We start from the raw sequence: 111,963 nt of genomic DNA on the forward strand, positions 1-111,963 counted from the left end.
CGGCTTCACCGCGCAGAACGGCGACCACCGCAAAGACCCGGGCGAGGGCCTGAAGGGCGTCAAGATCACCGTGGTCGGTCTGCACGACATCGACCGCCGCGCCACCACCCGCACCGACCGCAACGGTGACTTCCGGTTCACCGGGCTGCCGGTCGGCGAATACGAGCTCCGCGTGACACCGCCGGCCGGCTGGTGGCTGACCTACGGGTCCGACGTCGGACTTGCCGACGTCCGGGCCGACGAGTACGGCGAACTCGTCTTCGACGTCGAGCCCCAGCCCTGAAAAAGCGGTCGTCTCCCTCGGCTCGGAGGAGACGACCCGCTGGTGTTCAGGCTGTGAGCGGCGGGCACCGCGGCCGGCGTTCCAAGAGCTTGGTGGGGCGACGGACGATCCCTGGGCCTCCGCTTGCTGGACCGTCCGGGTCACCAGGGGATGGCGCCGTCGTCGTTGAAGAAGGAGCCGTTCGGTCCGCCGTCAGGCAGTGTGGCGAGACGAATCGCCGTGGCCGCGGCCTCTTGAGGTGGACGTCCTCGGAAGCCGCTGAAATCGGTCGCGACCAGGCCCGGGCAGGCGGCGTTGATGAGGATGTCCGTGCCCGTGAACTGTCGCGCGTAGTGCACGGTGACGGCATTGAGGTACGACTTCGTCGGCGCGTAGGCCGCCATGATCGGGCCGACTTCGATGTCCGGGTCCGCCTGCAAGGTCACCGACCCGACGCTGCTGGAGATGTTGACGATGCGCGGTGACGTCGCGCGCCGCAGGAACGGCAGCATCGCGTTGGTCACCCGGATCACGCCGAAGACGTTGGTCTCCACGATCTTGCGAACGACGTCGAGGTCGAGCGTGGTCGGATCCTGCCTCCATCCCGGTCCCATCTCTCCGGAGATGGCGGCGTTGTTGACCAGAGCGTCGAGGCGTCCGCCTTGACGCTCGATGAGTTCCGCGGCCTCGGTGACGCTGCGGTCACTGGTGACGTCCAGCGGGACCGCGAACGCGTCCACCCCGGCAGTGTGCAGCGTCTTCACAGCCGCCTCGCCCCGGGCTTCGTCGCGGGCACCCACCGCCACGCGGTAGCCCCTTGCACCCAGCCCTGCGGCGATCTCGTATCCGAGTCCTTTGTTCGCGCCGGTCACCAACGCGAGCTGCTTGTCGCTCATGACCTTGATCCTGCCCACCGGCGAGCGCTGTCCCAACACCGATCAGGTGCGCTGTCATACCCGTCCGGTATCACCGCAGTATCGTGGTGCGGTGGACACGCTGGAGACCCGCGAGCTGAGGTACTTCGTCACCGTCGCCGAGGAACTGCACTTCAGCCGGGCAGCCGAGCGCCTCGGCATCGCTCAGCCGCCCTTGTCCCGGGCGATTCAGCAGCTCGAACGGCGTCTCGGTGTCACTCTGCTCGAACGCAACCGCCGCGGCGTCACCCTCACCGATGCAGGCCAGGTGCTCCTCGACGAGGCCCGCGCCATCCTCGAAGCAGCCGCGGCGGCGGCCCGGCGCACCCGCCGCGCCGCGGCCTCCACGAACCGCCTGACACTGGCGACGAAGGCCGGCGCCAATCACGAGCTGTTGCGGAAACTTCTCGATACCCACGCCGCCGAACCCGACGCGGCCGAAATCGACGTGCTGGTGTGCGGAATGGGAGAACAGGCGCGGATGTTGCGAGACGGCCGCGCCGACGTGGCGCTCATGCAGCGCCCCTTCGCCGACCTCGCCGGGTTCGACACCGAAGACCTGCTTACCGAGGAGCAGGTCGCCATCCTGCCCGCGGGGCATCCCCTCGCCACGCGGACGTCGCTGACCATGGCTGAGATCAGCGGTTTGGCGGATCCACCGCTCGCCCGCTGGCCTTGCAACGATGGCGCTTACCCACCCGGCCCGGGCCCCGAGATCCACGACCAGTCGCAGCTGGCGCAGCTGATCGCCCTCGGGCACACCGTCGCCGTCACGAGCGCCTCCGCCCGATCGTGGCTGTGGAGCGCACATGTCGCCGTTCCCCTGACCGGCGCATCTCCCGTCACCACCGTTCTCGCCTGGCCTGCGCACAGCCGCTCCCTGGCCGTCGCCAGGCTCGTCCACACGGCAGCCCACCTGTAACCAAGATCCTTCAAGACTCCTGACGCGCCGAAGCAGAGGCGCCATGCCGGGCTACAGGCGAATCTCCGGGCAGGCACCGGGGTTGTCCCGGATGGCACGAGTTGTCCCATACGACACGCTTTCACCATGAAGCCTCGCAATTCCGCAGGATTACGCCGCGCCATAGGTCTCGCCTGCGGGACCCTCCTGCTCGCCACCACCCTCGCCCCCGCAGCATCAGCCGCTACCTTGCCACCGCTGGACCCCGCTGCGATGCGCACGGCCATAGCCGGGCTGCCCAACGACGAGGCCAGCGGCGCCCTGGTGCAGGTGCGCGGCTCGGCCGGCACGTGGGTGGGCACCTCAGGCGTCGCCGACATCCACTCCGGCCGGCCGGTGCCGGCGGAGGGCCGCTTCCGGATCGGCAGCATGACCAAGACGTTCACCGCGACCGCCGTGCTGCAACTGGCGGCCCGGGGCCGGCTCGACCTGAACCGGACCGTGCAGAGCTACCTGCCCGACCTGCTGCCCGCCGATTACGCGCCGATCACCATCCGCCAGCTGCTCAACTACACCGCCGGAATCCCCGGGATCAGGATCGACCACAAGGACCCGACCTGGTTCCTGGCCCACCGGTTCGACACCTGGACCCCACGTCAGCTGATCGACCTGGCCACCGCCGGCCGGCCGATGACGTTCGCCCCCGGCACCAAGCAGGACTACGACAACATCACCTACCTCGTCCTCGGCATGGTCATCGAGAAGGTGACCGGCCGCCCGTACGGCGCGTCGATCCGCGAGGGGATCATCCAGCCGCTGCACTTGTCCGCCACCTCGGTACCGGGCACCGACATCGAGATCCGTGGCCCGCACGCCCATGGATACGAAGCGGTCACCACCGGCGGGCACACCGACTACGTCGACATCACCCAGGCCAACCCCACCTTCCAGTGGGCCGCCGCGGAAATGATCTCCAATGCCCCGGACCTCGACCGGTTCCTCACCGCACTGGTGTCCGGCCGGCTGCTGCCGCCGGCGCAGACCGCCGAGCTCTTCGCGATCCCGGACGTCCCCGACTACGACGGTGACGACGACCCCGGCAACGACAAACCGGCACACATCGGCGGCGGGCTCGCCCAGATGACCATCGGCCAGGTCGTGTTCTGGGGCAAAACCGGCGACCGGCCCGGGTACGCCAGTGGCATGGGCACCACCTTGGACTTGTCCCGCCGCTTGGTCTACTCGGTGAACACCCTGCACATGGGTGGGGACATCCCGCAGACCGCACAGCGCATCATCATGGCCGCGGCCAACGTGGGCTGAACCACCCCCGCAACGCCGGTGGACATGAACGTCCCGCCGTGAACACCACGGTCCGATGCTCGGTTTCCGCCGTGACCACACCGCAATCACGGCGGAAACCGGCAACGACCGTGATCCAGTTGCCGAACGCCACCGCCGCTTGGATCATCTCCTGGTCGCTGCCGACAGCGATGGCGTACTCGGCTATCTGCTGGGTTGGGCGGCACGGCGGAACTGCGCCCTTTCCGCCCTGGCTCCCCGACGTGCGACGCCGTTCTACCTGGCTTTGGGGGATGAGGAGTCGGCGACCTACCTTCGCAAGGTGCTGCCGACGCGAGAACTGCCCTGACCGTTCGGCTGCGACCAACGGCATCTGGTCGGCTGCCGCGCGTTCGAGCCGGAGCCGACAGCGCGACCAGCGGCAGCGGTTTCAGACTGCCGGGCCGTTGGCGCAGAGGGTTGTCGCCGCCAAACGACATACCCTCGAGATTCCGGTGAAGATCCGGCCCAGCAGCGCGATGCGGCGGGCGTGGGTGCTCGATGGGCCTCGGCCGGGCGGCTGCAAGACTGGGCGTCAAAGTGACGACGCGAAGGAGCTCGCGGTGGCCTCTGATGCCCTTGAAGGACCGGTGCCGGCGTCGAGCGGGCCGCGGCAGCCGGTTCTTGCGCTGTTGGACAAGGCCATCGGCTTGCAGGCGCCGCTGGTGCGCAGGAACATCGCCCGGGCCCGTCAGCGCAATCCGGAGGCGACACCGGTGGAGGTCGTGCGCACCCTGGAGCGGATGTACGTCAGTGCCCTGACGGGCACCGGGGCCGCGGTCGGGGCCACCGCGGCCGCGCCCGCCGTCGGCACCGGGGTCGCACTGGCATTGTCGGCGGGCGAGGCTTTCTCCTCGCTTGAACTGAGTACCCTGTTCGTGCTCTCGGTCGCCGAGGTCCACGGGGTCCGGCTGGACGAGATCGAACGGCGGCGGACGCTGGTCATGGGGATCCTGCTCGGCCAGTCCGGTTCCTCGACCATCGTGGGCAAGGCCGCCGAGCGTACCGGTCAGCACTGGGCCCGCCAGCTCGTCAGCAAGGTGCCCATGACGACGCTGAACCAGATCAACAGCGTCCTGGGCAAAAACTTCGTCACCAAGTACGGCACCAAGCAGGGCATCATCGTGCTCGGCCGGGTGGCGCCGTTCGGCATCGGCGCGGTGATCGGCGGTGGCGCCAACGCCACCGTCGCCGCCCTTGCGGTCCGAGCCGCCCGGCGCGCGTTCGGTCCCGCGCCACAGTCATGGCCCGGCACAGAGCTGCCTCCCGGCTCGGAGCCCTCGGATCGTTGAGTGCGTTCGGGGTGGACGCGATAACCGGTGGACCGGTACGTGCGATCCACCTAACCTTCCGTCGAACCGGATGGCCTTCCGTCCGAAGAGGTGCATTTCATGAATGTCCGGGTAGCCCGGCCGTCCACGGCCGACCCAGCGCTGAGCACCGTGCACTACCCCTTGGACGTAAGGAATTCCCGAAGTGGATCTACCCCGTAGCTTCACCATCCGCGAGAGCAGCCACCGCATCCACAACCCGCTCACCAGCCGGAAACTGGCCGACCTGGGCGAGGCGCTGAACCCACCACCCGGCACTCGGCTGCTCGACCTGGCCTGCGGCTCGGGCGAGCTGCTGTGCACCTGGGCCCGCGATCACCGCATCACCGGAACCGGCGTCGACATCAGCACCGTGTTCCTGGCCAAGGCCCGGGCGCGAGCGATCGAACTGGACGTCGCCGAACAGGTCACCTTCACCCATGGTGACGCGTCGGATCACGTTGCCGACGACCCGGTCGACATCGCGTCGTGCGTCGGTGCGACCTGGATCGGCGGCGGCGTTGCCGGCACCGTGGACCTGCTCCGGCGCAGCCTGCGCCCCGGCGGCATGATGCTGATCGGCGAACCGTTCTGGCGCAGGGAACCCCCGGACCAGGCCACCGTCGAAGGCTGTCACGCCACCAGTGAAGACGACTTCCGTCTCCTGCCGGAGCTGCTGGAACAGTTCGGGGAGCTGGGTTGTGACGTCGTGGAGATGGTCCTGGCCGACCAGGACAGCTGGGACCGCTACGTCGCGGCTCAGTGGCTCAACACCCGCCGCTGGCTGGACGCACATCCCGACGACGAGCTGGCCGAGCAGATGCGCGCGGAACTCACCGCCGCTCCGGTACGCCACGCCCGCTACCAACGCGAATACCTCGGCTGGGGCGTCTTCGCTTTGATGAACCGCTGACACCGGCGGCCGAGTGAGTCCCGATGACCCGGCACCGGGACTCACTCACATCGGCTATTTGAGACTGGGCGGCAGGACCGGGCGTCTCCGGAGCTGCCGGCAGTGCGACGCCTCGTCCCAGTTCCGGCTCAGCCCATCACCGTGCCCGAGTTCGCCGTGTTTCGGTTGCGCTTACGCGAGAACGCACCCAGGTCGATCTCCAAGCCGGTGCGCGGGGCCCGGAACCGGACGGGCGACGCGTCGTGGTCGACGCCGTTCTCCACCTGGGTGATCAGCTCCGTCATCAGCTGCCCCACCACCGGCGCGTTCTTGAACTGGTTGCCGCTCGTTCCGATCGCGACGTAGAAGCCCTCGAGTTCGGTGCGGTCGTAGATCGGGGTCCAATCGTCGGCGACGTCGTACACGCCCACCACGCCGCGCGCCCGGTTGGGCACCGCCAAGTCGGGCAACCGCCGCGCGGCCCGCGTCACCTGAGCCTCGAAGACCGCGGCCGTCGGGTGGATGTCGACGGTGTCCGGGTCGTCGGTCCACTGCAGCGGATCGCACTCCGGTTCCGTTCCGCCGACGAGCAGGTGTCCTCCGACTTCCCCGCGGAAGTACGTGCCCAGATCCATGTCCGCCACCACAGGGCCGCCATAGCCCTGCAGAACCGGCACGTGCGCCACTTCCTGCCGCATCGGGCGCACCCCGACGGTGAAGCCGGAACCCACGCCGGCCAACCGGTTCACCGCGCCCGACCACGGACCGGCCGCGTTGACCACGACGGCGCAGGGAATCCGGGTGCCGTCCGACAGGCGCACCGACGTCACGCGCCCGCCGGTCTTCTCCACCGCTGTCACCGTGCTGCGGAAGCGGAACTCCGCCCCGCACGCCGAGGCCGCGGCGGCGAGGTTCACGGCGGCGAGGCTCGGGTCCGAGACGTAACCGGCATCCGGGGTGTACACGCCACCGAGCGAGTGGTTCGCGTGCTCCCAGAATTCCTCGTCGTCGAGCCGCTTCGGCGGCCAATAGCGGCCGACGTCGATGCCGGGAACGCGCTCGGCGAAGGTCGCGCTGTCCCATTCCTCGTAGGGAACACCGATCTCGTCGAACAACGGGAGCCATGACGTACGCGGAGCCGCCTCGACGTCCAGCACGACCAGCCCGCTCTTGCGGAACACCGCGAGGTCGCCGACGTCGTGCCCGAGGTGGCCGGCCCAGTCGAGCCAGCCGAAGTGCGCCTCCCACGCCGTTGCCACCCCGGCGGTGGTGGAGAAGTTGAACCGGACGATCGCACTCGATGCCGAGGTCGACCCCTGGCCGGCCCCTGGGGCCCGATCGAGCACCACAACGCGGTTCCCCGCCCGCGCCAGCTCGAGGGCGATCGACGAACCGATCACCCCGGCCCCGATCACGACCGCATCGGCACTCGGGCGCTCACCGGGCACGGCAGGTCCTGAGGTAGCTGAGGAACGAGGCCTGCAGGCCGGTCACGTGCGTTTCGCGCAGGACCGCGCTGGTGACGGCACCGCCGCGGGCGGTCAGGCGGTGCAGCACGGTGGCGGCGTTCTTCGTGAGGTTCTGGTAGACGGCCAGATCTCCGAGAAGCTCTCGGTCGTTGAGGGTCACGTGAAGCTTGGCGGCCGGCAGGCTGTCACCCATTTCTTCGAGCATCGCGAAGATCTGACTGTCTTCACCGACGACACCGGGGCTGCCCGCGCCGATGCTCTCGAAGAGCGTGCTGCCGGTGAGCCAGGTGTAGAGGCTGAAGAGCCCCCCGTAGGAGTAGCCGAAGAGGCCGTGACCGCCGGCGGCGGTGCCGTAGTCGCGTTCGATCCGCGGGTGCAGGTCCGCGGTGAGGAAGCGCAGGAACGCGTCGGCCTGGGTGTCGCGCAGTTCGGCGAGGTAGGCGTCGGCTTCCTCGCGGGTCATCGCGCCCCTTCGGATCCCCGTCTCCACGGCGTCGATGAACTCCTGGGCGATGGGCTCTCCGGGTGGCACGAGGTCCCTGTTGCGCAGCCGTGCCCAGTGCTGGGCGTCCTCGCCCGCGTAGCCGACGCTGACCTGGATGTAGGGCTGGATCTGCTGCATGGGGTCGTTTTGGGTGACGATCAGCGGAGCCGTCATGCCCACGGCCCAGTTGCCGTCGAGCACGTACACGGCAGGCGCTTGCGTCGTGGCGGGGTCGTAACCCGGTGGTGTGGTGACCCAGACGCCGTAGTCGTGCCCGCCGCCGGAACGCAGCTCGAAGTAGTCGGTGTCGGCGAGGCAGCCCTGCCACATGGTGCTCATCGGAGGTCCTTCACAACTCGGCCGGCCTGGAGGACGAGGACGGCATTGGCGGGATCAGCGAACAGCTCCGGGTCTTCGACCGGGTTGCCGTTCCACAACACGAGGTCCGCCTGCGCGCCGGGAGCGATGACACCGGCTCGACCGGACAGGCCGAGGATCTCGGCGTTGGTCTTGGTGGCCGCCACGAGAGCGTCCATCGGTGTTTCGAGCTTCGCGCGCAGCCTGAGCTCTTCGCCTCGGCGCTCCTGCGCCGGGCCGATGAGATCGGAACCCAGCCCGATCCGTACCCCGGCCTCCTTGGCGACGGCGAGCGCCTCGGTCATCCGCTCACGAACACCCAGCACCCGATCGCGGGTGGATTCGTCGAGGCCGGCCCCGGCGGTGTCGTGCAGCAGCTGCTCGACGACGGCGAACGTGGGCACGAGGGCGACCCCGCGAGCAGCCATCAGGGTGGCGGTGGGTTCATCGAGGTCGGTGCCGTGCTCGACACAACGCACCCCGGCCTCGACCGCGTTCCGGATGCCGTCGTTGTTGTGGGCGTGGACCGTCACGTAGGTGCCCCGCGCCGCGGCCTCCTGGACCGCGACGGCGATTTCCTCGACGGTGAACTGGGTGTCGGTCAGCCGGTCGTGCGCGCCGACCACTCCGCCGGTCACGCAGAGCTTCAGGAAGGAGGCTCCGCGACGGAAGGCCTCGCGCACGTTGCGCCGCAGCTCGTCCGCGTTGCCGGACATCGCGGACAGGGCGCACAGGCCGGGCAGGTGGTGGCTGCTCCACAGCTCGGTGGGTTCCCAGTCGGCTCCGTAGTAGCCGTGGCCGCCGATCTGGCACTGAACCGGTCCGCACGACAGCACGCGCGGGCCCCGGACCTTGCCCTTCGCGATCGTGGTGACGAGGCCGCCGTCGACCCCGCCGGTGTCCCGGACGGTGGTGAAGCCGGCGTCGAGCGTCGCGCCGGCCGCGGCGAAGATGTCCGCCGCGAGCTCGGCGGCGCTGATCCGGAACGAGAACTGCGGCTGGATCGGGCTCGACAAGCCCAGGTGGACGTGCGCGTCGATCAGGCCGGGCGTCATCGTCAGCCCCTCGGCATCAAGGCGCTCGCCGCGTGCGCCGGTGGCACCGACCTGAGTGATGTGCCCGTCTTCGATGCTGACGTCGACGTCGGCCGGGTCGCGACCCGATCCGTCGACGACCGTCGCGCCGACCACTTGAGACAGTCCCACGTGTCGTTCCCTCCCTCGGTGCCGACTGCGACCATGGGGGAGCAACACGGCGTAGCCAGTTTCTTTTCCAATGGATAAACTGTGGGAGTGGTCCTGTCAAGCACGGAACGCAACGGCGACGCCCGCGAGCGTCTCCTGGCCCGGCTTCTCGACGCCTTCGAGGAGGGCCTTCCCTCGCCGGAGGTGTCGCTCCGCGAGATCGCCGCCAGGGCCGAGACCAGCCACGCCCTCTTGCGGTACCACTTCGGGTCACTCCCGGGCGTCTTGGCGGCCATGCTCGAGGCGCAGCGATCGCGTGACAACGAGGCGCTGCTCGAGACCGCCCGGCAAGGCACCTTCGACGACCTCGTCGTGGCGATCTGGCGGGCCTACACGCGCCCGGAGCAGCTGTCGCGGGTCCGCGGCTTCTTCCACGTCGTAGGGCTCGCCGCGTACAACCCCGAGGACTTTCGCGAGTTCATCGACTCACTCGACGACCTGGCCAAGATGCTGGCCTCGCTCGCGGAACGCGAAGGGCTCGGCACCGGGGAAGCGTCGACTTTGGCCACCGTCACCATCGCCGCGATGCGTGGCCTGCTCCTGCAGGAGGTGCTGACTCCGGCAGCCCACTCGGAGGACGCGGTCGCGTTGATCCTGCGCATGAGCAAGGGCCGGTCCGTTCCACGGGCACGCGGGGGGCCTTGAGCGGGTAGCCGCGTTTCGGCACCGCGAGATCGGCGTCAGCCCGCCGCAGTGCCGGAGTCGGGCCGCAGCCGTGTGAGCGCCTCGCCGGTCGCGCTGTCGAACGGCACCGAACTGTGTTCGTGGACGATCTTCCAGCCGTGGTCGTCGCGGCGGAGCCCGGCGGTCGAGCGTACCCACATCGCCACGTCGGTTCCGTCCACCATGGTCCCGCGGACGTGGAACAGGTAGGACGCGAACGCGACGTCGCCGTCGGCGACCACGTCCAGGTCGCGGATCTCCAGCTCGATCGCGGACCGGTAGGCGCCGAACCACTCCCGCAGCCGGGCCCGTTCCGCGTCCCGGCCGGTGTCGCGGAGGGGACCGACCGCGTCGAACAGCGTGACGTCCTCGGCGTAGCAGGCCAGGAGGGCGTCCAGGTCCTTCGCCGCCACCGCCGCGACGCGGGCCTCGATCACCGCCCGCGGGCCGGCGGTCACTTCAGCTCCTTGCCGAGCTTGTCCAGCCGGGCGCTGGTGCCTTGCTCGGTGAGGACCAGCCGGGTGCTTTCGCGGCGGGGTCCGCCCAGGCGCCGAACATCCGCGCGGCGGTCGCGTTGTAGGAGCGTTGCGGCTCAGCATGGTTAAGCATGTACTTAAGTTATCTCCGACAGGCTCATTGGTCAAGTAACTACTTAACTGTTTGAGGTCGGCCCGCCTAGCGGAGTGTTCGCACGGGAGCACCGACGTTGCCCGTGTGAGGCGCCTGGCCGCTGGTCGTTTGCCCGAGTAGCGCGAGAGCCTCCTCGGAGGGGGAGCCGGTGGGGGGCGTGCACACGATCAGCGACTGTTCCGGTGAGCGGGCGATCGACAGTGTCTGCTGGGTGACGGTCACCGTGCCGACGACGGGATGGTGCAGTTCGTAGGACGCGGCGTCGCAGGGTGCCACGCGGTGGTCGCCCCAGAGTGCGACGAATTCCGGGCTCTTCATCGTCAGTTCGCCGACCAGCTCGGCGAGCAGGGGGTCCTGCGGGTGTTTGCCGACGGTGCTCCGCAGGTTGCCGACCACCGCGCGGGCCTTGCGCTTCCAGTCCGTGTACAGCTCCCGGCAGTGTGGGTCCAGGAACAGCATCCGGCTCATGTTCGGCCGCCCCGCCGGGTTGTCCGGGCTGTGGAAGTCCAGGTGGCCGGCCAGCAGGGCGTGCCCGAGGGTGTTCCACGCCAGCACGTCCGTGCGCCGGCCGAGCACCAGCGCCGGGACGCCGTCCACGGCGCGCAGGAGGTCGCGCGTCTCGTCGGCGAGCTTCTCGGGCCGGGGGCGGCGCGCGGGGAGTGTGGCTGGCGGCGCCGGCGAGCCGGTTGAGGTGCTCGCGCTCGTGGTCGTCGAGCAGCAGGGCGCGGGCGATCGCCTCGAGCACCTCGGCCGAGGCGCCGCGGGACAGCCCCTGCTCCAACCTCGTGTAGTACGAGACGCTGACGCCGGCCAGCTGGGCCAGTTCCTCGCGCCGGAGCCCGGCCACCCGCCTGCGGGGCCCGAAATCACGCAGACCGACGTCTTCCGGTCGCAGCAGCGCCCGTCTGGCCTGCAGGAAATCGCCGAGTGGGCCAGGTCCGTCCATGCTCCCAGTATCCGGGCAGAGGGCCTGTTCCGGCGGGCGATCATCCAGAGCGGCAGCGGCACCGGCGCCTTCACCCCGGAACAGGCGCACCGGGTCACCGCCGCGGCGGCCGCCACGCTGGGCGTCGAACCGACCGCCGAAGCCTTCGCCGCGATCCCGGACGAGCGGTTCCTGGAGATCCTGCCCGCGCTGGCCGGACTCGACCTGCGCACCGGCACCGCCACGGACCCGCTGGCCGGCCTCAGCCCGTTCAGCCTCGTCCTCGCGGTCCAGCCCGCCGAGAGCCTCGCGGACGGCCCCGCCCGCGACGTCGACCTGCTGATCGGCACCAACACCGAAGAGGGACACCTTTACCTGGTACCGCAAGGCCATCTGGAGTCCTCCACGACGGCAGACGTGCTCGCCCTCGCCGCCAGGGTGGGTGCGGAGCCGGAGACCGAGGTCGCCGCGCACCGCGCGGCACTGCCGAACGCGACACCGGGCGAGCTGCGCTCCGCGGTGCTGGGGGAGGCCCTGTTCGGAGCCGGCACCGCCCGCATGGCACAAGCTCACGCACGGATCTCGGGCAGCCGCACCCACGTCTACTCGTTCGGGTACCGCTCGACGGCCCTGAACGGACGACTCGGCGCCACCCACACCGTCGAGCTGCCCTTCGTCTTCGACATCGCCGACAAGCCTTGGCTGCACGGTGACACCACCCTGCTCGGCCCCGGCCCCGCCCCGGACGGCCTCGCGGCCCGGGTGCACGCCGCCTGGGTCGGGTTCGCCGGCACCGGGAAGCCGGGCTGGGCCGCATACCACCCGCGACAACCCGTGGCGGAGATCCTCGGAAGCTGACGGAGGCCGCTCCGGATGGGCCTCGCATGCGACAGCGGGCCGTCTCCCTCACCGCAGGGATACGGCCCGCCGTCAGGAATCAGGGCTCAGCCGTGAGCCGCGGCCACTGCGGCTCCGGTCGGCTGGTCGGTGGCCGGTGGCATCAGCTTCGGGTACACCTTCTGGAATTTCTCGATCATCGTGGCGGACGGGATGATCCGGTTCGGGTTGGCCTGGCTCGTCGCCTGCTTCTCGCCCCACGCGCCGGCGGCCTTGCGCTGGTCGGGGGTGCCGTGGCTGTGGTAGCAGTCACCGATGGAGGCGTCGAGGTAGGCGACCTCCTGCTGGGTGCGGGCGTTCCAGCCGAAGCCCTTGGCGTGCGCGACGAAGTAGCCGCCGTAGGCGTCGGGACCCATTTCGGAGGACTCGTTGCGCGGGTAGTTGTCGTGGGCGAAGTCGACTTGGTGGCCGTACTCGTGCCCGACCACGGACTCCACCGAGACGTCGTCGAACCCGAGAACGCCGACCGTGTCGAGCAGGCCGTCACCGAGCGCCACGCGCTTGCCGCCGAGGCTGCCGGCCGGGGCGGAGAACGCGTTCAGGGTGATCAGCGGGTTGCGGCCGCCCTGCAGGGCCGGGACCTCGTAGAGCACCTTGGTGGCGAGCGCGGCGGCGTTCTTCACCTTCGCCGGCGCGAGACCGAGGCTGAAGGTCTGCGCCATCTTCGCCTGGCTGCCGAGGTCGGTGCCTTTCCAGGCGACGAGCTGGATGTTCCAGCTCTCGATGTCCCAGAAGCCGCGCAGCTTGTCGATCGTGTCGGTGGCGCGCGAGGTGTATTGGCCGTCGGTGCCGAAGACCTGAGGGCTCTTGTCGGATGTGACGCCCTGGACGTAGAGCTGGCTGAGCCCGGACAGTGCGTCGAGCGCCTTGTTCTCGAGCGGGGTCAGCTGTGACGCGAGCTTGTTCGCGTACGTCAGCAGCGAACCCTCGGTGCAACCCGGAATCGGGCCCTGCGCGGCCCGGCTCCGCGGCCCGATTCGCGGAATGGGCGACTCGATGAGCCGGTCGACGCCACGCAGCGCGTCGGCGGGCAAGCCGTTGTAGAGGTCGACGACGTCCTGGTACAGCTGCGCGACATCCTGCTCGACGGTGGATGGCGTGGCCGCGCCGGCGGGAACGGCCGTGGCGAGTGCGAGTGCCGCCACGGTTCCCGCTGCCGCGAGCGTGTGGCCGAGGAATCCGGTCCGCTTGGGCAAGGTGATTTCCCCTCTGCTGGTCCGTTTCAAGATCACCAATCGCCGCCACAGTAGGGCGGCGATTGGCGGTGGAACCGGCACCGGGGCAAGAACCCCGAAATGGCTCACGTCTTTCGGAGGGTTTCGGCGGTGCGGACATCGGCCGAAAGTACTAGGAGCCGCCGCGTCGGAAGGTCCGCGACCGAGGGGACGCTGCCGATCAGCGGGGCTCGCCGAACCAGTGGACGAGCGCGGGTTCGAGGTCGTCCGCGTTGCCTGCCCAGCACACGTAGCCGTCCGGCCGGATGAGCATCGGCTCGGTGTCCGCGCCCTGGCCCGCGCGGTGCACCCGGTCCTGCCAGCGGGCGGCGACCTCGGCGAACCGGCCGGCCGGATCGAGCAGGACGCCGCGTCCGCGCCGCAGCAGCTCGTGCGACCGGACCGGGCCGAGGTCCAGGTCCGGCGCGGGAAGGCCGACGAGCGGCTGGTTCTCGGTGCCCGGCATCGGGTAGCGGATGCCCATCCCGGACAGCATGTCGTCGAGGTGGTACTGCACGTCCCGCAGTCGCACCAGGGCCGCGAACAGGTCCTTGGCCGCCGCCAGATCCGGGTCGCCGGTGCCTTCCCAGTCCATCAGCAGGCTCTGCGCCTGGACGTTGCGCAGCACGGCGGCCGCGGCCGGGTGGCGTTCGGTGTGGTAGGTGTCGAGCAGGTGTTCCGGGGCCCAGCCGTGCACCGCGGCGCCGAGTTTCCACCCGAGGTTGAGCGCGTCCTGGATCCCGGTGTTCATGCCCTGTGCGCCGATCGGGAGGTGGACGTGGGCGGCGTCGCCGGCCAGGAACACCCGTCCGTGCCGGTACCGCGCGGCCTGCCGGGCCGCGTTGGTGATGCGGCGGGCGTAGCACAGTTCGAGCAGTTGCACCCGGGGGCCGAAAACCGCACGCAGCCCCTCGCCGATCTCGTCCTCGGTGACCGGGACCTCCCGGGGGAGTGACCGGCCCGGCCCGCCCAGCGAGAGCCGCCGCAGGGGCCTGCCCTGCGGATCGGTGCCGAGCGGGAACACCGACGCCCAGTGCCCGTCCTCGCTGCGGGTGTGCGTCATCGCCTGGTCGTCGCCGCTCAACCGCACGTCGGCGGCGACCACGGTCGCCGTGCCCGGCCGGCCGGGGAACTCGGCGCCCAGCAGCGACCGCACCGTGCTGCGGCCACCGTCGGCCGCGACCAGGTACCGCGAGCGGATGACGCCGCCGCTCGCGAAGGTGGCGGTGACCCCGTCCCCGTCCTGGGTCGTTCCGGTCAGTTCGTGGTCACGTCGCACGTGGATGCCTTGTGCGGCAAGGTGTTCTTCGAGGAATCCTTCGATCACCACCTGCGGGACGGACCGCCACGGACGGCGGTGCCTGTCCCGGGTGAGCGGGAGCGTGATACCGGCGAAGTGCGCGGTGCCGATCGGGTGGTTTCCGGTGGCCAGCAACGGTTCCAGCAAGCCGCGCTGGTCGAATGCCTCCTGGGTGCGGGATTGCACGCCGCCCGCCTTGGACAACGCGCTGCGCCGCGGCAGTTTGTCGACCAGCACGGCCGGCACGCCCGCCACCCGCAGTTCGTTGGCCAGTGTCAGGCCGGTCGGGCCCGCGCCGACGATGAGCACATCGGTGTCCATGGTTGCTCTCCTGGTGGTGTCTCGAGGGATGAGGGCAACGCTGCGCTCGTCCGCCCAGTCGCGCCAGATACCGGCTCGGTTGAGCCGATATCCGACGCCGATTACGCTCGAGACGGTGGAATCCGACTACGACGAACTGGATCGCCGGCTCGCGCACGCGTTGCAGATCAACGGCCGTGCCCCCTTCAGCACGATCGCCGAGGTTCTCGGCGTGTCGGATCGCACCATCGCCCGCCGGTACGCCCGGTTGCGGTCGGCGGGGGCGGTGCGGGTGATCGGGGGAGTCGACCCGACGGCCATGGGCGCGGTGCTGTGGTTCCTGCGGGTGCGCTGCGCGCCCGCCGCGTCGGTCCCGGTCGCCGAGGCGCTGGCGCGGCGCCCCGACACGTCCTGGGTGAGCATCACCTCCGGAGGCACCGAAATCACCTGCACGGTCCGCACCGAGAGCGAGGCCGACAGCGAGGCGCTGCTGCTGGCCAAACTCCCGCGCACCCCGCGCGTGGAGGGAGTGACAGCGCACTCCGTGCTGCACGCGTTCTACGGCGGCCCGGACAACCTGGTCGCCAAGCTCGGGTCGCTGGACGAGGAGGCGATCGAGCGGCTGCGCCCGCTCCCGGTGCCGCACCGGCCGGGACCGGTGCGGCTCGACGACTCCGACCGCAAGCTCCTCGCCGCGCTGGCCACCGACGGCCGGGCCGAGTTCGAGCACCTGGCCGCGGTGACCGGCTGGTCGCCGACGACGGTCCGGCGCCGGATGGCCGAGCTTCGCGAACGCGGGGTGCTGTACCTGGACATCGACGTCGACGGGCGCCTGTTCGGGGTCGGCCCTCGAACCCTGCTCTGGCTCTCGGTCGCCCCCGCCCACCTGGAAGAGGCCGGTGCGGCGCTGGCCGCACACCCGGAGATCGCGTTCGCCGCCGCCACGACCGGGCCGACGAACCTCTGTGCGAGCGTGGCGTGCGCGGGTCAGCGGGAGTTGTACCGGTACCTGACCACCCGGGTGGCCATGCTGCCGGCCATCACCCACGTCGAGACCGCACCGGTGATCAGGACCGTCAAGCAGGCCGCACACCCGACGTAGCGACCGCCATCGGGCCGCTGTGATCGGTACTGTCTGCCGATGGGGTTCACCGAGCGGGCGCGCCGGGTGCGTGACGGGCAGCTGGCGCACGGCAGGCGGGTCGCGGCGTTGTGTTCGTGTGTGGGCTTGTTCCACCCGATCGGCCACCGGGCGACGTTGAGCTTTCTCGGTGAGCTGGCCGGGCCGTACCAGCACCACGAATCGGCTCTGTTGCGGGCGCTCGAGAAGCTGGAGGCCAGTCGCGCAGTGTGGCACGAGGAGCTTGCTTCCTACCTCGACGCACGCGTGAGGCAGAAGCGACTCGGCCGGCGTGGGCCTTCACCCGGCGATCCGCCACCGAGCAGGATGGGTGGGCACTGGTACGCCTCGACCCCGGACGTGTCGCGTCGCGCTGCGCTGCACGCGCTCAAACTGTGGGAGCGGGACCTGCGGCCGGACCCGGCGAACCGAGAGGTGCGGTCCATCGTGCGATGCTGCATCGCCACTGGCGGGCGGTTGACGGACGAGCAGCTGGACATCGTTTCGCGCCGGCGAATGTCGGCCGAGACCGAGGAGGTTCGCTGGCCGTTCACGCTCGTGGTGTCCGCCGGCGGCGTGGCACCGGCGCTTCGCGTTCAGGGCTGCAGCGACTGGGTGCCGAGGACGGTGGCGAGGGCCAGGCGGTCGGCGTCCTCGGTGCCGGGCTCGGCGGTGTAGACGGTGATGCGCAGGTCGTCCAGGGCGACGAGCAGGGTGTCGCAGTCGAGGGTGATCGGGCCGGCCGCCGGGTGGTCGATGGTCTTGCGCCGGGATGGGTCGGGCAAGGGCGGCGGGGCCGCGGTGTCCCAGAGCTCGGCGAAGCGGGGGCTGCCGGCGGCCAGGTCGGAGATCAGGCGCCGCAGCGCGCGGTCGGCGGGGTAGCGCGACGCCGTCAGGCGCAGGTCGGCCACGAGCCGGGCTTCGTGTTCGGCCTGTTCCCGCGGGGTGTGTACGACCCTCGATGGCAGCCGGGTGACGTTGCGCCAGACGGCGTTGCGGTCCAAGCCGCGCCAGGACGTCGTGTCGCCCATGAGCGCGTCGTAGGGCGCGTTGGCCAGCACGAGCGTCCAGGTGGCGTCGTAGACGACCACGGGCGTGTGCGAGAGCCGGTCGAGCAGCCGCTGCACGCTCGGGGTGACCCGCGACGGCACGACGTCCGGGCCGGGCGGGGCGTGCCCGGCCAGCCGGTAGAGCAGGTCGCGTTCGCTGTCGGCCAGGCGCAGCGCGCGGGCCAGTGACTCCACGACCTGCGTCGACGGCGCCGTCGCGCGGCCCTGCTCGAGGCGGGTCAGGTAGTCGGCCGAGATGCCGGCGAGCGCGGCCAGTTCTTCGCGGCGCAACCCGCTGGCCCGGCGCCGGCGGCCCGTCGGCACGCCGACGGCCTCGGGCGCCGCCCGGTCGCGCCAGCGGCGCACCGTCCGGCCGAACTCCCACGCTTCCACACAGTCCATTCTGGACCAGTCCGCCCCGGTTGTCCTGGTCCTGGCAGTCCTACGAAAACCGGACGACTGGCTGCGCCACGGCCGTGCTCGCAGGCTGGCGCCATGACCGAACCCGGAACCGTCCTCATCACCGGCCCCACGCGCAACCTGGGCCGCCACGCCGTGCTGGCCATGGCCGGCCGCCCGGACGGGCAACGCCCCGACCTGCTGCTCGTCGGCCGCGCCGGACGTGACCTGACCGCCGTCGCCGGCGAAGCTCGTGCGCTCGGGGCACGGGTCCACGAGATCGGGTGCGACCTGGCGAGCCTGGCCGACGTCCGGGCCGCCGCGGCCGGCGCCCGCGAGCTGATGACCGCCGGCGCTGTCCGTCCGCTGCGTGCGCTGGTCGCCAACGCCGGCACCATGTCGCCCGACACCCGGCGGGCCTCGGCCGACGGCTACGAGCTGACCTTCGCCGTCAACCACCTCGCCCACGCGCAGCTCATCGGCGACCTGCTCACCTCGTTCACCGCCCCGGCGAGGGTCGTGCTGGTCGGCTCGAACACCTACCACGCCAACTTCTGGCGCAAGCTGCTGCACGTGCCCGCAGCCGAGTGGGCCGACCCCGTCGAACTGGCCCGCCCGGCCGACGGCGAGCAGACCCCGGGCATGGCGGCCTCCGGCGTCGCCTACTCCAACGCCAAGCTCGCGATCCTCTACTACGCCCACGAGCTGCAGCGCCAGGCCGGCCCGGGCATCACCGTGTCGGTGTTCGAGCCCGGCTGGATGCCGGGCACGGCGCTGGGCCGCGGTGCCCCCGCGGTGTTGCAGGCGATGAGCCGTGCCCTGGGCCGGATTCCCGGCGTCTCCACGCCGCAGCGCTCGGGGCCGCTGCTGGCCGCGATGGCCCTCGACGAGCGGTGGGCGCACCTGCGTGACGGCGCGTTCGTGGTGAAGACCAAGCTGACCGAGGCCCAGCCCGTCGCCCACGACCGCGATCGGGAGCGGCGGCTGTGGGAGGCGACCGCCGAGCTGCTGGAACGCGCAGCCGCGTCGCGTAGCCCGAGGTGAACCCACGGCGCGGTCAGCGCAGGGCCGGGTCGGCGAGGGCCCGGCTGCTGATGCCGGGGACATAGGCGCCCAGCGCGGTGATGAGCGTGCGGATGCCGCTGCGGGTTCCGGTGGTGAGCCGGGCGGTGCGGGCCACGTCGAGTTCGTTGGCGATGGTCAGGACGGCGAAGTCGGTGAGGTCGTCGGCGGCCAGGGGGAGGATCTCGCCGGTGAAGCGGTCCGTGAGCGGGAGCGGTGTCGCGCCGAGGTGGGCGTAGGTCCGGCTCCGGTCGCACACGCCGTAGCGGTGGACGAGGGCCTCGGCGTCGTCGCCGATGGCCGCGCGCAGGCGGGCCCGGCGATCCGGCGGCAGCAGCGGGTGCGGGAAGCCGTCGGTGCCGTAGGTGGCGTGGCACAGCGCGGCGAGGCGCGCGCGCCGGCTCCCGCCCCACGCGGCCACCTGATCGCGGACGCGCCGGAGGTGGTCGAGGAGGTGGCCGCCGGGGTGGCCGACCTGCTCCGCGCCGAGCTCGCGCAGGAGCGCGAGCGCTGGCCACTCGGCGGTGGCGGCGGCGATGGTTTCGGCCAGCGCCACCGGTCGGTCCCGGGCGATCAGGTGCCCGGCTTCGTGGATGCGGGTCACCGCGGCGTGCGGAGCCTGCCGCAGCAACCCGTCGACGTCGTCGTCGGTGACGGGCGACCCGTCGCCGCCGCGCACCAGCAAGACCGGCAGGCCGAGCCGGGCGGTGACCTCTCGCAGCCGGGCAACCCGGGCCAGGATGTCTTCGACGAGCCCGGCGTGCGGGTCGAGCAGGCCGCCCGCGGCGAGGAAGCGGCGGACCCGGCCGGGATCCAGGCCGGGCACGACGTCCACCAGCACGAGACCCGCCACCCGGGCCCGGATCGCCGGATCGCCGAGGGCGGCGATGGCGGCGAGCCCGCCCAGCGAGGCGCCGACGACCACGCATCCCGGCGGTTCGGCCTGGAGCATGGCCGCGACGTCGTCCGCGCAGAGCGCGAGCGTCCGCGGCGAGCCGTCACTGTCACCGTGACCGCGTTGATCGAAGGCCACGCACCGGAACCCGGCCCCGACGAGGACCTCGGTGACCGGCGTCCAGACCCCGCGCCGCTCACCGCCGGCGTGCAACAGCAGGAGGGTCGGCCCGGCGCCGGCCTCTTGTCCTTCGAGGACCGCGTCCGGGCGGGCGAGGCGTCGCGCCCGGGTACCTGTGGCCTCGGTCATGGCAGCGCCCCCCTCTACCTTGTGACATCAAGGTAAGACGGTAGGCCGCGATACCTTGGCTGGTCAAGGTATGGTGGTAGCGTGACCTCTCCGCGTGTGCGCCGTCCTCCCGCCGAGGCCCGGCGCCTGATCCTGGACGCCGCCGAGGGAATCCTGGCCGAGGGCGGCGTCGCCGCCGTCGGCGTCCGCGCCGTCGCCGCGCGTGTCGGCATGACCGACGCCGGGATCAGCCACCACTTCGGCAGCCGCGACGACCTCCTGGAAGCGCTGCTGCGGCACGGCGGCCGGAAGATCCGCGCCGGGGTGGAGGAGGTGCTGCGGTCCTGGCTCGACCGCGGTGCCGACCTCGGTGAGCTCGTCGACACCCTGGCCGCGTTCTACCGCGGTGGCTACGGCGAACTGGCCGTGGCGCTGCACGCCGCCGGCTGGCGGGACCGGGGCTCGGGGATGCTCGCCCCGGTGGTCGACGCGCTGCACGCACTGCGCGCCGACGCGGCCGACATCGAGGACACCAGGCTCGCCGTGGCCGCTCTCCACCAGGCCCTCGTCACCGAGTCCCGCTACGGTCCGGTGTTCCGCCGCAGCGCCGGCTTGACCGGCCGGGCGGCCACGGCCAGCGGACCGCAGCTCCGCTGGTGGGCCACGCACCTCTCCCGCTCACTCGGCCTCTCCTAGCGGGGACCACCGGGCCGATGGCCCGACGGTGGACCGTGTGGTCGCCATCCTGGCTGCCGTTCCTCGCGTTCCTCTGAACCGGCCCGGCACGCGCCCCTGTCGCCGCGACCGGGTGGTCCTTCTGGTGACCGGTGGGGGAGTGCGGTACAACCGGAAGCGTGGCCGAGCGTGTCCGGCGTCCCGACCCGCACGTTTCCGTCGAACGCGACGTGCTGGTGCGGTACCTCGACGCGTGGACGGCGACCGTGCTGCGGTCGCCGCGTGGGGCCGCCTACGTCGAGTGCGGGGACTTCGCCGCCGACGCCTTCCGGGTCTTCGGTGAGTTCGCCGACCGGCTGGACGATCACCACCTGGAGGCGGTCCTCGTCGGACGGCCGGTCCCGCCGGGCGGCGCTCCGGCGGGGCTGGCCGTCCGGACCGTCGACGACCTCCGGGAGGTCCGGGTGGCCGGGCCGATGCTGGCGCACCTGTCCGGTGCCTGGCCGCCGTCACTGGTGCGGGGCAAGGCGCACGAAGTCCTGCTCTCGGCCGAGCCGGGCACGGATCACCGGGAACGGCTGCGCGCGGCGGGCCTCGAGTGCGTGGTGGCCGTGGACCTCGTGGCCGACGACGGAACCGCGCGGTTGCTGGTGTTCGCGACGGCGGACAGCCGGCACCTGGCGACGTTCAAGAACGAGCTGTGGGCGGCGGACGAGTTCGCGGGCATCCGGTACCGCGACCCGCGTGACACCGAAGGCGCGCTGGTCGACATCTCGCTCACCCCGCAGCTGCTGCCGTTGCGGCGGGCGCTGCTGGGGGAACTGGACCGGGGTTCCCGCACCGTCGCCGAGCTGCAGCGGTTCACGCTGCTCGAGACGATCTACCGCGCCGAGGACGCCGTCGGCGCGCTGACCGCCGCCGTGGCGGCGGGTCAGGTCACCCGGCAACCGGAGAAGGGCCGGTTGGGTTCCCGCACCGTTCTCTCGGCGAGCTAGCCGGTCGTCCCGACCGGCTGGACGGCGCCGGCGGCCGGCGTCAGGGTCGGGCGGAGTGCGGTGACGACCGCCGCGGTGACGACCAGGTGCATGAGCATCAGCCCGATGACGTTGGCGGCGGTGGCGCCCACGTTGAGCAGCATCAGGTCCGGCACCCAGGTCAGGACGAGGACCGCGGGGACGACCACGCGCAGCGCGTTCGGCGCCCGGCGGGCGATCACGAACCAGCCGACGGTGCCCAGCAGCAGCCCGATGGCGGTGGCCGGCAGGTAGGACGCGGGGGACAGGCCCATGCGGATCCCGCCGTCGTCGAGCGCCACCGCTCCGAGGGCGATGACGGTGTTCACCGCGGCCGCCGCCAACAGGGCGAAGCCGAGGCGGACGGCAGTGGTGGCGGTGGGGGCGGCCGGTTTGGCGGTGGTGAGCATCGCTCCTCCTTGGGTTTAACGTGCAACCCAAACGGTAGGTTGGGTTGCGTGTTAAAGTCAAGCCGTGCGTGACGACCAACCGTTTCCCCGGCTCGGTGAAGGCGAGCAGCGAGCGTGGCTCAACCTGGTGAAGGTCCTGCTCACACTGCCGGGCGCGCTGGAGAGCCAGCTGCTGCGGGACGCCGACCTGACGCTGCTGGGCTACATGATCTTGGCGCGGCTCTCGATGGTGCCGGACGAACGCCTGCGGATGAGCCAGATCGCGGAGATGGCCAACGGGTCACTGCCGCGGATTTCGCACGCGGTGGCACGCCTGGAGGACCGGGGCTGGGTGACGCGCGAGGTCTGCACCGGCCAGGGCCGCCGGTTCACGACCGCGACCTTGACCGAGGCCGGCCGCGCCCACCTGGCCGCCTCCGCACCCGGCCACGTCGCGATGGTCCGCCATCTGGTGCTGGATCCGCTGGGCGACGACTTCGTGGGGGTCGGCGACGCCGTGGGGCGGATCGTCGAGACCCTCGGGCTGCCCACGGAAGTGCTCAAACGGCGGTAGGAATCGGTCAGCGGGCCCGGGTCCGGTGGCGGTACAGGAGCCACACGAAGTAGGGCGCGCCGATGATCGCGGTCATGAGGCCGGCCGGGAGCTGGCCCGGGGCGATGACGGTGCGGCCGGCCGTGTCCGCCGCGCAGACCAAGATCGCGCCCAGCAACGCCGCCGCGGGCAGCAGGCGCGAGTGCCGGCTGCCCACGATCGCGCGGGCCGCGTGCGGGGCGACCAGCCCGACGAACGTCAGCACCCCGATGCCGGCGACCGCCGCGGCGGTCAGCAGGACGGCGCACGACAGCAGCAGCAACCGCGTCCGGGCCACGGGCACGCCCAGTACCCGTGGCGTTTCGTCGTCGAGCGAGAGCAGGTCGAGCTCGCGCCGCAGGCGGACCAGCACCGGCGCCACCAGCAGCAGCGCGAGCGCCATCGGCACGAGGTGCGGGAAGGTCCGGCCGTAGGTCGAACCGCCGAGCCAGGTCAGTGCCTTGGTCTCGTTCCACGGGTCGGACAGGGTGATCAGCAGCGTCACCAGCGCCTGCGACGCCGCGTGCACGCCGAAGCCGATCAGCACCAGGCGTTCGCTGGTGAACCCGCCCCGGGCGGCCACGGCGAAGACCACGGCCATCGCCACCGCGGCACCCGCGCCCGCGGAACCGGTCAGCGTCCAGAACCCGACGCCGGACACGCCCGTGAGCACGGCGACCGCGCCGAGGCCCGCCCCGCCGACGACGCCGATCATCCCCGGTTCGGCCAGGGGGTTGCGGGCGACGGCCTGGGTGAGCGCGCCGCCCAGCGCGAGTGCCGCGCCCGCCAGCAGCGCGGCCACCACGCGCGGGACGCGGGTGTCCAGCACGCCGGTGACGATCGGGCCGGCCTGGCCGGTGACCCAGTTGACGACGTCGCCCAGCAGCAGCTTCGCGTCCCCGAACAGGACCGCGCCCACGGCGACGCCGGCCACCGCGAGCGCCAGCACGCCCAGGACGACGCGGTACCGGGCCGCGCTCACCCCGCCCCGCGCGCCGGCCGCGGGCGGTCCGGCGGTCGCCGAGGTGATCCGGGCCGTGCGGGCGAGGACCACGAGGAAGAGCGCGCCGAGGATGGTCGTCACGACGCCCGTCGGTACTTCGAGGGCTCGTTGCGGGCCGATGATCGCGCGGAGCAGCACGTCGGCGCCCAGCAGGAGCGCCGCGCCCAGGGCCGCGGAGCACGGGATCAGCGCGGCGTGGCGGTGCAGGCCCGGCACCACGGTCGCGAGCAGCCGGGCCACGGCCGGCGCGGCGAGGCCGACGAACCCGATGGGGCCGGCCAGGGTCACCGCCGTCGCGGCCAGCAGCACGGCCAGCGCGATCGCGGCGAACCGGAGGCGTCCGATGTGGACACCCAGCGTCCTGGCGTGGTCGTCGCCGACGTGGATCAGGTCGAGCCGCCGGGCCATGGCGAGCAGCGCGGCCAGCGCCACGCCGGCGACGGGACCGAGCGTGCGGATGCCGGCCGGCCCGTTCTGCTCCAGCGAGCCCTCGCCCCAGGCGAAGAGACCGCGGGTTTCCTGGGCGTACAACAGCAACAGGACCTGGGTCACGGAAACCAGGGCCAGCGCGATCGCGGTGCCCGCCAGCACCAGCCGCACGATCCCGGTGCCGCCCGTCCCGGACAGCGCGAGCACGAACACGGCCGCGGCCAGCCCGCCCGCGAACGCGACCCCGGTCGCGCCGAGCACGGGCAGCGAGAGGCCGAACGCGGCCACGGCGACGACCGCCAGGTGCGCTCCGGCGTTGACGGCCAGGGTGTCCGGCGACGCCAAGGGGTTGCGGGACACCGACTGCAGCACCGCGCCGGCCACGCCGAGCGCGCCCCCGACGACCAGCGCCGCGAGCAAGCGCGGCAACCGCGACTCGACCACGACGGCGGCCGTGTCGCCGGTCCCGCCGCCGAACACCAGCCGCAGCACGTCCGGCGCGTCCAGGTTCGCGGTGCCCTGCGTCAGGTGCACGGCCGAACCCAGCAGGATCAGCGCGGCGAGCCCGCCGCCGAGCAGCGCGAGCCGCCCGCGCCGCCGGACGGCGACCACGGGCGGCCGGGGCCCGGTCCGGGTGACCACCGCTATTTCTCGAGCGCGGCGACGGCCGCGTCGACGAACTGCGCCATGGACTTCGGCCCGCCGAACATCCACAGGGAATCCGGGAAGCGGTGCACCTTGCCGCTCTTGACGAACGGGAGGCTCGTCCAGATCGCATTGCCCGCCAGCTGCTGCTGGTACGGGTCGCCGTCGGCGTTGTTGGCGATGTACCAGAACCGGACGTCGGGCAGCCGGGTCAGGCCCTCGACGTCGGCCTGCGCGAGGCCGTAGACCGCGTCGCCGTCCATCGGCCAGGCGGTCTCGAGGCCGAGGCGGCCGAACACCGCGGACACCAGCGCACCCTTGGTGTAGGGCCGGATGCTGACCGAGCCGGAGGTGACGTAGGCGTCGGAGAAGGCGACTTTCTGCCCCAGGGCACCCCGTTTCTCCACCTCGGCGCGGCCCGCGGTGAGCTTCTGCTCGAACTCCGCCTTCAGCTGCGCGGCCTTCGCCTCGGTACCGGTGGCCTTCGCGATCACGTCCAAGCCGGCGTACATGCCGGCGACCGGGTCCTGGGCACTGCCGCCGTTGATGACGACGACCGGGACCTTCGCCTCGATCTGCTCGAGCGCCCCTTCGGTCACGCTGTCGGTGACGACCACCAGGTCGAGCCCCAGCGAGCCGAGCGTGTCGAGGCTCGGCTCGCCGCGGGTGCCGATGTCCTTCGGCGTGCCGTCGAGCTTTTCCGCGCTGACCCACTGGCCGTAGCCCTTGATGTCGGACACGCCGACCGGCATGACGCCGAGCGAAACGAGGTGCTCGACGGCGTTCCACTCGGTCGCCGCGACGCGCTTGGCCGGGCCGGGCAGCCGCATCTCCTTGCCGCGCGAGTCGACGACCGTGACCGGGCCGGCGCCGCTCGTGGCGGCGGTGTTGCTCGTGGGCGCCTCGGTGGTCCCACAGCCGGCCACGAAGAACGTGGCGGCCGCGGACAGGCCGAGGAGCAGCCGGGTGATCCGCATGTCTCTCCTGGGTTTTCGATGACGGCGCACCGGTCAGGCCGACGCGGTGCGCGCTCCGGTGTCGTTGAAGCGGCTCGCCGCGGTGTTGTTGAAGCGGCTCGCCGCTGTGTCGTTGAAGCGGCCGACCGCGCGGGTGTGGATGTGCCCGCCGGCCGGGTCGGGCACGACGTCCACGCGGATGCCGTAGGCGCGGGTGAGGTTTTCCGGGGTCAGCACGTCGGCGGGGGAGCCCTCGGCGGTGACCCGGCCGCCTTCGAGCAGCAGCACCCGGTCGGCGACCGCCGCGGCCTGGTCGAGGTCGTGCAGCACCACGCCGACCCCCACGCCGTGCCGGTCGGCGAGGTCGCGGACGACGTCGAGGATCTCGACCTGGTACCGCAAGTCGAGGAAGGTCGTGGGTTCGTCGAGCAGCAGCAGCCCGGTGTCCTGGGCCAGGCAGGCGGCGAGCCACACCCGCTGCGCCTGCCCGCCGGACAGGGCCTGCACGGGCCGGTCGGCGAGGGCGGACAGGCCGGTCAGCTCCATCGCCCGCGCGACGGCAGCGGGGCCGTCGGGGTCGCGGCCGCCCCACCGGGACCGGTGCGGGTGCCTGCCGAACTCGACCAGCTCCCGGACGCACACCCCGCCCGGCGCGGTCCGGTGCTGCGACAACAGGGTGATCCGCTTGGCAACGTCCTTTCCGGACAGAGCGCGCAGGTCGGCTCCGTCGGCGAAGGTGACCGAGCCGGCGACCGGCGGGTGCAGCCGGGCGAGCGCCCGCAGCAGGGTCGACTTCCCGCTCCCGTTCGGGCCGATCAGCGCGGTCACGGTCCCCGCGTCGAGGGAGACGGACGCGGCACGCACGACGACGTCGTGGCCGTAGGCGACGTCGACCTTCCGGGCGTGTACACCGGTATCGGCGAGGTGGGGCAGGGACACACGAGGACAATAAGGTCAGGCTTACCTAACTACAACGTGGCGACCGGCACAATTCGGACCCCTCGCACGGCACCACGGAGCCGGAGCCTGCTGGCCGTCGTCCTCATGGTTGAGCGTCACCGTGCCCGCCGGCACCACCGCCGAGGTGGTGATCCCGGCGCGCGACGCCCGGTCGGTCACCGAGTCGGGCAAGCCCCTCCGGTGGGCCGGCGGCGTTCTGAGCGTCGCGTACGACGCGGGGAAGAAGGCGGCCGTCGTGGTCGTCGGATCCGGGCAGTACCGCTTCCGGGCCCCGGAGTAGCCGGGTTTCCTCAGTGTTCCGCTCGGTGTTCCGCGGCGTGCGGCGGAACACCGAGGAGCCGGCCGAGGTAGAGGTCCCTGGCCACGAGGCTCACCGCCAGGTGGTCGGCGAGCGGGTCGAAGAAGGCGTTGCGGTACTTGGCGTCGGTCACCGTCGCCGCGGCGAAGTACAGGCCGGAGAACGCGGCGATGAACAGGGAGACCTGCAGCAGCTCCTGCGGTACCGGCAGCTGGATGCCGAACAGGGTGCCGCCGGCGGGGTCGCGGCCGATCCACGCCTTGATCACCGCGTGCTGCACCGCGACGATCCCGAACACCACGAAGAAGACGAACACCAGCGTGGCGAGGACGAACGTCTGCAGCACCTGGGTCAGGACCAGGACGAGGACCATGTTCGCCCGTTCCAGCTTCGTGAGCGGCAGCCGTTCGGCGGGGACCTCGTCCGTCAGGAAGGCGGCCAGCGGGGTTTCGCGCAGCTTGTCGAGGCCGACCGGGGCGGTGCGCGACTGGGTCAGCCGGGTGACCTCGTCCTTGAGCATCGCGAGCAGGAAGACCACGGCGACCACGGCCAGCAGCCCGGCGACCAGCCACATCCGCTGCCGCGGCAGGGCGGCGCCGACCTGCCAGATCTCGGTGGTGAAGAACCCGAAGACGGTGAACAGCAGCAGGAGCGGCAGCGCCCGGCTGGTCAGCTCCCCGAGCAGCCGGGCTTGGCGGTACGCGGCCCGCAGCGCCCAGCCGACGATCGAGCCGACCCCGACGAACGCGGCCGCGAACAGCCCGGCCAGGATCGCCAGCTGCGTGATGAGGCCGAGCACCGCCGCGTCGCCGTCGACGACCTGGTCGACCACGGGCACGACGACCACGAACACGGCCGCCATGACCGCCGCGGGCACGGTCCCGCCGCGCTCGACCAGCTTGCGCCGCACCCACCGCGCGGTGAGCCAGGAACCGAGGCCGGGGACGACGACCAGACCCAGCAGCAGCCCGCTGTAGCCCAAGGCGAAGAGGTCGTTCTCCATCAGCCGGTCGAAGTCCGCGTCCGTTTCACCGTCCACTGCGGACAGTACGGCGGTCAGCACCCGCCAGCCCGCGATGAACACGACGGCCGGCGCGATGCGGACGAGGAGGTGGGCGGGCCGGCCCCGCACGACGGCGGGCAGCCCCCGCCGCCGGAACCACTGCTCGACGGCTTCGACGCCGCGTTCGTCCGCCATCTTCGCCTCCCGGTCGGCGCGGTCGCCGCCGGGATGCTAGCGCGGACCCGTGGCCGGCCGGGGAACCGGGCCGACCACGGACCACGACCACGGGGTCCCCGGTCACCGCTGCCGGTTCACCGCGCTGATCTCGTCCTGCACCCGCGTGCGCAACGCCGCCGCGGCACCGGACTGTCCCGCTTGGACGGACATCGCCGCTCCGCGCACCGGACCGGCGACCGGGTACACCCGGTCCTCGCCCGGGAGGGGCACCCCCGGGCAGGTCGTCGCGCGCGGCCGGGAGTTCTTGACGAGGAACACGTTCACCAGACCGTCCACGCACGGGTTGCCCGCCAAGGCGTACTGGCCGTGGAACGGCGAGTCGTCCACCGACACCAGGGGCACGCCGGCCGAGCGGGCTCCCGACGTCGCCTGCTCGTAGCCGGTCTGCGGGTCGAACTCGCCCTGCACGACCAGGATGTTCGCCGCCGCTTCGCCGGGCACGTCCGGGAGTTCCTGCCGCGGCTTGTCGGACCAGAAGCCGCACGTTTCCCCCAGGCCGTACGCCCAGCCGAACAGCGGGTACCGCGGGCCTTGCCGGTCGCTGAGCCGCTTGTACCAGGCCGCCGGGCGGGTGGGCTGGTCACCGCACGCCACGGCGAAGCGGGTGCCGGGCGCCTGCGTGTAGTCCGGGGCGAGCCCGGCGGCCACCACCCGGTCCGTGGTCAGCTCGGCCGCCGGGACGCCGAACGTCGTCCGGGACACCGCGTCGAGGTCACCGGAGAGGGCCGCCGGGTCCGGGGGCGTGGTCCCGTCGAGCGCCTGCGCGCCCAGGAGGAAGATCAGCGCGCCGAGCACCCACCGGAGCGGGCTGCCGTTGCCGACGAAGACGCCGTCGTAGGTGTCGGGGGCGAGGCCGTGCGTGCCGTAGTACGCGCGCACGCGCTCCCACTTCGCCTTGACCTCGGCGGCCGTTCCGCCCAGCTGCGCGGGGAAGTTCCGCGCGAGCCACGGCAGGTAGACGTCGTCGAACTGCCGCTGGTCGATCACGGGGAACGCTTCGAAGTCGGCCTGCAGCCTGCCTTCGAAGTCGACGCTGGAGTCGAGCACGGTCTTGCCGGTGTGCTCCGGGAACAGCGACGCGTACTTGGCGCCGAGCCACGTTCCGTAGGAGTAGCCGAGGTAGTTGAGCTTTTCGTCGCCGAGCAGGGTGCGGATCAGGTCCATGTCGTGCGCGGTCTGCCAGGTGGTGACGAAGGGCGCCAGCGCGTCGCTCTGGCACGCCTCGGCGACGGCACGGGGAACCTGCTGGTGGGCCGCGATGCTCGCGGCGGAGCGGTCGCGGGCGTCGAGCGGTCCGGCCGGCAGCCGGCCGGACGGCACCTGGCACTGGAAGCCCTTGTCGTCGGTGCCCGCGTGGCCGGTGCCGCGCGGATCCATGCCGACGAAGTCGTAGAGCTCGTTCACCGTCGGCTGGAGTGCGGCGAGCGCGCCCGCGAGCGGGGTGCCCTGGCCACCGGGACCGCCGGGGTTGAGCAGGAGGGCGCCGCGCCGCTCACCGGTCGCGGCGACCCGGCTGATCGACACCTCGAGCTCCGGCCCGGCGCCCGGGTCGGCCCAGTCCCGCGGGACCGTGACCCGGGCGCACTGCGCGGGTTTCTCGTCCGCGGCCGGCTTGAACGGGCAGTCGCCCCAGCTCAGCTGCTGCGTGGTGTACGGGGTGAGCGGGTCGGCGGCCGCGGCGGGCACGGAGGCGGCGAAAAGGGCGGCCGTCGCGGCCGCCAGTCCTGTCCGGGAGAGACGCACCGGGATCCTTCCGTCGGCGGGTGGGGTGCGCCCGAGCCTGGCCGGGTGGCGTCCGCCGGTGATCAGCCCGGAGGACGAACTCGCCGCGTCCGCCTCGGCCCGGGGTATGAGAAGCACCCGGCGTGCGCCCGGCGGCCGCGGCGGAGATCATGGGGGCATGACCGGTTCCCGCCCGGGGCTGGGCGTCGTCGGGCGCCGCCTCGTGCAGTTCCTGCTGGACGAACTGCTCGTCTTCGGGCCGATGCTGCTGCTCGCGATCGCGGTGGTCTGGCTGTTCCACCCGCACGGCCCGGCCCTGCTGACGTTCCTGAAGGTCGTCCTCTACACGATGCTGGCGCTGGACCTGGTGGGCCTGTGGTTCGTCCACGCGTGGTGGCCCTACCGGCACGGCGGCCAGACGCCGGCGATGCGGTGGCTGCGCCTGCGGATCGAGACGCTCGAGGGCACGCACCCGTCGTTCGGCGCGTTCTTCGTCCGCGAGCTGCTGATGGTGGTCGACGGCTTCGCGTGGGGGCTGGCCGGGATCGTGGTGATGCTGGTGACCCGGCGGCGGCAGCGGTTCGGCGACGTCGTGGCGCGCACGGTCGTCGTGCGCGTCCCGCGGTCAGCGCACCAGGCCGCTTTCCCAGGCCCAGATGGCGATTTCGGTGCGGTTGCGGGCGCCCAGCTTGCGCTTGGCCGCGCCGATGTGGGTCTTGACCGTGGGCATCGACACCACGAGTGAGCGGCAGATCTCGTCGTTCGTCTCGCCGCGCGCCACGGCCTTCACGACGTCGAGCTCGCGCGGGGTGAGCGGGTTTTCCGGCGGGGTGACGCGCCGGGGGGCGCGGCGCGCGTAGTGCGCCAGCAACCGCGTGGTGATCGCGGGGGAGACCAGCGCCTCACCGTGGGCGGCCGCGTGCACGGCCTCGACGAGCAGGTTCGGCCCGGCGTCCTTGAGCAGGAAACCGCAGGCACCGGCCCGCAGCGCCGCGTGCACGTTCTCGTCGAGCCCGAAGGTCGTCACCATCACGACGTGCAGGGGCTCCGGGACGTCCGGGCCGGCCAGCAGTTCCGTCGCCCGCAGCCCGTCCACGCCGGGCATCCGGATGTCCATCAGCGTCACGTCCGGGCGCAGCCGCCGGGCCAGCCGCACCGCCTGATCGCCGTCCGCGGCTTCGCCGACGACCTCGATGTCCGGCTCGCCGTCGAGGATCAGCCGGAACCCCGCGCGGACCAGCGCCTGGTCGTCGGCGATCAGCACGCGCACCGGCACCCGGTCTCCCCTCGGCTCAGCCCGGCCGGAGCGGCAGCCGCGCGGCCACGCGCCAGCGCCGGCCCTCCGCCGGACCCGCCTGCACGGTACCGCCCACCGCCGCCACCCGCTCCGCCATCCCCAGCAGGCCGTAGCCACCCCGGCGGGCGGGCCGGCCGGCACCGTCGTTGACCACCTCGACCAGCAGCTCGCCGGGCGGCTCGTGGCGCACGAGCACCCGGACGTCGGCGGCTTCGGGCGCGTGCCGGCGGACGTTGGTGAGCGCCTCGGTGAGCAGCCGGTGCGCGGTGGTGACGACTTCCGGCGCGACCGCGAGCCCGGCGAGGCCGGGGCCGACGTCCAGGTGGATGCGGTCGTCGTCGGGGACCGCGCGGTCCACGGCGGTGGCGAGGTCGGCCGGCGGGACGAAGAGGTCTTCGTCGCCGGTCCGCAGCGCCCCGACCAGCCGGCGCATCGCGGACAGGGCCGCCGCGCCCGCGGTTTCCAGCTCGGCGAACGTCGCGGTGTCGCCGCCGGTCCGCTCGGCGACGCGGTGCGCGGCCTGGACGCGCACGACGATGCCGCCGATCTGGTGGGCGACGAGGTCGTGCAGTTCCCGGGCCAGCCGCAGCCGCTCGGTGGTGCGGAGTTCGAGCACCTCCACCCGGTGGCGGACGTCGGCGTCACGCAGGACCAGGCCGCCGGCCAGCGCGCCGCCCCAGGTCACCGCGGCGCCGGCGGCGTAGAGCGCGGACGGCGTTTCGGCGCCGTAGCGCAGGATCGGGGCGAGGGTCGCCGCGCAGCCACCGAGGACCGCCTGCGCGGTGGCCGCCCTCGGGGACAGCCGGTGGCAGCACGCACCGACCATCAGCGCCAGCGCGAGGGCTTCGGCCGAACCGGGCTGCGGCGGCAGCCGGGCGCCCGCCGTGGCGAGCGCGGCGGCGACGGCCGTGCCCAGCAGCGACAACCCGGACACCGCGGCGGCCAGGCCGGCGATGTGGCCGGGGAACCGGCGGCGCAGCACGGCCAGCAGCGCCACGACCGGGCCGACACCGGGCGCGAACTCGATGGCGATGGTGGCGAGCTGACCCTGTCCGGGACCGGCCCGGGCCGCGACGACGGTGTCGAGCACGACCAGTGCCCCGAGGACGACCGCCTCGGCCACGAGCGGGCCACGGCGGCCGGTCCACGGGATCCCCGGGTGGCCGGCGAAGGTCATCTGCCGATGGTGCCGCACCACGCGTCCGCGCGCCCCACGCACCGGGCGGAACTCCTACCCGGGTACGAGACGGCGGTGCGCATCTCGTACCGGCGGCCGATCGCGGCACGGTGGTTCCGCGGAAGACTCGGGCCGATGGACGATCGAAGCGAACAGATCCCGATGCGGGAGGCCGGCTTCACCGGCACGCGGCCCGCCGAAGGCGCGATCGAGGGCCTGCCGGGCTGGTACTTCGTGCTCGTCGGGCTGCTGGTGGCGAGCAACGACCTCAGCCGGCAGTTCAGCGACCGGTACGGCTGGGTCGCGCTGCTGCCGCTGGTGCTCGTGGCGGTGCACCTGACACTGTGGTTCACCCTGTTGTCCCGCCGTCGGCGGTACCTGCGGGCGGTGTGGCGGAGCAAGCAGGCGCTCGCGCTCGTGGCTGTGCTGTTCACGCTGCGGCTGCTGCTGCAGTTCGGACTCGCGAAGCTGACCGGCGAAGCCGCGCCGCTGCACAGCTACGCGCACCTGGTCATCGGGCTGGTGATGCTCGTCGTGACCACCGCCGGGGCGTGGTTCGACCAGTGGCTCGTCCTGCGGGTGGTGAACCGGGACGCGAATCGCGGACGGTGATTTTCCGCCCAACAGCCGCCGATTTCTTCGCGGGGTCCGGAAAGTGGTCAAAAAATCATCGGGCGGGGTGGCCGGGTTTTCGGTTGCCGGCGCCGCGCCAGGCCGGAATCAGGTGGTTCGCCATGGCGAGGACAACGCCGGCCGCCACGCCCGGCCACCGGTCCGGGACCGGTTCGAGCGCGCCGATCGCCGCGCACCCCGCGCTGCCCGCGGCGAGCGTGACCGCTCGGGACACCACCGCCCACGACACCGTCTCCGCGCCGAAACACCCGCACGGCACACCCGGCCGGCGCGTCCGCAGCACCGCCGCGTAGCCGGCAAAAGCGCAGTACAGCGCGGCTTGCGCGGCCACTGGGAGAGCTGCCGCAGCGGGATCCGCGAGCAGGACCGCGAGCACGGCCACGCCCACGAGGACCTCCGCGCCCGTGGTCGCCGCCGCCACGAAAGCCGTCGGCGGCAGCAGGCGGTGGACGCGCAGCACCGCCCGGTGCTCCTGCGGGCGCGCCGCGTGGGTCACGCCGGCCGCGGCCAGCAGAATCGCCCCGAATGCCGTCAGCGCCGTCATTCCCGCGGACCAGATGTGCATGGACCCACTGTAATTCCCCCGGCGGAATTACCGTCCCCGTTCGGAGCAATCGGGGAACCGGTGGAAAACGATCGTGGCCACCGTGGAATCCGTCGGCTAGTCTCACCGGGGGCGATTCTGGGAATCGGAGGTCTCATGGCGACACAACGGCTGCGATTGATGGCGCCGAGCGGGGACCGGGTGACCGTGGGCCTGCCCGCGGCGGCCCCCGTTTCGCACGTGGTGGCCGGCGTCCGGTTCGTCGGCGGCTCGTACGGCACCGGGTTCCAGATCGGGCCGCGCGGCTACCACGATTTCGCGTGCACGCACGTCGCCCCGGCCGAAACCCGTGAGCGCCTGGTCGTGCACGGCCGGGAGGTCGCCGTCGCCGAGGCCCGCGACGGGCAATCGTCCGTGGCCACCCTGTTCGGCGCCTACCACGAGCTGATGACGGTGTACGCGGGCCCGGCGCCCCGCCGCGACCGCGTGCTCGCCCTGTTCGGCTCGCTGCGGATCGAAGACCACGTCGACGGCATGACCGTCGTCCCCCGCGCGGAGACGTTGCTGGATCCGATGAACGAGCACTTCGTGGTCGTGGTGAAGGACCACGGTTCGCTGTCGATCCCCGCCCCGCGCCAGGCCGCGGCGATGATCCCGCGGCACGCGGGCGCGCGCACGCGGCACGGCGAAGTCTGGAAGTCCGGGTACGCGAAGGAGCCCGCGCGCTCGTTCGTCCTCGGCTGCCCGGCGGGCCTGGCCGAGGTCCACCTCGCCACCACGGCGGCGAAGACCGAGCGCGAACGGCTCGACTGGCTCGACGGGATCGACATCGCCTGGGACCGCCGATGACCCCGTCGATCGCGGTCACGCTCCTCACGTGGGCGGCGATCATCCTGCTGTTCTTCGGGCTGGCGGCCGTCCTGCGCGAAGTCCGGCTGCTGCGCGGGATGGTCACCCGGGCCACGGACGGATTCGTGGCCGCGCCGCCCGAGCTGGTGCTGGGCCCGCGGTTCGCCGGGGACGGCGGCCGGATCGTGGCGGCGGTCGATTCGGGCTGCCCGCTGTGCCTGACGGTGGTCGAGCGGCTGGCCGGGCTCGGCGCGGCCGCGACCCTGCTGACCCACGAACCCCTGACGACGTGGGCGGAGCTGGCCCACGGCCTGCCGGTGATCAGCGACGGCGAAGCGTGGCGTTCGGTTTCCCACCTTTCGCCACCGGTGCTGATGTCGCTCGACGGCACCGGCCGCGTCCGCCGGATGCTGCTCCCGGTCCGGGCGGCCGAAGTGGACACGGCACTGGCCGGCTGGGCCGGCCCGGAGGAAGGAGGCGAGCCCCGGTGACGCTGGAGCTGGCGCACATTCCCGACGTCGACCGCCCCGGCCCGGACGCCGGCGCCACCCGCGCGGGACGGAAGCTGAAGGTCCGCGGTACGCGCCGGACGTTCCTGCGCGCGGTGACGCTCGGGGCCTTGACGATCGGCGCGACCGCGCTCGACTGGTCCGGCCTGTCCCGCGTCCGGAAGGCGAACGCCGAGTTCAGCCCGTACGGCATGCCGGGCTTCGACCGCAACGACTGCCGGGACGCCTACCCCACCGGCTACGCCGAACTGACCGACACCAGCGGCACCTACGTCAACACCTACGCCGCGTGCTTCGGCGGGTTCTGGCGGGGGAGCACCTACTGCGAAGCGGGCTGGCACAAGTACGGCACGTGGAACGAGGGCGGCATCCAGGTCGACCACCAGCCGGTGGCCAACACGTGCGGCCAGTTCGTGGGCAAGAACGCGTGGCGGTGGACGACGCCGGACCTGAAGGTCTACCGCTGCTCCGACGGCTTTTCCACCTTCTGGGGCGGCGGGTACACCGGCCAGACGTACCTGACGATCTGCCGCGCCGCCCTGTGACGGAAGGGATCGCCCGGCGGCGGTGGCACCCGCTGACGATCGCCGCCGGGCTCGTGCTCGCCGCGGCCGCCGTGACGATCGCGCTGGTGTTCGCGCCGGGCCGGCTGCTGCCGGGCGCGTGGCTCGTCCTGTGCGCGGCCGCCGGGTTCGCCACCAGCGGCTCCAGTTGAAGCCGGAACTCGGCCTTCGTGCTGAGCTCGCCGGTCTGGCGAGGCACTCCGACACTGGCGTTCTGCGCCGGGCTCGTCTGCGGCGGCGCCCTGACCGCGCTCGTCCTGATCGTGGCGGGTTCCCTGCTGCGCGCCCCGCTTCCGGCGCTGGGGTGCTGGGCCGTGGTGGCCGCGGCGCTGGGTGCGGTGCTGCTCCGCGAAAGGGGCGTGTGGTCGTTCCGGCTGCCGGAAAACCGCCGGCTGGTGCCCGACACGGTGTTCCGCCTCGGCCGCCACCTCGGCCCGCTGCAGTTCGGCTTCGAGATGGGCACGGGGGCGCGCACCTACCTGCCCAGCGGCCTGCCGTACGTCGCCGCGATCGCCGTGGCCCTCACGGCTTCGCTGCCCGCGGCGCTGTGCGCGGGCGCGGGGTTCGGGCTCGGCCGGGCGTTGATGACGACGGCGAACCTGCGCTACGACGGCGAAAACGGCTGGGACGGCGAATGGCGGGCCCACGGCCGGGAGCTCAAGCTCCTGACCGGGGCCGCCTTCGTCGTCCCGCTCGCCGCCGTGGCCGTCACGGTGCTGTCTGGTACGCCCTGATCACCGTTTGCGTGACCGCGTTGCCTTCCGTGTCGCGGGCGGTGATGCGCAGCGACACGAACCCTCCGCCCGGTGGGTTGTGCGCCACCGCGAGACCGCCGTTGCCGAGGCGCACGGCCGGTACGGACGTCCACTTCGCACCGTCGTCAATGGACGTTTCGACGCGCAGGTCCGCCAGCCGGAACTCGCCGGCGCCCGGCTGCCGCTGGGCGGTCAGGGCGAGCACGAACGGCTTCCCGGCCGGGGCCCGGCTCTGGTCGTCGACCGCGCCCTCGGCCCGGACCACCAGCAGCGGCAACGGTTTCGCCGGCGCCGCCACACCCGGGTCGCGGAACGTCCACGCCACGTCCACCGCGGTGCCGACCACCGACCACGGCACGCTGCGCGTGGCCACGGACCGCAGCGTGTAGGTGCCCGCGCCGTCCGGGATCGCCAGCGTCCCGAAGGCGGGGCTCGCCGTGGTGGCGAGCGTGACGCCGTCGCGCGACAGGGTGGCCGTGCCGGTGAGGCCTCCCGGCGGCGAGGTGTACTGCTCCGGGTCGCTGCCCGACACCAGCGGGATCGCGTACGCCAGCTGGTTCCCGGCGCGGACCACCCCCCAGCCGTCCTGGGGTGCGCCGAAAGCGGGCCCGACCGGAGCGCGGTTCCAGCCGGAGTGCTGCGGCCCGGGTCGGTACGTCCGGTACGAGTAGCTGCTTTCCGCGTCGGTCAGCGGGTCCGGGTACACCGCCAGGAGGTGCTGCCAGCTCACCCCGGTCGTGTAGTACTCGGTGCGCCGGCTCGGCAGCGTCTGCGCCGCGACCTGGTACGTCCCGCTGTCGGCGCCCGGGAACCCGAACGTGACGTCGTCGAGACGCAGGCTCTCGGCCGGTTTCCCCTGGGTGTGGTAGCGGGCGTCGACCACCGCGAGGTCCCGGTCGCGCACCCGGAACACGGGATCGGCCGGCACGCGGCCGCGCTCGAGCAGCGCCAGCTGGTAGACGTACCCGTTCGGATCAGCCCCGGGCGGCTTGGCGGCCAGTGTCGCCCGGAAGTACAGCGCGTAGGTGTGGTCGGTGACCTCGCGGTCCGAGCCTGCCGCGTACAGCTCGGTGCCCGGCTGGGCGATCCAGGCGAGCGTGCTGGTGCGGGTCCCGTCCGGATTCCCGGACACCAGGCCCAGTTCGCCGCCCTGCAGCCGCGCGTCGGGCCGATCGACCACCGCGCGCAGTGGTTTGCCCGCGCGGGCGTCCAAGGTGAACGAAACATCGCCGGTCACCGGCTGACCGGGCCGCGACAGCAGGGTCACGGCGGCGGGCCGGGTCTGGCCCGCCGGATCTCCGGACACGTCGAACGCGTTGAGGTCGTAGCGCCCCTTGGGCACCCGCACCACGGCGGTGCCGTCGGCGCCGAACGGCCGGACGCCGAACGCGGCTCCCGTCGCGGTGTCGACGAGCGTGGCGACCCCCGCGGTGAACCGCCCGTCCCGGCCGATCAGCCGCACGGACACGTCGTAGCTCTCGGGCTCGAGGAAGGCGCCGAGCGCGGTCTGCACGGTGATCCCGGGCGCCGTCGCGGTCAGCCTGCCGCCGTGCTGCCCGGCCGCGTCCCCGCCCGCCCGGAGGGTGACGCCGACGTCGGCATCGCCGTGCGCGGGCACGACCACGGACGTCGCCGAGGGCGTGAACAGCGGCTGCGGGTTCGTGGCCAGCGACAGGGTGACGGCCTCGGCTCCGTCGTTGTGGTAGGTCACGGTCTTCGTGACGGGTCGCGTACGCGGCCAGGCGACGAAGCCGTAGCCGAGGCTGCCGGTGGTGGCGGTGACCTGCTGGGTGACCGCGCGCCCGGCGTCCACCCGGCCGGCACCCTGCTCGGCGACGTCGGCGGTGGGTTCGGCGGTGCTCGTCAGCGTGGTCTTGAGCCGGCCGGCGAGCCAGTCGGGGTGCCGCTGGAGCAGCAGGGCCGCCGAACCGGCGACGTGCGGTGCCGCCATCGACGTCCCGGACAGCCGGGCGTAGGCGGCGTCCACCGGCGCGGTGTCGCCGTCGCGCGTGCCCTCGGCCCGGGCCGAGACGATGCCTTCGCCCGGCGCCGCGATGTCGGGCTTGACCGCGTGGTCGCCGAGCCGCGCGCCCCGGTTGGAGAACGGGCTGGTGGTGTCCCGGGCCGACACGCTGCCGACGGCCAGGGCCGCGTCCGCCGCGGCGGGCGCGACGACCGGTCCCGGTTCGGGCAGGTCGAGCGAGCGGTCGTTGCCGGCCGCGGCGACGAACAGGGTGCCGTAGCGGGCGGTCAGCGCGTTCACCGCCTGGGACACCGGGTCCGTGCCGTCGGTCGCGTCGCCGCCCAGGCTCAGGTTGACCACGCGGACCTTCGGCGCGATCCACTCCATGCCGGCGATCACCGCGGATTCCGGGCAGCCGTAGGCGACGCAGACCTTGCCGCTGACCAGCCGGGCGTCCGGCGCCACCCCGCGGTAACGCCCACCGGAGGCGGCGCCGGTCCCGGCGATGATGCCGGCGACGTGCGTGCCGTGCCCGAGGTCGTCGCCCGCGTCCGGCCGGGTCCCGGTGAAGTCCTGCGCTTCGACGACCTTGCCGGCGAGATCGGGGTGATCGGCCCGGACACCGGTGTCGAGCACGCCGACCGTGACGCCGCGGCCCGTGTACCCCGCCTGCCACGCGGCCGGGGCGCCGATCTGCGGCACGCTGACGTCGAGCGCCGGGGCGGCCAGGCCGTCCAGCCACACCTTGCCGACCCCGGACCGCAGCGCGGACCCGGCGGTGAGCCAGCTCCAGAACTCCGTTCCCCGGCGCCGGTCCTGGCGCAGGGCCGTGCCGCGCACGCTCGGCAGGTCCCGGACGGCCGTGGTGGCGGGCGGCGTGGCCGCGGGGGAGCCGTCGGAAGCAGTGATGATCAGGGGGAGACTCCCGGCGGAGTCGGCGAGGTGCTGCCGCAGCAGCTCGGAAACGTCGAACAGCCGGGAATCGAGCCGGCCGGAGTCGACCAGCGCCAGGGCGTCCGACGGCACCACGGTGATGTCGCCGGGCCTCGCGGGGGTGTGCGTTTCGCGGAAGAAACCGATCCGCTCGCGCCCCGGGCCCGGTTCGACCGTGACCGTGTTTTCCCCGCGCGAATTCGACAGCACCCGCACCCGGTCGCCGGTGATCAGCGTGACGGATTGGCCCGAATCGTGCGGCATGCCGGGCGCGGCGGCCGGTTCCGCCGCCGCCGGAACGGGCAGTGACCACCCCGCCACCACCACGGCCGCCAGCGCCAGCTGTCTTCGATGCATGTCAGGACCCTCCGGCTGAGATCGTTTCCCCCGGATTTCGTCTCGGCAAATGCGAGCCGGAAAAATAGCCGCGCGGTCGCCGCGGTCACGTTAACACCGGCCCGGGCCGTCCGGGCAATACGTCATTTCCGTGAACCAACCGCCGATAATTGATCACCACAATACCGACAGTGGCAAAATGTGGGGGAAGCTATTCGGCGCGGCTGCGTCACGGCAGGCGTGGCGGTGCGGTGCTGGCGCGGGCGGCCAGCTCCGGCGCGAGCAGCCGCGTTCCGGGCGCGGTGCCGTCGTCGAGCTGCCCGATGACCGTTTCGACGGCCAGCGCGCCGATCTCCCGCGCCGGGATCGCCACGCAGGTCAGCTCGAGCAGGCTGTGGGCGGTCAGGCTGTCCGGGCAGACCGCGACGAGGGAGACGTCCTCGGGCACCCGCAGCCCCCGCTGGCGCAGCCCCGCCAGCACCGCGGGCAGCGCCGTTTCGTTGTGCACCACGAGACCGGTGACGCCGGGGTGCCGGGCGAAGAGCGCGTCCAGGCCGCGCAGCGTCCGCCGGTGGGTGTTCCCCCAGGCCAGCGTCGTCGAGCGGACACCACGGCGCGCCGCTTCCGCCGTGAAACCCAGCGCGAGCCGTGTCGCGGAGCTGCTGCCGCGCCGGTAGGTCGCGGGCGGCGAGCCGATCAGGGCGACGTGCTCGTGCCCGAGACCGGCGAGGTGGCTCAGGCACAGCGCGCCCGCCGCGGCGAAGTCGAGGTCGAGGCAGCCGAGCCCGCGCGGCCGGTCCGGCACGCCGATCAGCACCGCCGGCCGGCCCAGCCCGAGCAGCACGGGCACGCGCGGATCGGCCGCTTCGACGTCCATCACCACGACGCCGTCGGCGACGGAGGAGGACACCGCGCGGCGCAGCGCGGCGGGGCCCTCTTCGGCGGTCAGCAGGAGCAGGGCGTGATCACGGGCGCCGGCCGCGGCGATCGCGGCGGCCACGAATTCCCGGACGACGACATCGTGGGCGCCGGCGCGCAGCGGGACGACCAGGGCCAGGACGTTCGTCCGGTGACCGGCCGCGAGCCGCGCCCCGGCGGGCCGGTGGTGACCGCGCTTGCGCATGGCGTTCTCGACTGCCCCCCAGAGACGGCGATCCGGCACGATGATCGTCGAACCGCATCGACGACCATCGAACGTAGAACACCCGCCAGGGATGTGCAAGCGGCTCTCAGCTGGTCCGAGGGGGGTTCACCGGGTTCGGTGAAGATCGAACCGTTTCGATCACCCGGCCGTGGACCCCGGCCCGGCCGGCGCGAGAGAAACCGAACGGCCCCTCGCCGCGAACGGCGAGGGGCCGGGCACCGGGAATCAGGCGAGGGCCGCGTCCATGGTGATCGTCGTGCCCGCCAGGGCCTTCGACACCGGGCAGGTCTTCTCCGCCGTCTCCGCGTACTCCGCGAACTGCTCCGCCGTCACGCCCGGGATCGAGGCGCGCAGGGTGATCGCGATGCCGCTGATCTCGAAGCCGCCGCCCTTGGCCGGGCCGAGCGTCACCTCGGCACTCACGTCGATCGAGTCCGCCGTGAGCTGCTGGGACTCCAGCACGCCCGACAGGTTCATCGCCAGGCAGGACGAGTGCGCCGCCGCGATGAGCTCTTCCGGGCTCGTCTGGCCGTCCGGGTCGCCCGCCCGGGTCGGGAACGAGACCGCGAACGTGCCCGCGTTGGACGAGTCCAGCGTGACCTCGCCCTTCCCGCTGTTCAGTCCGCCGACCCAGTGGGTGGTGGCGTCACGGCTGGGCATAAAGCCTCCTCAGTGCTCGGGTGCGTCAGTGCTCGGACGGATACGCGGCGGCCGACGCCGTCAACCGCCGCAGGGTGGTGATCAGTTCCCGCCGCTCCTGCTCGCCGAGGCCCAGCGCGCAGCCGATCGCCGAGGGGACACCGGCGGCGCGCGTGCGCACCGCCCGCCCCTGGTCGGTCAGGCTGATCACGACCGTGCGTTCGTCGGCGGGCAACCGCGTCCGCGTCACCAGGCCGTTGGCCTCGAGCCGCTTCAGCAGCGGGGAAAGCGTGCCGTAGTCCAGGTGCAGCGCCTCGCCGATCTCCTTGACCGGCCGGGCGTCGGACTCCCAGAGCACCAGCAGCACCAGGTACTGCGGGTAGGTGAGGTCCAGCTCGCCGAGCAGGGGACGGTACGCGTCCGTCACCGCGCGCGACGCGGCGTAGAGCGCGAAGCAGGCTTGCTCGTCGAGAAGGAACTCATCCGGCACGTCCACAAACCTAGCCCACGATTACATCGTGCGCAAGGTATCCGGAACTGTCGGACCCCTCTGGCAGAGTGCGGCCCCATGACCGAACGACCCCAGCGCCCGGAGGTTCCGCTCACCGGCGGCGAGCGCGAAATCCTGACCGGGCTGCTCGACTACCACCGCGCCACCGTCGCGTGGAAGTCCGGCGGCCTCACCGAAGACCAAGCCCGCCGGGTGCACCTGCCGAGCGAGCTGACGACCGTCGCCAGCCTGGTCGCCCACCTCACGCTCAACGAGGGGTTCTGGTTCGGCGTCGTCGTCGACGGCGAGGAGGACACCTGGGAGGAGAAGCTCGAGCAGGACCCGGACGCGGAGTTCCGGGTGCCGCCCGGGACGTCGGTGGACCAGCTCCTCGCCGCCTACGAGCAGCGATGCGCCCGCAGCCGCGAGATCGTCGCCGAGCACGGGCTCGACGATCAGGTGACGTACAAGGACGAGACCTTCAACGTCCGCTGGGTCCTCACGCACATGATCGAGGAGACCGCGCGGCACGTCGGCCACCTCGACGTGCTGCGCGAGCTCACCGACGGTCTCACCGGGGAGTGACCTTCTTCGGCGGCAACGGGAAGAAGCCGCTGGTGCGCTCGACGTAGTGCGCGTACGCCGGGCGAGTGCGCGCCATTCCCTTCTCCAGCATGGGTTTGCCCGTCCCGCGGGCCAGGGTGAACGTCATCGCCACGGGGGAGAGGATCGTCGCCGCGCCCGGCCACGTCGAGCACGCCAGCAGGTAGAGGCCCCACCACACGCACGCGTCGCCGAAGTAGTTCGGGTGCCGCGTGTAGCGCCACAACCCGGTGTCCAGCACGCGGCCGCGATGGGCGGGGTCGGCCTTGAACCGGCGCAGCTGGTCGTCGCCGATCGTCTCGAACGCGAAACCGACCAGCCACACCGCGACACCGAGCCAGCCGAGGACGCCGATGCCGGTGCCGTCCACGGCGAACTGCACCGGCAGCGACACGAAGTACAGGACGACGGCCTGGAACAGGTACACGCGCAGGAACATCTTCAGCGGCCCGTGGCCCATCCGCGCGTACCGCGGGTCCTCCGGCAGCCGGTGGTTGCGCAGGTGCAGGTGCACCGAGAGCCGCACACCCCAGACGACCGTCAGGGCGACCACCACGAGCCGCAGCGGCAGCGGGCCGTCGCCGAACGGGAAGGCGGCCACCGCGACGATCGCGAACCCGAGCCCCCAGAACGTGTCGATCGTGTCGTACCGCCCGCGCGCCCGCGCGATCCCGAAGGTCACGGTCACCGCCACGAGCGTGACGACGGCGGTGACGAGCAGCTGCGGCATCGTCACCACTCCCGCGTCGCGGGCATACCGCTCCGGCCGTGCCGGTCGGGCCGCACGGCCAGGATCTGGTCCACGCCCATCCGGTTCTCCTCGAACGCCAGCGCCCCGCCCACCAGGTACAGGCGCCAGACCCGCGCACCCGTCTCGCCGATGAGCGCGACGACGTCGGCCCAGTTCTCCTCCAGGGTGGCGGCCCAGGCCCGGACCGTCCAGACGTAGTGCTCGCGCAGCGCCTGCACGTCCCGCACCTCGAGCCCGGCCGTCTCCAGGTGGCCGATGGTCCGCCCGACCGGGCGCATCGTCATGTCCGGCGCGATGTACCGCTCGATGAACGCCCCGCCGCCGGGGGCCACGTGCCCCCGCGACATCTGCTGGAGCAGCACGCGGCCGCCCGGCTTCACCATGCGGTGCAGCGTCGCCGCGTACGTCGGGTAGTTGACCTCGCCGACGTGCTCGCCCATCTCGATCGACGCCACCGCGTCGAACGGCGCGTCCGGCAGCTCCCGGTAGTCCTGCCGGCGCACCTCGACGCGGTCTTCGAGGTCGTGCTGGGCGAGCCGGCCGCGGATGTGCTGCAGCTGCTCGGCCGAGAGCGTGATGCCGACGGCCTCGACACCGTGGTGCTTGGCCGCGTGGACGAGCAGCGAGCCCCAGCCGCAGCCGACGTCGAGCAGCCGCATGCCCGGCCGGAGCCCCAGCTTGCGGCAGATCAGCTCCAGCTTGTCGTGCTGCGCCTGCGCCAGGCTCGACGAGCCGGAGGTGAAGTAGGCGCACGAGTACGCCATCGACTCGTCCATCAGCAGCTGGTAGAAGGCGTTGCTCAGGTCGTAGTGGTGGGCGATGGCGGAGCGGTCGCGCAGCAGGCTGTGCAGTTTCCCGGACAGCCGCGCCTCTTCGGCGGGCGGCTTCGGCGGCAGCCCGGCGACGCCGAGCCGGGCCGCCAGCTTGACGGCCTCGGCCCACTCGCGCGGGCCCGGCTTGGTCCGGTTGAGCTCACCCGCGCGGGTCAGGGCCCAGATCCGGCGGAAGCCGTCCGCCAGGTCTCCTTCGACGTCGAGGTCGCCGGTGACGTAGGCGCGGGCGAGCCCCAGCTCGCCGGGCGCGTACAGCAGGCGGCGCAGGGCACGGCGGTTGCGGAGCACGACCGTCGGTGCGTTTTCCGGGCCGGTGCGGGTCCCGTCCCAGGTCCGGAGGCCCACGGGGAGGGGGCCGCCGAGGAGTTTCGCGGCGAACGAGGCGAGGCGGTGCGCGGTGGTGTGCGGCATGTCCGGGATTCGCTCTCCCCGCCGCGGTGGATTGGTCGCCCGGTCCGGCAATCCGGGCGGGCCGCGGTCCCGAAGGACCGGTGTGGAGATCACGGGAGAACGCATCGGCGTCATCGGCAGCGGGGTGGCCGGGCTGACCGCGGCATACCTGCTGCAACGCAAGTACGAAGTTCTGCTGTTCGAGGCCGACGACCGCCTGGGCGGGCACGCGCACACGCACGACGTGCCCAGCACCCACGGTGGCACCGTCGGCGTGGACTCCGGCTTCATCGTCCACAACGAGCGCACCTACCCGAACCTGCTGAAGCTGTTCGGCGAGCTGGGGGTGGCCACGCGCGACACCGAGATGTCGATGAGCATCCGCTGCGACGGCTGCGGCCTGCAGTACGCCGGCGCCAAGGGCGTGCGCGGCCTGTTCGCCCAGCGCGCCAACGCCGTCCGCGGCCGGTACCTGCGGATGCTGACCGAGGTGAAGCGGTTCCACCGGCACGCGAAGGGGCTCCTGGCGGCGACGGACGCCGGCGACGTCACGCTCGGCGCGTTCCTCGCCATCGGCGGCTACACCCGCTACTTCGTCGACCACTTCATGCTGCCGCTGGTGTCCACGGTGTGGTCGGCCGACCGCGCCGACACCCTGCGGTACCCCGCGCGGTACCTGTTCGAGTTCCTCCGCAACCACGGCATGCTCTCGGTGCAGGACTCGCCGGCCTGGCGGACCGTCGTGGGCGGCTCCCGCGAATACGTCGAGCTCGCCGCGAAGCAGCTGACGGCGGTGCACCTGTCGACGCCGGTGCGGTCGGTGCTGCGGACCGCCGGCGGCGTCGAGATCCGCGACGACGCCGACACGCCGCACCGCGTCGACAAGGTCGTCGTCGCCACGCACGCCGACCAGGCCCTGTCCCTGCTCGCCAACCCGACCGCCGCCGAGCGCGAGGTGCTCGGCGCGTTCCGCTACTCCGAGAACGAGGCCTGGCTGCACACCGACACGAGCGTGCTGCCCTCGCGGCCCGGTGCCCGGGCCGGCTGGAACTACCGCGCGCCCGCCTGCGGCGCGCCCACCGGCGCGGTCCAGGTCAGCTACGACATGAACCGCCTGATGCGCCTCGACGAGCCGACCGGCTACGTCGTCACGCTCAACCCCGGCGACGGCCCCGGCCGGGAGCACGTCGTCGCGCGGATGCGGTACGAGCACCCGGTCTACACGCCGGAATCCGTTGCCGCGCAACGACGGCTGGCCGGGCTCAACGACGGCGTGCTGGCGTACGCGGGCGCCTACCACGGCTGGGGCTTCCACGAGGACGGCTGCGCTTCGGGCGCCCGCGCCGCGGAAAGCCTGGGGGTGGCGTGGTGACGAACGCGCTCTACGACGCCACGGTCGCGCACGTGCGGCGGATCGACCCGCCGCACGCGTTCACCCACCGCGTGTACCTGTGGCGGGTGGACCTGGGCGACCTGCCGCGGCTGCCGTGGTGGCTGCGGCCGCTCGCGCGGTTCGACCGCCGGGACCACTTCGCGGCCGCGGATCCGCGCGGGATCCGGGAGAAGCTGGACGCCTGGCTCGCCGAGCGCGGGGTCGACCTGCGCGGCGGCCGGGTCGTGATGCTGGCCGCCGCCCGCGTGCTCGGGTACGCGTTCAACCCGATCAGCGTCTACTGGTGCCACGATCCGGACGGCGGGCTGCGGTGCGTCGTCGCCGAGGTGCACAACACCTACGGCGGCCGCCACGCCTACCTGCTGCACCCGGACGAGGCCGGCCGCGCCCGCGCGGCCAAGGAGTTCTACGTCTCGCCGTTCCAGGAGATGGACGGCGAGTACCGGATGCGCCTGCCGCGCCCGGAGGCGCTGCTCGACCTCACCGTGGCGTTGCGCCGCGGGACGGCCACGCCGCTGGTCGCTACGCTGCGGGGAGTTCGCCGCCCGGTGAACCCGCGGTGGCTGGCCCGGCTCGTGCTGGCCCGGCCGCTGCTCCCGCAGCGGGTGTCCGTGCTGATCCGCCGCCACGGCGTCGCCCTGTGGCTGCGGAAGGCCGCGGTCGTGCCGCGCACCCCGCAGAACGCCGGAGGACAGCATGGATGAGCCGGCCCGCCCGCGCCGGATGGCGCCCGTGCCCTCGGAAGTCCCGGCCGGCCCGACGGCGGAAGAACTCATGGTGCGCGTCGCCAAGGGCGACGAGCGGGCCTTCGAGCTGCTTTACGACCAGTTCGCGGGGCCGATCTACGGGCTCGTCCGCCGGATCGTGCGCGACGCGGCCCAGTCCGAAGAGGTCGCCCAGGAAGTCCTCGTCGAGCTGTGGCGCACCGCGACGCGGTACGCGCCGGCCAAGGGGTCGGCGCTGAACTGGGCGATGACGCTGGCGCACCGCCGCGCGGTCGACCGCGTCCGCTCGGCGCGCGCGAGCACCGAGCGCGAGCAGAAGGCGACCTTCGAAGCCGCCCGCGGCCGCCCGTTCGACGAGGTCGCGGAGTCCGTCACCGCGCGGCTCGAACGCTCCCAGGTGCGCCGGTGCCTGTCCTTCCTGACCGAACTGCAGCGCGAGTCCGTGCTGCTCGCCTACTACCAGGGCTATACGTATCGCGAGGTGGCCGAAGTGCTGTCGACGCCGCAAGGCACCGTCAAGACGCGGCTGCGGGACGGGTTGATCCGCCTGCGGGACTGCCTGGGGGTGACCGCTTGAGCACGCCGGAGATGCACACCCTGGCCGGCGCCTTCGCGCTCGACGCCGTCAACGACGTCGAGCGCGCGGAGTTCGCCCGCCACCTCGAGCAGTGCGACTCGTGCACGCAGGAGGTCGCCGAGCTGCGGGCGACGGCGGCCCGGCTGGGCGTGGCGATGGCCGAAGAGCCGCCGCCGGGGTTCAAGGACCGCGTCATGATCGCCATGCACGCCACCCGGCAGCTGCCGCCGCGCACCCGGCCCGGTGCGCCGGAGCGGCACCGCCGCTCGGTGCGGGCCCCGCGCTGGGCGGTCGTCGTGTCGGTCGCGGCGGCCGTCGTCGGGCTCGCCGCGGGCGGGGTGTTCGGCGGGATCGCGCTGACCCAGCAGCAGGAGCTGCAGGCCGCGCAGAGCCGCCTCGACCAGGCAAAACAGCAGTTCGCGCCGGTGGCGGCGCTGCTCGCGGCGCCGGACGCGAAGACCGCGCACGGCGAGGCGCCCACCGGCGGCGGCGTCACGGTCGTCCTGTCGCGGTCGCTGAACCGGGTGATGGTGATGGACGCGGGCCTGCCGTCGCAGCCGGGCGGGAAGGTCTACGAAGCCTGGCTGATCACCGGCGCGGCCCCGCCGCGCCCGGCCGGGGTGATCGCGGCGGCGGACCAGGGCGGCCTGGTCGTGGCGGACGGCGTCGCCGGCGCCGACAAGGTCGCGCTCAGCGTCGAACCGGCCGGTGGATCGCCCACCGGAGCACCCACGGAAGTCCTCATGAGCATGCCCGTTCCGGCCTGATCCGGCGGCCATACCAGATCGGGCCGGGGCGGTTTCGGCGGCCCGTCGCTCTTGCGCGCTCGAACGTGTTGTGGCAAAACACCTTTGCGACACACGGCGTGCCTACTGGATTAGAGCCTGCCTGGTGCCTACCGTCCTGCCTAACGTCGGCGGTTGACATAACTCTCGATCTGGGGTTGAGGTTGAGGGTTGATCACCGGCGACGGGCTGTACGGGCACAACGATCAGGAAGGCGGACTTCGATGACGCCCCCGCACAACTACCTTGCGGTGATCAAGGTGGTCGGCATCGGCGGTGGCGGCGTGAACGCCGTGAACCGCATGATCGAGGTCGGCCTCAAGGGTGTCGAGTTCATCGCGGTGAACACCGACGCCCAAGCACTGCTCATGTCCGACGCCGACGTCAAGCTGGACATCGGCCGCGAGCTGACCCGTGGCCTCGGCGCGGGCGCCGCCCCCGAGGTCGGCCAGCGGGCCGCCGAAGACCACCGCGAAGAGATCGAAGAGGTCATCAAGGGCGCCGACATGGTGTTCGTGACCGCGGGCGAGGGCGGCGGCACCGGCACCGGCGGCGCGCCCGTCGTGGCGCAGATCGCCCGCAAGCTGGGCGCGCTGACCATCGGCGTCGTGACCCGCCCGTTCACGTTCGAGGGCAAGCGCCGCGGCAAGCAGGCCGAAGACGGCATCCAGGCGCTGCGCAACGAGTGCGACACGCTGATCGTGATCCCGAACGACCGGCTGCTGCAGCTCGGCGACATCGGCGTGTCGCTGATGGACGCGTTCCGCTCCGCGGACGAGGTGCTGCTCTCCGGTGTCCAGGGCATCACCGACCTGATCACCACGCCGGGCCTGATCAACCTCGACTTCGCCGACGTCAAGAGCGTCATGTCCGGCGCGGGCTCCGCCCTGATGGGTATAGGGAGCGCACGCGGTGAAGGCAGGGCCATCCAGGCCGCGGAGAAGGCGATCAACTCGCCGCTCCTCGAAGCCTCCATGGATGGTGCGCACGGCGCGCTGCTTTCGATCGCGGGTGGTTCGGATCTGGGCTTGTTCGAGATCAACGAGGCCGCGTCGCTGGTCCAGGAGTCCGCGCACCCGGACGCGAACATCATCTTCGGCACGATCATCGACGACTCCCTCGGCGACGAGGTCCGCGTCACGGTGATCGCCGCCGGGTTCGACGCCGGCGCGCCGACGCACAAGAAGCTGGACCCGTCGACGTTCGGTTCCGGCTCGCGCGCGTCCTCCACCACGGCCTCGGCCTCGGCCGGGCAGGTCTCGAACCCGTCGGGGCCGCCGTCCGGTGCCACCCCGGTGCCGTCCGCGGGCAGCTCTGGCTACCCGGTGGCGCCGCCGCGGTCGCACTCGCCGATGCCGTCGGCCACCGGCAACCAGCCGTCCGGCGGGCTCCCGCAGCCCGGCGGCGGTTCGCGCGGCTACTCGCCGCTCGGCTCCAACGCGACCCAGGGCAGCCTGCCCGGGCGCGCGATGCCGGTGCACGACGACCCGTCGGACGACGAGGTCGACGTGCCGCCGTTCATGCGGCGCTAGAGACACCACGCTGAAGGCCATCGCCCGCTGACTAGAGTCGGTGGGCGGTGGCCTTCATCGATGTCAGGAGGATGCGTGCGGGTTCGGCGAGTGGTCACGACCAGGGCGGGCGGCGCGTCCCGGCCGCCCTACGACACCTTCAACCTGGGTGACCACGTCGGCGACGACGAGGGTGACGTCTTCGCCAACCGCAAGCGCCTGGCCGCCGAGCTGGGCGTGGCCGAGGACAAGCTGGCCTGGATGGAGCAGGTCCACGGCCGCACGGCGACGATCGTGGACGGCTCGGAAACCGCCGCGGCGGAGGCGACCGACGCCCTGGTGACCGCGACGCCGGGGGTCGCGCTCGTGGTGCTGGTCGCCGACTGCGTCCCGATCCTGCTGGCCGACGCCGAGGCCGGCGTGGTCTCGGCGGTGCACGCGGGCCGGGTGGGCACGCGGGTCGGCGTCGTCCCGGCCGCGGTCGAGGCCATGCGGAAGGTAGGGGCCGAGCCGCACCGGATCGAGGCGCTGCTCGGCCCGGCCATCTGCGGCGACTGCTACGAGGTCCCCGCCGAAATGGCCGCCGACGTCGAGAAACACGTCCCCGGCAGCGCGTGCAAGACCCGCCAGGGCACCCCCGGCCTCGACCTGCGCGCCGGGCTCTGGCGGCAGCTGGCCGACCTCGGCGTCGGCAAGATCGGCGTCGACCCGCGCTGCACGAACGAGGACAAGACGCTGTTCAGCTACCGCCGCGACGGGACGACCGGGCGGATCGCCGGCATCACCTGGGTCGAGGCATGACCTCCCGGAAGGCCGAGCTGGCCGAGAACCTGGCCGAGGTCGAAGCGCGGATCGCCGCCGCTTGCCGCGCGGCCGGGCGCCCGCGGGACGAGGTCAAGCTGATCGCGATCACGAAGACCTTCCCCGCGTCCGACGTCGCGCTGCTGGCCGAGCTCGGCATCACCGACGTCGGCGAAAACCGCGACCAGGAGGCCGGGCCGAAAGCCGCCGAGGTCGCCGAGCTGCTCCCCGGATCGGCACTGCGGTGGCACATGGTGGGCCGGCTGCAGCGGAACAAGGCGCGGTCCGTGGTCGGGTGGGCTCAGCAAGTGCAGTCCGTCGATTCCGCGCGGCTCGCCGACGCGCTCGCCAAGGCGGTGCACACCGAGCGTTACAGCGGTAAACGTGAGGAACCCCTCGACGTGCTGATCCAGGCCAGCCTCGACGACGACCCGGAACGCGGCGGCTGCCCGCTCACCGAGCTGGACGCGCTCGCCGAGCGCATCGCGCAGTCCGAAGAGCTGCGGCTTCGCGGCCTGATGGCCGTCGCGCCGCTGGGTGCGGACCCGGCCGCCGCCTTCGAACGGCTCGCTCGCGCGGGGGAGGCCCTCCGAAAAGATCACCCGAATGCCGCAGAAGTCTCCGCCGGGATGAGCCATGATCTCGAGCAGGCGATCACGCACGGCTCGACCTCTGTGCGTGTCGGAACCGCGTTGCTCGGTGGACGCGGTTTAGCCTCGCCGTAGGGAGCTCGCGCGGTCGTCACGTTTCGTGGCCGCCCGTGCGGGGCACTGACGGTGTGGAGATCGAGTCAGTGCGGGAGCGGCTAGGGCTAGGGAGAGGCATGAGCGCGCTGCAGAAGCTGAAGGCCTACTTCGGGATGGTGCCCGCTGACGACGACGGCTATGACGTCGAAGATGACTATCGACGCGGTTACGCGGACGACGACTACGACTCCTACGAGGAGCCGGCGCCGCGGTCGTCCCGTGCACGGTACCGCGGCGTCGACGACACGTACGACGAGCCTGTCAGCCGCAGCCGGTCACGCTCCGTGCCCAGCTCCGAGCCCGCTGTCCACGGCGCGCTCGCCATGGACCGGCAGCCGGAACCCGTGGCGCGCCTGCGACCGGTCACCGAGCCGGTCGTGCGCCAGCCGGTGCGTGATCCGTTGAGCCGCATCACCACACTGCACCCGACCAGTTACGCGGAGGCGCGCGCGATCGGGGAGCACTACCGCGAGGGCATCCCGGTGATCATGAACCTCACCGAGATGGAGAACGCGGACGCCAAGCGGCTCGTCGACTTCGCCGCCGGGCTGGCGTTCGCGCTCCGGGGGTCGATGGACAAGGTCACCAACAAGGTGTTCCTTCTCTCACCGCCCGATGTGGACGTCACCGCGGAAGACCGCCGGCGGATTGCCGAGGGCGGATTGTTTTTGCGGGGCTGAAGTCGCCGGGACCGCTGAGCGCAAGCAGACGTGACTTTGCCGACCCGGGGCGAGGTCGCCCCCCTCAACTGCGTCTTCGGAGAGGACGCCCGGTTAGAGTAGGTACGTGGAAGCTGTGTGGCTGGTCGTCTGGTACGTGCTGTTCGCCTTTTGGCTGCTGCTGACGGCGCGGATCGTGGTCGAACTCGTCCGGACCTTCGCGCGTGAGTGGCATCCGGCCGGAGGGGTTGCGGTCACGCTCGAGACCATCTACACAGTGACGGACCCGCCGGTCCGGTTGTTCAGACGGATCATTCCGATGGTTCGGATCGGCGGCGTCGGACTGGACTTGTCGATTATGGTGCTGCTGTTGGTTGTGTTCTTCGCGATGCAACTGGCGACTCCAAGTTGATCGGGGAAACTTGGGTGGACCCTGCAGGCCATGGAGTGCGTGAGGTGATCTGATGTCGTTGACCCCCGCTGACGTGCATAACGTTGCGTTCAGCAAGCCGCCCATCGGCAAGAGGGGCTACAACGAGGACGAGGTGGACGCGTTCCTCGACCTGGTGGAGACCGAGCTGGCCCGCTTGATCGAAGACAACAACGAGCTGCGCCAGCAGATGGAGCAGCTCGACGCCGAGCTCGAGTCGACTCGGAGCGAGCTCGACAGCGCCAAATCCGCACAGCCGCCGATGCGTGAAGAGCCGTCGCGCCGGCTGGCGCCGGTGCCGCCGCCGCAGTCCGCCATGGAGCAGACCCAGGCGCACTCGACGCACTCGATGGTCGGCGACAGCACGGAGCCGAACGTGCAGGCGGCCAAGGTCCTGGGCCTGGCCCAGGAGATGGCCGACCGGCTGACCGCCGAGGCGAAGACCGAGTCCGACGGGATGCTGGCCGAGGCCCGCACCAAGTCCGAGCAGCTGCTTTCGGACGCCCGGGCGAAGTCCGACTCGATGGTCAACGAGGCCCGCACCCGCGTCGACACGATGCTGAACGACGCGCGGACCCGTGCCGAAACCCTGGAGCGCCAGGCGCGCGACAAGGCGACCACGCTGGAGCGCGAGTCCCAGCGGAAGTACACCGAGACGATGAACAGCCTGAACTCCGAGAAGAGCGGGCTGGGCAAGAAGATCGAAGAGCTCCGCACGATCGAGCGGGAGTACCGCACGAGGCTGCGCGGGTTCCTCGAGTCCCAGCTGCGCGAGCTCGACGACCGCGGTTCCGCGGCGCCCGCGTCGGCGTCGTCGAACTCCGGGCAGTCGTCCGGTTCGACGAGCGGCGGCCAGGGTTACTCCTTCGGCCCGCGGGCCGAGGCCGGCTGAGTTTCCGTTCCGCGTCCACCCCGCCGGCACCTGTCGGTGGGGTGGACCACGGTTCGGAGTCGATCCGGTACCACACGTGGGCGGGTCGTGGTCCGCTCCCGGGTGGTTCGTGCTGTAATTCAGCGTGCTTTACATCGTGCTGGTCCTGGTACTGGCGGCTCTGGGGTTGCTCGTCACCGCGCTGATCACGGCTTCTTCGCTGTGGGCGTGGGTTTCCATCGGCCTGTCCGTGCTGGCCGGGCTGCTCCTGGTCGCCGACTGGCTGCGCCGCCGTCGCCGGTCTGCCGCGCCGTCGGCTCCGGCAGCTCCGGCCGTTTCCTCGCCGGAGCCCGAGCCGTCCGAGGCGCCTGAGTCTTCTGAGGCGCCTGAGGCGCCTGCCGAGGAAGAACAAACCACCCTGATCCCGGCGGCCGGCGACCTGGGTGACCCGGCCGACACACCAGACCCCGAGCCGGCCCCGGAGGCCGACGCTTCAGCCGAGGCCGAAACGAAGCCCGATTCCGACCCGGGTGTGGAAGAGACCCCGGAGGCCGACGTCGCGGTCCTGGCCGACCTCGAGGACGAGGTCGTGGTGGTCGACGAGCACCCCCGCTACCACCTGCGCACCTGCCCCTGGCTCGGCACCCGCGACACGATCCCGATCGGCGTGGGCGAGGCCCGCCAGCTCGGCTTCACCCCCTGCGACCGCTGCCACCCCGACGCCACCCTGGTAGCCGCTCACCGCTGACCGTGACGCCCGCCGGATCCCGCGTGATTGAAGCCGGAACTCGCGTGATCGAAGCCGGAACTGGCGTGATTGAAGCCGGAACTCGCGAGTTACGGCCCCGATCACGCGAGATCCGGGCCTGATCACGCGAGTTACGGCCCCGATCACGCGAGTTACGAGTTCCGGCTCGGGGCTGAGGGGCGTCAGGCGGCGAGGTCGGCCAGGCCCAGGTGGGTTTCCAGGGCTCGGGCGCCTTCCGGGGTCAGGCGCAGCGCGCGGTGGGCCTGGGCTCGCCGCCGGACCCAGCCCGCGTCGAGGAACCGGGTCGCCACCGCCGCACCCAGCGCGCCCGCCAGGTGGTGCCGCTGCTCGCTCCAGTCGAGGCAGAACTTCAGCAGCGGACGCCGACCAGCGGCGACAGCCTCCAAGTCCACGCCCAGCGAGCCGAACACCGAAGCGGCCGCCGGACCCAGCGTGTACGGGTGTTCGCGCAGCGGAGCCGAAATCCGGTCACCCGGACGCGGTCGCGTGTCGGACGCCCCGGCCAGCGCGCCACGCGCCAGCAACGCCGACGTCACCGCCACCCCGAGCCGGCCCGCAAGGTGGTCGTAGCACGTCCGGGCCGTCCGCAACGCCTCCGCCCGCGTCCCCTCGCGCAACGACGTCACCGGCTGGGACGGCGAACACCGCGCCAGCGTCTCCAGCAGCTCCGCGGTGTCCGGGCCGGCCAGCCGGTAGAACCGGTGCCGTCCCGACTTCTCCGCGACGACCAGGCCCGCCGCCCGCAGCTTCGCCAGGTGCGCGCTGACGCCCGGCGCGGACAGCCGCGCTTCGGCGGCCAGCACGGACGCCGCCAGCGCGCGGCCGTCGGCGAGCGCGAGCAGCACGCGGACCCGGGCCGGGTCCGCGAACAGCGCGGCCGTGCGCGCGATGTCGGCGTCGCCCTCCACGTCTCCCAGGATGCCCCCGCGACGCTTCCACCCAAACGGAAGTGTCCGCGCGGTCCACTGGGGACATGCTCCTGTTCACCATGTGCGCCGGGATGTTCCTCGTCCAGCTGGACGTCACGGTCGTCAACGTCGCCCTGCCCGCCATCGGCACCGGCCTGCACGCCGGCCTCACGGCGCAGCAGTGGGTGGTCGACGGCTACGCGGTGGTCCTGGCCGCCTTCCTGCTCACCGGCGGCGCGCTCGGCGACGTCTTCGGTCACCGCCGGGTCGTCCTCGCGGGCTTCGCGCTGTTCGGCACGGCGTCGGCCGCGTGCGGGCTCGCCGGGTCGGCGCCGTGGCTCGTCGCCGCCCGCGCCGGCCAGGGCCTGGGCGCGGCGTTGCTGCTGCCCGGCACGCTCGCCGTGATCACGAGGGCCTACCCGGGACGCGCCGAGCGGGCGCGGGCCCTCGGCATCTGGGCCGGGGTGTCGGCGCTGGCCCTGGCGGCGGGCCCGGTGCTCGGCGGCGCGGTCGTCTCGGCGGCGGGCTGGCGGCCGGTGTTCTGGCTCAACGTCCCCGTCGTGCTGGCGGCCGTCTTCGCGACGCGGCGGCTCGTCCCGCGCGGCGAGCGCCGGTCCGGACGGCGGATCGACGTCGCGGGCATCGCCACGGCGGTGCCGGCCCTCGGCGCCGGGGTGTACGCGGTCATCGACGAGAACGTCGTGGCCGGGATCGTGGCGGCCGGCGCGCTCGTGGCGTTCGCGGTCGTGGAGAGCCGGGTCGCGGATCCCATGCTGCCCCCGGACGTCGTCCGCCGGACGCTCGGCCCGAACTTCGTCGCGGCGGCGATGAACTTCACCGGCATCGGCGCGATCCTCGTCCTGACGCTGTACCTGCAGGGCGTCCGGCACGCGGGACCGCTCGAAGCCGGGCTCGACGTGCTGCCGCTGTTCGGCCCGCTCTCGCTGCTGGCCCCGGTCGCGGGCCGGCTGACCGGCCGCTTCGGGCCGCGGCCGCTCATGGTGGCCGGCCTGGCGCTCGGCGCGCTCGGCATGCTGAACCTGCTGCTGCTCAACGAAAACAGCGGATACGCGGCCCTGCTGCCGACGCTGCTCGGTCTCGGCGTCGGGATGGGCCTGCTGACGACGGCGGTGGTGACGGCCGCGGTCGGCGGCATCCCGCCGGAGCGCGCCGGCGTGGCCAGCGGCGTCAACAACACCGCCCGCCAGGCCGGTGGCGCGCTCGGGGTGGCGGTGCTCGGCACCGTCGCGGGCGAGCCCGGCGGTGAGTTCCTCGCCGGGCTGCACGAGGCCGGGCTGATCGCCGCGGTGTCGTGGCTGGTCGCGATCGGCGTGACGCTCACCGGGGTACGTGCCCCTCGTGACAACCCGGTTGCGCGGGCCGGTTAACCTGGTAGGCAACACGGCGTCGATCCGGCCATCACCGGGGAGCCTCCGGAAGAACCGAGCGCGAGCTCTCAGTAGAACCGGACGGGTTCGGCCCGTGACAGCCGTCGAAACGAGTGGCCCGTGAGAACGGGCAAGCGGGGTGGTACCGCGGAACGCCGAGGCGTCTCGTCCCCGTGTGGGTGACCGGTGCAAGTGCCGGTCGTCCGTACGCGAGCGACGAACCGAGGAGCACCCGGATGTACCCCCAGGCCCAGCTTGGCGACGGCGCAGGAGTCCCGTCGCAGCCGTCGTTCCCCGCACTGGAGAAGCAGGTCCTCGCCTACTGGGAGAGCGACCGGACCTTCCAGGCGACGATCGACGCGCGCCCGGCCGGCGAAAAGGGCGAAAACGAGTACGTCTTCTACGACGGCCCGCCCTTCGCCAACGGCCTGCCGCACTACGGCCACCTGCTCACCGGGTACGTCAAGGACCTGGTGCCGCGCTACCAGACGATGAAGGGCCGCAAGGTCGAGCGCCGCTTCGGCTGGGACACCCACGGCCTGCCCGCCGAGCTCGAAGCGATGCGCCAGCTCGGCATCACCGAGACGTCCGAGATCGAAGAGATGGGCATCGCGAAGTTCAACGCGGCTTCGCAGGAGTCCGTCCTCCGCTACACCGACGAATGGCGCGAGTACGTCACCCGCCAGGCCCGCTGGGTCGACTTCGACAACGACTACAAGACCCTCGACGTCACCTACATGGAGTCGGTGCTCTGGGCGTTCAAACGCCTGTGGGACAAGGGACTCGTCTACGAGGGCTACCGCGTCCTGCCGTACTGCTGGCGTGACGCGACGCCGCTGTCCAACCACGAGCTGGGCATGGACGCCGACGTCTACCGCAACCGCCAGGACCCGGCCGTCACGGTCGGTTTCCGCCTGGAGGGCAACGGCAACGACCTCGACGGCACCTACCTGCTGATCTGGACCACCACGCCGTGGACGCTGCCGTCGAACCTCGCGACCGCGGTGCACCCCGAGGTGGACTACGTCGTCGTCGAGAGCGAAAGCCTGCCCGGCAAGCGATTCCTGCTCGCCGAAGCACGCGTCGCCGCGTACGCACGCGAACTCGGCGAAGAGCCGACGGTGGTGGCCCGCTACACCGGCACGCAGCTGCTGGGAACCCGTTACGCACCACCGTTCCCGTACTTCACCGACACGGAAAACGCCCACCGGGTGCTGGCCGCCGACTACGTCACCACCGACGACGGCACCGGGATCGTCCACATCGCCCCGGCCTACGGCGCCGACGACAAGGTCGTCACCGACGCCGCCGGCATCCCGCCGGTCACGCCGGTCGACGCGCACGGCAAGTTCGACGCGACCGTCCCGGACTACGAGGGCCAGCAGGTCTTCGACGCCAACCCGAACATCGTGCGGGACCTCAAGAACGGCACGGGCGCCGCCGCGCAGCAGGGCGCTTTGCTGCTGCGGCACGAAACCTACGACCACTCCTACCCGCACTGCTGGCGCTGCCGGAACCCGCTGATCTACCGCGCGGTCTCGTCGTGGTTCGTCGCGGTGACGCAGTTCAAGGACCGGATGGTCGAGCTGAACCAGCAGATCACCTGGTACCCGGAGAACGTCAAGGACGGCCAGTTCGGGAAGTGGCTGGAGAACGCCATCGACTGGTCGATCTCCCGCAACCGGTACTTCGGCACGCCGATCCCGGTGTGGCAGTCCGACGACCCGGCCTACCCGCGCACCGACGTCTACGGCTCGCTCGACGAGCTGGAGGCGGACTTCGGCGTGCGGCTGGACAACCTGCACCGGCCCTACATCGACGAACTGACCCGGCCGAACCCGGACGACCCGACCGGCAAGTCCACGATGCGCCGCGTCCCGGACGTCCTCGACGTCTGGTTCGACTCGGGCTCGATGCCGTACGCCCAGGTGCACTACCCGTTCGAGAACGCCGAGTGGTTCGAGCACCACTACCCGAGCGACTTCATCGTCGAGTACATCGGGCAGACCCGCGGCTGGTTCTACCTGCTGCACGTGCTGGCGACGGCGCTGTTCGACCGGCCGGCGTTCCGCACCTGCGTGTCGCACGGCATCGTGCTGGGCTCCGACGGCGCGAAGATGTCGAAGTCGCTGCGCAACTACCCGGACGTCAACGAGGTCTTCGAGCGCGACGGCTCCGACGCCATGCGCTGGTACCTGATGGCGAGCCCGATCCTGCGCGGCGGCAACCTCGTCGTCACCGACAAGGGCATCCGCGACGCTGTCCGCCAGGCGGTGCTGCCGCTGTGGAACTCGTACTACTTCCTCGCGCTGTACGCGAACGCCGAAGGCGTGGAAGGCCGGTGGCGCACGGATTCGCCGAACGTGCTCGACCGGTACGTCCTGGCGAAGACGCACGAGTTGGTCACCGACGTCGAGTACGCGATGGACAACTACGACGTCGCGGGCGCGTGCCAGACCGTCCGGGACTTCCTCGAGGTCCTGACGAACTGGTACGTGCGCCGCTCGCGCGACCGCTTTTGGGCCGGTGACCAGGACGCGATCGACACGCTGCACACCGTGCTGGAGGTGACTTCGCGGGTCGCGGCGCCGCTGCTGCCGCTGACCACCGAGGTCGTCTGGCGCGGGCTCACCGGCGGCCGTTCGGTGCACCTGACCGACTGGCCGAACGCGAACGACCTGCCCGCGGACGCGGCGCTGGTGACGGCGATGGACCGGGTGCGGCAGGTGGCGTCGTCGGCGCTGTCGCTGCGGAAGGCGAACAAGCTGCGCGTGCGGCTGCCGCTGTCGTCGCTGGTCGTGGCGGCCGCCGACGCCGATTCGATGGCGCCGTTCGCCGACATCCTGCGCGACGAGGTGAACGTGAAGGCGGTCGAGCTGACCACCGACGTCGCCGCGCACGGCGGGTTCGAGGTCGCGGTGAACGCCCGTGCCGCCGGCCCGCGCCTGGGCAAGGACGTCCAGACGGTGATCAAGGCCGTCAAGGCGGGGGACTGGTCGTTCCAGGGCGGCGCCGTGGTCGCGGCCGGGATCGCCCTGGAGGAGGGCGAGTTCGAGCGCCGGCTGGTCGCCAAGGGCGGCGGCGCGGCGGCGGAACTGCCGGGCGGGTCCGGGCTGGTCCTGATCGACACCGAGGTGACGCCGGAGCTGGCGGCCGAGGGCCTGGTCCGCGACCTGGTCCGGGTCGTGCAGCAGGCCCGCCGGGACGCCGGGCTCGACGTCGCCGACCGGATCGCGCTCACGATTGATTCAGTGCCCGACGTCGTCGAGGCGGCGCGGCGGCACGAGGAGTTCCTCGCCTCGGAGACGCTGGCGACGTCGGTGACCCACGGCCCGGTCGCCGAGGGCTTCGCCGGCACGGTCGGCGACGGCACGAAGGTCACCGTGGCGGTGGCGAAAGCATGATTGCCGCGGGTGGCCGGTAGGGTGCAGACTCGACCGGCCACCCCGGATCCGGGGCGGCACCTTGGGGGAGGGGTACGTCGAAGGTGAATCCTGGTAAGAGACGCGGCATCCTGATCGGTGGCGCGCTGCTGGTCGTCGTGGTTCTGGTGGCCGCGTTCTTCGTGCTGAACAGCGGGGGTTCGACGCCGGAGGCCGCCACCGGCGCGACCACGGTGGAGAGCCCGGGCGCGCTCGACCCGAACTCGGCGATCACCGAGTACCTGCAGGACTTTTCCGAGAACAACCCCGACGCGGCGGCTCGGCTGACCGACGACAACGCGGCCGCCGCGGTGGCCCTGCGGGCCACGCGGAACACGCTGAACCCGGCGTCGGTGACCGCCAAGCTGGCCGCCCTGCAGCCGGCCCCGGCCGGCGCGAAGCAGGCGGACGGCACGTTCAGCGTCTCGTGGACGTTGAAGCCGGGCCAGGTCTGGACCTACGACGTGCCGTTCCAGCTCGTGCAGGGTGGCGGGAAGTGGCTGGTCCACTGGGCGCCGTCGCTGCTGCACCCGAAGCTGGAGGCGGGCCAGCGGCTGGTGATCAGCACCGCCGTGCAGGACACCGTCGCGGTCGCCGACCGCGACGGCAAGCCGCTGGTCGTCAGCGGGTCCGGCGGCCTGCGCCCGGTGGACGGCAACCCGGCGCCGCTGCTGCGCTCGGCGCTGCTCGCGCAGGTCACCGCCGCGGCGGGCGGGGGCTTCGCCGTCGAACGCGTCGATGCCGGCGGCAAGAGCATCGAGCGGCTGTTCGGGAAGGTGTCGGACGCGGGAGCGAAGCCGCTCGTGACGAGCCTGAGCCTGGCCGCGCAGAACGCCGCCCAGGCCGCGGTGGACGGCTACCGGGGGTCGGCGATGCTCGTCGCCATGGACACGGGGTCGGGCGACATCCTCGCCGTCGCGCAGAACGCCGCGGCCGGGAACTCGCCGAAGGCGCTCAACGGCCTGTACGAGCCGGGGTCGTCGTTCAAGATCGCGACGTCGGTGGCGGCGGTCCAGCAGAGCGGGCTCAACGCGACGTCGCCGGTCGACTGCCCGGGCGTCGCGACGATCGGCACGCGGACGGTCAAGAACGAGGGCTTCGAGCTCGGCGCGACCAACCTGCAGACGGCGTTCGCGCGCTCCTGCAACACGACGTTCGGGCAGCTGGCGCTCGGCCTGCCCGCGGACGGGCTGAAGAAGGCGGCCGACGAACTGGGCCTCAACGCCGACTACGAAATTCCCGGCCTCAAGACGGAGCTCGGCAAGGTCGAGCCCGCGGCGAGCAAGGACGAGCAGGTCGAAGACGGGTTCGGCCAGGGCCGCATCCAGGCCAGCGCCCTCGGCGGCACGCTGATGGCCGCCACGGTCGCCACCGGCAAGGCGATCACGCCGCGGCTGTGGCACGACGTCGACACCAAGGTGGTCAAGGGCTACTCGCCGCCGCCGGCATCGGTGCTCGGCGAGGTGCGGAAGATGATGCGCGCGGTGGTGACCAGCGGCACCGGCCGCGCCGCCGCGGGGGCGGGCACCGTCTTCGGCAAGACCGGCACCGCCCAGTTCGGCGACGGCAAGCAGGCCACGGGCTGGTTCGTGGGCTACCGCGGGAGCGTGGCCTTCGCGGTGGTCCTGGAGGACTCGAACGACTCCGGCCCGGCCGTCCAGGTCGCCGCCACCTTCCTCAAACCCCTCTGACCTCCGGACCCAGCCGGACGACATGAGTACCCACACGGCCGACACGCGTACCTGGATGGACGACACGCGGAGGCGAGCGGCCGGCGCCCGTGTCGTCCGGCTGAGTACGCGTGTCGTCCGTGTGGGTACGCGCGTCGGCCGTGTGGGTACGACGGTTCGGCCGCGGCCGACGGGTCGCGGCCGTAGCGTGGGGGCATGGAGACGATCGCGCTGGCCGAGGTGGCCGCGGTGCTCGCCGACCCGAGCCGGGCCACCATGTGCCTCGTGCTGCTGGACGGGCGGGCCTGGACCGTCGGCGAGCTCGCGAAGGCGGCCGGGATCGCCCTCTCGACCGCCAGCGAGCACGTCACCCGGCTGGCCGGCGCCGGCTTCGTCGTCCGGGTCAAGCAGGGGCGGGCCAGCTACGTCCGGATCGCCGATCCGCGCGTGGCCGAGCTGATCGAGCACCTGGCCCAGCACGCAGTGACATCCGGGGCTTCGCCCCGGGCCGGGGGCTCCGCCACCCGGAGCCCCCGAAAAACTTCCGAGCACCGGCCGGTGACCGGCCTGAAGTCGTCGCTGCGGGCGCGGCGGCTCGGGTTCGCGCGCACCTGCTACGACCACCTCGCCGGCGAGCTCGGCGTGGCGCTGCGCGAAGGCATGCTCGCCACCGGCCTGGTCGACACCGCCGACGGCCTGGCCCTGACCCCGCGCGGGCGGGCGGTGCTGGCGGACCTCGGCGTGCCGGTCGCCGCCGGGCGGCGGCCGCTGCTGCGTGACTGTCTGGATTGGACGGAGCGCCGCGACCACCTCGCCGGGGCCCTGCCCGCGGCGCTGCTCGACCGGGCCGTCGACGCCGGCTGGGTGGCCCAGGACGGCTACCGCGCGGTCAAGGTGCTGCCGCCGGCGAGGGAGCCGTTCGCCGCTCTCGGTGTCGATCTCGACGCGCTCGGTGGTGTCGCGGCGCCTTAACACACCGGGTGTCCGGCGCCGGGCAGCGGTACACGAACGAGTTAACCCCCGCGCTTCACTATTCTGAGGGCCCCACGGCACTCGGGAGGAGGCGGGCATGGACCAGCTTCCCGTGCTGCTCGGCGTCGGCGGCGTCGTGCTCCTCGCCTCCGTGCTGGCCGTGCGGGTGTCGATCCGGCTCGGCCTGCCCTCGCTGCTGCTGTACCTGGGGATCGGCGTCCTGCTGGGCGAAGCCGGCTTCGGCGTCCGGTTCGACAACCCCGGGCTCACCCAATCACTCGGCCTCGCCGCGCTCGTGATGATCCTCGCCGAAGGCGGGCTGACCACCCGGTGGTCGGCGGTGAAACCCGCACTGGGCCGGGGAATCGCACTGTCCACAGTGTCCGTGGTGGTGAGCATCGCGGTCACCGGCGCGGCGCTGCACTGGCTGCTGGGCCTGGAGTGGCGGCTGGCGCTGCTGTGGGGTGCGGTGCTCGCTTCGACCGACGCGGCCGCGGTGTTTTCGGTGCTGCGCACGGCCGGGATCGGCAAGCGGCTCACCGGCGCGCTCGAACTCGAGTCGGGCATCAACGACGCGCCGGCTTACATCGCCGTCGTGGTGCTGGCCGAAGGCACCACTGTGGACTGGACGCTGCCGCTGCTGGTGGTCTACGAGCTGACGGCGGGCCTGGTCATCGGGCTGGCCTTCGGCTGGCTCGGCGGCTTCGCGCTGCGCCGGGCCGCGCTGCCGGCGACCGGCCTGTACCCGCTCGCCACGGTCGCGGTGTGCGTCGTCGCGTACTCGTCCGGGCAGCTGCTGCACGCGTCCGGGCTGCTCGCCACCTACGTGGCCGCGCTGGTCCTCGGGAATTCGCGGCTGCCGCACCGGTCGGACACGCTGTCGTTCGCCGAGGGGCTGGGCTGGCTGGCGCAGATCGGGCTGTTCGTGCTGCTGGGGCTGTTCGCGTCGCCGGGCCGGCTGCTCGACGCGATCGTGCCGGGCCTGGTCGCGGGCGCGGTCGTGCTGCTGCTGGCGCGGCCGGTTTCGGTCCTCCTGGCGATGCTGCCGTTCCGGCTGCCGTGGCGCGAACAGGCGTTCCTGTCGTGGGCCGGGCTGCGCGGGGCCGTGCCGATCGTGCTCGCCATGATCCCGCTGTCGCAGGGCCTGCCGGGCGCGCAGCGGCTGGTCGACGCGGTGTTCGTGCTGGTGGTGGTCCTGACGCTGGTGCAGGGGGCGACGCTCGGCCCGCTCGCGCGCCGGCTCGGGCTGGCCAAGAAGTCCGAGCCGCACGAGATCGAGGTCGACTCCGCGCCGCTGGACGAGCTGGGGGCCGAACTGCTGCAGGTCCGCATCCAGCCCGGCTCGAAGATGCACGGCGTCTACCTGTCCGAGCTGCGGCTGCCCATCGGCGCGACGATCAGCCTGGTCGTGCGCGACGGCACGGGTTTCACGCCGCAGAAGACCAGCCGGCTGCAGGAGCACGACCAGCTGCTGGTCGTCACGACGAGCGCCGTCCGCGACGCGGCCGAACGCCGGCTGCGCGCCGTCGACCGGGCCGGGCGCCTGGCTCGCTGGAAGGGCGAATCCGGCCGCTGACGGAAATCTTCCCTGTAGTCCCTCTTTTGGCTTAAGGTCCGCTCGATCGAGTGAACTTTGGCGCCAGAGGAGTCATGCGGTGAACCTTTCCGTGCGGGCGGCGAGCTTGGCCGCCGCGGTCGTTTCGGCCGTAGGCCTCCTCGCGCCTCCGGCGTCCGCCGAAGCCTTTCCGTCGCTCGCCTTGCCGTTCGAGGCGGGCCAGCAGGTCTACTCGGCGGGCATCCACTCCGACGACGGCGGCACCGGCGTGCGGAACGCCATCGACTTCAGCCCCGCCGACGGCACGGTCCGCGCGTCCCTGGCCGGCACGGTCCACCTCCAGCACTGCGCGGGCGGCGACTGGGTGACGATCGATCACGCCGGCGGCCGGCGGACCGGCTACTACCACCTGGAGGGCATCCGGGTCACCGACGGTGAGCAGGTCGAAGCCGGCACGGTGCTGGGTTCGACCGGCAACGCCCTCCCGTGCGGCGGCAGCAGCACGGGCGCGCACGTGCACTTCACGCTCTGGACCCTCCCGGACGCGGCGGCGGGCGACTGGGACGGAGTGGCGTTCGCCCGCATTTCGACAACACTCGCGACGGCCCTGGGCGAGCCGATCAACGGCAAGACCCTCGGCGGCTGGAGGTTCACGGAGGGGGCGGAGCAGTACTCGGGCACCGCGACGCACCTCGCGGACGAAGCGGTGGTCCAGCTGCCGGGCCGCTTCCGCGCGAGTCCCTGACGCCGCCGAGCGCGCACAGCGGGTGCTTTCGGCTGTGCGCCATCGCGCCTCGCCGCCCGCCGCCCGCCTCGCCGACCGCCCGCCCGCCCCGCCGACCGTCGCTGCTCGCCGCCTTGCCGCCTTGCCGCCCCGTCGGCCGCCCCGCCCCGCCGGCCGGCCCGCCGGCAGGGCGGGGCAGGCGCTGCCCGCCGCCTCGCTAGTCCGCCCGCCCCGCTCGTCGCCGCCTCGCACTGCCCCGTCCCGCCGCCCCGCCCGCCACCGGAGTTGCCGTGCCGCGGCGCGCTCCGGCCGCACCGGCCGTCACCGTCTGTGAGCGGCGTCTCAGAATGTGAGGCGGGGGTTGGCCACGGGCCGCGTTCTCGGTTACCTTCTGGCTCAGGTCATGAGTGCCAGCGCGAAGCCCCGGCTTGCTGGCCGGCAACCCTCCTACCGCGGTGGGGTGCCCCGGGTGAAGACCGGGCCGGTCGCGCCGTGCGACGGGCAAGCGCGGGCCCCTCGCCGGGGTCCCCCGGATCGCCGAGGAGGCACCCCGATGACTCTCGCCATCGACCGCACCCCGCTCGAAAGCCGCGAAACCGCCGAAACTCCCGAAACCGCCGCCATTCCCGCCGTCGCGGGGGCGGCGCTGCGGGTGCCGCTGGTGACCGGCGGGGACATCGGCTACGCCAACCTCGACCACGCCGCGAGCGCCCCGTGCCTCGATGCCGTCCGCCGGGCCGTCGACGAGTTCCTGCCCTGGTACGCCAGCGTCCACCGCGGGGCCGGCTTCGCGTCGCAGGTCTCCACCAAGCTCTACGAGCGCACCCGGGACACCCTGCGCCGCTTCGTCGACGCCCGGCGGACCGACACCGTCGTCTTCACCCGCAACACCACCGACTCCTTCAACCTGCTCGCCCGCAGCCTGCCGCGGCACACCACGGTGATCGTCTTCGACACCGAGCACCACGCCGCGCTGCTGCCGTGGCCGGGGCCGAACGTCCGGCGGATCCCGACCCCGCGCACCCGCCTCGCCGCGGTGTCCGCTGTGGACGAAGCGCTCGCGGACGCCCCGCAGGGACCGCGGCTGGTCGTCGTCACCGGAGCGTCCAATGTGACCGGTGAGCTGCTCCCGGTGGCGGAAATCGCCGCCGTGGCGCGGAAACACGGCGCCCGCATCGCGCTCGACGCCGCCCAGCTCGCCCCGCACCGCCGGATCTCGCTCAGGGAACTGGACGTCGACTACGTCGCTCTGTCCGGCCACAAGCTGTACGCGCCCTTCGGCGCGGGCGCGCTGATCGGCCGCGCCGACTGGCTGCGCGCCGCCCGGCCGTACCTCGCCGGCGGCGGCGCGACCAAGCTCGTCACCGAAGACGCCGTCGTCTGGAACACCGGTCCGGAGCGCCACGAAGCCGGTTCGCCCAACACCGTCGGCGTGTACGCGCTCGGCGTCGCGTGCGAGACCCTGAGCCGGAACTGGGACGCCGTCGAGGCGCACGAACAGGCCCTGCTCACCCGGCTGCGCAAGGGACTCGGCAGCGTCCCCGGCTGCGCCGAGCTGCGGTTGTTCGACGCGCCGGTCGACCGGGTCGGCACGGTCAGCTTCGTCGTCGACGGCTTCGACCCCGGGTGGCTCGCCGCGGTGCTGTCCGCCGAGTACGGCATCGGCGTCCGCGACGGCGCCTTCTGCGCCCACATCGCGGCCAAGCGGCTGATCGGCGTCACCGGCGGCGACGGCCAGCAGGCCGTCCGCGTCAGCCTCGGCCTCGGCAGCACGGAGGAACACGTCGACCGCGTGCTCCTGGCGCTGCGGCAAATCGTCGCTCGCGGAGCACGCTGGGAATACGCGAAGGTGGACGGCCGCTGGGCGCCGGTGGCCGACCCGCGGGAGCTGCCGCCGTTCTGCTGAGCGCTAGCCTGGACCGATGGGGAGAGGGCAGCGTTTCTGGTTTCCGCTGGCACTGCTGGGGTTCGCCGAGATCGGCCTGGCGGCGGTGCAGCTGGTGGCCCGCCGCAGCCGGGCCGAAAGCGAGTCCGCGAACCTCCTCATCGGACCGTACTCGGTCCCGCCCGGCGTGACCGAGCACAGCCAGGCGTATCAGTTGCCCCTGGATGATTTCCGCAGGGTGGAAAGCGGCCTGCCGGCCGGGCCCGCGTGGCTGGTCGCGCTCGGCGTGGTGCTCGCCGGCACGGCCGTCTGGTACGCGCTGGCCCTGCGGCCCGTCCGCACCGGGCGGTTCGTCCTCGGCACGGTCTCCGCGCTGCTCGCCGTCCCGCTGCTCGACCTGGTCGGGTCCTGGCAGTTCCGGCTCGACGAGGGGCTGCGCGGCCCGCTGCTGGCCACGCTCGGCCTGCTGGTGCTCGCCGCCTACGAGCGCAGCGTGTTCCTCCTGGTCACCACGGTCGCGTTCGCCCTGGTCGCCGTAGTGCTCTCGGCGGACATGGCGGGCGTGCTGATCTCGGCGGTGATCCTGCTCGCCGTCGCCTTCGTCGCCCTGCTGCGGGGAAACCCGCGCCCGATACCCTGACGCGATGGGGAGTTCCGTCCGGTCCTGGTTCCCGTTGGCCGCGCTGGCGTTCGCGCTGCTCGTGATGGTGGCCGCCGAGCTGGTCCCCGCCGCCGGTCCGCAGGGCTACCCGCTGATCCAGGGACTGCACGGCCTCGGCACCGGCGGAGTCGGTGGCACCGGCTATCCGGAGTCGCAGTTGTCGGGGGTCGCGTACGCGACCGCGGTCTCGGCCGACGCGGTGCCTTCGGCGAGGCTCGGCTGGCTCGCGGGTCTCGCCTGCGTGGTGCTCGCCGTGGCGGGCTGGTACTGGCGGGAGCTGCGCCGGGCCGCCACCCCGCCCAGGCCCGGCCGGTTCGTGCTCGGCACGCTCGGGGCGCTCGCCGCCGTCCCGCTGCTCGACCTGGTCGGCCTCCTGCAGTTCCGGCTCGGCGGCGACGTCCGCGGCGCCCTGCTGGCGACGCTCGGCCTGGTGCTGCTGGCCGGCTACGAGCGCAGCTGGTTCCTGCTGGCCGTCGCCGGGGTGTTCGCGCTGGTCGCGACCGCGTTCCTGCCCCCGGTGCCCGGCACGCTCGCCGCGGCGGGCGTGCTGTTCGCGGCCGCCTTCGCCGTCCTCCTGCGACCGCGGCCGGACGGGCCCGACACGGCCTGACCAGTGCCGTGGACAATGGACCGGTGAGCACCGAGCCCAGCCACTCCGAACCCGACACCACCGCGCCCGCCGATGCGGTGCCCGATCCGGCCGCCGACGCGCCCGAGAACCCGGAGGTCCCGGCGAAGCCGCTGCTGCCCAAGCGGCGGGTCGGCTGGGTCTTCGCGGTCGCCGTCGTGTTCTGGGCCATCGACCTGGTGACGAAGAACCTGGTCGTCGCCGACCTGGAGGGCAAGGAGCCGGTCAAGATCCTCGGCGGGCTGATCTACCTGCAGGTGATCCGCAACCCCGGTGCCGCGTTCTCGATGGCCACCGGCATGACGTGGGTGCTCGCCCTGGTCGCGCTGGCCGTCGTCATCGCGATCATCTGGCTGGCGCGGCGGCTGCGGTCGATCGGCTGGGCGATCGGCCTCGGCCTCGTGCTCGCCGGCGCCACCGGCAACCTGACCGACCGCATCTTCCGCGCGCCCGGCGGGCTGCAGGGCCACGTCGTCGACTTCATCTCGGCGTTCGCCCCGAACGGCAAGGGCTTCGCGATCTTCAACATCGCCGACTCCGCGATCTGCGTCGGCGGCGCCCTGATCGTGCTGCTGTCGCTGCTGGGCAAGGACTACGACGGCACGTCGACCAAGGACAAGAAGACGGCCGAAGCGCCGGAGCAGCCGGAGGAGCAGGCGTGAGCTCGCGGATGCTCCCGGTGCCCGACGGGCTCGACGGGATGCGGGTCGACGCCGGCCTCGCCAAGCTGCTCGGGCTGTCCCGCACGGTCGTCGCCGAGCTCGCCGAATCCGGGGACGTGCTGCTCGACGGCCGTCCCGCGGGCAAGTCCGACCGCCTCTCCGGCGGCGGCCTCCTGGAAATCACCCTGCCGGAGCCGGCGAACCCGGTCCAGATCGTCGCGGAGCCGGTCGCGGGCATGCAGATCCTGCACGACGACGACGACATCGTCGTGATCTCGAAGCCGGTCGGCGTCGCGGTGCACCCGAGCCCGGGCTGGACCGGCCCGACCGTCGTCGGCGGCCTCGCCGCGGCCGGCCTGCGCATCGCGACCTCGGGTGCGGCCGAGCGCCAGGGCGTGGTCCACCGGCTCGACGCGGGCACCACCGGCGTGATGGTGGTGGCCAAGAGCGAGCACGCGTACACGGTGCTGAAGCGCGCGTTCAAGGAGCGCACGGTCGACAAGGGCTACCACGCGATCGTCCAGGGCCACCCGGACCCGATGCGCGGCACGATCGACGCCCCCATCGACCGCCACCCGCGCCACGACTACAAGTTCGCGGTGGTCCAGGGCGGCCGCCCGAGCGTGACGCACTACGAAGTCGTCGAGGCGTTCCGGGCGGCGTCGCTCGCGCACATCAAGCTCGAAACCGGGCGGACGCACCAGATCCGCGTCCACTTCTCGGCGCTGCGGCACCCCTGCGTCGGCGACCTGACCTACGGCGCCGACCCGGTCCTGGCCCGCCACCTCGGCCTGAGCCGGCAGTGGCTGCACGCGAAAACGCTGGGATTCGCCCACCCCGCGGACGGCCGCTGGGTCGAGTTCGAGTCGGAGTACCCGGACGACCTGGCGAAGGCACTGGAAACCCTGCGCGACGAAAGCTACTAGTCCTCGATCGACCAGGTCAGCGTGCGCTCGTCCGGCTCCGGCCGCGGGCTCCAGCGGACCGAGACCACGCGCGTGGCGTCCGGGAGGACGTACACCGTGTGGCCGCCCAGCGTTTCGCCCGGTTTGACGCCGATCTTGTGCGGTGGCCGGGACGTCAGCGACACCGGGGCCTTGCCGATCGCCTGGCCGTCGGCGGCGAGCAGCTCGAGGTAGTTGTCCGGCAGCGACGCGAACGGGATCGAGCCGCGGTTGGTGATCTCGGTGTGCACCACCACCGCACGTTCACCGGCTTCCAGGCGGTACCCGGCCGCGCTGAACAGGTAGTCGGCCGGGTCCTGGACCTCCAGCAGCTGCACCGACAGCTGCTCGCCCTCCAGGCCCTGGGTCTCCATGACCTCGCCGAGCCTGCCCTGCTTGCCGGCGGCGGGCCCGCTCGGCCGGGCGGGTTCGTCGCCGCGGGCCCACGACGCCGTCTGCGGCACGCCCCACGTGCTCACGGCCGGGTCGAGCGGCACCGGCGGCGGCGTGAACGGCCGGGCCGGGCGCGGCGGCTGCTGCGGTGGCGGGCCGGGGTAGCGCCCGGACGGCGTCCCCTGGACGTGGTACGGCCCGGACGGCGTGCCCTGGACGTTGTAGGGCCCCGAAGGCGCGCCTTGCACGGTGTACGGCCCCGACGGGGCGCCCTGGACGGTGTACGGCCCCGAAGGCGTCCCTTGGACGGGCGGGGGCATCGGCGGGGCAGGCTGCTGCGGCACGGGCTGCGACGGCGGGGGGAACTGCGGCCGGTTCGCCCACGACGGCGGGGCGCCGGCGATGGCCGCGCGCAGGCCGTTCGGGTCGCTCTCGACGCCGACGAGCAGGGGGAGCCCGCTGCCGGAGAGGGCGACCAGCCGGTAGGCCACCTCGCGGGGATCCATGCCGACCTTGGCCGCCAGCTCGTGCACCGCCGCCTTGCCGAGGTCGGCGAGCGCGGCGAGCAGGCGGGTATCCACGGGATCGGTCACGGCCACATCGGAAACGCTACCGCCTGGCCGGTCCGCGCTGCCCGAGGCCGTCCGCCCCCGGCGAACGGCACGGGCGTTTTCTGTCGGTGATCTCCGTTAGGGTCGGCCGTGAGCACATCAGCCGAAGCTGGGGGTCCTGCCATGACCGCGGTCACCGAACTCGCCGACGAGTTCGTCGAAGCGCTGTTCGCCGCCGATCCGCTGACGCCGGCGCTGCTGGGCCTGCGTCCGGCGGAGCCCGGCCTCGCGGACCTGTCCGCCGAGGCCGAGCGGGCGTTCCGGGGCCGGCTCGAGCAGTTCCTCGACCGGGCCCGCGCGCTGGAGACCGAGGACCTCCCGGCCGAGGACCGCGTCACGCGCGAAGTGCTGATCACCACGGCCGAAAACCGCATCGCGGCGATCGACAGCCGGATGACCGAGTTCACCGTCACCGACCTTTCCGTCGGGATCGCGGCCGGCCTGCTCACGGCGTTGCCGATGACGACGGTGACGGCGGGTGAGACCGCGGAGGCCCAGCTCGGCCGGCTGGCCGCGATCCCGGAGCACCTGCGCCAGGCCGCGCGGCGGCACGCCGCCGGCATCGCCGACGGCCTGCTCCCGGTGACCCACCTGGTCGACGCCGCCGTCGCGCACCTCGACCGCTACCTCGCCGACGCCGGCGCCGACCCGCTGCGCCGCCAGCCCGCCCCGGACGAGGAGTTCGAGCGGCGGCGGGAGGAGCTGCTCGCCGACGTCGTCCGCCCGGCCTTCGCCGGGTATCGGGAGTTCCTGGTCACCGAGGTGCGGCCGCACGGGCGCCCCGCGGACCGGCCCGGCCTGTCGTGGCTGCCGGGCGGGGACGAGACCTACACGCGGTTGGCGCGGATGCACACGACCACCGGGCTCACCCCGGAAGAACTGCACCGGATCGGCCTCGACACCATCGAGGCGCTCGCCGCCGAGTACCGCGAGCTGGGGCTGAAGGTGTACGGCACCGACGACCTCGCCGAGATCTTCACGCGCCTGCGCACCGACCCGGCGCTGCGCTGGCGCAGTGCGGACGAGCTGCTGGAGACCGCCCGCACGGCCGTCGCCCGCGCCGCCGCCGAAGCCCCGAAGTGGTTCGGCCGGATCCCGGAGCAGCAGTGCACGGTCGAAGCCGTGCCGGCGGAGGTCGCGCCCGGCGCGCCTCCGGCGTACTACCTGCGCCCGGCCGCCGACGGCTCGCGGCCGGGGATCTACTTCGCGAACACCCACGAAGCCACCGAGCGGTTCCGGCACATGGCCGAAACGACCGCGTTCCACGAAGCCGTGCCGGGCCACCACTTCCAGCTCAGCATCGCGCAGGGGCGCACCGAGCTGCCGCTGCTGCGCCGCGTCGGCATGTTCAACGCCTACATCGAGGGCTGGGGGCTCTACAGCGAGCGCCTCGCCGACGAAATGGGGCTCTACTCCGACGACATCGCCCGGCTCGGCATGCTGGCCGGCGATTCGCTGCGGGCGGGCCGGCTGGTGGTCGACACCGGGCTGCACGCGCTGGGGTGGAGCCGGCAGCAGGCGGTCGACTACCTGCTGGAGCACACACCGGCGGCGCGCGCCGAGGTCGAGTCCGAGGTCGACCGCTACATCGCCTGGCCGGGCCAGGCGCTCGGGTACCTGGTGGGGCGGCTGGAGATCCAGCGCGCCCGGGCCCGCGCCGGGCAGCGGCTCGGCTCGCGGTTCGACGTCCGCGCGTTCCACGACCTCGTCCTGGCCGGCGGCCCGCTGCCGCTCTCGGTGCTCGCCACCGTCGTCGACGAGTGGGTGGCCGGGCACGGCGACACCGTCGACGGCCTGGCGAGCGAGCTCGTCGAGCTGTCGTTCGAGCAGGAGCCGTTGCACCCGTCGGTCCTCGGCCTGCCCGGCGACCACGACCGGCTCGCCGACCAGACCAGGCAGGCGCAGGAGCGCTTCCGTGCCGCGTACACGGGCATCGCCGCCCGAGCGCGGGCGTTGACCACCGACGGCCTGACACCGGAAGAAGCCGTCACACGCGAGGTCGTGATCGCCTCCGCCGAGGTCGAGGCCGACCGGCTCGGCGCGCGGACCGCCGATCTCGCGGTCAGCGACGGGCTCACCTCGCCCGCCCTCTCGCTCCTGATGTACCTGCCGTTCTACCGGCTGGACGACGAAAAGAAGGCGCGCGGCTACCTGGCCCGGCTCGGCGCGATCGAGCCGTTCCTCGCGGACCTGGCCGAGCGGCAGCGCGAGAGCCTGGCCGAAGGCCTGGTGCCGCCGGCGTACCTGGCCCGCGTCGGCGTCGAGTACCTCGACCGCTACCTCGGCGCGCCGGAGAGCGACCCGCTGAAGGTGGGCACGACGGCGGCCGTCGAGGGCTTCGACGCCGAGCGCGACCGGCTGCTCGCCGAGGTGGTCCACCCGGCGTACGCGCGGTACCGGGACTTCCTGCGCACGGAGGTGGAGCCGGCCGGGCGGCCCGACACCGCCCCGGGCATCTCCCACGTGCCGGGCGGGGCCGAGCGGTACGCCGCGCTGATCCGCGCGGAGACGACCACCGAGCACACGGCGCAGGAGCTGCACGAAACCGGGCTGGCGCTGATCGAAAAGCTCGCGGAGGAGTACCGCGAGCTGGGCGCGAAGGTGTTCGGCACCACCGAGCTCGCCGAAATCTTCGAGCGCCTGCGCACCGATCCGGCGTTGCGCTGGCGGGACGGCGAGGAGCTGCTGTCCGCGGCCCGGGACGCCATCGCACGGGCCGAAGCCGTGGCGCCGCAGTGGTTTTCGCGCATCCCGGCGGAGAAGTGCGAGGTCGCGCCGGTGCCCGAGGCCGACGCGGCGAGCGGCACGATCGCGTACTACCTCCAGCCGTCGCTCGACGGTTCCCGGCCGGGCACCTACTACGCCAACACCCACGAGGCCGGCAAGCGGCCGCGGTTCACCAGCGAGGCGATCGCGTTCCACGAAGCCGTGCCGGGCCACCACTTCCAGCTCAGCCTGGCCCAGGAGCTGCGGGACCTGCCGCTGCTGCGGCGGATCGGCATGTTCAACGCCTACGCGGAGGGCTGGGGCCTCTACGCCGAGCGGCTCGCGGACGAGATGGGCCTGTACTCCGACGACGTCTCGCGGCTCGGCATGCTCACGCAGGACTCGATGCGGGCGGGCCGGCTGGTCGTCGACACCGGGCTGCACGCGCTGGGCTGGAGCCGGCAGCAGGCGATCGACTTCCTGATCGACAACACGCCGATGGCGCCGCTGGAGATCGAAGCGGAGATCGACCGGTACATCGGCTGGCCCGGGCAGGCACTCGGCTACATGGTGGGGCGGCTGGAGATCCAGCGGCTGCGCGCCGAAGCCGAGCGAAAACTGGGTGAGCGCTTCGACATCCGCGGGTTCCACGAAGTCGTGCTCGGCCACGGCATGCTGCCGCTGTCCGCGCTCGCCAAGGTGGTCGCGGACTGGGTGGCCGGCCGGCTCGACACACCCGGCGGCCTGGCCGACGAGCTGGTCGCGCTGGACTTCGAACGGCAGCCGCTGTACCCGTCGGTGTTCGGCCTGCCCGGCGACCACGACCGGCTGCCCGATCCCGGTGCGGAGGCCGTGGCCCGGCTCCGCGCCGGCTACCTCGCGATCGCCGCGCGGGCCGAGGCGCTCGACCCCACCGGGCTGCCGGCCGCCGAGCGGGTCACCCGGGAAGTCGTGCTCTCCCAGGCCAAGTCCGCCGTCGACGAGATCGACTCCGGCCGCGCCGACATCTCGGTCAGCGACGGGCTCGGCGCGCCCGCGCTGCAGCTGCTGCTCTACCTGCCGCAGACGGTCCTGGACGACGAGCCGAAGGTCCGCGGCTACCTGAGCCGGCTGGCGGGCCTGGGCGGCTACCTCGACGCGCTGATCGACCGGCAGCGCGCGGCGGTGGGCGAAGGGCTGGTGCCGCCCGACTTCCTGGTGCGCATCGGCGTCGAGTACGTCGACCGCTACCTCGCCGCGCCGGAGAGCGACCCGCTGCGGGTGACGCCACCGTATGCGCTCAACGGCTTCGAGGCCGAGCGCGATCGCCTGCTCGCCGAGGTGGTCCGGCCCGCGTACGCGCGTTACCGCGCCTTCCTGGCCGACGAGGTCGCGCCGGTGGCCCGGCCCGAGACGTCGCCGGGCATCGGTGCGCTGCCGGGCGGGCCGGAGCGGTACGCCGCGCTGATCCGCGTCGAAACGACCACCGAGCGCACGGCGCAGGACCTGCACGAAACCGGGCTGGCGCTGATCGAAAAGCTCGCCGGGGAGTACCGCGAGCTGGGCGGGAAGCTGTTCGGCACCACCGATCTCGGAGAGATCTTCGACCGGATCCGGACCGACCCGGCGCTGCGCTGGCGGGACGGCGAGGAGCTGCTGGCCGGCGCCCGGGCCGCCATCACCCGCGCGGAAGCCGTGGCCGCGCAATGGTTTTCGCGGGTGCCGGAGCAGAAGTGCGAGGTCGCGCCGGTACCGGCGGCCGAGGCCACCAGCGGCACGATCGCGTACTACCTGCGGCCGTCGCTCGACGGCACGCGCCCGGGCGTCTACTACGCGAACACCCACGAAGCGGAGAAGCGGCCGCGGTTCACCAGCGAGGCGATCGCGTTCCACGAAGCCGTGCCGGGGCACCACTTCCAGCTGTGCCTCGCCCAGGGCCTCACCGACCTGCCGCTGCTGCGCCGGATCGTGCACGTCAACGCCTACGGCGAGGGCTGGGGGCTCTACGCCGAGCGGCTGGCGGACGAGATGGGCCTGTACTCCGACGACGTGTCGCGCCTGGGCATGCTGACCCAGGACTCGATGCGGGCGGGCCGGCTGGTCGTCGACACGGGCCTGCACGCGCTCGGGTGGAGCCGGCAGCAGGCCGTCGACTACCTCGCCGAGCACACGCCGATGGCCCGGCTGGAGATCGAGGCGGAGATCGACCGGTACGCCGCCGATCCCGGCCAGGCGCTGGGCTACATGGTGGGGCGGCTGGAGATCCAGCGGCTGCGCGCCGAAGCCGAGCAGGCGCTGGGCGCGGCGTTCGACATCCGCGAGTTCCACGACGTCGTGCTGGGCAGCGGCACCCTGCCGCTGCCGGTGCTGTCGGGCGTGGTCGCCGAGTGGGTGGCGCAGCGCCGTGACACGCCGGAGAAGCTCGCCGACGAGTGCCTGGAGCTGATGTTCGAGGCGGAGCCGCTGTACCCGTCGGTGTACGGCCTGCCGGGTACGCACGACAAGCTCGCCGACCAGACCGCCGAAGCCGCCGCCCGGTTCCGCGCCGGGCTCACCGGCGTCATCGCGCGCGCCGAGGCGATCGACCCGGCCGGGCTGACCTCGGCCGAGCGCGTCACCCGGGACGTCGTGATCTGGCAGGCCCGCACCCGGATCGACCTGCTCGACTCCGGCCGGGCCGACATCGCGGTGAGCGACGGGCTGGACGCACCGGCTCTCAAACTGCTCACGGAGCTGCCGCAGACGATCCTCGACGACGACGTCAAGGTGCGCGGCTACCTGAGCCGGCTCGCCGCCATCGGCACCTACCTGGACCAGGTGACCGAGCGGCAGCGGGCGGCGCTCGCCGAGGGCCTGACGCCGCCGGAGTTCCTGGCGCGCATCGGCGTCGGTTACGTCGAGCGGTACCTCGCCGCCCCGGAGAACGACCCGCTGAAGGTGCCGGTCCGGGGCCGGGAAGCCGAGCGCGACCGGTTGCTGGCCGAAGTCGTGCGGCCGGCCTACCGGCGGTACCGGGACTTCCTGGCCGACGAGGTCGTCCCGGTGGCCCGGCCCGAGACGTCGCCGGGGATCGGCGACCTGCCGGGCGGGCCGGAGCGCTACGCGGCGCTGATCCGGGCCGAGACGACGACCGAGCGCACCCCGCAGGAGCTGCACGACACCGGCTTGGGGATCATCGAGCGGCTGGCGGGGGAGTACCGCGAGCTGGGCGCCGAGCTGTTCGGCACGACCGACCTCGCGGAGATCTTCGAGCGGATCCGCACGGACCCGGCCCTGCGCTGGCGGGACGGCGACGAACTGCTGGAGTCCGCCCGCGCCACGATCAGGCGGGCGGAAGCCGCGGCGCCCCAGTGGTTCTCGCGGGTACCGGAGCAGCGGTGCCGGGTCGCCCCGGTGCCCGAGGCGGAGGCCGAAAGCGGCTCGATCGCCTACTACATCGAGCCGTCGCTCGACGGTTCGCGGCCGGGCACGTACTACGCCAACACGCGCGAGGCGGACCAGCGGCAGCGGACGCTGAGCGAGTCCGTGGCCTTCCACGAAGCCGTGCCGGGCCACCACTTCCAGCTGGCGCTCGCCCAGCAGCTCACCGGCGTGCCGATGCTGCGCCGCATCGGCATGTTCAACGCGTACGCGGAGGGTTGGGGGCTGTACGCCGAGCGGCTCGCGGACGAGATGGGGCTGTACTCGGACAGCACCGCGCGGCTCGGCCTGCTGACGCAGGATTCGATGCGCGCGGCGCGGCTGGTGGTGGACACGGGCCTGCACGCGCTGGGCTGGAGCAGGCAGCGGGCGGTCGACTACCTGGTCGAAAACACGCCGATGGCCCGGATCGAGATCGAGGCGGAGGTCGACCGGTACGCGGGCCTCCCGGGGCAGGCGCTCGGCTACATGGTGGGGCGCCTGGAGATCGAGCGCCTGCGCGCCGAGGCCGAGCAGGCGCTGGGCGAGGCCTTCGACATCCGCGAGTTCCACGACACGGTGCTGGGCAGCGGAACCCTGCCGCTGCCGGTCCTGGCGGACGTGGTGGCCGACTGGGTGACGGCGCGGGCCGTCCGGGACGAGGAGTGAACGTGACCTGGCTCGACCTTGCCGACGACACGCCGTTCGGCCTGGACAACCTGCCCTACGGCGTCTTCTCCGTCGGCGGCGCGCCCGAGCGGCGGATCGGCGTGCCGGTCGGCGATCAGGTGCTCGACCTGACCGCGGTGGCCGCCGGGACCGCCGCCGCGTTCGCTCCGCTGCTCACCTCCGGAGTGCTCAACCCGCTGCTCGCGGCCGGGGCCGCCACCTGGCGCGAAGCCCGCGAGAGCGTCACCGAGTGGCTGACCGAACCCCGCTACGCCGATCAGCTCCGGCCGCACCTCGTGCCCCTGGCCGAGGTGACCACGCACCTGGCGTTCGAGGTCGCCGACTACGTCGACTTCTATTCCAGCGAGCACCACGCCCTCAACGCCGGCAAGATCTTCCGCCCGGACGCGACCGAGCTGCCGCCCAACTGGAAGCACCTGCCGATCGGCTACCACGGCCGGGCCGGCACCGTCGTGGCGTCCGGCACGCCGGTCGTCCGGCCGCACGGGCAGCGCAAGCCCCGCAACGCCGACACGCCGTCGTTCGGGCCGTCGCAACGGCTGGACATCGAGGCGGAGGTCGGGTTCGTCGTCGGCACTCCGTCCGTCGCGGGCACGCGGGTGTCCACAGCGGACTTCGCGGACCACGTGTTCGGCGTCTGCCTCGTCAACGACTGGTCGGCGCGCGACATCCAGGCCTGGGAGTACCAGCCGCTGGGCCCGTTCCTGGGCAAGTCGTTCGCGACGTCGGTGTCGCCGTGGATCGTCCCGCTGGCCGCGCTGGAGCACGCGCGCGTCGACGGGCCGCCGCAGGACCCCGAGCCGTTCGAGTACCTCCGGACCGGCGAAAAGTGGGGCCTGGACCTGGCGCTGGAGGTCCGCCTCAACGGCCACCTGGTGTCGAGCCCGCCGTTCGCGACGCAGTACTGGACGGCTCCGCAGCAGCTGGCGCACATGACGGTCAACGGCGCGAGCCTGCGCACGGGCGACCTCTTCGCCTCGGGCACGGTGACCGGCCCGGAGCGTGACCAGCGCGGCTCGTTCCTGGAGCTGGCCTGGGGCGGCCAGGAGCCGCTGGAGCTGCCCGGCGGCGTGACGAGGACGTTCCTCGAGGACGGCGACGAAGTGGTGATCAGCGCGACCGCGCCCGGCCCGCGCGGGACGCGCATCGGCTTCGGGGACGTGCGGGGTACGGTGGTTCCCGGCTAGCCTAAGCGGACGCTTAGCACGGGAGGATGTCATGAAGATCGGGACCGGGATCAGCTACTCCGGCGGCTTCGCCGAAAGCGTCGCCGACGTCGTCGAACTGGAGAAGGCCGGCCTCGACGTCGTCTTCGTGCCGGAGGCGTACTCGTTCGACGCGGTCAGCCAGCTCGGCTACCTGGCCGCGAAGACCGAGCGCGTCCAGCTGGCGTCCGGCATCTTCCAGATCTACACCCGCACGCCGACGCTGACCGCGATGACGGCGGCCGGCCTCGACTTCGTCTCCGACGGGCGGTTCATCCTCGGGCTCGGAGCGTCCGGCCCGCAGGTCATCGAGGGGTTCCACGGCGTGAAGTACGACGCGCCGCTGGGCCGCACGCGGGAGATCGTCGACGTCTGCCGCCAGGTGTGGCGCCGTGAGCGCGTGGTGCACGAGGGCAAGCACTACACGATCCCGCTGCCGCCCGAGCAGGGCACCGGGCTCGGCAAGCCGCTCAAGCTGATCAACCACCCGGTGCGGGAGCGGATCCCGGTGCTGCTGGCCTCGATCGGGCCGAAGAACGTCGCCCTGACGGCCGAGATCGCCGAGGGCTGGCAGCCGATCTTCTTCCACCCGGAGAAGGCCGCCGACGTCTGGGGCGCCGCCCTGGCCGAGGGCAAGGCCAAGCGCGACGCGGCCTTGGGCGAGCTGGACACGTTCGTCACGGTGGCCCTGGCCATCGGCGACGACGTGGAGCCTTTGCTGGACCACGTGCGCCCGGTCCTGGCCCTGTACATCGGCGGAATGGGCGCCCGGGGCAAGAACTTCTACAACGACCTGGCCTGCCGCTACGGCTACGAGGCCGAGGCGAAGCTGATCCAGGACCTGTACCTGGACGGCAAGAAGGCCGAAGCGGCGGCGGCGGTCCCGGCCGAGCTCCTCCGCGCGATTTCCCTGGTCGGCCCGGCGGGGTACGTGAAGGAGCGCTTGGCGGCCTTCGCCGAGGCGGGCGCGACGACCCTGGTGGTGAACCCACTGCAGCCCGGCCGCGAGGGGCGCGTGGCGGCGGTATCGCAGCTGCGCGAGCTGATCGGCTGAGTCCGACGAGGGTGACGGCCACCTCGAGGGCAGGCCCTCGAGGTGGCTTTCCGCGCTCGGCGGCCGGGTTGGCTGGGGTGCGCCGCAGGGCCCGGTGGGTCGGGTGAGGTGCCTGCGCTGCGGGCCGGGAAGGCGGCGGCCGCGAGGCGGGGACCGGGTGGCCACCGCCCGCCCGATGCTGGCCCCTGCGGCGGCGGGTGAGGTGCCTGCGTTGCGTTGCGGCAAGGCGGCGTGCCTGGGTTGGGTGAGGTGCGCCCGCTGTGGGAAGGCCGCCGCCGCTAAGCCGGGCTTGCGTAGACCGCGATCCGCGTTCCGCTGAAGCCGGCGCTGTCGTACGTGCCGTCGCTGGTGATCAGTCTCAGCTGCGGTCCGGCGCCCTCCGGTGCCGCCAGCGTGCTGTCCGGCTCGCTCGCCGGGAACACCGCCGTCCTGCGGACCGTGAACCGGGACTCCCGGCCCCTCGCGTCGCGGATCGTGATCGCCGCTCCCGGGGGGAGCTTGCTCAGCCGGGCGAATGCGCCGGCGGAGTAGCCGAAGCTCGCGTGCGCCGACAACACCGCCACTCCGGGTGCTCCCGGCGCCGGCCCGTCGGCGAACCAGCCCACGCCCGATGCCGTGCCCGGCTGCTCGCGGCGGCCGCCCACGTGGCCGAGGGCCACCACGTGGTTCAGGGTCAGGTCCAGGTCCGGGATCAGCAACGCCACCGGCGGGGCTCCGGCGGCCTCGGGCCGGTCCGCGGCCGGGGCGGCCGCTGGCGCCGGCGCCCGCACCGACGTCACGCCGAGGAGGACGCACCCGAGCCCGGCCACGACCGCGAGCACGACAGCGGCCGGCCGCACGAGCCGCTCGGGCCGTTGCATCTCTTTCCCCTGCTCCACGCCGGTTCCGATGTCCGATTAATCGCTGCGGCGCCGTCGGCGTTACCGAATCGTGTCCGGTTGCTCTGCGGTTCACTCGATCGGGTTATCTCACTGTGACCTTCGCGTCAGGAACACACCCCCGGAGGGCCCCATTCGCGGAAATACCCGGCAGCGGGACGTGAGATCGGACATCATTGCTGGTTTCGAGCCGTCGAACTGGGGATATTCACCAGGCGGAAGTGAGGTGCGCCGACCAGTGCGAAAAGGAGCAGAGCCCGCGGTGGGCGTGCTGGACGTCGGTTCGTTCAGCGCCCGGCTCGTGGTGGTGCCGGTGGACGGCTCACCCCGCGAACCGGTGGTCAACCACCAGACGCGGCTGCGTTTGGACCGCGAGCTCGACGTCCGTGGCCGCCTCTCCGACCGCGGTATCGACGCCGTCACGGCCGCCGTAGCGGCGGGCATGACCATGGCCTACCGCCACGGTGTCAGCGACGTCTACCCGCTCGCGACGTCCTCGATCCGCGACGCCGCCAACGCGGCGGACGTCGTCCGGCACGTCGCCGGCGAAACCGGTGTCGAACTGCGGTTCCTCTCCGGCCCCTGCGAGGCCGAACTGACCTACGTGGCCGCCCGCCGCTGGTACGCCGCCGAGCCCGGGCCGATGCTCGTGCTCGACATCGGCGGCGGGACGGTCGAGCTGGCCGCCGGCTCCGGGGAGAAAGCCACCTTCGCGCGCTCGCTGCCGCTGGGCGCCCGCTCGATGACGCGGGACTGGCTGCCGTCCGAGCGTGTGTCGAACAAGCAGGTCAAGGCGCTGCGCACGCACGCCCTCGACGTCGTGACCACCACGCTCGGTGCCGCCGATGTCGACGATCCCCGGGTCATCGGCTGCTCGAAGGTGCTGCAGCAGCTCGCGCGGCTGGCCGGCGCCCGCCCGGGCAAGTGCAAGGAGCTGCGGCTCGACGACCTCCGCGCGTGGATCCCGCGGCTCGCCGCGCTGCCGCCGTCGCGGCGGGCGGAACTGCCCGGCATCTCCCGCAGCCGCGCCCACCAGGCACTGGCCGGCGCGATCGTCGCGGAAGCACTGCTGACGGTCGCCGGCGGCAAGGTGACGATCTGCCCTTGGTCGACCCGCGACGGCCTGCTGCTCACCCTGCAGGACAAGGCGCGTGCGGCGGCGGGCAAGCGCGCGGCCTGACCGGCTGGCCGTGACCGGGAAAACCGGGTATTCCGGAAAGATGAGCGAGCAGCAGCGCCTCCACGGCCGCGACGACGAAGACGAAGAGCTCCCGAAGCTCCCGACCCCCGGCAAGCTGACGCACGACGTGCCGACCGCGCCGGACCCGGACGTGAACCCGGGCGGGACCGAGGAAGTCCCGGCCCCACCCGGACGCGAAGCCGCTAGCGACCTTCCTCGGTGATGGGGTTGGCCGGCTCCGCGTACTGACGCACCGCTTCCGAGTCGCGCCGCATCGGGGCGCGGCCGGGTGGCTGCTTCGGCGGCGTGCCGGCGTCGATCTTCGGGATGGCGTACCGCCGCGGCTCCACGGTGACCGTGATGCGCTCCCCGTGGTGCAGGACCTCCAGGGGCGCGCCGGCGACGACGTGGTAGGTGGCCTGGTCGGGATCGATCTCGACCTGGAACCGGGTGCCGCGGAACATCAGGCGGAAGGTGATCCGCCCCAGCTGCGGGGGCAGCCGCGGCGCGAACGCGAGCGTCCCGCCGTGGTCGCGCAGGCCGCCGAACCCGGCCACGGCGCCCTGCCACGCGCCGGCCAGCGACGCCATGTGCAGGCCGTTGCGCACGTTGTTGTGCACGTCGTGCAGGTCGGTCAGCGCGGCTTCGGCGAGGTAGTCGTAGGCCAGCTCCAGATGTCCCACCTCGGCCGCCACCACCGCCTGCGTTCCCGCCGAGAGCGAGGAGTCGCGCACGGTCCTCGCCTCGTAGTAGGCGAAGTCGCGCGCCTTCTCTTCCGGGCTGAACGAGTCGCCGCACAGGTGCAGCGCCAGCACCAGGTCCGCCTGCTTGACGACCTGCTTGCGGTACAGGTCGAAGTACGGGAAGTGCAGCAGCAGCGGGTAGTGCGCCTGGTCGGTGCCCTCGTAGTCCCACTCGTCGTGGTCGAGGAACCCCTCCGACTGCGGGTGCACGCCGAGTTCTTCGTCGTAGGGCAGGTACATCGCCGCCGCGGCCGCGCGCCAGGAGTCGAGCTCGACGGTGTCGACGCCGAACCGCGCCGCCACGTCCGGGTGCCGCTCGCACGACTGCGCCGCCGCCAGCAGGTTCCGCCGCGCCATCAGGTTCGTGTAGACGTTGTTGTCCGCCACCGCCGAGTACTCGTCCGGCCCGGTGACGCCGTCGATGCGGAACGTGCCGTGCCGGTCGTGGTGGCCCAGCGATGCCCACAGCCGCGCGGTTTCCAGCAGCAGCTCGGTGCCGTAGTCGCGCTCGAACTGCTCGTCGCCGGTCGCGTTGAGGTAGCGCAGGACGGCGTCGGCGATGTCCGCGCTGACGTGGAAGGCCGCCGTGCCCGCCGGCCAGTACGCCGAGCACTCGGCGCCGTTGATGGACCGCCACGGGAACGCCGCACCGCGCAACCCCAGCTGGTGCGCGCGTTCCCGCGCTTTGTCCATTGTGGAGTGACGCCAGCGGAGGGCGTCGCGGGCCGCGTCCGGGATGGTGTAGGTGAGCACCGGCAGGACGAAGGATTCGGTGTCCCAGAAGGCGTGCCCGTCGTAGCCCGGCCCGGTCAGGCCCTTGCCGGCGATCGCGCGGCTCTCGCCGCGGGCCCCGGCCTGGAGGATGTGGAACAGGGCGAAGCGGACGGCCTGCTGCAGTTCGGGATCGCCCTCGATCTCGATGTCCGACGTGGTCCAGTAGTCTTCGAGGAACTCGCGCTGCTCGGTGAGCAGGCCCTTCCAGCCCGTCTGGCGGGCGCCGGCCAGCGCCGCCTCGACCTGCGACCGCAGCGCGGGCACCGACCGCTGTGCGGACCAGCCGTAGGCGAGGAACTTGGTGATCCGCAGCCGGCCGCCTCGGGGCACGTCGACGGCGACGGTCAGCCGCGCCAGGTCCTCCTCGGCGTGGATGCGGGCGCGGATCCCGTCGTCCACCTCGATCTTGTGGTCCATCGCCGCGGCCATCCGCAACCCGGAGCGGCGGGTCCGGTGCACCAGCACGGCGTTGTAGTCCGACGCGCGGTGGAACTCGCCGACCAGCGGCGATTCCAGCGCGGCGGCCACCCGCGGGTCACTCGTGTCGGACTCGATCGGCTCGTTGGCCAGCAGGTCCGACTGGACGACCAGCTGCAGGTCCTCGTCGAGCGGCTCGACCTCGTACCGGATCGCGGCGATCGCGCGCTGGGTGAACGACACGAGCCGCTCGGTGCGCACGCGGACCCGGCGTCCGGTCGGCGACGACCACTCGGTGGTCCGGCTGAGCGTCCCCTTGCGGAAGTCGAGGACCCGGTCGTGCGCGGTGGCGGCGCCGTAGCGCATGTCGAGCGGTTCGTCCTCGACGAGCAGCCGGATGATCTTGCCGTCGGTCACGTTGACGACGGTCTGGCCCTCTTCGGGGTAGCCGTAGCCGGCCTCGGCGTAGGGGAGTTCGTGCTGCTCGTAGAACCCGTTGAGGTACGTCCCGGGCAGCCCGCGCGGCTCGGCCTCCTCGAGGGTGCCGCGCAGTCCGATGTGACCGTTGGACACCGCGAACGCCGATTCGGTGCGCTGCAGGGCGTCGACGTCCATGCCGCGCCACCGCAGTTCCCACGGCGAGCACTCGTAGCCGTGCGGTTCGGTCATCGGTCCTCCAGGAGGTCGGCGAGGTCGTCGACGACGATGTCGGCCCCGTGGGCCCGCAGTTCTTCGGCTTGGTCCGCGCGGTTCACGCCCACCACGTACCCGAAGCCGCCGGCCTTCCCGGCCTGGACGCCGGACTGGGCGTCTTCGAAGACGGCGGCGTGCGCGGGCTCGACGCCGAGCGCCGCGGCGCCGGCCAGGAACGAGTCCGGCGCGGGCTTGCCGCGCAGGTGCTGTTCGCGGATCACGATGCCGTCGATGCGCGCCTCGACGTACTTGCTGAGGTCGGCGCCGTCGAGGACCTTGGCGCCGTTCGCGGACGACGTCACGACGGCGATCCGCAGCCCGGCGGCTTTGGCCGCTTCGAGGTAGCGCACCGAACCCGGGTACGGGTTGACGCCGCGCTCGTCGATGATCTTGAGGACCAGCTCGTTCTTGCGGTTGCCCACGCCGTTGACGGTCGGGGCGTCCACCGGGTCGTCCGGTTCGCCCTCGGGCAGCACGATCCCCCGTGACCGCAGGAACTCCCGCACGCCGTCGGCGCGCGGGCGGCCGTCCACAAAGGCCGCGTAGTCGTGGTCGGTGAACTCCGCGAACCCGGCGCCGTCGCGGGCGCGGAGGAATTCGTCGAACGTCCGCTTCCAGGCCTCGCGGTGGAGGACCGCCGTGCCGGTCAATACTCCGTCGAGGTCGAACAGGCAGGCGGTGATGGTCTCGGGCAATCCCGTCATGCCCGCACGCTACCGGTCCTGGCTGTCGTCCGCGGGATGTGGGCGAACGCGGTGGATGAGCTCGTGCACGGTCGCGTCCGCGAGCCGGTAGCGCACCACCCGGCCGGTGCGCTGCGGGGTGACCAGGCCGTGGGCCCTGAGCAGCCGCAGGGCCTGCGACACCGCGGTGTCGGTCATGCCGGTGGCCACGGCGAGGTCGGTGACGCTGATCTCGCGGGCGTAGTGGATCGAGACCAGCAGCGCCAGCCGGGACGGGTCGGCGACCACGGAGAAGCGGCGGGCCCATTCGTCGATGACGGCGCGGTCGCCGAGCCCGTCGACCGCCGCCGCGACGCGTTCCGGGTCGATCAGCTTGCGGTCGGTGCTCACCCCCGGATGATTCCACCCGTGGTGCGGGCGGACCACCGGTGGTCTGGGTCACGCCGCGCTTGACGCTCGCCGTCCCGGGGGCGACCCTGGCGTTAAGACAGTTGTCATAATTTTCGGGTGTCACAGTCGAGGAGCCGGGATGACCGACGTCGCCGCACAGGTCCGTTCGAAGACCATCACGTGGCAGGACCCGCTGGAGACGGCTCGTCTCGGCGCCACCATGTCCGGGTTCGACTACCTGACCGCCGTCGCCGAGGGGCGCGTCCCCGGCCCGCCGATCGCCGCGCACTTCGGGCTGCGCTGGGAGCACATCGGCCACGGTGAGGTCGTCGCGGTCGCCGAACCGGACGAGTCGCTGTACAACCCGATCGGCATGGTCCACGGCGGCGTGGCGGCGACGATGCTGGATTCGGTGGTCGGTTGCGCGGTCCACACGACGCTGCCGGCCGGCGTCGGCTATGCGTCGGTCGAGCTGAAGGTGAGCTACCTGCGCGCGATCCACGCGGGCCGCGGCGAGATCCGGGCGACGGGCCGCGTGGTGAAGGAAGGGTCGCGGATCGCCTTCGCGGAGGGGGAGATCCGCGACGCCGAGGGGAAGCTGCTGGCGACGGCGTCGGGGACCTGTGCCATCACGCGCTAGACCGGCTGCTTGACGTCCCAGTGCTCGACGAGCAGGCCGTCCTCGACGCGCAGGATGTCGACGATGGCCGTGCCTGCCACGTGCAGGTGCACCATGACGAGGTCGTTCTCCGCGACGACGTGCTCGATCACCGCGGTCGCGCCCGCCAGCGGGGAGTTCTTCACGGCGTCGGCGAACGCCTCGCGGCCGGAAGGCAGCCCGGGGCTGTGGGTGACGAACTCGGGGTGCAGCGCGGCCTTCGCCGCGTCGAAGTCCTTGTGCACGAACAGGTTCTCGAGGCAGCCGACGACGATCATGCGGTTCTTCGCGGTTTCGCTCATGCCGCCGATCGTCGGACTTCCGGGTGGCGGTGTCGATTACGCGGGAGGTAATCAGCGTGGCGGGCGGACGCGGCGGGCGCGGATCGCGTCACCGTCACCGAGGCGGCCGATGATCGCCGCCAGCAGCGCCCGTGCGTCGTCGACGCGTTCGGTGCCGTACTCCGCGACCAGTTCCTCCTGGAGTTCCCGCCGCAGCACCCGGGTCGCTTCGACGGCGGCCAGCGCGTGGTCGGTCAGGTGCAGCAGTTTCGTGCGCGCGTCGGCCGGGTCGGGGTCGCGGCGGAGCAGCCCCCGGCGTTCGAGGTCCGCGACCGCCTTCGACGCGGCCTGCTGGGTGATGCCCATCCGCTCGGCCAGCGCGGTGATGGACAGCGGCGAGGCCAGGACGTGCTGGATCACGACGCCGTCGTTGAAGCGCAGGTCGCCGAAGCCCTGCCCGGCGAGCCGCCGCTGGACCTCGTCGGTCATCGCCCAGCCCGCGAAGAGGGCCGTCAACGACAGGTCGAGGGTGTTAGGATGCACAACCATGGTTGTGGAATCTAGCAGGATACCGGCGGAACTGGCCGAAGCGTTCGTGTGCGTGGCGCACCGGATCGTCTGGTGCACCTTGGTGACCGTCGATCGGCGGGGGAGACCGCGCTCCCGGGTCGTCCACCCCGTCTGGGAGCACACCCCGGACGGCCTGACGGGACGGCTGTTCACCCGGCCGACGCCGTTGAAGCTGGCTCACCTGGCGGCGTCGCCGTACGTGTCGTGCTCGTACTGGGACCCGCAGCACGAGGTGGCGGTGGCGGAGTGCCGCGCGGAGTTCGCCGACGACGAGAAGACGCGCAAGGACCTCTGGGACCTGTTCGCGTCGACACCGGAGCCGCTCGGCTACGACCCGAAGATCCTCGGCGGCGAAGACCACCGCGACCCGAAGATCACGGTGCTGCGCTTGACACCCTGGCGGGTGTCGGCCGGCGGCGAAGCCTGGCGGGCGGCTTAGGCGGCACCCACCCGGCGGTCGAACACCAGCCCTTCGGCCGCCCGCAGGCCCACGCTGATCGCGCCGGTCAGCACCGCGTCCTCGCCCAGCTCGCCCTGGACCACCTTGGGCACCAGTGGCGTGAACGCGCGCAGGGCGCGGTCGATCGGCTCGAGCAGCAGGTCCGCCGCCGTGCCCATGCCGCCGCCCAGGACGATCAGCTCCGGGTCGATCACCGCCGCCACCGAGGCCACCGTGTACGCCAGGCGGTCGGCTTCCGCCGCCAGTGCCTGCCGGGCCAGCTCGTCGCCTTCGCGGGCCAGGCGGAAGACCTCCCGGGCCGATTTCGCCGTGCCCAGCCCGAGTTCGCGGGCACCCTGGACGACGGACTGGGCCGCCGTCGCCTCTTCGAGGTGCCCGCGCGCGGGCGGGGTGCCGGGCTCGTCGGCCGCGCGCGTGCGGCCGTACGGGAGGTAGCCGATCTCGCCCGCCGCGCCGGTCGCGCCGCGGAACACCCGGCCGTCGACCATCAGGCCCATGCCGACGCCGGTGCCGATCGTGATGCAGCCGAACACCGACGCCCCGCGCGCGGCGCCGCTCTCCCACTCGCCGACCGCGGTGAGGTTCGCGTCGTTCTCCACCATCAGGTCCGGGCCCAGTGCCGCTTCGAGGTCGTCGATCAGCCCCGCGCGGCCCCAGCCCGGCAGGTTCGGCGCGTGCCGGAAACACCGCTTCTCCGGATCGGCGACGCCGGGGGAGCCGACCACGCGGACAACGATGTCGCCCGCCGCAAGGCCGGCCTCCGCGACCGCCGCGGCCGCGATCTTCCCGACCGCCGTCACCAGCGCCGCGCCGGACCGGGCCGTGTTGCGCTCGTCGCGGCGCGCCACGAGCGTCCGGCCGAGGTCCGACACCGCGACCCGCAGGTGCTCGCGACCGATGTCGACCCCCAGCACGTACCCCGCGGTGGGGTCGGCTTCGTACAGCACGGCCGAGCGGCCGGTGCCGGTGGACGTCTGCCCGGTCGGCCGGGCCAGCCCGGCCGCCTCCAGCGCCAGCAGCGCCTGGCTGACCGTCGGCTTCGACAGCCCGGTGTCCTTCGCCACCTGCGGCCGGGTCGCCGGCCCGCCGCGGCGCAGCAGGTCCAGCACCGCCCGCTGGTTGATCTTGCGCATCCCGGCGGGGGTACCGACCGTGGGGATTTCTACGCCGGCCACCCGGTGCCCGCCTCCTGTCGTCTTCGTGCTGCCTGCCACGCTAGCCGCCCCGCCCCGGCGCCCGCCGGAATACGCCCGCTGCGGGGCCGGTTGACCGCGGTATGAGCACTCCGGTACGCGGCCGCGTCCGCGTGGCACAAGGCGCGAAGCGGGTACGGGTGTTCCTCGGCGGGCAGGTCGTCGCGGACACGGTGCACCCCCTCCTGGTGTGGGAAGTTCCGTACTACCCCACGTACTACATCCCGCGCGCGGACGTCGTGAGCGGTGTTCTCACCCCCTCCGGCCGGACGGCGCACTCGCCGAGCCGCGGAGAAGCTGTTCTGCCGACGATAAAGGGTGCCGGAGCCGAGGCGGTGGACGGCGCGCTGGAGTACCCGGATTCCCCGATCGAAGAGCTCCGCGGCCACGTCCGCTTCGAGTTCGGCGCGTTCGACTGGTTCGAAGAGGACGAGCAGATCTTCACGCACCCGCGCGACCCCGGGGTCCGGGTGGACATCCTCCCGAGCTCGCGGCACGTCCGGGTCGAGGTCGACGGCGTCACCGTCGCCGACTCGGTGCGGCCGCACCTGCTGTTCGAGACCGGCCTGCCGACGCGCTACTACCTGCCACGCGTGGACGTCCGGATGGACCTCCTGGAGAAGATCGACGTCGTGACGCACTGCCCGTACAAGGGCGCCGCCGAGCACTTCGACGTCGCCGGGCACGAGGACCTCGCCTGGAGCTACCCGACGCCGCTGCCCGAGAGCACCCGCGCCGCCGGCCTGGTCGCGTTCCTCGACGAGAAGGTGGACGTCTACGTCGACGGCGTCCGGCAGGACCGCCCGAAGACGAAGTTCGCCTGACCCCTCACGCGTCCGGCAGCCAGTTCCCGTGGAAGCCCGCGGGCACCCGCTGCGGGAGGTGGACGGTCGCCACGGGCGCCGCGGCGAGGTTTCCGGCGTCGAGCACGACGAGGTCGCTGCGGTCCTCCGCCGCGTCGTGGACGTAGGTGAGCAGCCAGCCTTCGCCCTGCTCGGCGGGGACGAAGACCGCTTCGCCGGGAACGCGGCCGGGGGCGAAGACGTGCTCGGTGGCCGTGTCCGTGTGCAGGTCGTGACGGCGCAGGACGTCGTGGCCGGTGACGTGCCCGAAGCGGGCGTCGGACCCGGTGAGCCGGTCGTCGATGCGGGGGAACTCGCCCGGCCGGTCGTCGAGCCGGTCCTCGGTCACCGTGCCGGCCGCGAGGTCGATCGTCCAGCGCCAGAGCGTCGCCGGCGGGTCCTGGTGGCCGGCCCACCACTGGTGGTCGTAGCGCATGACGTGCACGACGATCCGGCCACCGGGCGTGTCGAACGCGTTGAGGGTGTGGAAGACGTAGCAGGGCGCGATCTCCAGCCAGCGGACGCCGGCTTCGGGCCGGTCGCGGCGCAGCACACCGAGCCGGGCGCCGTAGCCGGGGTCCCAGCGGTAGGGCATGCCCCGGCCGACCGACGCCCGGTCGAACACCACCGGCAGGTCGTAGAACACGACGTGCTCCCCGGTGAGCGCGAAGTCGTGCATCATCGTCAGCCCGGGCACGTCGATCGGCTGCTTGACGACGAGCTTCCCGGCGGCGTCGGCGCGGTAGTAGCCCACGTGCGGTGCGGTGATGCTGCCGTACCCGAAGAAGTGCAGCTCTCCGGTCACCGGGCAGATCTTCGGGTGCGCGGTCATCGCGTCGGCCAGTTCGCCGCCGAAGTCGTACACGCCCACGGTTTCGAGGTCCGTCGTGATCTCGTACGGCAGCGACGACTCGACGAGCGCGAGCGTGCGGCCGGCGTGGTTCACCACGTGCGTGTTCGCGACGCTGCTGTGCAGGTTCCGCGTGCCGTCTTCGTTGTACAGCTTCAGGTCCGGGTCGGCGAAGCTCTCGGTCCGCACCCAGCGGTTGCGGTACCAGGCGGCGCGGCCGCGTTCCAGGCGGACGCCGTGGACCATGCCGTCACCGGTGAACCAGTGCTTGCTGTCCTCGCGCGGGTTCGGGCCGTTGCGCAGGTACCAGCCGGTCAGCTCGGGCGGCAGGGCGCCGGTCACCGGGAGGTCGAACGCGGTCAGCTCGTCGTGGACGGGCGCGTAGGCGCCGGTGAGGTGGAAAGCGGAGGTGGTCACGCGGCTTCCCGGGCGCGGGCGCGCACGATGCGCGGGTAGCGGATGGTGAAGGCGACGGGGACGGCGAAGCAGAGGACCTTGAGCGCGATCAGCGCGAAGGCGGCGTGCGGCGCGAAGTTCAGCAGGGCGATGCCCGCGATCCCGCCGACGGTGAAGCTCGCCGCCCACACCAGCGTGATGATCACGTTGACCCGCTTGAACAGCGGGTTGTCCCAGAGCGCCTCCGGGGTCGACGTGCGGGCGATGCCGAGGGTGAACGGCTTCCCGATGGCGAGCGAGCCCCAGGCGGTGAGCGCCAGCCAGGCGTCGGTGAGCGCGCCGGTGTAGGTCTTCAGCGGGGACGCCGGGAAGCTGAACGCGACGGCGGTGAGCAGGGTGAAGAAGGCGAACCCGCTCCATTCGATGATCAGCGTGTCCGCCTTGCGGCCGTCGCGGCGGGCGAGCAGGAGCAGCGCGGCGGAGATCACCAGGCCGGTCAGTCCCGACCAGCGCCAGTCGAACTGGGTGGCGACCACGGCGAACGCGATCCACGGCAGCAGGCTCTTCAGGTAGTTCACGACGGGTCCTTCCCCGACATTCCAATTCTGACAGGTCGAAGTTAGAACGTGTCGGTTGGACATGTCAATAGTGGAATGTCATCATGGCGGTATGAGCCTTCGACACGCGGTGCTGGGGATGCTGGCCGACGAGCCCGGAAGCGGCTACGACCTGCTGAAACGGTTCGAGCGGGCGATGGCCAACGTCTGGCCCGCGACGCAGAGCCAGCTCTACGGGGAACTCGGCAAGCTGGAGGCCGCGGGCATGATCCACGTCCTCGCCGAGGGGCCGCGCGGGCGCAAGGAGTACGAGATCACCGAAGCCGGGCTCGAGGAGCTGCGGCACTGGCTGGTCGAGGTCGAACCCACCGGCCCGCCCCGCAGTGCCGCCCTGCTGCGGGTGTACTTCCTCGGCTCGGTCGCCCCGGACCGGGCGCGGGGTTACCTCGCGGCGATGGGGGAGTCGGGGCGGGAGCGCGAACGGCGGCTCGAGGAGCTGGAAACCACGATCGACTGGGGCGAGGACAACCAGTCGCTGTACGGCCGGCTCGTCCTGGAGTGGGGCAAGCGCTTCTCGGTCATGCAGCGCGAGTGGGCGGAGTGGGCGGTGAAGCAGGTCGAGTGACTGCGGGGCGCTCAGGCCGGTCCCCGTCACTGCTATGTTCCGGATCATGACCCACCGTGAGGACGACGACCGTGTCACGGCTTTGGCCCTGTCCGCCGGCCGCGGCGACCGGCGTGCGCTCGAGGCGTGGGTCCGCGCCACCCAGGCCGACGTCTGGCGCTTCCTCGCCCACCTCACCGACACCGCCGCGGCCGACGACCTGACGCAGGAGACCTACCTTCGCGCCTTCGGCAGCCTTCGCCGCTTCGCGGGGCGCTCGTCTTCGCGGACGTGGCTGCTGTCGATCGCCCGCCGCGTCGTCGTCGACCAGATCCGGGCTGCCGGCGCGCGGCCCAAGATCGCCGACACCGACTGGGAAGCCGCCGCCGAGCGCACCCGTGATCCCGCGGCCGGCTTCGAGGACCTGGTCGCACTGCGGCTGCTGCTCGACGGCCTGGAGCCGGACCGGCGCGAGGTGCTCGTGCTGACCCAGGTGCTCGGGCTGTCCTACGCCGAAGCGGCCGACGTCTGCGGCTGTCCGGTCGGCACCGTCCGCTCCCGCGTCGCCCGCGCCCGCGAGGACCTGATCCGGGCCCGGCGCGCCCGCGGGGCCGGCTGAACCAGCCCGCTGGGCCGTCCGGCGCTGTGGCGGCACACACATTCGGCGGCTTCCGCTGTCATCTCGTCACAGAGATGGGCGAACTCGGCTACTCCGCGTTGACGGCGTGTCAAGGGGTCCTTAGCGTGGCGCGCACCCCGCCACCACCCAGCAAGGGATCCCCGATGGCCCGTCCCACCACCGAACAGCCCGAGCCCGGGCAGGTCGGCCGCCGCCGCTTCCTGACCTACCTGGTCGCCGCGCCCACGCTCACCGTCGCCACGAAGCTCACCGCCGACGCGGTGGCCCCGGCCACCGCCGAAGCCGTCATCCCGACCCTGCCGCAGCCCGCGGAGATCCTCGACCTCGGTGACGTGCTGACGCTCTCCTGCGTGCCGACCGCCGGGATGCTCGTCCTCGAAATCACCACCGACGGCCGGGCGCGGCTGCAGCTGCCGCGCGCCGAGGTCGGCCAAGGCATCACGACGGCGAACGCGATGCTCGTCGCCGAGGAACTGGACCTGCCGCTCGACCGGGTCGACGTCGTGCTCTCCGACGCCCGCACCGAGCTGCTGTTCAACCAGCTCACCGGCGGGTCCAACACGATGCGCTCGCTCTACGACCCGGTCCGCGCCACCGCGGCGACCGCCCGCGCCCGGATGGTCGCCGCGGCCGCGGCGCAGTGGGGGACCGACGCGTCGAGGCTGTCCACACGCGACGGTGCGGTGTGGGCGCCCGACGGGCGCAACGCCTCCTACGGCGTGCTCGCCGGGCCCGCGTCGCGGTCCGGCCTGGCGATCGGGGCGGTGCAGCCGAAAGCCGAGTCGGCGCACACCCTGGTCGGGACGCCGACCTCGCGCCGGGACGCCCGCGCGATGGTCACCGGCGAGCAGGTCTACACGCTCGACCTCGACGTCCCCGGCGCCAACCCGGTGATGGTGCGGCGGCCGCCGACCATCAACGGCACGGTGCGGAAGGTGAACAACGAGGCCGCCGTCCGGGCCATGCCCGGGATCATCGACATCGCCGTCGTGAAGACCGGTGTCGCGGTGATGGCCGAGACCTTCGGCCAGGCCCTCGACGGCAAGAACGCCCTCGACGTCACGTGGGGCCCGGGCACGGTCGACGGCGAGGACGACGAGACGATCAAGAAGAAGCTGCGGGCCGCGGCGCTGCCGTTCGTGGTGCCCCCGCTGCTGACGCAGTACGTCGACGGCGAGTTCGACTTCGCCTTCGTCAGCCACGCGCCGATGGAGTCGAACTCCGCGGTCGCCGACGTGCGCGAGGACGGCGCGACCATCTGGGCCGGGCTGAAGTCGCCGATCGTGGCGAAGCAGACCATCGCCCAGGAGCTGGGGCTGCCGGAGAACAAGGTCACCGTGCACGTCCAGCAGGGCGGCGGGTCGTTCGGGCGGCGGCTGTTCTTCGACGCCGCCCTCGAAGCCGCGCACATCTCGAAGGCGATGAAGAAGCCCGTCCGGCTGATGTGGAGCCGCATCGACGACATGCGCCACGGCCGCGGGCGCGCGGCGAGTTACCACCGCATCCGCGCGACCTTCGCGCTCGGGCAGGTGCTGACGTTCGAACACCGCGTCGCCAGCGTGGAAACCGACTGGAGCCACGGGCTCGGCGAAATCCTCACGGCGTTCGCGGCGAAGCTGCCCGTCGGCGGCAACCTGAGCTTCGCGCAGACGGTGTTCCTGCTGACCGTCAAGTCGCCGTACAACTTCGGCGTCACCACACAGCTGCTCAACGAGGTCCCGCTGAAGTTCCACACTTCGGCGTGGCGGTCGGTCTACTCGGCGAACACCCGGGGCGCCGAAGAGATCATGGTCGACGAGATCGCCGCGAAGCTCGGCAAGGACCCGGTGGCCTTCCGGCGCGAGTTCATCAAGGAGGCACGCCAGCGCGCGGTGCTCGACAAGGTCGCCGAGCTCGGCGAGTGGGGCAAGAAGCTGCCCGCCGGGTTCGCGCAGGGGATCGCGGTCCACGGCGAGTACAAGTCCTACACCGCCTGCCTGGTCGAGCTGGACGCGCGCGACCCGAAGCGCCCGCGCGTCACGAAGGCGACCATCGCGGTCGACGTCGGCAAGCCGGTGAACCCGCGCGGGATCCAGGCGCAGATGCTCGGCGGCCTGACCGACGCGATCTCCACGACGCTGACCGCGGGCCTGCACATCGACAAGGGCCTGCCGCTGGAGGGCAGCTACTCGCAGTTCCACTACGCGCGGCAGAAGAATTCGCCGGCCGACGTCACCGTGCACGTCATGCCGGCCACCGGGTCGGACATCGGCGGCGCGGGCGAGCTCGGCCTGCCGGCCCCGGTCGGCGCGATCGCCAACGCCTACGCCCGGGCGACCGGGGTCAAGCCCCGCAGCTTCCCGATCACCTTCCCGGTCGACTTCGACCCGTTCCCGCGCTGAGGAGAGCCCCCATGCCGAACTACACCTTCGTGGTGAACGGGAAGACCGTCACCGTCGACGCGCCCGCCGACCTGCCGATGCTGTGGGCACTGCGCGACAAGCTCAAGGTCCGCGGGCCGAAGTACGGCTGCGGCATCAACGTCTGCAAGGCCTGCACCAGCCACCTCGACGGCGAGGCGTTCAACCCCTGCGTCACGCCGGTGTCGGAGTGCGCCGGGCGGGAGGTCACCACGATCGAGGGCCTGGCCGACGGCGACGACCTGCACCCGGTCCAGGAGGCCTGGCTCGAGCAGGACGTCGCGCAGTGCGGCTACTGCCAGCCCGGCCAGATCATGGCGGCGGTGGCGCTGCTGAAGAAGACGAAGAACCCGACGGACGCCGACATCGACGCCATCCAGAACGTCTGCCGCTGCGGCACCTACTTCCGGATCCGGGAGGCGATCAAGAGCGCGGCCGCGAAGATGGCCTGACGCGAATGCGGAGGTTCGACAAAAGAACCTCCGCATTCGCGGTTCTTGTAGCAAGTTCACTCGGACGTGGTGGCCTCGTTCGGGTTAGATGTCGGTCTCGGACCTCGACGAGGAGGCCGGGGACCGGAGGCCACCATGCACTACCAGGCGCTTCTGTCCGACGGGCTCGCCCCGCGCGTCGCCGTCCTCGCGGCCGAGGTCGAGCGGAAGCTGCCGGAACTCGTCGAGAGCACCGTGCGGCAGATCCGCGCCGAGATGCCGGTCTACGCCGATGCCCGGTTCGTCACGCACGCCGAGCTGCGGAACTCGGTGCGCGCCAACCTCGAGCACGTGATGCGCACGCTGCGCGGCTCGGACGTGCCGGACCTGTCCCAGGCCCGCGCGACCGGCCGGGCCCGCGCCCTGCAGGGCGCGCCGCTGCCGGAGCTGCTGCGGGCCTACCGGATCGGGCTCACCGAGGTCTGGCACCGGTTCGTCGAGCTGACCGCCGGTGCGCAGGACCTCGCCGGGCTGGTCGCGGCGACCACGGCGATCTGGGCGCTGATCGACGACCTCGCCGAAGCCCTCACCACGGCCTACCGGGACACGACGACGGAAGTCGTGGTGGCGCACCAGAACCGGCGTTCGGCGTTGGTTGAGGCGCTGTTCGCGGGCGGCGCCGCGACCGAGGGCACGTTGTGGGACATCGCCCGCGTGCTCGACTTGTCCCTGGACGGCACGTTCGTCGTCGTCGCGGCGGAAACCCCGCGGTTGGGCCAGGAGCCGCTGCCGCAGGTCGAGGCCCGGCTGCGTGCGCTCCAGTACGCCTCGGCGTGGCGGCTCACCCCGGACCTCCAGGTCGGCGTGGTGTCCCTGCGCGACCCCGCGGCGGCTCCGGCGATCGTCGACCTGGTCCGCGAGCACCCGGTGGGCCGGGTCGGGATCAGCCCGGTGTTCACCGGCCTCGGCAACACCGCCCGCGCGCTGCACCTGGCCCGGGTGGCGCTGTCGAGCATGACGCCGGGGACGCCCGGGCTGGTCCAGTTCACCGAGTCGCCGCTGGCCGGCCTGGTGGCCAGCGCCCCGGAGGCCTCGGTGCAGCTGGCCCACCACGTGCTCCAGCCGGTCCTGGACCTCCCGGGCGACGACCGCAACGTGCTGCTGCTGACGTTGCGCGCGTGGTTCGACTGCCAGGGTTCGACGAAGCTGACGTCGGAGCGGATGTTCTGCCACCCCAACACGATCCGCCACCGCCTGAAGCGGATCACGGAGGAACTCGGCCGATCGCTGACGAACCCGGCGGACATCGCCGAGCTGGGCGCGGCACTGCGGGCGCTGAACCTGTTCCCGGAGGCGGCCCACCTGCCGGCGCCGCGCTAGCGGACCCCGGGCCCGTACCGCCGCGCCATCCCGGTCAGCCACTCGCGGCCGACCGGGTTGGCCGTGTGGACGCGCACCTCGGCCGGCCAGCGGTCGTGTTCGCACAGCCAGCGCACCACCGGGCGGGTCGTGTCGTCGCCACCGAGGTCGTGGTCCAGGGAGATCGCCTCGAAGCCGCCGTCGCCGAGCAGGGCGATCGCCTCGGCGCTCGTCTTCGCCCACGTCCAGCCGTCCGGGGCCGGGCGCAGGTCGTCGACCCAGAGGCGGTTCACGCGGCCAGCAGTTCGCGGGTGCGGGCCTGCTCCTCCGCCGAGCCGAACGGCATCACCAGCAGTTCCGTCGCGCCCGCGTCCTCGAGGGACTTCACCTGGCGGCGCACGGTTTCCTCGTCGCCGACGATCGCGCTGTCCGAGATCCGCTCGTGGCCGTCGCGGTCGAGGATCGCGCGGTACGCCGGAACGTTCGCCGCTCCGCCGTAGGTCTCCTCGAGCCAGTGCCGTCGTTCGTCCACTTCGGACGTCACACAGATCAGCTGGCCGGAGACCACCCGGGCCGCCCGCCCCAGCGCGGGCACCACGAACTCGCCGATCGCCTTCGGGCCCGCCCAGGTCGTGATCACGCCGTCGGCGAGTTCGCCGGCCAGGCGCGTCGACTGCGGGCTCACCGAGCCGACCAGCACCGCGGGCCGCTCCGCGCCGGGTGCGTTCACCGCCCCCGCGGCCGTCAGCGACTCGCCGTGGACGTCGGCCTTTTCCCCGCGCAGCAACGGGTTCAACGCCTCCAGGTACTCGCGCAGGTGGCGGATCGGGCGGTCGTAGGAGTAGCCGAACTCGCCCTCGACGATGTGCTTGTGGCTCAGCCCGACGCCGAGGTGGACCGGCACCCCGGCCGCCGCCTGCACCGTCAGTGCCTGCGCGGCCATGGTGATCGGGTGCCGCGAGTACGTCGGTACGACGCACGTGCCCAGCCCGACACCGGGGGCGGCCGCGGCGAGCGCGGGCAGCGCCGTGAGCGCGTCCCAGCCGCCGCGCTGCGCCACCCACAGCGTGCCGTAGCCCAGCTTCGCCGCCTCGCGGGCTTGGGTCGTGACGGCGTCGAAGCCGACACCGAGTTCGTCGATCAGGATTCCGGTGTGCACGGGGGCCTCCAGAGTTTCAGTACGCGCGTTCGAGCTGTTTGCGATCGAGCGCGACGGCTTCGGTGAACAGCGCCAGCGCCCGCGGTGCCACGGCACGCAGCTGCCTCGTCGACACCGCGAGTGGCTCGAAGGCGTGCGCGACGACGTCGGCGATCAGGGCGGGCTCGGGCGGGGGAGTGCGGCCGAGGAAGCCGTGCAGCACGGCTTGGAAGGCGACGACGAGTTCGCGGACCGGCCGGTCGGTGCGCAGCAGGTCGTTCGACGCCAGCAGTTCCAGGTACTCGACGAAGGCTTCCGCGTGGCGCGGATCCAGCTTGCCGTGCAGCTTGGGCAGCAGCTTGCCGAGCGTGTCGGCGTCGTCGGCGTACCCGGCCCGCAGCAGCGGGCGCCGCAGCACGTTGGTGTACTGGATTTCGGTCAGCCGCGAGAGCCGGGCGGCGAGCGGATCGGCTTCGAGGGCGCTGACCAGGTCTTCGAGAGCCCGGACGGATTCGCGGAGCAGGACGGCGAGGAACAGCTCCTCGCGGTTCTTCCAGTGCAGGTAGACGGTCCCCTTGCCGACGTCCGCCCGCCCGGCGACGTCTTCGATCGTCGTGCGCCGGTAACCGGCGCGCAGCAGCAGCTCGGCGGCCGCGTCGAGGATCCGCTCGGCGCGCTCGGCCCGGTCTTCGGCGGGTGGCATGCTGCCATCGTATGACCAGTTTAGAAATTTGGTCAAACGTCGATGCTGAGGTGATCGGTGTCACGACGGCGTCCTGTCACGGGCGTCCGGCCGCCGGTGTCCTGTGGGCGATCGGATGTCGATGCGGAGAACGGGAAACACCATGAGCAAGGTCTGGTTCGTCACGGGTTCGTCGCGCGGCTTGGGCCGCTGCTTCGTCGAGGCCGCCCTGGGGCGCGGCGACCGGGTGGCCGCCACCGCGCGGTCCACCGAGAGCTTCGGCGAACTCGTCGCCACCTACGGCGACGCGATCCTGCCCCTGGAGATGGACGTGACCGACAAGGCCGCCGTCTTCGAGAGCGTGAAGCGGGCCGCCGAGCACTTCGGGCGGCTGGACGTCGTCGTGAACAACGCCGGCTACGCGCAGATAGGCGCCATCGAGGAGCTGACCGAGGCCGAACTGCGCGCCCAGCTGGAGACCAATGTGTTCGGCCCGGTGTGGGTCATCCAGGCCGCCCTGCCCGTGCTGCGCGAACAGGGCGCCGGTCACTTCATCCAGCTGTCGTCGGCCGCGGGGATCATCGCCATGCCGCTCGGCGGGGCCTACCAGGCGTCGAGGTGGGCGATCGAGGCGCTGAACGAAACCCTGGCGAAGGAGGTCGCCGACTTCGGCGTCAAGGTCACGATCATCGAACCGGGCGGCTTCGCCACCCGCGGCGGCAAGAACCCGGATCCCCTGGCCAACGGCCACGTCGCCGAGACCAGCCCGGTCTACGACGGGCTCCGCCGCCGGCTCGCCGAGGTCGCCGGCAAGCAGCCCGCCGGCGACCCGGCCTCCGCCGCCCAGGCCCTGCTCAAGGTCGTCGACGCCGCCAACCCGCCCCTGCGGGTCCTCTTCGGGCGGGGCTTCCACCCGATGATCCGGCAGGCCTATGAGGACCGGCTCGCGACCTGGGACGAGTGGCAGGACCTGTCCGCGGAGGCCCAAGGCGGCGACACCGAAACTGTCGGTGCCGACCGGTAGCGTGGAAAACGGGGGGCGCCCCCATCCGGACACGCAGGAAACGCAGTCCTGACGGACTGATCTCGTCCGGGGCCGCGCATCCCCTCGGCGCGAGTTCACTGGTCGACATACTCGGCCGCGGTCTTCGGGAGCGCGAGCATCACGAGTGCGGCCATGACGTAGAGCGCCGCGGAGACGACGAGGACGACGCTGAGCGCGTGACCGTGGCCGGCCAGTCCCGGTGCGTCGGTCGTCGATCCGGTGACGGTGGTGAAGAAGACCGTGCCGAGCACGGCGATGCCGATGGCGCCGCCGATCTGGTTGACGGTGGAGAGCACGCCGCCGGCGGCGCCTGCGTTGCGTCCGGGGATGCCGGTGAGGACGACGTTGACGAGGATGGGGGCGGCAAGACCGAGCCCGAGGCCGCCGAGGAAAAGGGCGAGGGCAAGCTGCCAGTATCCGGGATAGGTGCCGTCCCTGACGATCGCCCACAGGATGAGCTGGGATGCCGCGATGGTGAGCGAGCCGGTGATCAGCAGAGCTCGTCCGGCCTTGGCGGCGAGAGCGACGCCGAGTCCTGAAGTGACGATCGAGCCGAGCGCGTAGGGCAGGATCACCAGGCCGGTCTCCCACGCCGTGCGGTCGGTGCCGTTTTGGAGGTAGACCGACAGGGTGAGGAAGAACGATCCGATGCCGCCGAAGAAGAGCACGGACGCGCTCAGGCCGATCGTGAAGGCGCGGATTCGGAGCAGGGCCGGATCGAAGACGGGTTCGTTCCCGCGTCGGGTGAGGCGGCGCTCGTAGGCGAGGAAGATCGCCAGCACGATGATTCCGGCGGCGAGGAGGGCGTAACTGGCCCAGGTCCATCCCCAGGTCTCGGTCTGGATGATCGGCAGCAGCAGGAGCACGCTGCCCGCGGCCGCGAGCAGCGCGCCCAGGAGGTCCAGCCGCGCGGTCGAAGTGGAGCGGGACTCCGGCAAGGCCTTCGCGCCGATGGTGAGCGCCAGGATCGAGACAGGCACGTTGATCCAGAAGATGGTGCGCCAGCCCAGACCGAACGGGTCGCTGTCGACGAGCAGCCCGCCCAGCAGCGGGCCGGCGACCGAAGCGAGCCCCTGGACCGCCCCGTAGGCGCCGAACGCCTTGGCACGCTCGCCCGGGGCGAAGGAGGCCCGGATGATCCCGAACACCTGCGGGACCATGATCCCCGCGGTCAGTCCTTGCGCGGCGCGCATGCCGATGAGCATTCCGGGATCGGCGGCCAGCGCGCAGAGTGCGGAGGCGAGCATGAACCCGGTCAGCCCGATCGTGAACAGGCGCTTGCGGCCGTACTGGTCACCGAGCCGTCCGCCGGTGATCAGGCCCGCGCCCAGGGCGAGGACGTAGGCGGCGATCGTCCACTGGATCTGAGCGTCGCCGGCCCCCAGGTCACGAGCTATCGCCGGGGCCGCGACGGTGACGATCGTCGCGTCGAGGAGGTCCATGAAGGAACCGAAGAGCACCACCAGAAGGGCGACGCTCGCGCCGGTGCCGGAGATGGGCGCCGAGGCGCCCTCTCGAGAAGTCTGTGAGGCGGTCATGCCGGCCACCGTGGCAGATATAGTTGCCACCGAGTGACCGCTTGAGGTGAGGGGATGAGCGATGGCTGCCACCTCCGCGCGGACGCTCAAGCTGCTGTCGATCTTCGGGGTCGGCGCGACCTTGACCGCCGAGGAGCTCGCCACCCGGCTCGGGGCGTCGGTGCGGACCGTGCGGCGCGACGTCGACACGCTCAGAGAGCTCGGGTACGAGATCGAGGCCGTGCGCGGAGCGGGCGGCGGTTACCGGCTCGGCCGCGCCACCCGGTTGCCGCCGGTCGTCTTCGACGAGGACCAGGCTGTCGCGGCAGCTGTCGCGCTCCAGACCGTCCCCACGATCCTGCACGGCATCCGCGAGAACTCGGCACGCGCCCTCGCCACGCTGCAGCAGGCGATGCCCGCCCGCAGCCGTGTGCACGCCGAAGCGTTCACCGTCTCCGCGGCGCGCAACTACTGGGAGTTCCCCGCGGCGCCCATCGATGCCGAGATCATCCGCGTCATCGGTGGCGCGATCAACCGGCAGCACCTCGTTCGCGTGGACTACACCGGCGAGGGCGAATTGGCGACGCTCACGCTGGAACCACACGCCCTCGTCGTGTGGGCGGCACGGTGGTACCTCGTCGCGTTCGAACCGGACGCGGACCGATGGCGCGCGATCCGCATCGACCGCCTCGAACCACGCATGCCCACGGGAAGAACCTTCGACCGCCGCGACGTCCCGCACGGCGATCCCGCCGCCTTCGTCATGGGCACGCACGACCGCGGCGACACCCCGGCGGAATGGCCATGCCGCGGGTCGGCGCTCGTCGCGTTACCCGCGCCCGTCGTCGCCCGGTTCGCCCCCGGCGGATCGACGGTCGAACACCACACCGACTCCAGCTGCCGGCTCACGCTCGGCGCGTGGTCATGGGCAGGACTGGCGGGACTGCTCCTCACCTTCGACGCCGACGTCACGGACATCCGACCGGCGGAACTCAGGCAGGCACTGCGCTCCTTGTGCACCCGCATCGACGAAGGACTCGGGCACCCGGACAGGTGACATCGATACGATCGGCAGCAGTGCGACGCCCCCGGAGCGTGGAAGCGACCGGGGGCGTCAGTCATGTCGGGCCCCGGCTCAGGCGTCCGAGGAACGCTTCCACAGGTTGATGTCCGCGTCGGTCGCGTGGCCGTCGATCTCGGTCAGCTCCTCGGACGAGAACTCGAGGTTGCCGAGCGCGCCGACGTTGTCCTCGAGCTGCCGGACGCTGCTCGCGCCGATCAGCACCGATGTCACCCGGCTGTCGCGCAGGGCCCAGGCCAGGGCCAGCTGCGCCAGCGACTGCCCGCGGCGGCTCGCGATGCCGTCGAGCGCGCGGACCCGGCCCAGCCGGTCCTCGTCGAGGGTGTCCGGGTCGAGGGACTTGCCCTGCGCCGCGCGGGAGTCCGCCGGGACGCCCTTCAGGTACTTGTCCGTCAACAGGCCCTGCGCCAGCGGGGAGAACGCGATGCAGCCCGCGCCCGCCTCTTCGAGGGTGTCGAGGAGGCCGTCCTCCTCGATCCAGCGGTTGAGCATCGAGTACGACGGCTGGTGGATCAGCAGCGGCGTGCCGAGGTCCCGCAGGAGCCGCGCGGCCTCGGCCGTCCGTTCCGAGCTGTACGACGAAATCCCGACGTAGAGCGCCTTCCCGGCGCGGACGGCCGCGTCGAGCGCCCCGACGGTCTCCTCCAGCGGCGTCTCGGGGTCGAAGCGGTGGGAGTAGAAGATGTCGACGTAGTCCAGGCCCAGCCGGCCGAGCGACTGGTCCAAGGAGGACAGCAGGTATTTGCGGGAGCCCCACTCGCCGTACGGGCCGGGCCACATGTCGTAGCCGGCCTTGGTCGAGATCACCAGCTCGTCGCGGTAGGGCTTGAAGTCCGTGGCCAGCAGCCGGCCGAAGTTCTCCTCCGCCGAGCCGTAGGGCGGGCCGTAGTTGTTGGCCAGGTCGAAGTGCGTGATGCCCAGGTCGAAGGCGCGGCGGGTGATCGCGCGCTGGGTTTCCAGGCGCCGGTCGTGGCCGAAGTTGTGCCACAGCCCGAGCGAGATCGCGGGCAGTTTGAGCCCGGAACGCCCGCAGCGCCGGTAGGGGATCGAGTCGTATCGGCCGGAAGCGGCAACGTAGGTCACGCGGCCGATGCTAGCCCGCTCTTCCGGTACGCTCCGGGTGAGCGACCGCTTAGGAGGCACGTGGTGGGCACCGGATTCTTCACCTCCGTCGACGACGTGTCGGCCCGGCTGGCCGAGGCGGGCTACCTGGCGTCCACGGCCGTGGCGACCACCGTGTTCCTCGCCGACCGGCTCGGCAAGCCGCTGCTGGTCGAGGGCCCCGCCGGGGTCGGCAAGACGGAGCTCGCCAAGGCCGTCGCCCAGGTCAGCGGCTCACGGCTGGTGCGCCTGCAGTGCTACGAGGGCATCGACGAGGCCCGCGCGCTGTACGAGTGGAACCACGCGAAGCAGCTGCTGCGGATCACCGCCGGCCGCGACGAGACGTGGGAGGACGCCCGCACCGACATCTTCGGCGAGGAGTTCCTGCTGCGCCGCCCGCTGCTCACCGCGATCTCCTCGGACGAGCCGACCGTGCTGCTGATCGACGAGACCGACAAGGCCGACATGGAGGTCGAAGGCCTCCTGCTGGAGGTGCTCGGCGACTTCCAGGTCACCGTGCCCGAACTCGGCACGATCACCGCCACGCGCGCGCCGTTCGCCGTGCTGACGTCCAACGCCACGCGCGAGCTGTCCGAGGCGCTGCGCCGCCGGTGCCTGTTCCTGCACATCGACTTCCCGGACGAGGACCTCGAACGCGACATCGTCCGGCTCAAGGTCCCGGGGATCGACGCCGCCCTCGCCGATTCCGTCGTCCGGGTGATCGCCGCGCTGCGGGCGATGGACCTGCGCAAGCTCCCGTCGGTCGCGGAGACCATCGACTGGGCGCGCACCCTGCTCGCGCTCGGCGCTTCGACGCTGGACGAGCGGGTCGTGCGGGACAGCCTCGGCGTCGTGCTCAAGCACCAGGACGACATCGCCAAGGCCGGTGCCGGCCTGAAGCTCGAACAGGTCCTGGACGCGTCGTGACCGGCGGCGTGCCGGAGCGGCTCGCGGCATTCGTCAAGGCACTGCGCGCCCAGGGCATCCCGGCCGGCCCCGCCGAGACGGTCGACGCCGCCGCGGCGCTGGAGGTGCTCGGCTTCGACGACCGCGAGCTGGTCCGCGAGGGACTGGCCGCGGCGCTGGTCCGGCGCGGCGGGCAGCGCGCGGTCTTCGACGCCGCCTTCGACCTCTACTTCCCGGCGGGGATCGGCGCCCCTGAGCGGGCCCGTGAAGAGCAGCCGTCGACGCTGGAGGAACTGCGTGAAGAGCTGGCCGCCGCGCTCGCCGACGGCGATCGGCAGGCGTTGTCCCAGCTCGCCGGCCTCGCCGTCGACATGCTGGGCCAGTACGGCTCGGCGTCGGGCCCGGGCGGTGGCTTCTCCGCCCACCAGACCCTCGAGCGGCTCCAGCCGCAGACGCTGATCGCCCGGGTGCTGGCCGCGGTCCGCGGCGGCGGCGCGCGCGGCGAGTTCACCGACCGGCTCGACCGCGACGAGATCCGCCGCCGCGTCGAAGGCTTCCGCGGGCAGGTCCGCACGGAGGCGCGGCGCCGCGCGGCCGAGGTTCGCGGCCGCGAACGCGTCGCCAAGCACGCCATCGCCCCTTCACCCGACCGGGTCGACTTCCTCATCGCGAGCCGCACCCAGCTCGCGGAGCTGCGGCGCACCATCCAGCCGTTGTCCCGCAAGCTGGCGACGCGCCTGGCCGCCCGCCGCAAGCGGACCACGCGCGGGCAGATCGACCTGCGCCGCACGCTGCGCCGGTCGCTCTCGACCGGCGGCGTGCCGCTGCGCCCGGCCTACCGCCACCGGCGCCCCGGACGACCGGAAATCGTGCTGCTGTGCGACCTTTCCGGTTCTGTCGCGGGATTCGCGAACTTCACCATGCTGCTGGTGCAGGCGCTGCGCGACCAGTTCAGCAAGATCCGCGTGTTCGCCTTCGTCGACAGCACCGACGAGGTCACCCACCTGGTCACCACCGGCGCGGCCGACCCCGAGCACCTGGGCGCGCGCATGCTGGCCGAAGCGGCGCTGGTGCGCTGGGACGGCCACAGCGACTACGGCGGCTCGCTGCGCCAGTTCACCGAGAACTGGCTGGACGCGGTCGGCCCCCGGACGTCGGTGCTGATCCTCGGCGACGCCCGCACCAACGGCGGCGACCCCAACCTCGACGCCGTCCGCGAGATCAAGGCCCGCGCGCGGCACGTCCACTGGCTGAACCCCGAGCGCCGGTCGCTGTGGTCGACGGGGGACTCGGCGGCGCTGGAGTACGCCGAGGTCGTGGCGATGCACGAGTGCCGCACGGTGCACCAGCTCGGCACGCTGGTCACCCGCCTGCTGCCGGTGTGAGCCAGGCGTCGATGTCGCGCAGCATGGCCGTTTTGGTCGCTTCGGGCGCGAAGGACGCCGTGACGCTCGCGCGGGCGAAGTCCGCCATCGTGGTGTCGTTATAGCCGAACGCCCGTTGCACCCGGGCGTACTCCTCGGCCAGGCCGGCCCCGGTGACCGACGGGACGTCGGTGTTGAGCGTGACCGTCAGGCCCGCGTCGAGCAGGCGGGGGAGCGGGTGCTCGGGCAGCGACGGCACCAGCCCCAGCGTCACGTTCGACGACGGGCACACCTCCAGGGCCAGGCCGCGCTCACGCACTTCCGCGACCAGCGAGGGGTCGTCGAGGACGCGGATGCCGTGGCCGAGCCGTTCCGTGCGGCCCACTTCGAGGGCCTCGCGGATGCTGTCGGGCCCGGCGTCTTCGCCGGTGTGGTGCAGCAGGTGGATGCCGGCCGCGCGGGCCTTCTCGAAGAGCGTCGCGAACGGCCGGAGTGAGTGGTTTTCCTCGCCCGCCATGCCGATCGCGAAGACGTCGTCGTACTTCAGCGCGAGGTCGAGGGTGCGCTCGGCCCGCTCGACCGACCGGCGCCGGGAGTGGTCGAGCAGCAGCCGCCACGCCAGGTCCGTGCTCTGGGAGAGTCCTTTCAGGACAGAAGCCAGCGGCATTTCCGGGTCGCCCAGCCGTTCCCCGTGCGAGGCCGCGGTGAAGGTGATTTCGGCGTAGCGCGTGCCCTGGGCGGCTTCGTCCTCACAGTACTCGCGCGCGATGCGTTCGAAGTCTTCCGGACGCCGCAGGCAGGACCGGATCAGCGCGTTGTGGTCGGCGAAGGCGCGGAAGCCGTCGAAGACGGGGGGCTCGCCCGGGACGTCGACCCCGTTCGCCTCGCCCAGCTCGCGGAGCGTGGCGGGCCGGATCGTGCTCTCCAGGTGGACGTGCAGGTGGGCCTTCGGCAGGGCGGCCAGGTCGCGCATGATCGCGAGCCTAGGGCCGCGCGGCGCCCGTCCGCGCGGCAATTTCCGCCGCGCCGAGCGTGATCGAACCCGTAACTCGCGTGATGGAACCCGTAACTCGCGTGATGGAACCCGTAACTCGCGTGATGGAACCCGGATCCGGCGAGTTACGGTCCTGATCACGCGAGTTCCGGCTCTGATCACGCGAGTTGCGGTCCTGATCACGTGAAGTCCGGCTCTGATCACGCGGGTTTCCGGGGCCGGCCGCGGCGGGCCCAGGTTTTGGCCCTCGTCACACGGGGAACCTCCGGGTGGTTCGTCCGCGTTGTCAGGATGACCGCAACCGACGAGGGAGGGCCACCGTGCCTCTGATGAAGAAGCTGACCATGCTGGCCGGCGCCGCCGGGGCGGCCCGCGCGTACGCCAAGAAGAACCCCGAAAAGGTGAACCAGGCCGTCGGCAAGGCCGCGAAGTTCGTCGACGACAAGACCAAGGGCAAGTACCACCAGCAGATCGCCGGCGCGGTCCGCAAGGTCAACTCGGTGACCGGGCAGCCGGGCCACCCGGGGCCCGCCGGCCGGTAGTCATTCGGCGGTCAGGACCTCCAGGAGTCCCTCGCCGTACTTGGCGAGCTTGTTCTCCCCGACGCCGCTGACCGTGCCCAGATCCGCGAGCGACGCCGGTCGTTGCGTGGCGATCTGGCGCAGGGTCGCGTCGTGGAAGACGACGTAGGCGGGCACGCCCTGTTCCTTCGCGACGCCGGCCCGCCAAGCCCGCAGGCGTTCGAACAGCGGGGCCGCCTCCGCGGGCATTTCCACCGCGGCGGCGGTCTTCCGCGACGTACGGACCTTCGCGGCGGCCGCCCGCTCGGGTTCGCGGCGCAGCAGCACCTGGCGATCGCCGCCCAGCACCTCCGCGCTCGTCTCGGTGAGCACGAGCGAGCCGTAGTCGCCTTCGACGGCGAGCAGGCCCTGGGCGAGCAGCTGCCGCACCACCGCCCGCCACTCCGGCTCGCGCAGCTCGGTGCCGATGCCGAACGTCTTGAGCGTGTCGTGCTGGAACTGCGTGACCTTGGGCGTGGACTTGCCGAGCAGGATGTCGATGACCTGGCCGGCGCCGAATTTCTGGCGCCGCTCGTTGCGCAGCCGCACGACGGTCGACAGCAGTTTCTGCGCCGGGATCGTGCCGTCCCACTTCTCCGGCGGGTTCAGGCACGTGTCGCAGTTGCCGCAGGGGCCGGCCTGCTGCCCGAAGTAGTTGAGGATCTGCACGCGGCGGCACTCGACCGTCTCGCACAACGCGAGCATCGCGTTCAGGTGCGCGCCCAGCCGCCGCCGGTGTGCCTCGTCACCCTCGGACGTGTCGATCATCTTGCGCTGCTGGACGACGTCCTGCAGCCCGTACGCGAGCCAGGCGGTCGACGGCAGCCCGTCACGCCCGGCGCGGCCGGTCTCCTGGTAGTAGCCCTCGACCGACTTGGGCAGGTCGAGGTGCGCGACGAACCGGACGTCCGGTTTGTCGATGCCCATCCCGAACGCGATCGTCGCGACCACGATCAGCCCGTCCTCGCGCAGGAACCGCGACTGGTGCTTCGCGCGGGTGCGCGCGTCGAGCCCCGCGTGGTAGGGCACCGCCGGAATCCCGTTCTGCACCAGGAGCTCCGCGGTCTTCTCCACCGAGTTCCGGGACAGGCAGTAGACGATTCCCGCGTCACCGGCGTGCTCGGTGCGCAGCAGCTCCAGCAGCTGCCGCTGCGGCGAGTTCTTGCCGACGATCCGGTACTGGATGTTCGGCCGGTCGAAGCTCGCGACGAAGTGCCGCGCCTCGCCGAGGTTCAGCCGGGCGGCGATCTCCTGGTGCGTGGCCTCGGTCGCGGTGGCGGTCAGCGCGATCCGCGGCACGTCCGGCCACCGCTCGTGCAGCGCCGAGAGCTGGAGGTAGTCGGGCCGGAAGTCGTGGCCCCACTGGGCGACGCAGTGCGCTTCGTCGATCGCGAACAGCGAGATCTTGCCGCGGTCGAGCAGCCGCACGGTGGATTCGACCGAAAGCCGTTCCGGCGCCAGGTAGAGCAGGTCGAGCTCGCCGTTCAGGAACGCCGTCTCCACCTCCTGCCGCGCCGCGTAGTCCTGGGTGGAGTTGAGGAAACCGGCGCGGACACCGGCGTTGCGCAGCGCGTCGACCTGGTCCTGCATCAGCGCGATCAGCGGCGAGACCACCACACCCACGCCGGGCCGCACGAGCGCGGGAATCTGGTAGCACAACGACTTCCCGCCGCCGGTGGGCATCAGCACGAGCGCGTCACCGCCGGCGATCACGTGCTCGACGATCGCCGCCTGTTCGCCGCGGAAGCTGTCGTAGCCGAACACGCGCCGGAGGGTCTCCAGCGCGTCGGACGCGGGTGCGAGGTCGGTCTCTGCCACCCGCCCGACTATAGAGCGGGGGTCCGACAGTTCCGGCCCGCCCCGCCGCGGGGTGCGAGAATGGGCGCGTGCAGTACTGGCCGGTTCCCGATCTCTCCGCGTATTTCGCCGGCGTCTGGCGCCTCGACCGGGAAATCCGCACCGCGGACGGCGACCCGGCGGGCGAGGTGACCGGGACGGCCACCTTCACCGAGGTCGACGGCGTCCTCGTCTACCACGAGGAGGGCCGGCTCCGGCTCGGCGACCACACCGGACCGGTCACCCGGACCCTGCACTACCGCCCGGCAGGTCCCGGCCGCGCGTCGGTCCACTTCGACCACGGCGGCTTCTTCCACGACCTCGACCTGCGCGAAGGCCACTGGACGGCGGACCACCCCTGCCGAGCCGACCTTTACCGCGGCGAGTACCGCGTGACCGGCGCCGCGCGGTGGCGGCAGGAGTGGGCCGTGCGCGGGCCGGCGAAGGACCACGTCATCGTCAGCCGGTTCACCCGTTAGACGATGCCGCCGTTCGCGCGCAGCACCTGGCCGTTCACCCAGCGCGCCGGGCCGGCGAGGAACGCGACGACCTCGGCGATGTCCTCCGGCTGCCCGAGCCGCTCGAGCGGCGGCTGCTTGGCCATCCGGGCGATGGTCTCTTCGTCCTTGCCGTCGAGGAACAGCGCGGTCGCGGTCGGGCCGGGCGCGACCGTGTTCACGGTGATGTCGCGGCCGCGCAGCTCGCGGGCCAGGATCATGGTGATCGCCTCGACCGCGCCCTTCGTCGCGTTGTAGACGCCGTAGCCGGGCAGGTTCAGCCCGAGCACCGACGTCGAGGTGGTGATCACCGCGCCGCCGTCGCGCACCCGCCGCGCGGCCTGCTGGGCCACCGCGAACGTGCCGCGGATGTTGGTGCGGTGCACGCGGTCGAGGACGTCGAAGTCGGTGTCGGCGATCGGCGTCGGCGGGTTCATCACGCCGGCCAGGTGGGCGACGACGTCCACGCCGCCGTACGTGCGTTCCGCGGTGTCGAACAGCTCCGCGACCGCGGCCGGGTCGGCCACGTCGGCGCGGACCGCGATCGCCCGGCCACCGCGCGCGCCGATGGCCTCGACGGTGGCCGTGGCCTCCTTCTCGTTGCCCGCGTAGTTGACGACGACCGCCATGCCGTCGGCGGCCAGGCGCTCGGCGACCTGGCGGCCGATGCCGCGGGAGCCGCCGGTGACGATCGCGACGCGGGACTCGGTGGGGGTGCTCATCGGTTCCTTCTTTCCGGTCCGGGCGGCATCGGTGGCCGCCGGTTCACTCGAACTGTTATCAACGATACCACAATACTGGTAACGCTGCTAGCTACGCTGTGTCATCACCGTCACCTTCCCCGTGCGGGGCGGGGGCATCCGGCCGTATCTGCGCCGCCGGACGGCCGAATCCCGAGGTCGGGAGCCCCGTGCCCGTTTTCGGCCGAGGTAATCAGGGAACACCGGACGCACGGGGGCTTGACATTCCTTGAAGGAGTTTGAGCGATGCCCACATGGCTGATCGTCTTGATCGTCGTCGTGGCCGTCGCGGTGCTCGGCGCCGTGATCTGGCTGGTGACGCAAGAAATGCAACGAAAACGACTGCAGCAGCGGTTCGGTCCCGAGTACGACCGCACGGTCGCGGAGAAGGACAGCCCCCGGGCCGCGCAGCGGGAGCTCGCCGAGCGGGAACGCCGGCACAAGGAGCTCGACATCCGGCCGCTTTCGGCGTCGGCGCGCGAGCGCTACGCCCGGGAATGGGCGCAGGTACAGGAAAAGTTCGTCGACCAGCCGTCCGCCGCGGTCGCCGAGGCCGACCAGGTCCTGAACTCGCTGATGGCCGAACGCGGGTACCCGACCGAGGGCTACGAGCAGCAGGTGGCCGACCTTTCCGTGCGGCACGCCAAGACCCTCGAGAACTACCGGGCCGCGCACGCCACGCAGCAGAAGCGTGACGGAGCGTCCACTGAGGACCTGCGGGACGCGATGGTGCGCTACCGCACCGTGTTCGAGGACCTGCTGACCGACGGCGCCGACGACGACGAGCGGCACGACCACCACGACCGCCGGAACGGGCACGACCACAGCGGGCACGACCGCACCGAACAGCACGCGACCGAGCGTCGCGACACCGAAGAGCGCGCGACCGAACGTCGCGACACCGGCCGTGACGACACCGAACGCCACGAGACCGACCGTCACGAGACCGAGCGCCAGGCGTCCGCGAACCCGCGGACCGAGTGGAATGGAGGACGTTGACCATGACCGAGCACCTGACGCGGCACGACGCCGAGGACGACCGGGACCTGACGGGGCGTGAGGACGTGCACGAGACCGGCGGCTACTCCGGTGACAGCACCACCGATGTCCCCGACCAGGACCGGGCCGACTTCCGCGAACCGGACACCGCCGACGACGACCAGAACCTGAGCACCGCCGACCTGGCTTCGGCCGGGCGGCACGACGCCGACGACACCAGCACCTCCTACGGCTCGGGCGGGGACGTGGAAGCTCCCGCCGGATCGGGCGGGGACGTGGAGACGCCCGCCGAATCGGGCGGGGACATAGAGACGCCCGCCGCGTCGGGTGGCGACGTGGAGACGCCCGCCGGCTCGGACGGCGACGTGGAGACGCCGGAGCTGATCGACGAGGACAAGATCACCGGGTTCCGGGACCGCTGGCAGAACGTCCAGGTCGGCTTCGTCGACGACCCGAAGCAGGCGGTGCGGCAGGCCGACGAGCTCGTCGCCGCCGTGATCAGCGCGCTGGCCACCACCTTCGCCGAGCACAAGAGCGACCTGGAAGCCCAGTGGCAGCAGGGCGAACCGGCCACCGAGGAGCTGCGGATCGCGCTGCGCCGCTACCGCTCGTTCTTCGACCAGCTGCTGCCGCGGTAGCGGGCGCCGTTTGCCGGCGGGCATGATCGGGTAGCACTGCCGGGAAACGTGGCAGCAACGGGAGGCAGCCGGATGAACGTGGCCGATCTGCTCGTCGAGGGGTTCAGCCGGGTCCAGGGCACGGTGCACGCGGCGGTGGGGGGACTCACCGCCGCGCAGCTCGGGACCCGGCCGGACGACGAGGCCAACTCGATCGCCTGGCTGGTGTGGCACCTGAGCCGGGTCCAGGACGACCACGTCGCCGACGTCGCCGGGACGGAGCAGGTGTGGACCGGCCAAGACTGGCTCGCCCGGTTCGGCCTCCCGTTCCCGGCCGGTGACACCGGCTACGGCCACCGCCCGGCCGACGTCGAGGCGGTCCGTGTCGACGAACCGGAGCTGCTCACCGGCTACTACGACGCCGTGCACGAGCAGACCGTCCGGTTCGTCACCGGCCTCGGCGAGCCGGACCTCGACCGGATCGTCGACGAGGCCTGGGACCCGCCGGTGTCGCTGGGCGTGCGCCTGATCAGCGTCCTCGACGACGACATCCAGCACGCCGGGCAGGCGATGTACGTCCGCGGCCTGCTGGAGCGTCAGTCTTCGTAGCCGTCCCCGCGGTGGTCGGCGAGGCGCTGCGGCCCCGGGCCGTCGGCGCCGAGCCGGTCGCCGGGGTTGGCGAGCCGGCACTTGGCCAGTGACATGCAGCCGCAGCCGATGCAGTCGTCCAGCTGGTCGCGCAGCTGTTCCAGCTGCCGGATCCGCGCGGTGAGGTCGTCCTGCCAGCAGCGGGAGATCCGGGCCCAGTCGGTGCGGGTGGGCGTGCGGTCGTCGGACAGCAGGCCGAGCACTTCGCGGATCTTCGACAGCGGCATGCCGACCCGCTGGGACATCCGGATGAACGTCACCCGCCGCAGC

The 111,963-nt window shown here is 72.3% G+C and carries 110 protein-coding genes, 2 pseudogenes and 1 riboswitch (1 of these 113 only partly in view); of the genes and pseudogenes, 67 read left to right on the plus strand and 45 right to left on the minus strand.

The features are described 5' to 3' along the window. Nucleotides 1-283, plus strand: a 283-nt coding sequence (locus tag ACFVYA_RS08890; RefSeq protein ID WP_387043855.1) for a carboxypeptidase-like regulatory domain-containing protein, incomplete at its 5' end; no start/stop codon positions are given. Between the two features lie 140 nt (nt 284-423). On the opposite strand, the gene ACFVYA_RS08895 is transcribed toward ACFVYA_RS08890, so the two are convergent. After that, on the minus strand, nt 424-1,158 hold the full coding sequence (locus ACFVYA_RS08895) for an SDR family oxidoreductase (RefSeq protein WP_387043857.1): 735 nt from the start codon (nt 1,156-1,158) through the stop codon (nt 424-426). 91 nt (nt 1,159-1,249) lie between these two features. Here ACFVYA_RS08895 and ACFVYA_RS08900 point away from each other — a divergent pair, with 91 nt between their 5' ends. The 5 genes from ACFVYA_RS08900 to ACFVYA_RS08920 all read left to right on the plus strand — a co-directional run bounded on the left by ACFVYA_RS08900 (nt 1,250) and on the right by ACFVYA_RS08920 (nt 5,641). Then, on the plus strand, nt 1,250-2,098 hold the full coding sequence (locus tag ACFVYA_RS08900; protein ID WP_387044058.1) for a LysR family transcriptional regulator: 849 nt from the start codon (nt 1,250-1,252) through the stop codon (nt 2,096-2,098). A gap of 252 nt (nt 2,099-2,350) precedes the next feature. After that, entirely contained in the window at nt 2,351-3,400 is a 1,050-nt protein-coding gene (locus ACFVYA_RS08905; protein ID WP_387043859.1) for a serine hydrolase domain-containing protein, read from the plus strand. A 55-nt stretch (nt 3,401-3,455) separates the two neighbouring features. Next, nucleotides 3,456-3,728, plus strand: a complete 273-nt coding sequence (locus tag ACFVYA_RS08910) for a hypothetical protein (protein ID WP_387043861.1) — start codon at nt 3,456-3,458, stop codon at nt 3,726-3,728. Nucleotides 3,729-3,873: 145 nt separating this feature from the next. Continuing rightward, nucleotides 3,874-4,710: a hypothetical protein gene (locus ACFVYA_RS08915; protein WP_387043863.1), complete on the plus strand. Its 837-nt coding sequence runs from the start codon at nt 3,874-3,876 to the stop codon at nt 4,708-4,710. A gap of 184 nt (nt 4,711-4,894) precedes the next feature. Further along, complete coding sequence (locus ACFVYA_RS08920; RefSeq protein WP_387043865.1) at nt 4,895-5,641, plus strand: SAM-dependent methyltransferase; 747 nt, start codon at nt 4,895-4,897, stop codon at nt 5,639-5,641. Between the two features lie 128 nt (nt 5,642-5,769). Here the strand turns inward: ACFVYA_RS08920 and ACFVYA_RS08925 are convergent, their stop codons facing one another. Genes ACFVYA_RS08925 through ACFVYA_RS08935 form a run of 3 tightly spaced genes read right to left on the minus strand, consistent with a single transcriptional unit; the run spans nt 5,770 to nt 9,135 of the window. After that, entirely contained in the window at nt 5,770-7,068 is a 1,299-nt protein-coding gene (locus tag ACFVYA_RS08925) for an NAD(P)/FAD-dependent oxidoreductase (protein WP_387043867.1), read from the minus strand. Then, on the minus strand, nt 7,058-7,912 hold the full coding sequence (locus tag ACFVYA_RS08930; RefSeq protein ID WP_387043869.1) for an alpha/beta hydrolase: 855 nt from the start codon (nt 7,910-7,912) through the stop codon (nt 7,058-7,060). Before ACFVYA_RS08930 ends, ACFVYA_RS08925 begins: the two co-directional genes overlap by 11 nt. After that, on the minus strand, nt 7,909-9,135 hold the full coding sequence (locus tag ACFVYA_RS08935; protein ID WP_387043871.1) for an amidohydrolase family protein: 1,227 nt from the start codon (nt 9,133-9,135) through the stop codon (nt 7,909-7,911). The genes ACFVYA_RS08930 and ACFVYA_RS08935 overlap by 4 nt, the downstream gene beginning before the upstream one ends. Nucleotides 9,136-9,222: 87 nt before the next feature. Between ACFVYA_RS08935 and ACFVYA_RS08940 the strand changes: the two genes are divergently transcribed. Continuing rightward, nucleotides 9,223-9,819: a TetR/AcrR family transcriptional regulator gene (locus tag ACFVYA_RS08940; protein WP_387043873.1), complete on the plus strand. Its 597-nt coding sequence runs from the start codon at nt 9,223-9,225 to the stop codon at nt 9,817-9,819. Between the two features lie 35 nt (nt 9,820-9,854). On the opposite strand, the gene ACFVYA_RS08945 is transcribed toward ACFVYA_RS08940, so the two are convergent. Then, nucleotides 9,855-10,295 carry a YybH family protein gene (locus ACFVYA_RS08945; RefSeq protein WP_387043875.1) on the minus strand — a complete coding sequence of 147 codons (441 nt, stop codon included), beginning with the start codon at nt 10,293-10,295 and terminating at the stop codon, nt 9,855-9,857. 217 nt (nt 10,296-10,512) lie between these two features. After that, nucleotides 10,513-11,413 (minus strand): annotated as a pseudogene (locus ACFVYA_RS08950) (helix-turn-helix transcriptional regulator). 15 nt (nt 11,414-11,428) lie between these two features. On the opposite strand from ACFVYA_RS08950, the pseudogene ACFVYA_RS08955 reads away from it, so the two are divergent. Further along, a pseudogene (locus ACFVYA_RS08955) lies at nt 11,429-12,250 on the plus strand (carboxylesterase family protein); the annotation flags it as partial. Between the two features lie 86 nt (nt 12,251-12,336). Here the strand turns inward: ACFVYA_RS08955 and ACFVYA_RS08960 are convergent. Both ACFVYA_RS08960 and ACFVYA_RS08965 read right to left on the minus strand, forming a co-directional pair. Further along, the gene (locus tag ACFVYA_RS08960; RefSeq protein ID WP_387043877.1) at nt 12,337-13,485 is read right to left on the minus strand and encodes a hypothetical protein; all 1,149 of its coding nucleotides are present in this window, start codon (nt 13,483-13,485) and stop codon (nt 12,337-12,339) included. A 199-nt stretch (nt 13,486-13,684) separates the two neighbouring features. Next, entirely contained in the window at nt 13,685-15,124 is a 1,440-nt protein-coding gene (locus ACFVYA_RS08965) for an FAD-dependent monooxygenase (RefSeq protein WP_387043879.1), read from the minus strand. Nucleotides 15,125-15,239: 115 nt separating this feature from the next. Here ACFVYA_RS08965 and ACFVYA_RS08970 point away from each other — a divergent pair, with 115 nt between their 5' ends. Continuing rightward, complete coding sequence (locus tag ACFVYA_RS08970) at nt 15,240-16,205, plus strand: Lrp/AsnC family transcriptional regulator (protein ID WP_285990172.1); 966 nt, start codon at nt 15,240-15,242, stop codon at nt 16,203-16,205. Nucleotides 16,206-16,244: 39 nt separating this feature from the next. After that, entirely contained in the window at nt 16,245-16,901 is a 657-nt protein-coding gene (locus ACFVYA_RS08975; protein WP_387043881.1) for a hypothetical protein, read from the plus strand. On the opposite strand, the gene ACFVYA_RS08980 is transcribed toward ACFVYA_RS08975, so the two are convergent. After that, nucleotides 16,820-17,674: a helix-turn-helix transcriptional regulator gene (locus ACFVYA_RS08980; RefSeq protein ID WP_387043883.1), complete on the minus strand. Its 855-nt coding sequence runs from the start codon at nt 17,672-17,674 to the stop codon at nt 16,820-16,822. The two genes, ACFVYA_RS08975 and ACFVYA_RS08980, sit on opposite strands and share 82 nt — an antisense overlap. Nucleotides 17,675-17,767: 93 nt before the next feature. On the opposite strand from ACFVYA_RS08980, the gene ACFVYA_RS08985 reads away from it, so the two are divergent. Beyond that, nucleotides 17,768-18,715, plus strand: coding sequence for an SDR family NAD(P)-dependent oxidoreductase (locus ACFVYA_RS08985; RefSeq protein WP_387043885.1), 948 nt, complete (start codon nt 17,768-17,770; stop codon nt 18,713-18,715). A gap of 13 nt (nt 18,716-18,728) precedes the next feature. On the opposite strand, the gene ACFVYA_RS08990 is transcribed toward ACFVYA_RS08985, so the two are convergent. Further along, complete coding sequence (locus tag ACFVYA_RS08990; protein ID WP_387043887.1) at nt 18,729-19,937, minus strand: alpha/beta fold hydrolase; 1,209 nt, start codon at nt 19,935-19,937, stop codon at nt 18,729-18,731. An 81-nt stretch (nt 19,938-20,018) separates the two neighbouring features. On the opposite strand from ACFVYA_RS08990, the gene ACFVYA_RS08995 reads away from it, so the two are divergent. Together ACFVYA_RS08995 and ACFVYA_RS09000 are read left to right on the plus strand one after the other, a co-directional pair. Then, nucleotides 20,019-20,612, plus strand: a complete 594-nt coding sequence (locus ACFVYA_RS08995; RefSeq protein ID WP_387043889.1) for a TetR/AcrR family transcriptional regulator — start codon at nt 20,019-20,021, stop codon at nt 20,610-20,612. Nucleotides 20,613-20,770: 158 nt separating this feature from the next. Then, nucleotides 20,771-21,586, plus strand: a complete 816-nt coding sequence (locus ACFVYA_RS09000) for a hypothetical protein (protein WP_387043891.1) — start codon at nt 20,771-20,773, stop codon at nt 21,584-21,586. Here the strand turns inward: ACFVYA_RS09000 and ACFVYA_RS09005 are convergent. After that, complete coding sequence (locus ACFVYA_RS09005; protein WP_387043893.1) at nt 21,583-22,014, minus strand: DUF6069 family protein; 432 nt, start codon at nt 22,012-22,014, stop codon at nt 21,583-21,585. The two genes, ACFVYA_RS09000 and ACFVYA_RS09005, sit on opposite strands and share 4 nt — an antisense overlap. Before the next feature lie 64 nt (nt 22,015-22,078). Here ACFVYA_RS09005 and ACFVYA_RS09010 point away from each other — a divergent pair, with 64 nt between their 5' ends. Beyond that, on the plus strand, nt 22,079-22,567 hold the full coding sequence (locus ACFVYA_RS09010) for a MarR family winged helix-turn-helix transcriptional regulator (RefSeq protein ID WP_387043894.1): 489 nt from the start codon (nt 22,079-22,081) through the stop codon (nt 22,565-22,567). A 7-nt stretch (nt 22,568-22,574) separates the two neighbouring features. Here ACFVYA_RS09010 and ACFVYA_RS09015 read toward each other — a convergent pair whose 3' ends face one another. From ACFVYA_RS09015 to ACFVYA_RS09025, 3 genes are read right to left on the minus strand one after another with little or no spacing between them, the layout of a single operon-like run. Beyond that, nucleotides 22,575-24,659 carry an iron ABC transporter permease gene (locus tag ACFVYA_RS09015; RefSeq protein WP_387043896.1) on the minus strand — a complete coding sequence of 695 codons (2,085 nt, stop codon included), beginning with the start codon at nt 24,657-24,659 and terminating at the stop codon, nt 22,575-22,577. 2 nt (nt 24,660-24,661) lie between these two features. Beyond that, complete coding sequence (locus ACFVYA_RS09020; protein ID WP_387043898.1) at nt 24,662-25,639, minus strand: ABC transporter substrate-binding protein; 978 nt, start codon at nt 25,637-25,639, stop codon at nt 24,662-24,664. A 33-nt stretch (nt 25,640-25,672) separates the two neighbouring features. After that, nucleotides 25,673-26,551: an ABC transporter ATP-binding protein gene (locus tag ACFVYA_RS09025; RefSeq protein ID WP_387044060.1), complete on the minus strand. Its 879-nt coding sequence runs from the start codon at nt 26,549-26,551 to the stop codon at nt 25,673-25,675. A gap of 115 nt (nt 26,552-26,666) precedes the next feature. Here ACFVYA_RS09025 and ACFVYA_RS09030 point away from each other — a divergent pair, with 115 nt between their 5' ends. After that, complete coding sequence (locus ACFVYA_RS09030) at nt 26,667-26,858, plus strand: hypothetical protein (RefSeq protein WP_387043899.1); 192 nt, start codon at nt 26,667-26,669, stop codon at nt 26,856-26,858. 10 nt (nt 26,859-26,868) lie between these two features. Here the strand turns inward: ACFVYA_RS09030 and ACFVYA_RS09035 are convergent, their stop codons facing one another. Both ACFVYA_RS09035 and ACFVYA_RS09040 read right to left on the minus strand, forming a co-directional pair. Then, nucleotides 26,869-28,074 carry a hypothetical protein gene (locus ACFVYA_RS09035; RefSeq protein ID WP_387043900.1) on the minus strand — a complete coding sequence of 402 codons (1,206 nt, stop codon included), beginning with the start codon at nt 28,072-28,074 and terminating at the stop codon, nt 26,869-26,871. A 102-nt stretch (nt 28,075-28,176) separates the two neighbouring features. Next, nucleotides 28,177-29,859, minus strand: coding sequence for an alpha/beta fold hydrolase (locus tag ACFVYA_RS09040; RefSeq protein WP_387043902.1), 1,683 nt, complete (start codon nt 29,857-29,859; stop codon nt 28,177-28,179). Between the two features lie 157 nt (nt 29,860-30,016). Here ACFVYA_RS09040 and ACFVYA_RS09045 point away from each other — a divergent pair, with 157 nt between their 5' ends. Continuing rightward, nucleotides 30,017-30,583: an RDD family protein gene (locus ACFVYA_RS09045; protein ID WP_387043904.1), complete on the plus strand. Its 567-nt coding sequence runs from the start codon at nt 30,017-30,019 to the stop codon at nt 30,581-30,583. On the opposite strand, the gene ACFVYA_RS09050 is transcribed toward ACFVYA_RS09045, so the two are convergent. Further along, a complete protein-coding gene (locus tag ACFVYA_RS09050) occupies nt 30,464-31,114 on the minus strand; it encodes a response regulator transcription factor (RefSeq protein WP_285990187.1) in 651 nt (216 codons plus the stop codon). The genes ACFVYA_RS09045 and ACFVYA_RS09050 overlap by 120 nt on opposite strands. Before the next feature lie 16 nt (nt 31,115-31,130). Then, on the minus strand, nt 31,131-32,312 hold the full coding sequence (locus ACFVYA_RS09055) for a sensor histidine kinase (RefSeq protein WP_387043907.1): 1,182 nt from the start codon (nt 32,310-32,312) through the stop codon (nt 31,131-31,133). A gap of 135 nt (nt 32,313-32,447) precedes the next feature. Between ACFVYA_RS09055 and ACFVYA_RS09060 the strand changes: the two genes are divergently transcribed. After that, nucleotides 32,448-32,924 (plus strand): hypothetical protein, encoded by a 477-nt coding sequence (locus tag ACFVYA_RS09060; protein WP_387043909.1) that lies wholly within the window; start codon nt 32,448-32,450, stop codon nt 32,922-32,924. 55 nt (nt 32,925-32,979) lie between these two features. On the opposite strand, the gene ACFVYA_RS09065 is transcribed toward ACFVYA_RS09060, so the two are convergent. Further along, entirely contained in the window at nt 32,980-33,510 is a 531-nt protein-coding gene (locus tag ACFVYA_RS09065; protein ID WP_387043911.1) for a MauE/DoxX family redox-associated membrane protein, read from the minus strand. 135 nt (nt 33,511-33,645) lie between these two features. Between ACFVYA_RS09065 and ACFVYA_RS09070 the strand changes: the two genes are divergently transcribed. From ACFVYA_RS09070 to ACFVYA_RS09090, 5 genes are read left to right on the plus strand one after another with little or no spacing between them, the layout of a single operon-like run. Next, nucleotides 33,646-34,338, plus strand: a complete 693-nt coding sequence (locus ACFVYA_RS09070; protein ID WP_387043913.1) for a hypothetical protein — start codon at nt 33,646-33,648, stop codon at nt 34,336-34,338. Beyond that, nucleotides 34,335-34,829: a hypothetical protein gene (locus ACFVYA_RS09075; protein WP_387043915.1), complete on the plus strand. Its 495-nt coding sequence runs from the start codon at nt 34,335-34,337 to the stop codon at nt 34,827-34,829. Before ACFVYA_RS09070 ends, ACFVYA_RS09075 begins: the two co-directional genes overlap by 4 nt. Next, nucleotides 34,826-35,392 carry a hypothetical protein gene (locus tag ACFVYA_RS09080; protein ID WP_387043917.1) on the plus strand — a complete coding sequence of 189 codons (567 nt, stop codon included), beginning with the start codon at nt 34,826-34,828 and terminating at the stop codon, nt 35,390-35,392. Before ACFVYA_RS09075 ends, ACFVYA_RS09080 begins: the two co-directional genes overlap by 4 nt. Beyond that, entirely contained in the window at nt 35,389-35,562 is a 174-nt protein-coding gene (locus tag ACFVYA_RS09085) for a hypothetical protein (protein ID WP_014466898.1), read from the plus strand. Before ACFVYA_RS09080 ends, ACFVYA_RS09085 begins: the two co-directional genes overlap by 4 nt. Nucleotides 35,563-35,580: 18 nt before the next feature. Next, nucleotides 35,581-36,144 carry a hypothetical protein gene (locus ACFVYA_RS09090; protein WP_387043919.1) on the plus strand — a complete coding sequence of 188 codons (564 nt, stop codon included), beginning with the start codon at nt 35,581-35,583 and terminating at the stop codon, nt 36,142-36,144. On the opposite strand, the gene ACFVYA_RS09095 is transcribed toward ACFVYA_RS09090, so the two are convergent. The 4 genes from ACFVYA_RS09095 to ACFVYA_RS09110 all read right to left on the minus strand — a co-directional run bounded on the left by ACFVYA_RS09095 (nt 36,119) and on the right by ACFVYA_RS09110 (nt 41,670). Next, entirely contained in the window at nt 36,119-39,418 is a 3,300-nt protein-coding gene (locus tag ACFVYA_RS09095; RefSeq protein ID WP_387043921.1) for a S8 family serine peptidase, read from the minus strand. The two genes, ACFVYA_RS09090 and ACFVYA_RS09095, sit on opposite strands and share 26 nt — an antisense overlap. A gap of 208 nt (nt 39,419-39,626) precedes the next feature. After that, nucleotides 39,627-40,520: a LacI family DNA-binding transcriptional regulator gene (locus tag ACFVYA_RS09100; protein WP_387043923.1), complete on the minus strand. Its 894-nt coding sequence runs from the start codon at nt 40,518-40,520 to the stop codon at nt 39,627-39,629. A gap of 246 nt (nt 40,521-40,766) precedes the next feature. Beyond that, on the minus strand, nt 40,767-41,201 hold the full coding sequence (locus ACFVYA_RS09105) for an OsmC family peroxiredoxin (RefSeq protein WP_387043925.1): 435 nt from the start codon (nt 41,199-41,201) through the stop codon (nt 40,767-40,769). 25 nt (nt 41,202-41,226) lie between these two features. Continuing rightward, nucleotides 41,227-41,670 (minus strand): MarR family winged helix-turn-helix transcriptional regulator, encoded by a 444-nt coding sequence (locus ACFVYA_RS09110; protein WP_285990199.1) that lies wholly within the window; start codon nt 41,668-41,670, stop codon nt 41,227-41,229. Between the two features lie 78 nt (nt 41,671-41,748). Here ACFVYA_RS09110 and ACFVYA_RS09115 point away from each other — a divergent pair, with 78 nt between their 5' ends. After that, nucleotides 41,749-42,255, plus strand: a complete 507-nt coding sequence (locus ACFVYA_RS09115; RefSeq protein ID WP_387043927.1) for a DinB family protein — start codon at nt 41,749-41,751, stop codon at nt 42,253-42,255. Here the strand turns inward: ACFVYA_RS09115 and ACFVYA_RS09120 are convergent. Beyond that, a complete protein-coding gene (locus ACFVYA_RS09120; RefSeq protein ID WP_387043929.1) occupies nt 42,242-43,003 on the minus strand; it encodes a DUF1295 domain-containing protein in 762 nt (253 codons plus the stop codon). The two genes, ACFVYA_RS09115 and ACFVYA_RS09120, sit on opposite strands and share 14 nt — an antisense overlap. A 2-nt stretch (nt 43,004-43,005) precedes the next feature. After that, complete coding sequence (locus tag ACFVYA_RS09125; protein WP_387043931.1) at nt 43,006-44,268, minus strand: class I SAM-dependent methyltransferase; 1,263 nt, start codon at nt 44,266-44,268, stop codon at nt 43,006-43,008. A gap of 82 nt (nt 44,269-44,350) precedes the next feature. On the opposite strand from ACFVYA_RS09125, the gene ACFVYA_RS09130 reads away from it, so the two are divergent. The 11 genes from ACFVYA_RS09130 (at nt 44,351) to ACFVYA_RS09180 (ending at nt 53,493) form a co-directional block, all read left to right on the plus strand. Then, nucleotides 44,351-45,619: an NAD(P)/FAD-dependent oxidoreductase gene (locus ACFVYA_RS09130; RefSeq protein ID WP_387043933.1), complete on the plus strand. Its 1,269-nt coding sequence runs from the start codon at nt 44,351-44,353 to the stop codon at nt 45,617-45,619. Beyond that, nucleotides 45,613-46,344, plus strand: a complete 732-nt coding sequence (locus ACFVYA_RS09135; protein ID WP_387043935.1) for a DUF1365 domain-containing protein — start codon at nt 45,613-45,615, stop codon at nt 46,342-46,344. The genes ACFVYA_RS09130 and ACFVYA_RS09135 overlap by 7 nt, the downstream gene beginning before the upstream one ends. Beyond that, the gene (gene sigK, locus ACFVYA_RS09140; RefSeq protein ID WP_387043937.1) at nt 46,337-46,942 is read left to right on the plus strand and encodes an ECF RNA polymerase sigma factor SigK; all 606 of its coding nucleotides are present in this window, start codon (nt 46,337-46,339) and stop codon (nt 46,940-46,942) included. The genes ACFVYA_RS09135 and sigK overlap by 8 nt, the downstream gene beginning before the upstream one ends. A gap of 11 nt (nt 46,943-46,953) precedes the next feature. Beyond that, nucleotides 46,954-47,709 carry an anti-sigma factor domain-containing protein gene (locus tag ACFVYA_RS09145; RefSeq protein WP_387044062.1) on the plus strand — a complete coding sequence of 252 codons (756 nt, stop codon included), beginning with the start codon at nt 46,954-46,956 and terminating at the stop codon, nt 47,707-47,709. A 242-nt stretch (nt 47,710-47,951) separates the two neighbouring features. After that, nucleotides 47,952-49,259 carry a cell division protein FtsZ gene (ftsZ, locus tag ACFVYA_RS09150; protein ID WP_387043939.1) on the plus strand — a complete coding sequence of 436 codons (1,308 nt, stop codon included), beginning with the start codon at nt 47,952-47,954 and terminating at the stop codon, nt 49,257-49,259. A gap of 75 nt (nt 49,260-49,334) precedes the next feature. Then, on the plus strand, nt 49,335-50,039 hold the full coding sequence (gene pgeF / locus ACFVYA_RS09155) for a peptidoglycan editing factor PgeF (RefSeq protein ID WP_387043941.1): 705 nt from the start codon (nt 49,335-49,337) through the stop codon (nt 50,037-50,039). Continuing rightward, nucleotides 50,036-50,764 carry a YggS family pyridoxal phosphate-dependent enzyme gene (locus ACFVYA_RS09160; RefSeq protein ID WP_387043943.1) on the plus strand — a complete coding sequence of 243 codons (729 nt, stop codon included), beginning with the start codon at nt 50,036-50,038 and terminating at the stop codon, nt 50,762-50,764. The genes pgeF and ACFVYA_RS09160 overlap by 4 nt, the downstream gene beginning before the upstream one ends. Nucleotides 50,765-50,862: 98 nt before the next feature. After that, nucleotides 50,863-51,465, plus strand: coding sequence for a cell division protein SepF (locus ACFVYA_RS09165; protein ID WP_387043945.1), 603 nt, complete (start codon nt 50,863-50,865; stop codon nt 51,463-51,465). A gap of 115 nt (nt 51,466-51,580) precedes the next feature. Then, the gene (locus ACFVYA_RS09170; RefSeq protein ID WP_013224824.1) at nt 51,581-51,856 is read left to right on the plus strand and encodes a YggT family protein; all 276 of its coding nucleotides are present in this window, start codon (nt 51,581-51,583) and stop codon (nt 51,854-51,856) included. A 52-nt stretch (nt 51,857-51,908) separates the two neighbouring features. Further along, on the plus strand, nt 51,909-52,766 hold the full coding sequence (locus tag ACFVYA_RS09175) for a DivIVA domain-containing protein (RefSeq protein ID WP_285990211.1): 858 nt from the start codon (nt 51,909-51,911) through the stop codon (nt 52,764-52,766). A gap of 124 nt (nt 52,767-52,890) precedes the next feature. Next, complete coding sequence (locus ACFVYA_RS09180) at nt 52,891-53,493, plus strand: hypothetical protein (protein ID WP_387043947.1); 603 nt, start codon at nt 52,891-52,893, stop codon at nt 53,491-53,493. Nucleotides 53,494-53,675: 182 nt separating this feature from the next. Here ACFVYA_RS09180 and ACFVYA_RS09185 read toward each other — a convergent pair whose 3' ends face one another. Continuing rightward, nucleotides 53,676-54,422, minus strand: a complete 747-nt coding sequence (locus ACFVYA_RS09185; RefSeq protein ID WP_387043949.1) for an ArsR/SmtB family transcription factor — start codon at nt 54,420-54,422, stop codon at nt 53,676-53,678. Nucleotides 54,423-54,487: 65 nt separating this feature from the next. Between ACFVYA_RS09185 and ACFVYA_RS09190 the strand changes: the two genes are divergently transcribed. From ACFVYA_RS09190 to ACFVYA_RS09240, 11 genes are all read left to right on the plus strand, one after another. Continuing rightward, the gene (locus ACFVYA_RS09190) at nt 54,488-55,810 is read left to right on the plus strand and encodes an MFS transporter (RefSeq protein ID WP_387043951.1); all 1,323 of its coding nucleotides are present in this window, start codon (nt 54,488-54,490) and stop codon (nt 55,808-55,810) included. A gap of 236 nt (nt 55,811-56,046) precedes the next feature. Continuing rightward, nucleotides 56,047-59,214 (plus strand): isoleucine--tRNA ligase, encoded by a 3,168-nt coding sequence (gene ileS / locus ACFVYA_RS09195; RefSeq protein ID WP_387043953.1) that lies wholly within the window; start codon nt 56,047-56,049, stop codon nt 59,212-59,214. An 83-nt stretch (nt 59,215-59,297) separates the two neighbouring features. Next, a complete protein-coding gene (locus tag ACFVYA_RS09200; protein ID WP_387043955.1) occupies nt 59,298-60,923 on the plus strand; it encodes a penicillin-binding transpeptidase domain-containing protein in 1,626 nt (541 codons plus the stop codon). 195 nt (nt 60,924-61,118) lie between these two features. Next, nucleotides 61,119-61,874 (plus strand): ArsR/SmtB family transcription factor, encoded by a 756-nt coding sequence (locus tag ACFVYA_RS09205; RefSeq protein WP_387043957.1) that lies wholly within the window; start codon nt 61,119-61,121, stop codon nt 61,872-61,874. A gap of 97 nt (nt 61,875-61,971) precedes the next feature. Continuing rightward, nucleotides 61,972-63,450: a potassium/proton antiporter gene (locus ACFVYA_RS09210; RefSeq protein WP_387043959.1), complete on the plus strand. Its 1,479-nt coding sequence runs from the start codon at nt 61,972-61,974 to the stop codon at nt 63,448-63,450. Between the two features lie 79 nt (nt 63,451-63,529). Next, nucleotides 63,530-64,174 carry a M23 family metallopeptidase gene (locus ACFVYA_RS09215; protein WP_387043961.1) on the plus strand — a complete coding sequence of 215 codons (645 nt, stop codon included), beginning with the start codon at nt 63,530-63,532 and terminating at the stop codon, nt 64,172-64,174. Between the two features lie 378 nt (nt 64,175-64,552). Beyond that, nucleotides 64,553-64,667: riboswitch (SAM riboswitch) on the plus strand. A gap of 39 nt (nt 64,668-64,706) precedes the next feature. Continuing rightward, nucleotides 64,707-66,059 (plus strand): aminotransferase class V-fold PLP-dependent enzyme, encoded by a 1,353-nt coding sequence (locus ACFVYA_RS09220; RefSeq protein WP_387043963.1) that lies wholly within the window; start codon nt 64,707-64,709, stop codon nt 66,057-66,059. Nucleotides 66,060-66,075: 16 nt separating this feature from the next. Next, complete coding sequence (locus ACFVYA_RS09225) at nt 66,076-66,678, plus strand: hypothetical protein (RefSeq protein WP_387043964.1); 603 nt, start codon at nt 66,076-66,078, stop codon at nt 66,676-66,678. Between the two features lie 4 nt (nt 66,679-66,682). Continuing rightward, nucleotides 66,683-67,309, plus strand: coding sequence for a hypothetical protein (locus tag ACFVYA_RS09230; protein ID WP_387043966.1), 627 nt, complete (start codon nt 66,683-66,685; stop codon nt 67,307-67,309). Next, nucleotides 67,306-67,989: a signal peptidase II gene (lspA, locus tag ACFVYA_RS09235; protein WP_387044064.1), complete on the plus strand. Its 684-nt coding sequence runs from the start codon at nt 67,306-67,308 to the stop codon at nt 67,987-67,989. Before ACFVYA_RS09230 ends, lspA begins: the two co-directional genes overlap by 4 nt. Further along, nucleotides 67,986-68,915 carry an RluA family pseudouridine synthase gene (locus ACFVYA_RS09240; RefSeq protein ID WP_387043968.1) on the plus strand — a complete coding sequence of 310 codons (930 nt, stop codon included), beginning with the start codon at nt 67,986-67,988 and terminating at the stop codon, nt 68,913-68,915. Before lspA ends, ACFVYA_RS09240 begins: the two co-directional genes overlap by 4 nt. Here ACFVYA_RS09240 and ACFVYA_RS09245 read toward each other — a convergent pair. Next, nucleotides 68,912-69,925 carry an AsnC family protein gene (locus tag ACFVYA_RS09245; RefSeq protein WP_387043970.1) on the minus strand — a complete coding sequence of 338 codons (1,014 nt, stop codon included), beginning with the start codon at nt 69,923-69,925 and terminating at the stop codon, nt 68,912-68,914. The genes ACFVYA_RS09240 and ACFVYA_RS09245 overlap by 4 nt on opposite strands. 135 nt (nt 69,926-70,060) lie before the next feature. Between ACFVYA_RS09245 and ACFVYA_RS09250 the strand changes: the two genes are divergently transcribed. From ACFVYA_RS09250 to ACFVYA_RS09260, 3 genes are read left to right on the plus strand one after another with little or no spacing between them, the layout of a single operon-like run. Next, on the plus strand, nt 70,061-76,690 hold the full coding sequence (locus tag ACFVYA_RS09250; protein WP_387043972.1) for a DUF885 domain-containing protein: 6,630 nt from the start codon (nt 70,061-70,063) through the stop codon (nt 76,688-76,690). After that, on the plus strand, nt 76,687-77,898 hold the full coding sequence (gene fahA / locus ACFVYA_RS09255; RefSeq protein WP_387043974.1) for a fumarylacetoacetase: 1,212 nt from the start codon (nt 76,687-76,689) through the stop codon (nt 77,896-77,898). The genes ACFVYA_RS09250 and fahA overlap by 4 nt, the downstream gene beginning before the upstream one ends. Nucleotides 77,899-77,929: 31 nt before the next feature. Then, nucleotides 77,930-78,970: an LLM class F420-dependent oxidoreductase gene (locus ACFVYA_RS09260; protein ID WP_387043976.1), complete on the plus strand. Its 1,041-nt coding sequence runs from the start codon at nt 77,930-77,932 to the stop codon at nt 78,968-78,970. A 278-nt stretch (nt 78,971-79,248) separates the two neighbouring features. Here ACFVYA_RS09260 and ACFVYA_RS09265 read toward each other — a convergent pair whose 3' ends face one another. Then, nucleotides 79,249-79,830, minus strand: coding sequence for a class F sortase (locus tag ACFVYA_RS09265; RefSeq protein WP_387043978.1), 582 nt, complete (start codon nt 79,828-79,830; stop codon nt 79,249-79,251). A 280-nt stretch (nt 79,831-80,110) separates the two neighbouring features. Here ACFVYA_RS09265 and ACFVYA_RS09270 point away from each other — a divergent pair, with 280 nt between their 5' ends. Together ACFVYA_RS09270 and ACFVYA_RS09275 are read left to right on the plus strand one after the other, a co-directional pair. After that, nucleotides 80,111-81,028 carry a Ppx/GppA phosphatase family protein gene (locus ACFVYA_RS09270; protein WP_387043980.1) on the plus strand — a complete coding sequence of 306 codons (918 nt, stop codon included), beginning with the start codon at nt 80,111-80,113 and terminating at the stop codon, nt 81,026-81,028. Nucleotides 81,029-81,068: 40 nt separating this feature from the next. Further along, complete coding sequence (locus tag ACFVYA_RS09275) at nt 81,069-81,251, plus strand: hypothetical protein (RefSeq protein WP_285990230.1); 183 nt, start codon at nt 81,069-81,071, stop codon at nt 81,249-81,251. Here the strand turns inward: ACFVYA_RS09275 and ACFVYA_RS09280 are convergent. The 3 genes from ACFVYA_RS09280 to ACFVYA_RS09290 are packed head-to-tail and all read right to left on the minus strand — an operon-like array spanning nt 81,232 to nt 84,728. Further along, on the minus strand, nt 81,232-83,631 hold the full coding sequence (locus tag ACFVYA_RS09280) for a glycoside hydrolase family 65 protein (protein ID WP_387043982.1): 2,400 nt from the start codon (nt 83,629-83,631) through the stop codon (nt 81,232-81,234). The two genes, ACFVYA_RS09275 and ACFVYA_RS09280, sit on opposite strands and share 20 nt — an antisense overlap. Further along, nucleotides 83,628-84,359, minus strand: coding sequence for an HAD family phosphatase (locus ACFVYA_RS09285; RefSeq protein ID WP_285990232.1), 732 nt, complete (start codon nt 84,357-84,359; stop codon nt 83,628-83,630). The genes ACFVYA_RS09280 and ACFVYA_RS09285 overlap by 4 nt, the downstream gene beginning before the upstream one ends. A gap of 9 nt (nt 84,360-84,368) precedes the next feature. Then, entirely contained in the window at nt 84,369-84,728 is a 360-nt protein-coding gene (locus ACFVYA_RS09290) for a helix-turn-helix transcriptional regulator (protein ID WP_285990233.1), read from the minus strand. Nucleotides 84,729-84,867: 139 nt separating this feature from the next. Between ACFVYA_RS09290 and ACFVYA_RS09295 the strand changes: the two genes are divergently transcribed. Further along, on the plus strand, nt 84,868-85,368 hold the full coding sequence (locus ACFVYA_RS09295) for a PaaI family thioesterase (protein WP_285990234.1): 501 nt from the start codon (nt 84,868-84,870) through the stop codon (nt 85,366-85,368). Here ACFVYA_RS09295 and ACFVYA_RS09300 read toward each other — a convergent pair. After that, the gene (locus ACFVYA_RS09300; RefSeq protein ID WP_387043985.1) at nt 85,365-85,688 is read right to left on the minus strand and encodes a nuclear transport factor 2 family protein; all 324 of its coding nucleotides are present in this window, start codon (nt 85,686-85,688) and stop codon (nt 85,365-85,367) included. The genes ACFVYA_RS09295 and ACFVYA_RS09300 overlap by 4 nt on opposite strands. Before the next feature lie 51 nt (nt 85,689-85,739). Beyond that, the gene (locus tag ACFVYA_RS09305) at nt 85,740-86,216 is read right to left on the minus strand and encodes a MarR family winged helix-turn-helix transcriptional regulator (protein ID WP_387043987.1); all 477 of its coding nucleotides are present in this window, start codon (nt 86,214-86,216) and stop codon (nt 85,740-85,742) included. Between ACFVYA_RS09305 and ACFVYA_RS09310 the strand changes: the two genes are divergently transcribed. Then, nucleotides 86,215-86,676 carry a pyridoxamine 5'-phosphate oxidase family protein gene (locus ACFVYA_RS09310; protein WP_387043988.1) on the plus strand — a complete coding sequence of 154 codons (462 nt, stop codon included), beginning with the start codon at nt 86,215-86,217 and terminating at the stop codon, nt 86,674-86,676. The two genes, ACFVYA_RS09305 and ACFVYA_RS09310, sit on opposite strands and share 2 nt — an antisense overlap. On the opposite strand, the gene ACFVYA_RS09315 is transcribed toward ACFVYA_RS09310, so the two are convergent. Then, entirely contained in the window at nt 86,673-87,872 is a 1,200-nt protein-coding gene (locus tag ACFVYA_RS09315) for an ROK family protein (protein ID WP_285990238.1), read from the minus strand. The genes ACFVYA_RS09310 and ACFVYA_RS09315 overlap by 4 nt on opposite strands. A 101-nt stretch (nt 87,873-87,973) precedes the next feature. On the opposite strand from ACFVYA_RS09315, the gene ACFVYA_RS09320 reads away from it, so the two are divergent. Beyond that, the gene (locus tag ACFVYA_RS09320; protein WP_387043990.1) at nt 87,974-88,714 is read left to right on the plus strand and encodes a DUF427 domain-containing protein; all 741 of its coding nucleotides are present in this window, start codon (nt 87,974-87,976) and stop codon (nt 88,712-88,714) included. Nucleotides 88,715-88,718: 4 nt separating this feature from the next. Here ACFVYA_RS09320 and ACFVYA_RS09325 read toward each other — a convergent pair whose 3' ends face one another. Beyond that, nucleotides 88,719-89,999, minus strand: coding sequence for a carotenoid oxygenase family protein (locus ACFVYA_RS09325; protein ID WP_387043992.1), 1,281 nt, complete (start codon nt 89,997-89,999; stop codon nt 88,719-88,721). Then, nucleotides 89,996-90,556, minus strand: coding sequence for a hypothetical protein (locus tag ACFVYA_RS09330; RefSeq protein ID WP_387043994.1), 561 nt, complete (start codon nt 90,554-90,556; stop codon nt 89,996-89,998). Before ACFVYA_RS09330 ends, ACFVYA_RS09325 begins: the two co-directional genes overlap by 4 nt. A gap of 91 nt (nt 90,557-90,647) precedes the next feature. On the opposite strand from ACFVYA_RS09330, the gene ACFVYA_RS09335 reads away from it, so the two are divergent. The 5 genes from ACFVYA_RS09335 to ACFVYA_RS09355 all read left to right on the plus strand — a co-directional run bounded on the left by ACFVYA_RS09335 (nt 90,648) and on the right by ACFVYA_RS09355 (nt 95,989). Continuing rightward, a complete protein-coding gene (locus ACFVYA_RS09335) occupies nt 90,648-91,160 on the plus strand; it encodes a PadR family transcriptional regulator (protein WP_387043996.1) in 513 nt (170 codons plus the stop codon). 46 nt (nt 91,161-91,206) lie between these two features. Beyond that, the gene (sigC, locus tag ACFVYA_RS09340; protein ID WP_387043998.1) at nt 91,207-91,758 is read left to right on the plus strand and encodes an RNA polymerase sigma factor SigC; all 552 of its coding nucleotides are present in this window, start codon (nt 91,207-91,209) and stop codon (nt 91,756-91,758) included. 164 nt (nt 91,759-91,922) lie between these two features. Further along, nucleotides 91,923-94,160 (plus strand): molybdopterin cofactor-binding domain-containing protein, encoded by a 2,238-nt coding sequence (locus ACFVYA_RS09345; protein ID WP_387044000.1) that lies wholly within the window; start codon nt 91,923-91,925, stop codon nt 94,158-94,160. Between the two features lie 11 nt (nt 94,161-94,171). Beyond that, the gene (locus ACFVYA_RS09350) at nt 94,172-94,630 is read left to right on the plus strand and encodes a (2Fe-2S)-binding protein (RefSeq protein ID WP_285990245.1); all 459 of its coding nucleotides are present in this window, start codon (nt 94,172-94,174) and stop codon (nt 94,628-94,630) included. Nucleotides 94,631-94,765: 135 nt separating this feature from the next. Further along, nucleotides 94,766-95,989 (plus strand): PucR family transcriptional regulator, encoded by a 1,224-nt coding sequence (locus ACFVYA_RS09355; protein WP_387044002.1) that lies wholly within the window; start codon nt 94,766-94,768, stop codon nt 95,987-95,989. Here the strand turns inward: ACFVYA_RS09355 and ACFVYA_RS09360 are convergent. The 3 genes from ACFVYA_RS09360 to ACFVYA_RS09370 are packed head-to-tail and all read right to left on the minus strand — an operon-like array spanning nt 95,986 to nt 97,809. Beyond that, entirely contained in the window at nt 95,986-96,261 is a 276-nt protein-coding gene (locus ACFVYA_RS09360) for a cyclic-phosphate processing receiver domain-containing protein (RefSeq protein ID WP_285990247.1), read from the minus strand. The two genes, ACFVYA_RS09355 and ACFVYA_RS09360, sit on opposite strands and share 4 nt — an antisense overlap. After that, complete coding sequence (locus ACFVYA_RS09365) at nt 96,258-97,127, minus strand: TIGR03564 family F420-dependent LLM class oxidoreductase (protein ID WP_387044005.1); 870 nt, start codon at nt 97,125-97,127, stop codon at nt 96,258-96,260. Before ACFVYA_RS09365 ends, ACFVYA_RS09360 begins: the two co-directional genes overlap by 4 nt. 16 nt (nt 97,128-97,143) lie before the next feature. Continuing rightward, on the minus strand, nt 97,144-97,809 hold the full coding sequence (locus tag ACFVYA_RS09370; RefSeq protein WP_387044007.1) for a TetR/AcrR family transcriptional regulator: 666 nt from the start codon (nt 97,807-97,809) through the stop codon (nt 97,144-97,146). Nucleotides 97,810-97,951: 142 nt separating this feature from the next. On the opposite strand from ACFVYA_RS09370, the gene ACFVYA_RS09375 reads away from it, so the two are divergent. After that, nucleotides 97,952-98,812 (plus strand): SDR family NAD(P)-dependent oxidoreductase, encoded by an 861-nt coding sequence (locus ACFVYA_RS09375; protein ID WP_387044009.1) that lies wholly within the window; start codon nt 97,952-97,954, stop codon nt 98,810-98,812. 95 nt (nt 98,813-98,907) lie between these two features. On the opposite strand, the gene ACFVYA_RS09380 is transcribed toward ACFVYA_RS09375, so the two are convergent. Continuing rightward, nucleotides 98,908-100,371, minus strand: a complete 1,464-nt coding sequence (locus ACFVYA_RS09380; RefSeq protein WP_387044011.1) for an MFS transporter — start codon at nt 100,369-100,371, stop codon at nt 98,908-98,910. Between the two features lie 61 nt (nt 100,372-100,432). Between ACFVYA_RS09380 and ACFVYA_RS09385 the strand changes: the two genes are divergently transcribed. After that, nucleotides 100,433-101,407 (plus strand): helix-turn-helix transcriptional regulator, encoded by a 975-nt coding sequence (locus tag ACFVYA_RS09385; RefSeq protein WP_387044013.1) that lies wholly within the window; start codon nt 100,433-100,435, stop codon nt 101,405-101,407. Between the two features lie 78 nt (nt 101,408-101,485). Here ACFVYA_RS09385 and mgrA read toward each other — a convergent pair whose 3' ends face one another. Then, nucleotides 101,486-102,514, minus strand: coding sequence for an L-glyceraldehyde 3-phosphate reductase (mgrA, locus tag ACFVYA_RS09390; RefSeq protein ID WP_387044015.1), 1,029 nt, complete (start codon nt 102,512-102,514; stop codon nt 101,486-101,488). A 63-nt stretch (nt 102,515-102,577) separates the two neighbouring features. On the opposite strand from mgrA, the gene ACFVYA_RS09395 reads away from it, so the two are divergent. Then, a complete protein-coding gene (locus tag ACFVYA_RS09395) occupies nt 102,578-103,459 on the plus strand; it encodes a MoxR family ATPase (RefSeq protein WP_285990254.1) in 882 nt (293 codons plus the stop codon). Next, nucleotides 103,456-104,823: a VWA domain-containing protein gene (locus ACFVYA_RS09400; RefSeq protein ID WP_387044018.1), complete on the plus strand. Its 1,368-nt coding sequence runs from the start codon at nt 103,456-103,458 to the stop codon at nt 104,821-104,823. The genes ACFVYA_RS09395 and ACFVYA_RS09400 overlap by 4 nt, the downstream gene beginning before the upstream one ends. Here the strand turns inward: ACFVYA_RS09400 and add are convergent. After that, a complete protein-coding gene (gene add, locus ACFVYA_RS09405; RefSeq protein ID WP_387044020.1) occupies nt 104,801-105,775 on the minus strand; it encodes an adenosine deaminase in 975 nt (324 codons plus the stop codon). The genes ACFVYA_RS09400 and add overlap by 23 nt on opposite strands. 341 nt (nt 105,776-106,116) lie before the next feature. On the opposite strand from add, the gene ACFVYA_RS09410 reads away from it, so the two are divergent. Further along, nucleotides 106,117-106,338 (plus strand): antitoxin, encoded by a 222-nt coding sequence (locus ACFVYA_RS09410; protein ID WP_387044022.1) that lies wholly within the window; start codon nt 106,117-106,119, stop codon nt 106,336-106,338. Here ACFVYA_RS09410 and recQ read toward each other — a convergent pair whose 3' ends face one another. Next, nucleotides 106,339-108,174 carry a DNA helicase RecQ gene (recQ, locus tag ACFVYA_RS09415; protein WP_387044023.1) on the minus strand — a complete coding sequence of 612 codons (1,836 nt, stop codon included), beginning with the start codon at nt 108,172-108,174 and terminating at the stop codon, nt 106,339-106,341. It abuts the gene before it with no gap. Nucleotides 108,175-108,242: 68 nt separating this feature from the next. On the opposite strand from recQ, the gene ACFVYA_RS09420 reads away from it, so the two are divergent. Further along, the gene (locus ACFVYA_RS09420; protein ID WP_387044025.1) at nt 108,243-108,671 is read left to right on the plus strand and encodes a DUF6314 family protein; all 429 of its coding nucleotides are present in this window, start codon (nt 108,243-108,245) and stop codon (nt 108,669-108,671) included. On the opposite strand, the gene ACFVYA_RS09425 is transcribed toward ACFVYA_RS09420, so the two are convergent. Next, nucleotides 108,668-109,411, minus strand: a complete 744-nt coding sequence (locus tag ACFVYA_RS09425; protein ID WP_285990261.1) for an SDR family oxidoreductase — start codon at nt 109,409-109,411, stop codon at nt 108,668-108,670. The genes ACFVYA_RS09420 and ACFVYA_RS09425 overlap by 4 nt on opposite strands. Nucleotides 109,412-109,675: 264 nt before the next feature. Here ACFVYA_RS09425 and ACFVYA_RS09430 point away from each other — a divergent pair, with 264 nt between their 5' ends. The 3 genes from ACFVYA_RS09430 to ACFVYA_RS09440 all read left to right on the plus strand — a co-directional run bounded on the left by ACFVYA_RS09430 (nt 109,676) and on the right by ACFVYA_RS09440 (nt 111,654). After that, complete coding sequence (locus ACFVYA_RS09430; RefSeq protein WP_387044027.1) at nt 109,676-110,428, plus strand: hypothetical protein; 753 nt, start codon at nt 109,676-109,678, stop codon at nt 110,426-110,428. Nucleotides 110,429-110,430: 2 nt separating this feature from the next. After that, nucleotides 110,431-111,066 carry a hypothetical protein gene (locus ACFVYA_RS09435; RefSeq protein WP_387044029.1) on the plus strand — a complete coding sequence of 212 codons (636 nt, stop codon included), beginning with the start codon at nt 110,431-110,433 and terminating at the stop codon, nt 111,064-111,066. Between the two features lie 72 nt (nt 111,067-111,138). Further along, nucleotides 111,139-111,654, plus strand: a complete 516-nt coding sequence (locus tag ACFVYA_RS09440) for a DUF664 domain-containing protein (RefSeq protein ID WP_387044031.1) — start codon at nt 111,139-111,141, stop codon at nt 111,652-111,654. On the opposite strand, the gene soxR is transcribed toward ACFVYA_RS09440, so the two are convergent. After that, nucleotides 111,642-111,963: the 3' portion of a redox-sensitive transcriptional activator SoxR gene (soxR, locus tag ACFVYA_RS09445; protein WP_387044066.1), read on the minus strand. It continues 158 nt past the right edge of the window; only the last 322 of its 480 coding nucleotides appear in the window; the start codon falls outside the window, past its right edge; its stop codon occupies nt 111,642-111,644. The genes ACFVYA_RS09440 and soxR overlap by 13 nt on opposite strands.

The organism is Amycolatopsis sp. NPDC058278 (genome assembly GCF_042881395.1).
Taxonomy (GTDB): domain Bacteria; phylum Actinomycetota; class Actinomycetes; order Mycobacteriales; family Pseudonocardiaceae; genus Amycolatopsis.

Bases quoted from the DNA above. Each gene is read 5' to 3' on its own strand.
- ACFVYA_RS09300 (WP_387043985.1), bottom strand. From the start codon at position 85,688: ATGAGCGAAACCGCGAAGAACCGCATGATCGTCGTCGGCTGCCTCGAG.
- ACFVYA_RS09160 (WP_387043943.1), top strand. From the start codon at position 50,036: ATGACCTCCCGGAAGGCCGAGCTGGCCGAGAACCTGGCCGAGGTCGAA.
- ACFVYA_RS09310 (WP_387043988.1), top strand. From the start codon at position 86,215: ATGGTTGTGGAATCTAGCAGGATACCGGCGGAACTGGCCGAAGCGTTC.
- ACFVYA_RS08905 (WP_387043859.1), top strand. From the start codon at position 2,351: ATGCGCACGGCCATAGCCGGGCTGCCCAACGACGAGGCCAGCGGCGCC.
- ACFVYA_RS09220 (WP_387043963.1), top strand. From the start codon at position 64,707: ATGACTCTCGCCATCGACCGCACCCCGCTCGAAAGCCGCGAAACCGCC.
- sigK (WP_387043937.1), top strand. From the start codon at position 46,337: ATGGATGAGCCGGCCCGCCCGCGCCGGATGGCGCCCGTGCCCTCGGAA.
- ACFVYA_RS09165 (WP_387043945.1), top strand. From the start codon at position 50,863: ATGAGCGCGCTGCAGAAGCTGAAGGCCTACTTCGGGATGGTGCCCGCT.
- ACFVYA_RS09055 (WP_387043907.1), bottom strand. From the start codon at position 32,312: ATGACCTTCGCCGGCCACCCGGGGATCCCGTGGACCGGCCGCCGTGGC.
- ACFVYA_RS09105 (WP_387043925.1), bottom strand. From the start codon at position 41,201: ATGCCCAGCCGTGACGCCACCACCCACTGGGTCGGCGGACTGAACAGC.
- ACFVYA_RS09320 (WP_387043990.1), top strand. From the start codon at position 87,974: ATGAGCACTCCGGTACGCGGCCGCGTCCGCGTGGCACAAGGCGCGAAG.
- ACFVYA_RS09045 (WP_387043904.1), top strand. From the start codon at position 30,017: ATGACCGGTTCCCGCCCGGGGCTGGGCGTCGTCGGGCGCCGCCTCGTG.
- ACFVYA_RS09265 (WP_387043978.1), bottom strand. From the start codon at position 79,830: ATGCAACGGCCCGAGCGGCTCGTGCGGCCGGCCGCTGTCGTGCTCGCG.
- add (WP_387044020.1), bottom strand. From the start codon at position 105,775: ATGCGCGACCTGGCCGCCCTGCCGAAGGCCCACCTGCACGTCCACCTG.
- ileS (WP_387043953.1), top strand. From the start codon at position 56,047: ATGTACCCCCAGGCCCAGCTTGGCGACGGCGCAGGAGTCCCGTCGCAG.
- ACFVYA_RS08910 (WP_387043861.1), top strand. From the start codon at position 3,456: ATGCTCGGTTTCCGCCGTGACCACACCGCAATCACGGCGGAAACCGGC.
- ACFVYA_RS09095 (WP_387043921.1), bottom strand. From the start codon at position 39,418: ATGCATCGAAGACAGCTGGCGCTGGCGGCCGTGGTGGTGGCGGGGTGG.
- ACFVYA_RS09280 (WP_387043982.1), bottom strand. From the start codon at position 83,631: ATGACCGAACCGCACGGCTACGAGTGCTCGCCGTGGGAACTGCGGTGG.
- ACFVYA_RS09355 (WP_387044002.1), top strand. From the start codon at position 94,766: ATGCACTACCAGGCGCTTCTGTCCGACGGGCTCGCCCCGCGCGTCGCC.
- ACFVYA_RS09065 (WP_387043911.1), bottom strand. From the start codon at position 33,510: ATGCACATCTGGTCCGCGGGAATGACGGCGCTGACGGCATTCGGGGCG.
- ACFVYA_RS09175 (WP_285990211.1), top strand. From the start codon at position 51,909: ATGTCGTTGACCCCCGCTGACGTGCATAACGTTGCGTTCAGCAAGCCG.
- ACFVYA_RS09385 (WP_387044013.1), top strand. From the start codon at position 100,433: ATGGCTGCCACCTCCGCGCGGACGCTCAAGCTGCTGTCGATCTTCGGG.
- ACFVYA_RS09375 (WP_387044009.1), top strand. From the start codon at position 97,952: ATGAGCAAGGTCTGGTTCGTCACGGGTTCGTCGCGCGGCTTGGGCCGC.
- ACFVYA_RS09225 (WP_387043964.1), top strand. From the start codon at position 66,076: ATGGGGAGAGGGCAGCGTTTCTGGTTTCCGCTGGCACTGCTGGGGTTC.
- ACFVYA_RS09205 (WP_387043957.1), top strand. From the start codon at position 61,119: ATGGAGACGATCGCGCTGGCCGAGGTGGCCGCGGTGCTCGCCGACCCG.
- ACFVYA_RS09335 (WP_387043996.1), top strand. From the start codon at position 90,648: ATGAGCCTTCGACACGCGGTGCTGGGGATGCTGGCCGACGAGCCCGGA.
- ACFVYA_RS09345 (WP_387044000.1), top strand. From the start codon at position 91,923: ATGGCCCGTCCCACCACCGAACAGCCCGAGCCCGGGCAGGTCGGCCGC.
- ACFVYA_RS09350 (WP_285990245.1), top strand. From the start codon at position 94,172: ATGCCGAACTACACCTTCGTGGTGAACGGGAAGACCGTCACCGTCGAC.
- ACFVYA_RS09295 (WP_285990234.1), top strand. From the start codon at position 84,868: ATGACCGACGTCGCCGCACAGGTCCGTTCGAAGACCATCACGTGGCAG.
- ACFVYA_RS09275 (WP_285990230.1), top strand. From the start codon at position 81,069: ATGAGCGAGCAGCAGCGCCTCCACGGCCGCGACGACGAAGACGAAGAG.
- ACFVYA_RS09260 (WP_387043976.1), top strand. From the start codon at position 77,930: ATGAAGATCGGGACCGGGATCAGCTACTCCGGCGGCTTCGCCGAAAGC.
- ACFVYA_RS09035 (WP_387043900.1), bottom strand. From the start codon at position 28,074: ATGGCGGACGAACGCGGCGTCGAAGCCGTCGAGCAGTGGTTCCGGCGG.
- ACFVYA_RS09285 (WP_285990232.1), bottom strand. From the start codon at position 84,359: ATGACGGGATTGCCCGAGACCATCACCGCCTGCCTGTTCGACCTCGAC.
- ACFVYA_RS09305 (WP_387043987.1), bottom strand. From the start codon at position 86,216: ATGGTTGTGCATCCTAACACCCTCGACCTGTCGTTGACGGCCCTCTTC.
- ACFVYA_RS09425 (WP_285990261.1), bottom strand. From the start codon at position 109,411: ATGAGCACCCCCACCGAGTCCCGCGTCGCGATCGTCACCGGCGGCTCC.
- ACFVYA_RS09060 (WP_387043909.1), top strand. From the start codon at position 32,448: ATGGACGATCGAAGCGAACAGATCCCGATGCGGGAGGCCGGCTTCACC.
- ACFVYA_RS09435 (WP_387044029.1), top strand. From the start codon at position 110,431: ATGACCGAGCACCTGACGCGGCACGACGCCGAGGACGACCGGGACCTG.
- ACFVYA_RS08980 (WP_387043883.1), bottom strand. From the start codon at position 17,674: ATGGACTGTGTGGAAGCGTGGGAGTTCGGCCGGACGGTGCGCCGCTGG.
- ACFVYA_RS09005 (WP_387043893.1), bottom strand. From the start codon at position 22,014: ATGCTCACCACCGCCAAACCGGCCGCCCCCACCGCCACCACTGCCGTC.
- ACFVYA_RS08990 (WP_387043887.1), bottom strand. From the start codon at position 19,937: ATGACCGAGGCCACAGGTACCCGGGCGCGACGCCTCGCCCGCCCGGAC.
- ACFVYA_RS09210 (WP_387043959.1), top strand. From the start codon at position 61,972: ATGGACCAGCTTCCCGTGCTGCTCGGCGTCGGCGGCGTCGTGCTCCTC.
- ACFVYA_RS09370 (WP_387044007.1), bottom strand. From the start codon at position 97,809: ATGCCACCCGCCGAAGACCGGGCCGAGCGCGCCGAGCGGATCCTCGAC.
- ACFVYA_RS09250 (WP_387043972.1), top strand. From the start codon at position 70,061: ATGACCGCGGTCACCGAACTCGCCGACGAGTTCGTCGAAGCGCTGTTC.
- ACFVYA_RS09230 (WP_387043966.1), top strand. From the start codon at position 66,683: ATGGGGAGTTCCGTCCGGTCCTGGTTCCCGTTGGCCGCGCTGGCGTTC.
- ACFVYA_RS09430 (WP_387044027.1), top strand. From the start codon at position 109,676: ATGCCCACATGGCTGATCGTCTTGATCGTCGTCGTGGCCGTCGCGGTG.
- ACFVYA_RS08975 (WP_387043881.1), top strand. From the start codon at position 16,245: ATGGGGTTCACCGAGCGGGCGCGCCGGGTGCGTGACGGGCAGCTGGCG.
- ACFVYA_RS08930 (WP_387043869.1), bottom strand. From the start codon at position 7,912: ATGAGCACCATGTGGCAGGGCTGCCTCGCCGACACCGACTACTTCGAG.
- ACFVYA_RS09145 (WP_387044062.1), top strand. From the start codon at position 46,954: ATGCACACCCTGGCCGGCGCCTTCGCGCTCGACGCCGTCAACGACGTC.
- ACFVYA_RS09020 (WP_387043898.1), bottom strand. From the start codon at position 25,639: ATGCGGATCACCCGGCTGCTCCTCGGCCTGTCCGCGGCCGCCACGTTC.
- ACFVYA_RS09380 (WP_387044011.1), bottom strand. From the start codon at position 100,371: ATGACCGCCTCACAGACTTCTCGAGAGGGCGCCTCGGCGCCCATCTCC.
- ACFVYA_RS08985 (WP_387043885.1), top strand. From the start codon at position 17,768: ATGACCGAACCCGGAACCGTCCTCATCACCGGCCCCACGCGCAACCTG.
- ACFVYA_RS08895 (WP_387043857.1), bottom strand. From the start codon at position 1,158: ATGAGCGACAAGCAGCTCGCGTTGGTGACCGGCGCGAACAAAGGACTC.
- sigC (WP_387043998.1), top strand. From the start codon at position 91,207: ATGACCCACCGTGAGGACGACGACCGTGTCACGGCTTTGGCCCTGTCC.
- ACFVYA_RS09070 (WP_387043913.1), top strand. From the start codon at position 33,646: ATGGCGACACAACGGCTGCGATTGATGGCGCCGAGCGGGGACCGGGTG.
- ACFVYA_RS09190 (WP_387043951.1), top strand. From the start codon at position 54,488: ATGCTCCTGTTCACCATGTGCGCCGGGATGTTCCTCGTCCAGCTGGAC.
- ACFVYA_RS09075 (WP_387043915.1), top strand. From the start codon at position 34,335: ATGACCCCGTCGATCGCGGTCACGCTCCTCACGTGGGCGGCGATCATC.
- ACFVYA_RS09120 (WP_387043929.1), bottom strand. From the start codon at position 43,003: ATGCCGCAGCTGCTCGTCACCGCCGTCGTCACGCTCGTGGCGGTGACC.
- ACFVYA_RS09115 (WP_387043927.1), top strand. From the start codon at position 41,749: ATGACCGAACGACCCCAGCGCCCGGAGGTTCCGCTCACCGGCGGCGAG.
- ftsZ (WP_387043939.1), top strand. From the start codon at position 47,952: ATGACGCCCCCGCACAACTACCTTGCGGTGATCAAGGTGGTCGGCATC.
- ACFVYA_RS09100 (WP_387043923.1), bottom strand. From the start codon at position 40,520: ATGCGCAAGCGCGGTCACCACCGGCCCGCCGGGGCGCGGCTCGCGGCC.
- ACFVYA_RS08965 (WP_387043879.1), bottom strand. From the start codon at position 15,124: ATGGACACCGATGTGCTCATCGTCGGCGCGGGCCCGACCGGCCTGACA.
- ACFVYA_RS09125 (WP_387043931.1), bottom strand. From the start codon at position 44,268: ATGCCGCACACCACCGCGCACCGCCTCGCCTCGTTCGCCGCGAAACTC.
- ACFVYA_RS09440 (WP_387044031.1), top strand. From the start codon at position 111,139: ATGAACGTGGCCGATCTGCTCGTCGAGGGGTTCAGCCGGGTCCAGGGC.